Raw genomic sequence first — 115,343 nt, 5'->3', positions numbered from 1 at the left:
TGCTAATAACAATTTACCGTTAGGTACAGGAGTATTTAATGCAGGAGGATCGATCGCCCGCATCAAAAACAAAATAGTCACTGATGTAGGGTGCGTCAGGGAAAACGATATTACCCGAAATCAGGGCACGGCAGTGCCGTTTCCCTACAAATCGGGCGATCGTTACATCCGATCCGGTTGATTTTACCCGTTACCCGAAATTAGGACACCGCAGTGCCGTTTCCCTACCATTAACCGGGCAATCGTTATATCCGATCGCGCGATCGCCCAGAACTCCGCAAGATTCTGATGGAGTTATTCTGTATAATTCTCACAGTGATGACAAACTATTCTTGACGCTCAATTTGAGTACAAGTTTCCACCTTAACTCCAGGCAAGTCTAATCGATACTAAATGAAAATTCATCACTCTAACTGTATTGATTGCTATATTTTACGCCATAAACTCAGGAGAGCCTTTCCTTCTGCCTCCTGCCTTCTGCCTCCTGCCTCAAAACTCTAATTTCTAGCTTGGCTGCAAAAGTGAGATTATCCCTACATACCTTCGGGCTCTGATGCGATCGGGCGATCGACAAAATTGCTGTAGGGAAACGCCACTGCCATGTTTTTACCCGCAGCTTTTTTTAATTCGCATAAATTTTCAGTAAATACCGATCTACACAGTCACCCAACCCAAAAGTTAAAATATACCCAATAAAAAATAGCTCCTCCTAGCTGTTTTTTTGGCCAGCTAAATATCAGGGAGTGCATCTACGTGTCAATAAATAAAACGCTCAAAGGCAGAGCCACTAAACCTGCCGCAGGTTTTACAATGATTGAGACATTGATAATTATTTTAATCATAGGGATATTTTGTGCGATCGTCACCCCGTCTTGGCTGATGTTCATCAACAACCACCGTTTAAAGGTATCGCTCGATCGAGCTTATTGGGCAATGGAACTTGCCCACAGCAACGCCAAACGATCCAAAATTTCATGGCAAGCCAGCTTCAAAGAAGTAGGAAACAATGTACAAATAGCTATTCATCCAGCCGACATTCCCCCAGCCCAAGTACCAGCCAGTCAATGGAAAGAGTTAGAACCGCAAATTCAAATAGATACAGATGAAACAACAGTGCTCAAAGTCAATGAAAGTAACGAGGAAAAAGAAAAAGGAACAATCAGGCGAGTCATGTTCAACCACCGAGGCTGCCCGGTATCTCGAAGCTACCACGACTGCACGCTAACGAGTATAAGAGCCAAAGGAACCCTAACGCTATATCATCCCAACTTAAGAAACAGCCAACGCTGCATCATCATCTCCACTCTTTTAGGACATAAACGCACCTCCAAAAGACAATCAAAACCCAACGAAAACAAAAGATATTGTTACTGAGTCACTGATTTAGGGTGCGTCAGGCAAAACGATATTACCCGAAATCAGCGCCGTGCCGTTTCCCTACAAATTGGGCGATCGTTACATCTGAGCGCCCGCTCGCCTGGAACCAGGCAAGCTACGATCATTTTGGGGTAGGAAAACGGCATTGCCGCGTCCTCAATAGCCCTGTTGTCAATGCTGATATGCGATCGGGCTACGAATCATTTTGGAGTAGGGAAACGGCCTTGCCCTGTCCTCAATAGCCCTGTTGTCGATCGTTATATTCAATGTCAATTCCTGACGCAACATCTCAGATATAATCAACTACTTCTTACTCGGCGCAATCTTCTCAATAGAAATCAGCGCCTCCATCACCGACTCCACAATCGGCGCCGCCACCGTACCCCCCGAACCATCCTTCGGCTCATCAATCACCGCCAAAACCACATACCGAGGAGCCTCCACAGGCATGATCCCCACAAAGCTAGTAATAATCGCCTTGTCAGAATAACCCCCACCAGCCTTAGCTTTTTGAGCCGTGCCCGTTTTTCCAGCAATCCGATACCCAGGAATTTGTGCAGCTTTCCCCGTACCACCATCAACCACAGTTTCCATCATTTCTAACACCTGTTTAGTAGTTTCCGGCGAAAAAACCTGCTTGGGAACCGGCCTCGGAAGCTTCCAATAAGCTTCACCGTCCCTATCAAAAAGTCCCCGCACAACGTGAGGAGTCACCAACTTGCCACCGTTAGCCAAAGCTCCATTAAGCTGCACCAACTGCATCGGAGTAATTGAAAAACCTTGCCCAAAAGCCGTAGTAGCAACTTCCACCGGAGAGTTAATAAATTGCTCTCGATTTTTAAGCTGACTGGTTACTTCAAAAGGCAAATCTGTTCCCGCAGTTTGTCCGAGTCCGAGTTTTTCTAAAGCTTGATAGTAAAGAGAAGCTTTCATACTTCTCATTACGTGCACCATCCCCACATTACTAGAATGTTTCAAAATCTCAGTAACAGTCGAAGGGCCGCGCGCCCCTGCGACTTTGTAATCGGAATTTTGGATAGTCCAGCCATCCATGTAAATCCGACCTTCGTCCTTAAACACAGTATTAGGTTTCACCGCACCCGCTTCCAGGGCGATCGCCACATTAATCGCTTTAAAAGTCGAACCAGGCTCATAAACATCAGTTACAGCCCAATTTTTATAGCGCGACAAATCGAAATTAAAATATTGATTCGGGTCATAAGAAGGTTCCGCTACAACTGACAGCAATTCCCCGTTACGGGCATCCATTACAATCACCGTGCCCCGCTTCGCATCGTGTTGCTTCATTTTTTCCTTAAGCGCAGTTCGGGCAGCCCGCTGCAAGCGAGTGTCGATCGTCAATTGCAATTTCAAGTCATCAAGCTGCACAAATCCCGCCGTCAGCCGATCGGGAACCCAATTCCCATTGCTCGACCTGCTAAACTGAATCGACGGCATCGATCGTTCCAACAAATTCTGCTGGCTGTATTCCACCCCAGCTTGTCCCTTCCGTTCCCCGTCCACATAACCGAGGATATCCGCCGCCAACTCCTGCTGCGGGTAAAAACGCTGCTGCTGTCGCAGCAACTCCAAGCCATCCACCAGACTCTCTTTAATTTGCATCCCAGCGACGCGATCGGCAACCTCTTGAGGTAGAGACTCCGCAATTGTAATACCGCTTTCAGCAAGATTAAACCTGCGTATCAGTTCAGTTTCCGACGTAGTGCCCGGAGTCAGTTCGATCGCCAGCATCGGAGCCAACTTAGCAGCAATTTCCGCCTTCGAGTGGTTAAATAACTTCGGGTGAGCGTAGAGCGTGTAAACCTGTCTGTCGATCGCCAAAACATTTCCTGCGCGGTCAATTATCGGGCGTCTCGGTACAAACGGCTTCGTTTTGAGAGTTTGCTGCTGCTCGGCCTGTTTACGTAGCGCCGGAGCTCGTGTCACCTGCAAATAAAACAAATTCACAGCCAGCCCCAGCCCCCCCAGCATCAACACCGCCCACACGGCCCACAAACGGAACTTGCTGCGCTTTAAACGCTCCACCGGTCGTCCCCAAGATGAAGCCGTCTGTTGTGGCGAGCGGCCGAAACTGCCGGAAGATCTAGGTTTGGCTGGCTTTTCCCACCCAGTACGCGCGGCGAAGCTATCTCGTAGGGAATCGCCCGCCTGTTTTGTGCGTTTGAAATTCGGCGATCTGTAGCGGTCAAAACGGGGGTCGTAGCTCATGGCATTAAAAATTCAATAGCAAGTTAGAGCGTTTTAGAATTTAGAATTTATAACTTAAATCTTAAAATAGAAAATTCACCACTTGGGAATGAGCAGTCCCTATCAGGGTTTGGATCACATCTACAGTTGCATTCTGTTTTTTGAAGAAGTGGTCTTAATTATTTTTAATCTGTAACTTGCGGTGGGAAGCAGAAAATTGATCGCGACTTGCAAAAAAGTCTAAAAGGAAATTAGAGCCTCCAATTCTCAGGCCCTCGGACACTCAGGCCCTCGGGCGCTCTCCGCTTTGACACAGGTTTAATAGCCCAGCGGTGTTTCCACACCGGCTCCCTTCTTGAAAGCGGGCTCAGAATTTGGTGCCGCAACGGGCGATCGAGTTTCAGGGGCCGGCTGCAAGAAAATCGTGTCCCCAGGATTCTGCGGAGCCAAACCGGTTTCGGGATTTTGGGCTTCTTTAGCAAGTTGGTGTTTCAAAACTTCGCTAGCAGCACTCAACTGCTGTTCTTGGAGGCGCAGAGTTTCCAGTGTTTGATAATCCTGACTCCAGCGCTGCTCGCCGTAAACTGTCAAGCCGTAAAGACTCAGAGCGCCGCCCAAAAGCATAACTGCTGCCACTGAGGAGGCGCGCTGTGCTTGCAGGAGCGATCGCAACCACACTGGCTGCTGCTGGCGAGCTGGCATGACTTTCAGCACCGATGCGGACTGCCGAACCTGAGCCTGTTCGTCGTTTGCTGGCGAGTAGTTGGGCAATACCGGCCCTGTCTTCGCCCGCCTAGCTCGGGCAATAGAAGTAACTTTGCTTTTGGCTGGGCCAGCAGCGGGCTTGCGGCCCGATCGGGAGCGGGGAGAATCGGGGGATCTGATAGCAGCGGTCATAGAGTTCACCAATACGTAAAGTGGGGTAGCTTCAGCTTGATTGAGGTTAAAAGTTTTTGGTCTCCGAGATCGCCAGTGGTGGCTATCTGCGTTCGATCGGTTATCCTTACCAAGGATACCTCACAAGCCAACCAACCCATCCTACCACTGGTCTCTTTGACTTCAGGATTTGCCAAAAAAAAGAAATCTTTGCTGGTTAGGGATAATCTATGTGAAATTTATTAATAAATGCAGTATTGTAATCAACGAGCGAATCGTTGAGCTATTCGTGCCAGCATTGTTTCTCAAGTACACTATTCCCTTCCTTGCGATGGGTTTTCAATGTTAAGGAGTTTTTATGAACAAGGGATTAATTCGTTTGACTTTGGTAGTGGGCTTGGCAGCAGCCCTCGGCGCCTGCGGAGGTGAGACCACCAGCCCCACCAGCCCTTCTCCGGGCGGCCCTGGCACTACTACTACTACTCCTCCTGCTGCTTCTTCTCCATCTCCAAAGGCCACTCCCACTACTAGCCCTGCCCCTACTCCTAAAAAGCCCTAACAAGGGCTCTGTCCGAGTCGGTGCCCAACGAGCCTAGCCTCGGGGTGAAAAATGGTTCGCTCCTCGCATTTTTTCATCTCATAGGTCTAGGTCTCAAGTTGGGTGTTAGTGATTCTCTGCTGCTTTTACTAAAGTTCAGTACGTCCCGTTACCGCAGCAAAGTCCCCTGATTCGCTGCGTTACAAGAGCATTCCCTTTCAACTAGAAAATTTGACTCCCGGCCTGCACGTTTTGAAACTCAAGCCTTTATAACATTGGTGAAGCTAACTTTACCCCAGTAATGGGTGTTTACTTGAGGACAACCATATCCTCGCTGGAGGGGCAACTATACCCCTCTACCCCGCAAGGGGATTCAAGGCGATTGAAATCGCCTGGTCGTTTCCCTCTCAGGACTAAAGTCTCGCTCGCTTCCCACTTACCGAGCTTTTCTGTGAAATTCTACCGATCGGGCGATGTCCCTGCCTGAAAATTCCAGGTAAACTATTAACTTCTGCCCAACACTTACAGGGTTGACCCTCTTGCGGTGGCAAATCGACAACAGGTTGAAAAAAATCTCATATCACATATTAAATAAAAAGTCAAGGGTATTTAGGAAAAAATATAAATTTTTTAATTTGTTTTAATATTTCTATACTTAGATGTTAGCAGTAAACCCCCAGCTCGGCCGCCGGCAAGGCAACAGCCTGCTGTGTGTGCAAGGCCGCGCGCTGGAGCTGCAGCAGGCAAGATCATGCTAATCAGTGGTAGGATTAGCGATCAAAAATGTATCGAAATGTAAAGTGCAGCGCCGCTCTAGGTTTTGAAAGCCATTTAGTTAAAAGATTGAGGTAAGTAGTTTTATGCCCGCGACCGTCCCCTTTGAACAGATTGACCGTATTGTTTGGAATCAGCACCACGATCCATTTGAAGTGCTAGGCCCTCACGCGATCGAAGAAAATGGCAAAAAAGTCTGGGTCGTCCGAGCTTATCTGCCGAATGCGGATGCGGTATCCGTAGTTTTGCCGGAGGCCCGGGCCGAATACCCGATGAAATCAGAGCATCACCCTCACTTTTTTGAATGTACGATCGACACCCCAGAACTAGCAAACTATCAATTGCGGGTCAAAGAAGGGGAACACGAGCGCTTCATCTACGATCCCTACGCCTTTCGATCGCCCAAACTTACAGAATTCGACCAGCACCTATTCTCAGAAGGCAACCACCACCGCATTTATGAAAAACTCGGGGCGCACCTCACCGAAGTAGGCGGCATCACAGGAGTATATTTTGCCGTTTGGGCTCCGAATGCTCGCAATGTCTCTGTTTTAGGAGATTTCAACTATTGGGACGGCCGCAAACATCAAATGCGGAAATCGCAAAACGGCATCTGGGAATTATTTATTCCGGGACTATCCGTGGGAACTTCCTACAAATACGAAGTGAAAAACCAAGACGGACATCCCTACGAAAAGTCCGATCCTTACGGTTTCCAGCAAGAAGTGCGGCCTAAAACAGCATCAATTGTCACCGACTTAGACACCTACACTTGGCACGACACCGCTTGGATCGAAAAGCGGCGGCACACAGACCAACTGACGCAGCCGGTTTCGGTTTACGAATGCCACATCGGTTCTTGGCTGCACGCAGCTACTGACGAACCCGCCGTGCTACCAAATGGGGAAATAGAACCCGCTGTGCAGGTTTCGGAACTGAATCCCGGGGCGCGCTTTCTGACTTACCGGGAATTAGCCGATCGGCTGATACCCTACGTCAAAGATTTGGGATTCACCCACATCGAAATGCTGCCCATCGCCGAACATCCCTTCGACGGTTCCTGGGGCTATCAAGTCACCGGCTATTTTGCCCCAACTTCCCGCTACGGCACACCCGAAGATTTCATGTATTTTGTTGACCAGTGCCACGCCAACGGCATTGGCGTACTCGTGGACTGGGTACCGGGACATTTCCCCAAAGACGGCCACGGTTTGGCTTTCTTTGACGGAACTCACTTGTACGAACACGCCGATCCCCGCAAGGGCGAGCACAAAGAGTGGGGAACCCTAGTATTTAACTACGGGCGCAACGAAGTGCGGAATTTCCTAGTATCAAACGCTCTGTTCTGGTTTGACAAGTACCACATCGACGGGATTCGCGTAGATGCCGTAGCCTCGATGCTTTATTTGGATTACTGCCGCGAACCCGGAGAATGGCTGACCAACCAGTACGGGGGTCGGGAAAATATCGAGGCGGCAGATTTTCTGCGACAGGCGAATCACGTCATTTTTAGCTATTTCCCAGGTGCGTTGTCGATCGCCGAAGAATCTACCTCTTGGCCGATGGTATCTTGGCCGACCTATGTAGGGGGTTTAGGCTTCAACCTGAAGTGGAACATGGGTTGGATGCACGATATGCTCGACTATTACCACATGGACCCGTGGTTCCGCCAGTTCCACCAGAACAACATAACTTTCAGTATGTGGTACAACCACAGCGAGAATTTCATGCTGGCTTTGTCCCACGATGAGGTAGTTCACGGCAAAGCTCACATCATCGGGAAAATGCCAGGGGACGAATGGCAAAAGTTTGCAAACGTGCGGTGTTTGTTTACTTTTATGTTTACTCATCCCGGAAAGAAAACGATCTTTATGGGGATGGAGTTTGGTCAGTGGCACGAGTGGAACGTTTGGGGAGATTTGCAGTGGCAGTTGCTGGAATTCGAGCCGCACCAAAAGTTGAAGCTGTTTTTTAAAGATTTGAACAATTTATACCGCAGCGAAACGGCACTTTACAGTCAAGATTTTGCTGAGGATGGGTTTGATTGGATTGATTGCAGCGACAACCGACACAGTGTCGTGGCATTTGTGCGCCGAGAGAAGGATGGCGACGAGTTTGTGGTGACGGTGTGCAATTTTACGCCCCAGCCACACTCTCACTATCGTGTAGGAGTGCCGGAACCAGGTTTCTATACGGAGTTGTTTAACAGCGACGCGCGGGAATACGGCGGCAGCAATATGGGGAATTTGGGGGGCAAGTGGACTGAGGAGTGGTGGTTCCACAACAGTGCTTATTCGATCGACTTGTGTTTGCCACCTTTGGGGGTGTTGATTTTAAAGCTCGATCGGGCAAAAACAACAGCCAAATCTCAACAGTTTTAAGTTGTGATCTCATTTCCGGTTACACCGGAATGATGTTGACGGTTGACGGTTGACGGTTGACAGTGAACCGTCAACCGTCAACTCGAATTTACTATTCCGATGCTAACGGATTTGATATGAGTCGTGAGAGTTTTGAGTTAAGGAATGAGAATTAAATAACTTACAATTTGATAGTTCTTGTGGGATGGGCGTCCCGCCCATCCCACTTTCAAGAGTGTAAATTATTTAATTTGCGATCCTAAGAAGAATCAAAACTTGATTAAACCTAAAAATTTTAGGGTATTCAGAAACCCGGTTTCTCCAAGAAATCGGTTTTTTTTTGTTTTGTTGTTGTGGTGAATATCTGGGCGGGGTGACAAACCCGTCAAAAGACCTACTGAGGGCGGAACGTGGCATAATAGCGGGATGATTTTGATGTTTTTTGTGGGTGGGCCCATGAGCCCGAAGGCGTGTATTTTCACAGCAGGCGGGACGCTTAACCCCTACTCCCCACAAGAATCATCCTCCATTTGTGCCAAGCCCAATTAATGATAATTAGGCGCAATAAACTACCATTTTTTCAGATGTGTATCAGGGCTATGTTCTTGATTATATCTATGTTTTGACGGGGTTGTCATCCAGTGAAGTGCGTAAATCATGTTCTTTTTTAACTTGTATTAATTACCAATGCCAATTTTTAATGCCCAATTTTTAATTCCGAGTATCGGAAGCGCCAAGATTATAAGAAACTTTAGACGGTTCAACATTTACTACTTCCGAAATAGACGGTTCCTCCACGGCGTCTAAAGTTGGCAGTGGCATATGCTTCATTTCCCAAACTTTCAGCAAAATTAGATATTCATAAAAAGCTTGCAGCGTGCACCAAGCCAATCCCGCTTGGCCGTCAAGAAATCCGCCCAGTAAAATATACATATAGAAAAAGCGCACCACAGGCCGCAAAGGCAAGCGCAAAGAAAAATCTTTCAAAGCGCGACGCCTTTCCACCTCCGACGCGCCAAACAATAAATCCCACCAATTTACTTGACCTGCTTCTAATTGACGGAGAGTTTCAGCCGCCTCGTCAGTGGAGTAGCGGTTGTGCTTTTCAATCCAGCGGGAAAGACCTTTGCTGCAAGTATAGTGAGGGTAAGTTTCCTTCAAAAAGTGAGTAGGCCCGTTGCAGACTTCCCGTTCAGTGTGACCGTAGTCAGAAAACCACACTCGGTCTTTGCGAAAGAGACGCATTTGATAACGGGGATATTGAGTGCTGCGGCGAATCCAGCGCTCCATAAATATTACTTTTTCAGCTACGTAATAGCCGATATATTCTTGACTTTCGATCGCCTTTAAGCATTCAGCAAACAGTGCAGGCGTCATCCGCTCGTCAGCTTCGAGGATGTAAACCCATTCGTACTTGCACGGGACTTCTTGGAGCATCCAAGTCCGCTGGCGTCCGTGAGTTTCAAAGCGGTGCTGCACTGTTTGCACGGCATAGTTCTGAACAATCTCAAGGGTGCGATCGGTGCTGAAAGAATCAACTACAATGATATCGTCACAAAGCAGTGCCGATTCAATGCAAGCGGCGATATCAATCTCTTCGTTGTAAGTCAGAATATAAATTGAGAACATTCCCAGCTTTCAGTAAGGGCAAACTATTGGGTAAACAAACTATTTCTCAGGGATGTCTCGACCGGCGCGATCCCTGCCAGCGCCGGTCAATTTTTGCGGCGGCCGAACCGCAGAATTCCCATACTTCTCAATCCCGTCCAACCAACAGTAATGTAGCCTATCGCTAGCAGCAAACTGGTGATTCCCGTCTGCAAACTCGAATTTCTCGATCGAGTTCTTAACTCTTTCTCTTTTTGTTGCTTGCGGGTGCGAATCTCGTTGCGAGCTTGAGTAGGAAGTTCTTGAGCTTGCTGTTCCAGGAACTTGTCAAGGGCTTTAGGGTCATTTTTCGACTCCTGAAGCACAGCTTTCAATTCCTTGGGAACCTCTGGACTCTTGAGTGCTTGTTGCAGCTTCCCCTCGTCTTCCAGCAGCGCCCCTATCTGGGTGCGACGCTGGCTTTTGAGCTGTTCTACCTGAGTTTTAAATTGAGGGCTTTTAAGTTGTGCCTCAAGTTGACCTTCCGCTTGTCCCGCTTCTTGATCGACTTGAGCCAGAGCATCCTTGAGTTCCAAACGAGTATTGTTGAGGTGAACGGGAACCAGAGATAGGTAAACTAAACCTAACAAGCTGGAAATCAACAGTGCCCAGAATCGCAAGTCCAGCCAAACCTTGCGTCGCTCAATAGAGACTCCACTGCTACTGTCAACCCAAAAGCCAGTCATCAGGAGGGCGATACCGATCAAAGGAATAATGCCCTTGTCAACTATCTGAGTTGTTGCAGTCAACTGCCAGCCTCGATTGAGAAGGTCTGAAGTTTCTCCCGGCAGCGACAGAACAATGCAGTCAAGCAAAGCAGAGAGAATCAAGATAATCCCGACTACTTTGAGAGTTCGAGCAGCTACTGAAGAAAATTGACGGCTATTACTTGCTTTCATAATTCGTGTTAGATAATTCTACACCGTTAGATTTAAGGGGGTAGTTGAGTGGATTTTGTTGAACGAGTTAAGCTATTTTCCACCAAAATAGCTGTTTCGGGTACCGAACTCGACTTTCCTCTGGGTTTTCACAGGCTGCGGTTGCGAGCCAAAAGGTCGAGTTTCTGCACAGCTATATAGAGTTGGACACAGGAGGCTGTGCGCTTCTGGGTTGGCTGTAAAGCTTGGTCAAGATAGCGCCTAGAAACTGCAGCAAGCAACTGCTGGCTTCTTCTATAGTCTGACGAATCCAGCGTAAAGATGAGCTCTGCACGCTTAGGTTCCAGCTTTTAACTAGCTTTCGCTCGCGCGGCGGTGTCAGAAATAATAGACACAGGAGCGCGTTTCGTTGGGTTTCACCCCCTAGGGCTCTCACTACCCGATCGCCTGCCCGAGGCGGTGGAACTAAATCCCTTGTCTTATAGTAATTGATATAAGAGAGGGCGGGAATAAATAATTGTTTACCAACCTTTTTAACCTCCGGTTACCAACAGCAGGATACTGCTGTCACCCATAGAGGAGTAGCTGTTTTTGACGGAGGGATTATGTTTTCCATGTCTGCTTCCCCGTCGGTAATTTTTACTTATCCATTCTGGCTTAAAAGTTAGCATTTACTAATTAATATTTGCTCACAAACAACTATTAATTAGTGGGAGATTGACTGATTTATTTTTTAATATCGAAAGTGCAAACCATCACATTCTTTGGTAGGATAATTTTGAGCGCTGTTTAAATTGGGTGGTAATGACTGCAATGATTTCTGATGTTTACACTTTGAGAGAACTTGAAAGATCGATCGCATCCGATCCGGACAATTGGCGTCCGATCGTGTTTACTAACGGCTGCTTCGATATCCTGCACGCGGGCCACGTTCGCTATTTGCAGGCTGCAAAAGCTTTGGGGCGATCGCTCGTGGTGGGCTTGAATAGCGACGCCAGCGTGCAAGCTATCAAACCGCAGCAGCCAGGATTGCCGCCCCGCCCGATCGTACCGGAAAATCAGCGAGCCGAAGTGCTAGCCGCCCTCAAACCAGTAGACGCCGTAGTAATTTTTTCCGAGATTACAGCAACTAAACTGATAAATATCCTGAAGCCTGATATATACGTTAAAGGAGGCGACTATCAAGTCGAAACTCTGCCGGAAGCACCGGCCGTTATCGCCGGAGGTGGCAAGATTTCCTTGATCGAAATAGAAGTTCCGAGTTCTACCAGTGCGATCGTCAAACGCATTTTACAATTAGGTACTTAACCCTTGATCGCAAACAGCAAACAGTGAGCTAAACTCAGAAGTTGCCCCATCAAAAAACACGCTTGGTACGCGCGGCGAAGCTATCCCGTAGGGAATCGCTCGTACAATTTCATCCCAATTGCTAAGCAGGAGATAATTTTAATGGAACTCACAAGCAATAACACGATCGCGGAAATCCTACAAAGACACAAAGCAGAGTTACTAGCAGACTGGCTCAAAGAACTGCAAAATACCGGGCTGCGGCGGGACGACTTGATGAGAGCCAAAGAATTGCGCTCCGAGTGTCAAGAGTTTCTGCAATTGCTCCACATTGCAGTGGGGCACGGTAACTTTAGCGACATCCAGACACCCGAATGGGAAAATATGCGGCTGCTACTAGCGGAAGTTTCGCGATCGCGCGTTCAGAGAGGCTTTACTCCCTCAGAGATAGCGAGTTTCATTTTATGCTTCAAAAAGCCATTGTTCGATCGGCTATGTCATGAACTGACAGAAAACCGCGACGCACTTGTCGAACAACTTTGGCTTTCCACCAGTTTATTAGACCAGCTTGGCCTTTGGGTGACAGAAATCTTTCTCAAAGCTCGCGAAGAAGTCATCGAACGCCAGCAGCAAGAAATGCTCGAATTGTCAACACCCGTAGTCAAACTTTGGCAAGGCATTCTCGCTTTACCCATGATCGGGACTCTCGACAGTGCCCGCACTCAAATAGTCATGGAAACTCTGTTGCAGGAAATCATGGAAACTGGCTCAGAATTTGCGATTTTAGACATTACAGGCGTGCCGACTGTGGACACTTTAGTTGCTCAACATTTATTAAAAACTGTCGCAGCCGCCCGTTTAATGGGTACTGAGTGCATCATCAGTGGCATTCGCCCGCAAATAGCTCAAACCATAGTTCACTTGGGAGTAGACTTGCAGGATATTCTCACAAAAGCTACTTTAGCGGATGCTTTTAAAGTCGCGTTGCAGCGCCAAGGTTTAACTATAAAAAATATTAAAGAGGAAACATAAAAATATTGCGCTCTGACATGATAACTCAAGTAAATGTTAGCAAGTAGGTGAATTTGTGGAACGAATACCGATCCTTCAAATGGGAGAATTTTTGCTAGTAACAATTCAAGTAGATATGCACGATCGCTTAGCAATGACCCTGCAAGATGACCTGACAAACCGCATCGTCAAAACAGGTGTTAAAGGTGTGTTAATTGAAATTTCTTCCCTCGAAATTGTTGATTCTTTTATCGGTCGCATTATCAACAATATCGCTAGTATGTCGCGAATTTTAGATGCGGAAACAGTTGTGGTCGGGATGCAGCCAGCGGTTGCTATTACGCTCGTTGAGTTGGGGCTTTCCCTGACAGGAGTTCGCACAGCTTTAAGCGTTGAAAAAGGCATGATTTTGTTAAGAAAATCCTTGGGTTTCTCTCCTGACAAGCAATCTTCAGTTGACAGTTGACAGTTGACAGTTGACAGTTGACAGTTGACAGTTGACAGTTGACAGTTGACAGTTGACCTGGGATAGCGACATCTACCTGGAAGGAAGAGGATTGGAGTAATGAATAGTCTTCTTTTAATTTCTTCCTACAAGGGTTCCGGCTTTAAACCAATTCTTTCTGGTAAGCAGTCGATTAATTGTGCCGTGACTGAGGCACAGGAAGTAAAGAAACCTAGTTTGTTTGTAGATACCTTGTTGACAAACTGAAGATTTCTTAGGACAGGGCTTACGCACTCAAGAGGGTTAAATCAAGGGTTTGAGATTGCTTCACTATGTTCTCTATTGAGAGAAAATCGTAGTAAGTGCGTAAGTTTTATTAGGAGAAACTAAGTTGACGAGCGTAAGTCCTATATTTTGGGGAGAAGTTCTATTTTGGTACAGTAGCCATGTCAAAACGTGAGACACTAGAAATCCGATCGTCATCCGATATAGTCCACGTCCGACAGCAAGTGCGAGCTTGGGCTATAGCAATGGGATTCGGTTTATTAGACCAAACGAAAATCGTTACCGCAGCTAGTGAACTCGCCCGCAATACTGTAGAGTACGGCAAAGGGGGAACTGTAACTCTCGAAACGCTCCTATTAGGCACCCGCAAAGGGCTGAGGCTGATATTTGAAGACAAGGGCCCGGGAATTCCCGACATTGAATTGGCAATGACTGACGGTTATACTTCTAATCACGGTTTGGGTTTGGGGCTGAGTGGTTCCAAGCGGTTGATGCACGAATTTGAGATTGTTTCCAAAGTGGGTAAGGGGACTAAAATTGCGATCGTCCGCTGGCGGTGAGGAAGATGGGGAGAGGGGGAGATGGGGAGATTGGGAGAGGGGGAGATTGGGAGATTGGGAGAGGGGGGAAATATTCACGCTTGACTGCTTTCTTGTAACTAATATACCTCTTGCCAAAGTCGCCAACTATCTTAAAATTATCTGCGTTGCATTTGCGTTGCATCTGCGGTTTCGCAATCAATCAAAGATTTATGCAATCAGACCAATGACTAATGCCCAATGCCCAATGCCCAATGCCCAATGCCCAATGCCCAATGCCCAATGCCCAATGCCCAATGCCCAATGCCCAATGACTTTTTAAATGCGTGCCAGCTTAAGATTAGAACTATAAAGTAATGATAGATGCCGTAGCCCTGCCCGTAACAGAAGAAAGTCAAGTCGGAGAAGCGCGCCGAATCGCAGTCGCCCTCGCGACCGAAGTCGGATTTAACGAGACCGATCGCGGTAAAGTGGCAATTGTTGCCACCGAAGCAGCAAAAAACCTGGTCAAACACGGCCGCGAAGGAGAACTTTTGCTGCGAACATTAAAAACAGCGGCAGGATATAGCATTGAAATAGTAGCGCTAGACCGGGGCCAAGGAATGGCAAATGTCGCGCTGTGTATGCGAGACGGTTTTTCTACAGCGGGAAGCCCTGGAACTGGATTGGGGGCAATTAAACGCCTCTCTACTTTTTTTGATATTCATTCTGTACCAAAACTGGGGACAGCCTTATTAGCGCGGCTGGAACCTACCCAAAATAGCCGGGAAGCCTTTCAAAACAGCAATTACTTTGAATTTGGGGTCATCCACTTGCCGAAAGTAGGAGAGCAAATTTGCGGGGATTCGTGGGCGGCAGAAAATCACCTTGACAAAAACCTGATCTTAGTTGCAGACGGGCTCGGCTACGGGGATTTGGCCCAGGAAGCGTCTGGCGAAGCAGTGCGGGTATTTGAGGAAAACGCCAAACTCGGGCCGAAAGCAATTTTAGAGAAGGCGCACGCTGCTTTAAAAAATACCAGAGGAGCGGCTGCGGCGATCGCCCAAATAGATCCTACCCAACAAACAGTTTGTTTTGCCGGAATTGGCAACATCACCGGTGTAGTGGTGACAGATAACCAAAGCCGCAGCATGGTTTCCTACAACGGCACAGTTGGACATATGATGCGAAAAGTAGCAGAATTTGTCTATCCTTGGTCGCAGCAGTCCCTACTCATCATGCACTCCGACGGTTTGGGGGCGCAGTGGAATTTAAACCGCTATCCGGGTTTAGCCTCCAGACATCCTGCTTTAATCGCAGCCGTGCTCTACCGGGACTTCAAACGCACTCGCGATGACATGACAGTTATAGTAGCCAAGATGAGAGAAGCAGCGTGAGTTACCCAATCCTGACGACGGAAGTCCGCTTTGAACAAGACATCGTACAAGTTCGCCAAAGAGCTCGCCAAATTGCTAAAGGGCTGGGATTCGATTCCCAAGTACAAACCCGCATCGCCACAGCAGTTTCCGAAATTGCCCGCAATGCTTTCAAATATGCAGGCGGTGGCAAAGTAGAATTCATTGTGGAAGGGGAATCGCCCCAATTTTTTCGGACTCGGATTTCTGACACGGGGCCGGGAATTGCTGATTTACCGGCTGTGTTAAGCCCCAATTTTCGATCGCAAACTGGTGCGGGACTTGGTTTAGCAGCAGCGAAACGGTTGATGGACGAAGTGAAAATCGACTCTGCGCCCGATCGCGGAACGGCTGTACAATTAATTAAACAGTTTTCCAAAAATATGCCTGCGCTGAGTGCGATCGAACTAAATCAATTAGTTGACAAACTAGCGCGCCAAATTCCCGAAGATCCCTATGCCGAAATTCAGCAGCAAAATCAAGAATTACTACGCACTTTAGACGAACTCCGCCAGCGTCAAGAAGAACTCGTACAATTAAATCAACAACTAGAAGATACCAATCGCGGAGTCGTGGCACTTTACGCCGAATTGAATGATAAGGCCGAATCTCTCCGGCGCGCCAGCGAACTCAAAACCAGCTTTCTCTCCAATATGAGCCATGAGTTTCGCACTCCACTAACGGCAATTATGAGCCTTTCTGAAATATTGTTAAATCGCCTCGACGGAGAACTTTCAGCCGAACAGGACAAGCAAGTAAATTACATTTACAAATCCGCCGAGTCTCTCGCAGAACTTGTCAACGACTCGTTAGATTTAGCCAAAGTGGAAGCCGGAAAACTAACTGTTCGCTTGGCTGATTTTGAAGTCGAAGATTTGTTCAGCGCGCTGCGAGGAATGATGCGCCCCCTGCTTCCCCCAAACTCGGCCGTTTCTATAATTTTTGAAGATCCTCTCGAACTTCCAATCCTCACAACCGACGAGGGGAAAATTTCTCAGATTTTGCGAAATCTGATTTCTAATGCCCTCAAATTTACCGAAGCAGGCGAAGTCCGAGTTGCGGCAGAAATAGGAGACGGGGGAACAGTTATTTTTTCAGTTGCAGATACGGGCATTGGCATTTCTCCAGCCGACCAAACGCGGATTTTTGAAGAATTTGTCCAACTCGAAAATCCCTTGCAGAAGCGCGTCAAAGGCACCGGATTGGGATTGTCTCTGTGCAAAAAATTAGCGGAATTTCTGGGGGGAAGTATTGAAATCAAAAGTTCGCCCGGAGTGGGTTCGACTTTTTTGGTCAAGTTGCCGATCGTGTATGCTGGAGATCCAGAAAACTCTTTGGAAATGTCTGCTGCTAAGAAAGAGGCAATATCGTTGGCGATCGCAAATTCTCGTAGCTTGCGGGGTTCCGGGCCATCACCAGCGCCGGATTATTCAGCAGCAAAAGTTTTGATTGTGGACGATGAAAATAGTTTTTCGGTGTTTGCTGAAAAAGTTGCTGGCAGAAATTCATTGTACTGCGATCTAGGCCGCCAACGGTACTGAAGGTTTGTGATCGGCTAGTCTTTGGACTTATTGCATAAATCTTTGATAGAGCCGGTCAACCGCAGATGTAAGGTAGATCAACGCAGATCAACGCAGATAATTTCAAGATAGATAAGATGGCGGTTGAAACCACGTCTACAAAAACGAAGTTTATTTAATTTGCAACAGCATTTAACCTTTGTGCTGTAAAATGTAGCAGTTCTCAGTTGCCGACTCTACATTAGGGACTTTGGCGGTGCTTTTGTTCGTGTTAGCGCGATCGGCTAAAATCCATAAATCTAGTTCTTAGCAGAGTCTCGATCCCCCCTAGCCCCCCTTAAGAAGGGGGGAACTGGAAGCACTTTCAAAGTCCCCCTTTTTAAGGGGGATTTAGGGGGATCGAGGCTGGGCTAAAAACGAGAGATACAGATGGTTTTAAGCGATTGTTGACACCAATGGGTACTGCGCCCTGTCCCGATCGAATATCCGATCTTGTTTATTTGTAAAAAATGACTTTCATCTCTCTTCAATATGCCCTGTTTCTGTTAGTTTTGTTCGCGGCTTACTGGTTGGTTCCGGTGCGGTGGTGGCGGCTGTTCATCATGTTGGCCGGTAGTTTAATTTTTTACGCTTCGCTGCAAATTTGGTACATTCCTCTGCTGTTAGTCGGTGCTTTGTTTAATTACTGCTTGGCGATGGCGATTGGGGAACCTCTGGATTGGCGCATTGCTAATGAATCTTGGAACCGCCGCCGTTTGTGGCTGCTGTGGATAGGAATTTGCCTGAATGTGTTGCTGCTTCTGGGCTTTAAGTATGTGCCTTTTTTATTGAGTTCGATCGGCACTTTGTTCAATTGGCCTGTTGCTCTCGACGGGGCTGACTGGGTAAAAAGTCACGTCATCGCACCCCTGGGATTGAGTTTCTTTTGCTTTGAGTGCATTGCTTATTTGATTGACGTGTACCGAGGCGCGCCTGCTGCTACTTCGCTGCTGCACTTTGCTGCTTACAAGTTGTTTTTTCCAAAACTGATTTCCGGCCCGATTACTCGGTATCACAACTTGATCTATCAACTGAAAACCCAGCAATTTCCGACGCCCGATCGCATTTCTGAGGGACTTTGGACGATCGCCTTTGGTGCAGTAAAAAAAGGTCTTTTTGCAGATAACTTGGGCATTTATGTCGATTTAAGCTTTACCAACTTGCAGCGGGCGGGTAGCGAGGATTTGTGGCTGGCGATTTTTGCTTACGGGCTGCAACTTTATCTCGATTTTAGTGGCTATGTTGACATGGCGCGCGGTACTGCTTTGCTGCTGGGTTGGTATTTGCCACCAAATTTTGATTTTCCTTATTTTAGTGCCAGCATAGCTGATTTTTGGCGACGCTGGCACATGACTTTAGGCGATTGGCTACGCAATTATTTGTATTTTCCTTTGGGGGGTTCGCGAGTCGGTTTGTGGCGCACTTGTCTGAATTTGTCGATCGTCATGTTAATTGCGGGAATTTGGCACGGGGCAGCTTGGGGATTTATTGTGTGGGGGGGTTTACATGGTTTAGCTTTGGCGGTTCACAGGCTGACTGATGTGCTGTTTAAGCGGTTGCGGATCGAGTTTTTGTGGGAAAATCCGATCGGGATTGCGATCGGTTGGCTGTTGACTCAGGCGATGGTTTTTGGTAGTTGGATATTTTTCCGCCTTCCCGATTTAAAGGATTCTGGATGGGCGATTTCGCATTTGTGGGGACACACTGCTGACGTGCAGTTTGCTGAGAAAGTTTATGGCGAAGCTTTGGGTTTGGAAAGAGTGCATTTAACTTGGATGTTAGCGGCTTTGGCTGCGGCGATGCTGGGGAATTATGCGTTGAGTCGGGGTTTGAAATTGGAGTTAAATTGGCCTATGAAATTGGTGTTAGTGCCGCTTTGTTTGTATGCGGTTTGGGTGTTGGCTCCCGAAGGGGGTTTGCCTTATATTTATTTCGATTTTTAGAAGACGGTTAAAACCGAGTCTATACAGAAACCGGGCAGTTGCAACCGCGTCTATACAGACAAAACCCACCTCCGTGGGTTGAAGAAAATGTTGTATAAATGCTGTTTCAACCGCCGCTTTTTATCTGATAGGAACACCAGTCACTCCAGCTACCGACATAAAGTTTAGCATCGGGAATTCCGGCGATTTCTAAAGACAGTAAATTAACGCAAGCCGTCACCCCGGAACCGCAATAAACAATAATTTCTTCGGCTTTTTCTAATTCCGTCCACCGCTGTTTTTGTTCGGATGCCGATCGCACTTTTCCAGTTTCATCCGTCACCCCTTGCCAAGGATAGTTAACCGCGCCCGGAATGTGGCCTGCAATGGGGTCGATCGGCTCCCGCAAACCTTCATACCTCTCGCTTTCTCGCGAATCAACCAAAACCTTTCTCGGCAAGTCTTTACGCTCTTTTACCGCCTCAATATCTACCGCCAAATCCTGCTGCAAGTGGGCAACAAAGTTACCCTCGCGGGGTTCTGGCAAAATATTTGTTACCGGATATCCGGCCGCTTTCCAGCCACTGAACCCACCGTCTAACAAAGCGACTTTGCTGTGTCCCATATATCGCAGCAGCCACCACAAACGAGCCGAAAAAGCCAGCCGCGAATCGTCATAAGCCACGACTAAAGTTTCTGATGAATTAATCCCGATCGCGCTCAATTTCTCAGCTAATTCTTCAATATTTGGCAGCGGATGTCTACCGCCGTGTTTGCCCACTGAACTCGCGAGGTCGCGGTTTAAATCTAAATAGAAAGCTCCGGGAATGTGACTTTCTTGATATTGTTTTTGTCCCAATTCAGGGTCGGCAAGGGAAAAACGACAGTCAATGATTACAACTTGCGGATTGTCAGTATTGGTGGCTAACCATTCAGGAGAAACGATTAAAGTGTTGTCAGTCATAATTATTCAAATCTCTATTTTAACATTATCTAGAAGGAGATTTTTTCTCTGGTTCTGCTTTTTTGTCGGAAGGAGATTTCTTAGGAGTTGCTTTGTCTGAAGCTTTATTTTCAGAATTGGATTTTTTAGGAGTTGCTTTTTCCGAAGTTTCTTTGGGCGAATTGGATTTTTTAGGAGTTGCTTTTTCCGAAGGTAATTTTTCGGCTGGTGCGGGAGTTGGAGTTGGCAGAGGGGGAGTTACTGCTGCTTCTTGAGCGTAAAGCAGATATTTCTGATACTCGATTACTTTTGCTTGAGCTAGTTGATGGTTGGGGCTAGACACTGGTACTCTTCTCATTAATGAGACCGCTTCTTGCCAGCGATCAATAACTGTCGCCCAATCTTCCTTGGTTTTTGCCGCTCGCCCTAATTCTGCTGCTTTGAGTGCGCTGTTAACGGCTTCTCGAAAAGTATCTGGTGCAGTTGCTAAATCTGCTGTTTCCTCGGGATTATTCCCCGCAGTTGCTGCTGGCTGGTTCAAAATCTTACCGACAAACGCCACCACGGCGATCGCCAACATACCGATTACTAGCCCAACTACAATGAAAGTCGATCGCAGCCGATTCTCAAATGCAGCAAGTTCCGGCGGTTTTTCCTCCTCAAAATTGTTTTCCATCTCTGTGCGATCATCTATATTAGCAACCGCAGTATTTGGCACAGATTCTCCTGCAAAGCTCTGTGGTTCAAAAGTGCTGTTCTCCAAACTAAACTCTTGACTCCAAGCAGCAGCAATCTGACCGCTTTCTCGGCCCTCAACCTTCACTTTACGAATCGAATCCGGCTGCAAATTCGTCAGCTCGGTGCGGACAAAATCAACTAATGTGTTTTCTATGGGTACCTGCTCGGCCTCAAGAATTACATCCAAACAGTCGCCGTCGAGATTTGCCGAGGCTGTGATGCCTTCAGATTGCAACTGGCTGTTTAGCCAAGATGTGATCGCAGTGGCAAGATTTCCCTGCTTGGCAAGTTCCTGAAAATTAAGCTCTGTCATAGCTAGACACCTGATAATGCAGAAGGTAGAAGGCAGAAGGAAGTTCGGTAACGGATTACGTAACAGATGTAACGGATGCAAGAAGTCAGAAGGCTTTAGTTATTTAGCATAGAAGTCAGAAGCAATATGATAACTCATGTTTCAGCAATTAAGAATGTCTTAACCTTCGGGCGCGGTTGCTATAGAAGGCAGAATTAATGAAACAGTCAGAAATATTTTTTTTAAGTTGAAAACACCCTCACTGAAATTCAACAAATAGTATAATGTATCGTGGCAAATCCCAGCCCAAAGACGCAAATTATCCCTCTCGCTCCCCCTCCCAGCCCTTGGGAAAAGACTCGCAGTCCTTACTCCCAAACAAACTCAGGTTTGTAGTGAGGAATGCAAGTCGTCTTGCTCAGCCGCCAAATACTGCTGCTGCAAGCAGGTTTTTGATACCGGGCGCGCCAGTCCAGAGATTGCAAGCATCGCCCCTACAACCAGCATCCGGCTGGAAAAATATTCGATCGCGCGGATGCGAGATGGGAAATTTTAGATGAAAAATTTGTGCGATCGCAGTGCCATCGGCGGACAGCGAGTGATATCATCAGTTAGTCAATATTCAAGTTTTTATAGCAAATAACTCGATCGCACAATGGTAGCAATAGCAATTTTAGCGGCTGGACGCGGCACGCGCATGAAATCTGACTTACCCAAAGTTCTACACGAATTGGGCGGTCGATCCCTAGTTGAGCGAGTCCTCCAAAGTTGTCAAGAAATTCAAATTACCAGGCGACTTGTCATCGTCGGTTATCGAGGCGAACTCGTTAAAGAATCCCTGATTCGAGGTCAAGAAATATCAGGGAAAAATCTTCAATCTCCTCCCCTAGAATTTGTCGAACAAACTGAACAATTGGGAACAGGTCATGCCATCCAACAATTGCTGCCTCACTTAGAGGGATTTCAAGGAGACTTGCTGGTCTTAAATGGGGATGTACCTTTGCTGAGGGCAGAAACTATCAAACAATTGATGGCCATTCACAAACAGCACCAAAACTCTGCTACTTTATTGACAGCTAATTTGCCGAATCCCCAAGGATACGGTCGAGTATTTACTGACAGTCAAAATTTAGTCCAGCAAATTGTCGAAGACCGCGACTGCACACAAGCTCAAAAGCAAAATCACCGAATTAATGCAGGTGTTTACTGCTTTCACTGGCCGGATTTAGAGAAAATTTTGCCAGAATTGAAGGCAGATAATGACCAAAAAGAATATTACCTAACTGATACGGTAAATTTCCTCAGTCCGGTGATGGCGGTGGATGTGGAAGATTATCAAGAAATATTGGGAATTAACGATCGCAAACATTTAGCCACAGCTTGCGATATTTTGCAAACGCGGATAAAGGACAAGTGGATGACGGCGGGAGTGACGCTGCTAGATCCCAACAGCATTACGATCGACGATACCGTAGAGTTGCAGCCGGATGTGATAATTGAACCGCAAACTCACTTGCGCGGAAATACTTCGATCGCCTCTGGGAGTCGCATCGGCCCCGGCAGTTTGATCGAAAACAGTCAGATTGGAGAAAATGTGACTGTGCTTTATTCGGTGGTTTCTGACAGTATGGTTGCTGAAAATTCGCGAATTGGCCCTTATGCCCACTTGCGGGGACACGCAGAAATTGGGGCGAACTGCCGTGTCGGCAATTTTGTAGAATTGAAAAATACTCAAATAGGCGATCGAACTAATGTCGCTCACTTGTCTTATTTAGGCGACGCGACTTTGGGAGAAAAAGTTAACATCGGTGCTGGGACAATTACCGCAAATTATGACGGAAAAAACAAGCACAAAACTCAAATAGGCGATCAAACTAAAATAGGTTCTAACAGCGTGCTGGTTGCACCGATAACTTTGGGGGAAGATGTTACTGTAGCGGCGGGTTCTGTAGTGACGGAAGATGTGCCGAATGACTGTTTAGTAATTGCCCGTTCCCGGCAAGTTGTGAAACCAGGTTGGAAGTTGAAAGAACCTAAAAAGTGAACGATTGTTTACTTTTGTGATGATGAGTTTCCACGCGATCGGGACTTGTGCGATCGATACCAAAGAAACCGGGTTTTTATTAGCGGGGGCGATCGCCCTCTCGCGTGAAATTTGGGTGAAAAACCAGGTTTCTGCGTAATATCATGTTCGATGGAGTGACCGCGATTAAAAGGGCGGGTTTTTGAGATTGTCAATTATTGGCAGAGATTTTTCGTGAACCCGCCCCTACCGTATTAGGGGTAATCAACCGGACATGATATAAGTCCGCAACCTTGAGAAATCGGGTTGATCGCGATCGGCTATTTTGTCTTATTTTTGCGCGTTCAGATAGTTGTTAATCGCTTTGGCAATTTTTTCTTGCTGGTAGAGGTTCATAGTATTAGGCAGGGATATGCGAGAGCCTCCACAAACTAACAGTCTGACTTCGTACCAAGTGTCATTTTGCAGATCTTTTGTTTGATCGACTTCCACGCCATAAATCTCGCACAGAGAGTATTCAATTACTTTACGTGCCAACAAACCCTGCTGTTTAACAGTCAAGGTGTTTAACATTCCATCGAAGCTGTAGGTTTCATTATTTCTCAAGACGATCACTGCCGCTGCTGCGAGCAAAAATATGACTCCTGTCCATCCCAACCAGCGATCGTCTTGGCTTAAGCGCAGCAATCGATCTTTGGCATTTTTAACAAAAAAATTGATGTCAGAAGCAACAGCGTCTTGGGTTCCCCAATTAGTGGAGTTAGCAGTGAAAGGAACATTGCCAACAGAAGTCAGAAGTACAACTCTAGTTTTATAGCCGCATCTTTGAACTTTAGCTCCCTGCAAAGAAGCAAGCTCAATTTCTTGGATTTTTGAACCCAGTAAATTCGATCGCACAATCTGGCAACTGCCTTGTTTTGCCTGCAATCGCTGGCAGATCAGGGTTGCTTTATGATAATCAAAAGCCAGCCCGAACAGTCCCAAAGCCATGAATAAACAACTAGGCAACCAAAAATCAAATATGCTTTGAGTCTGAATTATTAATTCACTTGCTGTTTGCTTGATTATTTTCATTTATCTCGCCCTTAAATTACAAAAATGATGTTACTGATCGCCTTACTAACCCCGCTCAGCCGAATTGTTAACTTATATATTATTTGAAGTCGTTCTCTGCCATGACCCCTTTTATTTTGGTAATAGGTTAGCACTAAAACTTCTGACCGACAACAAATGTCGCGAGTTTACCTGCTGCTGGGTTTAAGATAGCTTTCTATGATTTAAAATAGATGAATCTTAAAAATATATTAATTATGTTATGGGAAATGAAACGTTAGCTTCGCGGTCCGTAGGAAAGTAATCACCAGGTGAGTCCAGGTTTACATTTTGTTACATTGTCAGGTTTATTTGCGCCTACTTAATTATCGTTAGTTATTAATTTGGGCGATTCCCTACAGGATATAGCAATCCTAGATCATTTGTGAATTTCTTACTCCCTCCCCTTGATCAGGGGAGGGTTGGGGTGGGGTAAAAAGTTTACGACTCCTGCAAGGATTGCTATAGCTACGATTCACGGGCTTGCAGGGCAAATATATTGCTAAGGGTGCGACGATCGCTAATCGAGATATAGCTGCGAATCAAGTCAGCCATTTTGTGTTGTTCTGTTAGTGAATAGCTTCTTAAACAGATGATATCGCCCCCGAACATCCACAAATCAACATAATAGCTACGATTTCCCTCCCTATCTCCCACTTCCTCTAATTCCACCGCAGAAATCTCGTGAGTTGAGCATTCGGTAACATCATGAAGCCATACACCCCGTCGTTTAATTGTCATTTTGCTAAAAGTTTTATCAAAAATGTATATTTCATCTATCGCGCCGTCCAACAAAGATAGCGAGAACAACAGAAATATGCCTCCCCCTATCCAATTTGATGCTAAAATAATCTGCAATAATCCAATGATGATGAAGGGAGAAATTAATAGCAAACCATCCCAGGCGCTAGCCGTTTTAATGGTTAGTTTAGTTGGTGTTTGTTTAATAATTTTCATTAGTTTAGTTGTTGACTTTGACAGAAAATGTGAATTACTTATCTATCCGCTGTATGCAATTTTTAATGCACGGATTATTATTTGACAATGCTTTGGACGATCCTCTTCGTTGGCTTCGCTAACGCACTTTTGGTGTTGTCAATAGCCTTGACAGCATAAGCATCGCCCGGACGTATCTGTAAAGCTCTGTTAAAATTGATTAAAGCCGTTTGGTAGTCTCCCTGCCCGTAGTAGATATAGCCGAGTTTCATCGATTGTTTGAAGTCATCTTTTTGAGCAGAAACAGGAGCAGAATTAGGCTCAGTTACAGGTGCAGCAACAGTAGGAGATGGCTCGGCAGCAGGAGATGGCTCTTGATAGAGGGATGGATAAGTGTTGAAATCAGAAGAAAAAGAAGATGGCGATTGCTCGTTAGACCCCTGATCTACATTAGGCCCAGAACCATCAGTTTTGAAAATACCTATGGCAGGTAATAATGCAATAATAATGCCTAACAAGAAATACATGATGAATCCAGTAAGTTGAAGTAAAAATGGTTTCCTAACTTTTTTATAACTCCAATTTTTAATAGGAAATACCCAGAAAGAAAAGAGAACAAAAAAGTAAATTAATCCCCACAGAATTTCTTGTTCAATAGCTTGAGATAATCCCCAGATATAACCAACCAAAATTAAAATAAAGCCCAGACCGCCAAAAAAGAAGACGATCGCAATTCCAGACATTTTCTATTTCTCCGCTTGATGTATGGTTGTTTGGCAAACTGTAAAGGTACAGAAAAACTCTTAACTACAATTCTTCAACAAATTTCTTTTAAGGTCAATTCATAAATTTCATTAATTAAGTTCAGAAAAGTCATAATTATATTTTGATGGCGGGTTCTCCTGCCCACCCCACAAGAGTTGCATCAAATTGATGTATGGTTGTTTGGCAAACTGTAAAGGTAAGGATTTAGGCGAACTTTCAGCCTGAAACTCATTCCCCTGTTGGCTGTGTTAAAAATAGATTAGCGGTGAAAACAGTTCGATCGCGCACAGCGAATGTTAGGATTTTAGTTAGGAATTTGACTAGGAACTCGATCGCGACTGCCGCAAATGATACCCTCTACCCTCGATCGACCCGAAGAACCATTTGCACGGGCAAGCAACGGCTGGGACATCCACAGGCTTTACAGCGACTTGGCAAATGCCAAACAAGAATTCGCCCCCCACACCAGAACAGGGCTGACACCCGTAGAAAAGCGGCATCTCTGTGGCTTGCTGTGCGGTTACAGTCCCGCCGAAATAGCGGTTTTTCTCAACAAACAAATCAAAGGTGTAGAAGTTGATTTGTCAAAAACTTTGTACAGATACATAGAATTTTTGACAAATCGACCCCGAAATGCTCTCAAAAATTGGAGAGATGCGATCGACTGGCTAGAAATAGCAGGGTATAAAACGCAGCCAAAAACCTCAACCGGCGCTATCTTAAAAGCCACTCTCCACCATTCAGACAGGATTTTGTCTACGGCTATCAGTCCCGACGGACAATTACTGGCAACGGGATCTGACGACAGTACAGTGAAAATTTGGAGTTTGCACAGCGGGGAACTGCGACAGACGATTTTCGGACATTCCACAGCCGTGTTGCTAGTTGCTTTCAGTCCCGCCAGTAAAACGCTGCTGACACGATCGCGCGCGGGCACAGTCAAACTCTGGAACCTGCAAAATGGCGAACTGCTGAAGCGTTTGGCAGACGTACACCGCCACGAATCCGTCGCCGTCAGCCCCGACTGGCAAATTTTGGCGATCGGCACCACCCGTGGCAAAATCAAGCTTCAGCACCTCAACAGCGGCCAACTGCTGCAAGTTTTAGAAGGCTATCAAGGGGATGACATTAGTGCGATCGCCCTGAGTCCCAACGGCAAAATGCTAGTAGCCAGCGGGCTCAATGCAGTCAGCGGTTTCTGTCGCGCCACAGTCACTTTGTGGGAACTACCGGGAGGCGAAGTGAGACGAACATTTGGCAGCGAAAATTATGTAGCGATTTCTCCCGATAGCCAAATTCTTGTCAATCATGGTGGTCAAACTATCAAACTGTGGAATTTGCAAACCGGGGAATTATTGCAGGCGCTGCAAACAGGAATTCGCATCACTTCCGCCGCCGCAATTAGCCCTGATGGGAAATACTTTGCAGTGGGGTGTTTTGACGGTACTGTTAGACTTTGGAGTCTTCGCGGCGAATTGCTGCACACGTTAGATGGACATTCTAGCCCTGTGTCTGCGGTGGCGATCGGGCTTTTGGGCGAAACTCTCGTCAGCGGCGCGGAGAATGGTACTGTTAAAATTTGGCAACTGCGGATTTAAGATTAGAGAGGTTAGGGGCGATGAGGCAGAAACCGGGTTTTTACGAAAATACAGCATTCCGGCCTTTAACTAGGAGTGAAAAACCCGGTTTGTTTGTTTTATTTAGCGCGGCTAACTGCTAAACGTGCAGCGTTTAAATTTTGCTGATACTGAACAACTCTATTCTGAGCTACAACATAATTGGGATTCGACTGCGGCACAGTTTTCATAAACACGATCGCTTGCTCCCACTGACTAGCAACGGACTCCCACTCAGCTTTAGTTTGAGCAGTTTGAGCGAACAAAGCTGCATTTTGAGCCTCATCAATTCCCTGTTGAAAAGGACGATTGATTCTGCGCTTAATAGCAACTAAATTCTGCTGGTACTGTACAACTCTATTTTGGGCGACATCATAATTGGAACTCGAAGGTTGTACTGATTTCATCAGGGCTATAGCATTTTGCCACTCAGTGACTACTGCGAGCAACTGCGTCTCAGATTGAGCCGATTGAGCAAAATTTGCTGCATTTGTTGCTTTATTGACTGCATCCCCAAAAGAGTCAGATTTAATTGTTGGAGAAGTCGGAGGTAATGGTTTGGATATCGGTACAGTTGGCAAAGCAGGTGTTTGTTCAGAAGTCACCAAATTCGGTACATTCTTTGTCGGTGCAGGTAAATTTATAGCCTGCCTCACCTCGGGATTTTTAGAAAGCAGCGAAACCCCTGAAACCGCCACAAAAGTTACAAATGCCAGTAAAAATAATTCCGCCAGTGTTTTTAGAGAAAAGTTGTTGCGAATCAGGTAATCTATTTGGTAAAGATATGCCGCTGTAACTACCCAAATCACTGCCGAAACTTCAGCAATAGTAGATAGATAATTAGATACCTCTGATTGGTAAGATCCAACACAACTTGCCAATTCAAATTCTGCTCCGTAGTTGCAGCTTGAAACAATCGGGAAAAATGGCAACAGCAAAACTACAACCATTATCAAAGATAACAGCGCCACAAGTGGGGCGTACAAACCTTCCCACAAACTCCTGGGACTATAGCAATCCTAAATGATTTTCTATATCTAGAGCAATCCTAAATGATTTTCTCTGTGTAAGTATATTGACGTATTTTGGGGAAATCAAATTTATGTTCGTTAGTAAAAAACTCAAACAAAAACTTGACAATCTTAAAAGACCTACATAAATACCAATACTTTATTAAAAAGTTTTTAGCTTGTAACCAAATATCTTCAACTGGATTCTGTTGGGGAGCATTGGGAGCAAATAAAATACAAGTAATTGACCAATTCTCAGGTTCTTTGTCACCATTTAGTTCTAATAAAAAGTCTCTAAATTCTCCATATTTATGATAACTAGCTCCATCCCAAATCAAGATAATCTTGCGATTTTTATATTTATTTTGTAAATATTTTATGAATTTAACTGTTGATTTTTTATCACCAGATGGATGGCTCTGAATAGGGAATTCTTTGCTTTGATAATTGAGTGCACCAAAATAAGTTTGTCTATCTTTTTCATTGGTAATTGGGACTTCAATTCTAATTTTGGATTGACCCCAAACATAACCAGTTAGATCACCATGAAGTAGATGACATTCATCTAAAAACAATACTATTATTTCCCCAGACTCTATACCAGCGTTGTTTTTAAATAAAATATCGTTAATTTTTTCCGTCTTTTTTTTTACCAGTTCTTTATCAAATTTCGGATTGGTTTTTTGAGTTTTTTGCAACTAATTTTCCCCGGTATAAAAGTTCATAGTAACTCTGTTTGGATTTATATATCACACCAAATTATCGATCTAAATAAGTAACCATTTCATCTGAATTCCAATATTCTTTATTCTTTAACCACTCGATTACTTCAGTATTTTGTAGAGACGTTAAATACCCTTTTGACCCTTTATGTCCTAGTTTGAGTCCGGCGATGCCTTTAGTTTTAAATTGCTTTTTCCAATAACCAATAAAAAACTTACTTGCACCCAAAATTTTGCTAATTTTATGGTAGATATTACCTGAAATCGCCATCCTTACAGCTATTGCTCGTTTTAGTTCTCTGGCATCGATATCACTTTTAATGAAAGATTCTAAACAATCTATTTCTTTTTCCCTATCTTTTTGTGGCAGTTGTAAGTTATTCATGGTTTTATTGTCACAATCAAGTATTGCATATAATTGTATCATAGTCTTGATAATGATTTAGGATTGCTATAGGCAACCACCGAGTGTAGGGGGTCTTGGATTTATCGAAAAATAAAATGTGATGAATGTAAGATAGTATTGCTACAGACAGAGGTATTATTAACCCTAAAGCTCGCAAAAATGAACCCATATCTTCCTGAATTGCTGATAAAGTTATTCCGATAACAGCAATCCAAAAACTGACAACTCTCACAACAACAGCTATCCACAACATTAAAGCTAAAGTTCTCAGCCAGGAACTGGGATAGGGAAACCATGCCGGCCACCGCCCGTTTTTAACTTGCTGATTATTACAGCACTTCCGGGTGTTATGAGGTACAACAATAATAGATTAAAAAAATACACCAATGAAAGCATATTCAGTAGATTTGCGATCCAAAATAGTAGCAGCCCATCTAGATCAGAAGCTGTCGATCAGAAAAACAGCAGAAATATTTGCTTGCAGTAAAAGCTTAGTTCAGAAACTGGTCAATCAACAAAAAATAGAGGGGACTTTACAGCCGAAACCCACGGGGAAACCGAGATACAGTCATTTGAATAATTCCACAGCTTCTTTGAGAGAAATAGTGGCAGCACATCCCGATGCAACCTTACTAGAATTGTGTGAGTTATTTGCCCAAAAGACGGGCAATTGGGTGGGTAGAACAGCCATGTGTAACGCCTTACAGAAGTTGGGATTAAATCGTAAAAAAAAACAGTGAGAAGTAGCCAAGCCGGCACTGGAAGAGTCATGAAATTAAGGTTAGAGTATTGGGAAAAAGTCAAGCATATCGACCCAAAAAATCTAGTCTTTTTAGATGAGACTGGAGTATTGCTAGGCTTAACCAGAACTCATGCACGTTCCCAACGAGGAACGAGAGCCTATGCGGTCAAACCTTTTTATCGAGGTCAGAAAGTCACAGTAATTGGTGCAATTAGTCTCACACAAGTAGTAGCATTAATGACGATAGACAACTCGATGAATAGCCAAGTATTTGAGGTGTTTATCGAGAAATGTTTAGTGCCACAATTGTGGTCGGGAGCAGTAGTAGTGATGGATAACTTACCAGCGCATAAACTAGATTCAATTAAGCCTATGATTGAAGCGGTGGGTGCTTCTATCTTGTGTTTGTCCCCATACTCTCCTGATTTTAATCCAATTGAATTATGGTGGTCGCAACTCAAATCTTTATTGCGACAGTTTTCACCAACCACCACTAAAATGGTTGACACGATAAGTGCTGTGGCTCTTGACTTAATTAATCCGAAACATCTTAAAAACTGGTTTACTAATTGCTGCTACTGTACCTCATAACATCCGGAAGTGCTGTATTTAACAATAGTCCAGACACTTTTTAATGGGCAACGATAGAGTGCGGGTTTTGGACTCGACGCTCGTCGCGTAGGCGTAGCCAGCCGAAGGCATCGCCAACCATAGAATGACGGTTTCAGGCGTTTATCTAAAAACTGTCCGGACTATTGATTTAATGTTAGAATTAAACTTTGAAGGAAAAAGCCAAAAATTCTGAGGAGAGAACTTAAATGATTAACAAAAATTGGATTTTATTTTCTAGTGCTACAGTAGCTGGGATGGTGATGATGACTTTTGTAGCTATTGCTCAAGACGATGAAGGGAAGAAGGTGTTTTACAAGCCTCAGATAGACGGTATTCTAGTGGGCACGGTCTTGAAAGGAGAAGATGGGACAGATCCGGCTGCGGAAAAAATAGGAGCAGAGAGATTTTGTCGATATAAAGAATATGACCGAGCCTTAACGTACAAAAAGGACTTTCTTAAAGGAGAAGAGAAAGGTACAGGTACTATGCAATGGGATACAAAAGCTACAAGCTGGTGGTTTTGCCGTTCGTGTACAACCTATTTTAAAAGTATTACTTGCCAGACGGGTAATGAGGAATAACCTTTTTATTTGACTTGTCCACTCAGGGAACTAGCGGAATACCCCCCGCCTGTGGCGATCGCTACACGATGCGCGATCGCCATTTCCTTTATCCTTGGAACAGTCCCTAATTAGGGCTTGCTGAAGCAGTGGTTCAAGTAAACACTGTATGGATTTTCAGACGAAGAAAGGTAGTAATGGTGCAAGAAAAACAGGTATAATGACTCAAAACCCGTGCATCACCATTTGCGATCGTGTACAGAAAAGCTGAGCTTGCCCCAAGACCCCCATCCAACTTTGAACTCCCCTTTGAAGGAAGGTTGTCAGAAGATAACCGTTGGGTAAAAATGGCCCAACTAATTCCTTGGTCGGAATTTGAATCAGATTATGCTGAAAACTTTCCCACCGAAATGGGAGCACCCGCCAAATCATTTAGGATGGCATTAGGGGCATTAATTATTAAAGAAAAGCTGGGAATCAGCGACATAGAAACAGTAGAACAGATCCGAGAAAACCCATACCTACAATACTTTATCGGTCAATCAACTTACAGTAATGAACCCCCATTTGACCCATCACCCCGCCGTCCAATTTCGGCAACGAATCAGTGCAAACTTAATCAAGAAAGTGAACGAACGAATGGTGGAAAAAATGCGCGAAACCACCCCAAAACCGCCCGAAAAAAAAAGGATTCGGACGCAAAAAATAAATTAACCAATCAAGAAAAATCAATCATAGATGCGACCTGTGCTCCAGCAGATATTAGCTATCCCACCGACTTAGGACTATTAAACAAGGCCAGAGTTCATACCGAAAAAATCATCGACATTCTCTATAAATCCCTCAAACAAAAAATCAATAAAAAACCCAGAACCTACCGAAAAATAGCCAGGAAAGACTACTTAGGAATGAAAAATAAATAAGGTGACTAATAGAGCAATAGTTGACCTTGGATCAAGGCTTCTGATGTTTAATTGTGCAAGTTATTGATTTTTCATTCCTTGGCAGTAGCCAAACAACGACGACCTAAACGAAACAAAAAAATCCAAGCCATTAAAAAACAACTGCAATATATCAAAAGAAACCTCGCTCATATTGAACAACTAATCGAATCAGGTGCCACACTACAAAGTCTGAGCCAAAAGCAGTATAAAACTTTGCTAGTCCTCACAGAAGTCTATCGCCAACAACTCTGGTTATTTGAAAATAACAAACAGAGTATAGAGGACAGAATAGTAAGTTTAAGCCAACCCCATATCCGTCCAATTGTGAGAGGAAAAGCAGGGAAACCAGTGGAGTTTGGAGCAAAACTGTCAGCGAGTTGCTTTGATGGATATGTATTTTTAGACCGGATGAGCTGGGATAATTTTAACGAATCAGGAGACTTAAAAGCACAAGTAGAAGCATTTAAAAATTACACAGGATACTATCCAGAATCAGTCCATGCTGATCGCATTTATCGAACCAGGGAAAATCGAGCTTGGTGTAAAGAAAGAGGAATTAGAATTAGTGGCCCGCCTTTAGGAAGGCCACCCGCCAATGTGAGCAAAGAAACAAAGAAACAAGCCTTAGAAGATGAAAGAATTAGAAATGCAATTGAGGGCCAATTTGGACAAGGAAAAAGAAGATTTAGCCTGAATCGGGTGATGACAAAACTTGATAATACTTCACAAACAGCTATTGCTATTACTTTTTTAGTAATGAACCTTTCTACCTGGTTAAGACGGATTTTTTGTGTGTTTTTATGTCAAAAACCGAAAATCACACCTATTTACGGTTCAATGATTATTAAAAGCTATAATTGGGCAAGTTATAGTCAACAAAAAGTTATGTTTCGCCAAGCTTGAATTGCCCATCAAGTGCGATGCCTGCGGCTGGCTTCGCCTACGCGATTTTTCCTAACTTATTCAGCAAGCCCTAATTAGGTTGGGACTAATACGCCCGTCGAAAGTGAACCAATAGTGATGGATCAAATGGTAGTTCATTGCTGTAAGTTGATTCACCGATAAAATATTGTAGATAGGGGTTTTCACGGATCTGTTCTACTGTTTCTCGATCGCTAATCCCGAGTTTCTCTTTGATAATTAATGCTCCCAACGCCATCCGAAAAGATTTAGCAGGAGCTCCCATGTCTGTGGGGAAGTTTTCAGCATATTCTGACTCAAATTCTAACCACGGGATCAGTTCGACCATTTTTACCCAACGGTTATCGGGTGACAACCTTCCACAGGAGGGGAGTTCAAAGTCGGAGGGTGAGAAAGGAGCAAGCTCAGCTTTTCGGTACACGTTCGCAGATGGTGATGCACGGGTTTTGATCTATTTTACCTCTTTTTCTTGCACCTGAGTGCCCATCGTGCGCTCGCATAACCCAAACCTCGTAAATCTTTTGGCCTTTATTCAGCAAGCCCTAAATATTTTTTCAGCTTCTTTCTATGGGTCGAATTATTATCCAACAATATCGTTATATGATGCGCTTTTTATTTGATACTTTCTTGGCACAATTCTCCTATAGCAATCCGATCTGAGTCTCACAACACAACGCCCTCTTGTCTTTCTAGACTTCTTGTATAGCAAGACTTTCAGATTTTACCGATCTAGAAAATCACTTAGGATTGCTATATATTTAATGCAATACGGTTCAGTTAAGGAAAATTGTAGCGACAATGTTGGGTTTCGTTCCTCAACCCAACCTACGCACGATCGGTTTTTTTAACACTAACTGAACCGTATTGATTTATATCGTCCTTTTAAGCAATAAAAATCAACGTTCCCTTGCTCATTTCCAAAGTATCGCCCCTTTGCATACCGTTGTGAAAAGCACCCAAAATCACCTCGCTAGTTTTGCCGAAAGCGATCGCCCCGCTAGAATCAATTCCAATTGCGCCAAAATCCCGTTGACGTTCGTCAGCTTCAGTAAAAGAACGCTCAAAAGCAGCTTTCAAACTCAAACCGTCCGTTACCCGAATCACAATTCGCGCGGCCAAACACTCGTCCATAATGTGCTCGCCAATCCCCGTACAGCTTACCGCCGCACTTTGGGCCGCGTAATTTCCCGCCGGCATCGCCGAGTCGCTAACCCGCCCGATGCGCTCAAAACCCTTGCCACCAGTCGAAGTCCCAGCAGCCAAGCGTCCATGCACATCCAAAGCTACGACTCCGATCGTACCCATACCGGCCGGTTCCGCCACCACGTCAGCCATTGCTTTACTAAAATTGCCTTGGCGTTCCTGCATCCACTCGTGCAAACGCAAATCCGTCATCGGATCGTAAATCGGCAATTGAAGTTCTCGCAGCAATTCCGCCGAACCAAAATCAGAGAGAACTCGATCGTCCGAAGTCTGCAAAAATTGAGCAAGTTCGATCGGATGTTGAACGCGAGAAACATTAATCGCCCCGCTGAAACGCTGCATCAAACCGTCCATCAGCGAAGCACTCATCCGAATTTGACCGTCCGACTGCACCACAGAACCAGTACCGGCATTGAATCGCGGGTCATCTTCCAACAATTGGCAGCCCCGCACCACTGCATCTACGGCACTTGCACCGTCTTTCAGCAGCGGATAAACTTCCTCCAAAACATCGTAAAGCGATTTCCGCACCGCCTCAATTCCGCCTTTACTGTGTAGAGAACTGCCCGCACCGCCGTGAATAACTAGCTTTGGTTGCACTTGTTGCGATGCCATAATTTATAACCTAATAACCTAAAATTTTTCCTTTGCAATCTTAGCTTTGATCGAGCAACTTGCCCTACATTCTTAATCTTGAGCCGCCAAACGGCGGCGACGACAACGTTCGGAGCAGTATTTGACCTCATCCCAGCAGTCGGCCCATTTTTTGCGCCAAGTAAAAGGTCGATCGCACACTGGGCACATTTTTGTCGGTAAATCAGATTTCGATCGTTGCTTAGCCATGCTAATTTGGACATTACATTAGTTAGTGATTAAATTTTAATCAAAACAAACAAAACAACCAATTTCTGCCTAACACCTCTCCAAATAAAAATGCTCGAAACGGCCGACGCCAACATCCGAATAGTTTTAGTCGAACCTGCTGGCCCATTGAATGTCGGTTCTGTTGCCCGCGTCATGAAAAATATGGGTTTGCACCAATTAGTTTTGGTAAATCCCCAATGCGATTATTTAGGGGAAGAAGCCCGACTGATGGCTGTTCGCGCCGCGGACATATTGGAAACGGCCAAAGTAGTCGAGAGTTTGCCGGCTGCTTTGGTGGGGTGTGTCAGAGCGATCGCAACTACAGGGGATGATAGTCGATCGTTGCCAACACAACTAGAAGAACCCGCAGATGCCTTGCCTTGGCTCCTAGAAGCCCCCAGCGCCCTCATTTTCGGCCGGGAAGACTGCGGCTTGACCAACGCCGAATTAAACCGCGCCCAGCGCCTGATCCGCATTCCCAGCAGCGATGCCTACACTTCCCTAAATCTCGCCCAAGCCGTCGCTATCTGCTGTTACGAACTATACCGGGAAGAAGGAAGAAGGAAGAGGGAAGAAGGAAGAGGGAAGGAAGAAGATGATGCCTCGTTCCTAGGCTCAGTCGGGGAACGCATATCCAGAGGCTATGCCTCTTCAATACCCGATGCCACAGATAATTTATCAACTTGTTATCAAGAACAACTTGCCACCAGCCCGACACAAAATCCCTCAATTCCCCTCGCCAGTGCTCCCTTGGAAAATTTAGAGGGATATTACCAGCAACTAGAAACGCTGTTACTCAAAATAGGATATTTGCAGCCGCACACAGCAGCAAGCCGGATGGAAAAATTTCGGCGTTTGTACAACAGAGCCTATCCGACAGTGGATGAAGTCGCCATGCTGCGGGGCGTCCTCCGCCAAACAGAATGGGCAATCAAAACTTACCCACGAGAGACAAATTCTGATACTCTGGATGGGGCGTTGCCGGAAAATCCAATGGATAGCTAGGAGAAATGCTGATAATTGGGGATGTGAGATTGAGGATTTTTTTCACAGAGAACTTTCCTGCACCCACTTGTCATCTTCATAACAGGGTTTCTTGACTAAAAACCTAAGCTTTGCGATAATTTGCGAGCAATAAACCCGGTTGCTGATACCATGCAGCGTCTGGGGTAAATCTAAAATCTAAAATCTAAAATTGATTGGCTGGCAAGCTGAAAAATCTTAAACTTGAACTTTACAGTAGTGATGAAGGAGTAAGACGTGGCAGAGCGGTTTCCCAAAGGATCGATATTATCGGTGATATCCTCGATATCCTCTCCCAACTCCGGCTCAAAGCAGCCTAAGTCCGGCAAAGCAAGTCAGTCTGGCAACTCGGGCCGCCGCCGCCCTCCGCAACCGAAAAACGGCAATTCAGAAATTCGATCGCCCGAACCTGCGACTTTGCCACCGCAACAGGGCCGCGGCAGCAGAATTGGAGCCAATTCTCCCACATCTTCGGAAGAATTTACTACACAAGACTTTTTATCCGATCCCCGATCGGCAATTAACCCCAGAAAACCCCGAACCAGCAAAACTACGCAGTCGAAGACACGCCAACCGCGCAAAAAAGGCCTCGCTGCTGTCGATATGTTCGAGTTTCCTGACCCGAATCGGGAGCGGGAAAATGTGAGCTCGATCGCCAGCAATCCCAAAAGCCAGCTCCCAACTGCCACTCCCCCTACCACCCGTGGAAGTCGTCCCAGTTCGCCCCCAGCTCGCATTCCAGACACGGTAATCCCCGCAGATGCCAAAAAACCCCCCGTGCCTAAACCACGCCCACAAGCGAGTCAGAGACCGGGTAAACGGTCTGCACCTCGGAGCGTGCCGCCGTTGGTGTACGCTACTCGGTTGCTGATTTTGGGAGTTGGGATAGCGGTGATTTGCGGTACGCTGTTGTCGGTGGTAAATGCTGTGAGTCGAGCATCCACTGTAGCGGCAGAAGAACAAACCACCGCAGGGCAGAAAAACCCAGCCGATAGCGCATCTGCAGCACCCGCAACTCCAGAAGTGCTGCAACTGAATCAAGAATTAGCCGCTTTGAAAACCCAAGTTCAGGTTTTAGCAACAGAAAATCCTAGTTTGACAGCCGGAATATTTCTAGTCGATTTAGATACTGGAAGCTACCTAAATTTTAATGGCGATACTGCTTTTGCTTCAGCTAGCACAATTAAAGTGCCAATTTTAGTAGCTTTTTTCCAAGCAGTAGATGAGGGCAAAGTGCAGTTAGATCAGATGCTGACGCTGAAGTCCGAACACATTGTCGGCGGTTCTGGAGAGATGCAAGACGACTCTCCGGGAAAGAAGTATTCGGCTTTGGAAGTTGCCCGAAAAATGATTGTTGTCAGCGACAATACGGCGACAAATATGATGATTGAGTTGTTGGGAGGTGCTGATGTTTTGAACCAGCAATTTGCAAATTGGGGTTTGAGGGCGACGGTTCTCCGCAATAATTTGCCGGATTTGGAGGGAACTAATACTACCAGTCCGCAGGATTTGATTAATATCATAGCCCAGGTGGATCGCGGAAATTTGGTTTCGGTCAAATCGCGCGATCGCATTTTGCAAATCATGCGCCAAACTAAAAACGATTCTTTGCTGCCGAGAGGTTTGGGCGAGGGTTCAGTTATTGCTCACAAAACCGGAAATATTAATACAATGCTTGCGGATGCGGGGATGGTGGATTTGCCAAACGGTAAGCGTTATTTGCTGGCGGTGATGGTGAAGCATTCGCCGGAAACCGAGAAGCCAGCTCAAACATTAATTCGGGATATTTCTCGGATGAGTTACCGCTATTTGAACGACGGGGAAACGCCAGCCGATTCACAAGTGAAAATTAAAAATTGAAAATTCAACCGGGTTTTTTCGGGCAAGTCTCGTAGACTTTATCAAACTATAAATCAGTTTGTATTATGAAACTAAACATCCGACTTGCTTGTCTGGTAGCGCTCTCAACTTTAGCCGTTGGAGTCTCCCCCACCTTGACTAATGCTAATCCTGCTCCTCAATATGAAACCGACGGGGTGACAGTGATCAACAATAATATCGAACTCAATCGGGCAAAAAATTTGGCCCGTCAAGCAGCAGAAATTGCCAACGGGGGTTTAGGCAACTATCGAGCCGAAGCTGCTATGCACGGTACTTCTAAGGAATCGCCGTTTGTTGACAATGGTGATGGAACTTGGACTTTTACTTTTAAGGGTAACAAGCCGGGTTCGTCTGTCTATACGGTAGAAACTGTTGTTACGGTTTCCCAAGATGGGAGGGTGAGAGTCGATTACAACGGGCAAATTCGCCAGTTATCTCCTTTGTGAACAACTGTGCAAATACCGGGCTATGCAGTTTCAATCCCCGATCGGGATTTAAGTTAACGGCATTTTTTCCGTTTGTTACAATCAAGGGAATTCCCATCCTCACATCAGCACTAATGCAAATTATCCTAGAAGTTCCCGAGATCCTTGGCGAAAAACTGCAACAATTGGGCGATCGTCTCCCGGAAGCCCTGGATCGCGCACTTCGGGAACTCGCCCCCGCAGAAACCATCTCCTACCAAGACGATCGCCAAATCGTCGAACTGCTAGCGAGTCAACCCAGCCCAGAAGAAATCCTCGCAATCCGCCCCACACCTGCATTGCAAGCCCGCATGAGCCAACTGCTCGATCGCAATAAATCCGGCACTCTTTCGGCCAGAGAGGAAGTCGAACTCGATCGCTATTTGCTGTTAGAACATTGGGTGCGTTTAGCCAAAGCTCACGCCTACAAACGCTTACAGACAGAAGCATGAGTTATGCTTGATGTTGGATTTTGGGTTTCAATCCCTGATAGGGATTTAGGTTGATTCCGGCTGAGGCGACGCGGGGATACGCGATCATCTACTACGGGTTTCAATCCCTGATAGGGATTTAGGTTGATTTCGGCTTCGATTGTCCCCGCTGTGGTCTGTGGACTTTATAGTTTCAATCCCTGATAGGGATTTAGGTTGATTTCGGCGACACACGAAAATTAAAAGGGTTAATAATGAGTGATGTTTCAATCCCTGATAGGGATTTAGGTTAATTTCGGCACGGTTCGCGTCGCAGATTTCCTTTTCCGTCGTGTTTCAATCCCTGATAGGGATTGAGGTTGATTCCGGCAAGACTGCCTATTTACAATTCCAAACGTATCACAACGTGTTTCAATCCCTGATAGGGATTTAGGTTGATTCCGGCAGGTAACGCTCGTACATACCAGCGAGGAATGTTGTTTCAATTCCTGATAGGGATTTAGGTTGATTCCGGCGTTAGTGATAAGAATCCCTGCCTGATTAATGCTTGGCAGTGGTTTCAATCCCTGATAGGGATTTAGGTTGATTCCGGCGATGGCCTCAATGTCAACTATACCAGTGGGATGGTGAAGTTTCAATCCCTGATAGGGATTTAGGTTGATTCCGGCCAACCGCGCAAAACTACACGATAAACGCGGCGTTGTTTCAATCCCTGATAGGGATTTAGGTTGATTCCGGTCCGATCAGTTTAGGCAAGTAGTTAAAGAGCGCTTTGTTGTTTCAATCCCTGATAGGGATTTAGGTTTATTCCGGCCCGCTTTCGGGGTTGCCTTGGCCCCAATAGGATTTATGGTGTTTCAATCCCTGATAGGGATTTAGGTTTATTCCGGTAAGATAAAGAAGAGCTTGCAAGCAGAATATTTAAGCTTCAATCCCTGATAGGGATTTAGGTTTATTCCGGCAGTTACTGCACCAATGATTTGCCGGAAAGTGGGTACGTTTCAATCCCTGATAGGGGTTTAGGTTGATTTCGGCTTGAGCCAAGTCCCCGGCTACTGACACTACCGGGTTTCAATCCCTGATAGGGGTTTAGGTTGATTTCGGCCGATCGCTCCCGAAGCATTACAGTATTTAGTTTTCAAGGTACTTTTCCGTCAAGCATCCAAAAAATATCATTTCAACCACCGCCCTGTCAAGAGACAAAATTTTCAACAACCATCAAAGCTATACACAGCAATGATTTCAGCATTTACGTGAACCGGGTTTTTCAGCCTAGAGGCTCAAACCCTTGCCGCACAAGCCATACAGCCTAAAGATTTGACCCCCTCAAACAAACACCTACCAATTCACAGAAATTCCAGGAACCGGAAAGCGATTAAACACTCGCGACTGCTAACTGTTCCGCCGCCTCTTTCTCGTTCATCTCGTCGAGTTTTTGCCAAACTTGCTGCATCAATTCATCCAATCCAACTCTACTAACGGCGGAAATCAACAAAACAGGAGCGCCGCTAATTTCTTTAAGTCGGCTGATTAAATTACCGATTTCTTCACTTTCGAGATCGATCGCATCTACCTTATTAAAAGCCAAAATCTGCGGTCGTTCTGCCAATCCTCGCCCGTAAGCTTTCAATTCTTCCTGAATTGTGATGTAATCTGCGATCGGATCTTCATCGGTAATATCGATTAAATGCAGCAACAACCGAGTCCGTTCAATATGCCGCAAAAACTCGTAACCCAAACCCGCGCCCTCGTGAGCCCCCTCAATTAATCCGGGAATATCAGCAAAAACAGTACCGTCGCCGCTTGGTTTTCTGACTACGCCCAAATTCGGGACTAAAGTTGTAAACGGATAATCTGCTATCTTGGGGCGAGCAGCAGATAAAGCAGAAATTAGCGTCGATTTGCCCGCATTCGGCAGCCCGATAATTCCCACTTCAGCTAACAGCTTCAATTCCAGCCGCAAAAACTTGTGTTCGCCTTCTTTTCCCGGCATCGCATAATCTGGAGCGCGGTTAGAATTGGTCAAAAAACACTTATTTCCCAAACCGCCTTTACCGCCTTTAGCTACGCAAAAAGTCTGTCCGGGCGTCACCAAATCTGCTAAGATTGCTTGAGTTTCCGCGTCGTAAACTACAGTACCGCAAGGAACTTCGATCGTGCGATCGTCCCCAGAAGCCCCAGTCATATTCTTCGGCGCGCCCTTCTTCCCGTCTTGACCTTTAAAAATCCGGTTGTATTGGAAATCTAGCAGCGTTTGTAGGCTTTCCACCGCCACCATAAACACAGAACCGCCCCGCCCGCCGGTGCCACCGCTTGGCCCGCCCGCTGGTATATACTTTTCTCTGCGAAAAGCTACCATACCGTCGCCGCCTTTGCCGGCTGCGACTTGAACATCCGCTCGATCGATAAATTGCATAATGAGAGTCAGTAGTCAGTAGTCAGTAGTCAGTAGTCAGTAGTCAGTAGTCAGTAGTCAGTAGTCATTGGTCATTAGTTATGATACCAGATCCAAGTACAATGTTTATCTTTTGGTGCGCAGTGCACATCCTACTCGACTAATTAGTAGTCATTGGTTAATAGCTGACAGTCATTAATCCAACATTTCACAAGAATCACCAATGACTAATGACCAATCACAACTGACCAATCACAACTGACCAATCACAACTGACAACTGACTGCTAACAATATGACGATACATCTTCCTTACAATCATCTGCCAAATAGCACAGAGCTCGAAAGCGCATCCCCACCAATTGTTCGTAAAGCGGGTTAATCTGGCACATCGCCGGAATGTGGACGATTTTGCGCCCGAACAATACGACATCTCGCTCAAACGGACATTGCGACGGAATCATTTTGCAGACGAAATGTGCGACTCTGGGATCGTGAACTTCCCAGCCGTCAAGCCAGTCTTTGACGGGTTGCAAGACATTTTTCTGGTTAGGTTGACGTGGCCGCGCAGAAAGCGGTGTTGCGACATAATCAACGGTTGTTTGGCTGCTGGGCCCCTGCGGCGCGTACCTGCTGTCTTCGATGGTGTGTCGCAGAGATTCGATCGCCTCCACGTTGTGACCCAAAGCTGTGCAAAACTTGTACAGTACCTCGTCTTCGCTGAGCGAGTACGTACCGTCTGCTAAGGCTACCATGACTGCTGTTCTCAAAAAATTCTCGCCGTTGGCGGTGCCTTTCCCTAACACAGCAGCTAGTTCCTCTGCGGCAATGGGTTCAAAACCTGCCTCAAAAGATACCGGATGTAATTCATCCTGAGTTAGATTCGCAATCATTTTTTGCTCGTTTTCGTCTAAGTTGCCGTCTGCCCAAGCAATTGTCAGCAATCCGCGTAGCCAAGCGGTAATCTCTTCATTGGTACAGTTCGATTTCGCGTTACTCATTAGCATTTCCAGTTGGATATACCAGTCAAGTTGTTGGTTTGGATCGGGAGAAATATTCCCTCCTAAATAATTTTTACTGCTTTTTTGCTCGATCGCTCTATTTGTTGAAGGTTTGTGCCTGAAGATTGCTCCAAACGCTTGTAGTGGACGTGTTAAAAGCATATTTTGTTCTCAGGAGCATCGCTGACTAGCGAGCTAATACATTAGCTAATCCTCTTCCCCTAAAATCTCATCTATCTAGAGGAATAGGTTTCTCTGATTCATCTTAACTGTAGTTGCACCGATCGAGATGGCGATCGAATTTTACATCGAATTTTACTCAGAGGCGATTGGCCCGATCGACCCAATTTTTCGCAAGAAATCAAAGGTTTGCAACATAGGATCTAATCAGAAACCGGGTTTCTCACGCAGGGGCGATCGAACTTCGCTCTCTTTACATTTTAATATATATTTTTGTAAATTTTTGTGTCCAGGCTGGGCAATATTAACAGCGAGCCGGATTTAAGCTGTTGAAATAAAAATTTCTGAGGAAACTGTTACTACCGGTTAACAGTTTTGATTGCTGTGTCCGCCTAGAAATGACAAAAATTTTTAACTTCGGCGGCACAAAATCCAGCGCAATTCCATTGGCGGGCGTCCGTTTGCCATCGGGAAGACATCTCGACCGGTGGCCCAACTGGGAAACCAGGGCGTCGGTGGCCAGGCTCCTTCCGGCAGGTGGTGGCGTTCATATTCAAACACCAATTCGTCGGATATTTGGACTAAGGGCAACCCTTCCATTGCGGTGGCGAGTTCTTGGGGTGTAAATAAAGTAGACCAGGAGAGTTGGGCAACTTGTCGCACGAGGGCATCCGGCTGGTAGTCGCCGACGGTTAAAAATGTGCTGAACAGCAACAGGCCTCCGGGACACAGGGAATCGCACATTTTAGCGAGGAAAAGCCGTACTTGATCGCTGTCTCGAAAATGTGAGATGACTTCGGCGGCAACTGCCAACTGATAGCGGGCCGGTTTCATCCGCATTAAGGGGTCGAGCACATCGCCTTCAGTAACACTCACGGGAAGGTTTTCGGCTGTTACTGCTGCTTTCAATTGTTCTGCAAAAGCTGGAGCTAGTTCGATCGCATCTACAGAATAGCCCAATCTCGCCAGGGGCAAGGTATTACGGCCGGTACCAGCCCCCACGTCCAAAATCCGCACTCGATCGGGTGTGCCCAATTTAGCAGCCGTTGCCATCAATTTTGCATCGGGATGAGAGCCGAAAAGCGGAGGTTCTCTGGTGTCTACCCAGCTTTTGTACTGTTCTCCAACTGTTGAGCTAGTAACAATGACTTTGCAAGCTAAACCAGTTTGTGGCGGCTGCACTGATTCGTATTGCAGAATCAACATTGATGCTGTGGAGGTGCGGTAGCCTTGTTCTAACTTGGTGGCTAAAAGCTTGCTGAGTTCGTCTTTGCGGTCTTCTGGGAGGGGTCTGTCGAGAGTGCTAAATAGCTTTTCTATCGACTTGAGATAGTGGCTTAGCATTCCCGGTACGCAGGGGAAAACTAATTCTCCGCGAGCGTTTATGCGAGTATTAATTTTGTAGAGGATAGCTTGCTGGAGAATGTCGGGATTTACTACCAGCGGTAGCTGTTCGGTCTGGTCGATCGTACTTTCGGCGCCCATAAGTTCAGTTGACAGTTGACAGTTGACAGTTGACAGGTTGACAGTTGTCAGTTGACAGTTGTCAGTTGTTAGTTGTCAGTTGTTAGTAAAAAACAATAGTGTCTTGTAGATACGATGTTTTTGCCCTTATCTACTTAGAGCTTTGTTTTGGATAAATCTTAAATTTATAATCTCAAATCTACCAAGCCCAAAATCCGATTAGGTCTGAAAATTCGAGTTAGTATTTTGAGCGACTGTAGCGCATTTAAATTGGATTTTTTACGGCGAGGTGGAAAAAGCGTCAAATCCTCTCGCCTTCTCCCCTCTCTCCTTCCCCTTGTCAGCCATCACAGGCAATTTATATGGGTAGCAAATTAAAGCTGGGCTTAGTTGCTGCCGGTAAAAGTCACTAGGGGGAACTTTGACTGCGCTTCAGTCATCGGGCGCCGTCTGCCTTCCTCTTGCCAGTAGTTGATGACTTCTGTGGCTTGGTTGAGGATTTCGACACGATCGTTATCAGCAATCCAGTGTTTGGCTTCGAGTTCGTTTTTGAGGTCTTCCCACGCATCTTTGCGGGGCCAGAAAAAGTAGGATGTCAGCGGGCTAGTTCCTTTGCCGACAACTTGGTCAACGGCGAGGGCAACATTCTCTTCTAGCCAGAGAACTTTTAAGATGAACTTGGACAAGCAAACCTCCAGGGTTCCGATCGAACTTGTTAAAAATTTCTACAATCGCTAAGCGTAGCACACTCTGTTCGATAATTGGTCATCGGCTATGAAAAGTTTTGTGGCGCGGCTGGTTTTAGCGCCACTCAGGGACTGGGAACAGATAAAATTTGGGTTCTCACCCGCCCTAGGTACAAGGATAGTTAAGTTGTGAACAGAGTTATTTTAGTCTTCGACATTGACGGTGTGGTGCGGGATGTGTCCGGTTCCTACCGGCGGGCGATCGCCGATGCGGTGGAACATTTCACGGCGGGTGCTTTTCGCCCGAATTCTCTCGATATCGACTCTCTGAAGTCTGAGGGAGTGTGGAATAATGACTGGCAGGCGTCTTTTGAGTTAGTTTGCCGTTATTTTGAGGCGATCGGGCGATCGAGAAACGAACTCGCGATCGAGTATGACGAATTAGTGGCTTTTTTCCAAAGTCGCTATCGCGGGCCCGATGAGAAAAATTGGACTGGTTACATTTGCGACGAACCGCTGCTGTTAAGTCCGGCTTACCTGGAAAATTTAACTGTTGGGGGCATTGTTTGGGGCTTTTTTAGCGGCGCGATGCGAGATGAAGCTGCTTATGTTTTGTCAGGGAAACTGAGTTTAAATTCCCCCGTGTTGGTGGCGATGGAAGATGCACCTGGAAAACCCGATCCGGCTGGACTTTTCGCGGCAATTGAACAGTTGGAAAACCTGCACGGTTTAGACAAAAATTTGCCCGTGATTTACGCGGGAGATACTGTTGCCGATATTTACACAGTGGTGAAGGCGCGGGAAGTGCAACCAAATCGGGTTTGGCTGGGGATGGGAATTTTGCCACCTCATGTTTTGGATGATGCTGTGCGCTGCGAGGCTTATGCTGCAGCGCTGAAAACTGCTGGTGCAGCAGCGGTTTTCAGGAATGTCGAAGAGTTGACGGCTGCGCGGATTCGAGAATTAGTTAATTGTTAGTTGTCAGTTATCAGTTCTCAGTTATCGAAATAACCAATAACCAATGACAACCGCCAACTTTTCCTTTGAGATTATTTCAAGTGCAAAAATTTCTCTAATGCAGTGACTACAACTGGTGGCCAGCGGCGGTTATTGGCAACCCAATCGAGGTCTTTGTAGCGGGAGTCGAGGCCGATGGCTGCTACCCAATTGCTCTCAGCTTCGCCGCGATTTCCTGCTTCCCAAAGACAGGCGCTGAGGGCGGCTCTCATGTCGGCAAATTGGGGGTATCTGCGGACGATGTTTTTCATGTTGCGAATGGCTTCTTTGGTTTGCCCGTTTTGATAAAGTGCGAGGGCGTGGTTGGCGCGGGCAAAGGCGTATTCGGGGGCTAATTCAAAGGCTTTGCTGTAGTCGGCAATTGCTGGTTCCCATTCTCCTAAACCGGCTTCGGCGTTGCCTCGGTTGTTGTAGGCGGCTGGATCTTGGGAGTCTAATTCTAGTACATGATTGTAGTCGGCGATCGCTTCTTGCCAGCGTCCTAAACCTTCTAGGGCGGTGCCGCGGTTGAGGTAGGGATCGGGGGCGTCGGGTGCTAGTTCGATCGCTCTTTGGTAGTCTGAAATAGCGGCTTGTAGTTTGTTTTGGCTGACTCTAGAGTTGCCTCGGTTGCTCCAAGCGGCGGCTTGTGAGGGAAATTTGTCAATAATTTGAGTCCAAAAAGTTTCAGCGGCGGGAAATTTGCCTTCATTTGTAGCTTCAAAAGCTTTTTGAACGAGTTCTCCCAATTCCTGTTGGGGATCGGCGATATCTGTTGGTTGTACTTGTGCGGCAACGGGGGCGATATTTCCCAACCATGCTAACCCGGTTACAATTAATACTGTAAAAAATGTGAAAAGTGAGCGAATCATCTTTGTTGGCGGTTTAAACTTTATTAAACATATTATTAACCGAAATTGCGGGCGTTGCTTGGATAAGTTAGGAGTAATTTGGTGAAAAAACGCTTGCTAATTTTGGGGGGGACGGGGGATGCTGCTGAATTGGCGGTAAGAGTGTCTCAAATTGCTGAAATAGAGGTGGTTTCTTCGCTAGCAGGACGCACTCAACAGCCTTTTACCCCAAAAACGGGTACGGTGCGAATTGGGGGGTTTGGTGGGGCGGCTGGGCTGGCGGCGTTTTTGCTCGTTAGCGCAGCCCGCCCCTACGGGGGCTACGCCAACGGAGACGATCGCCCGATCGACTTCTTAATCGATGCTACTCATCCGTTTGCGGCTCAGATTTCTGCTAATGCTGCTGTTGCTGCTGCTGAATGTAATGTGCCGTATTTGATGCTGGTGCGTCCTGCTTGGGAGAGGGTGGAGGGCGATCGCTGGATTGATGTTGCCAGCCACTCGGAGGCTGCAAAGGCTTTATTAGGGCAGTCTCAGCGGGTGTTTCTCACGATTGGTAGGCAGGAATTGGCTGCTTTTGCTGGTTTGGATGCTATTTGGTTTTTGATTCGGGCGATCGATCCTCCGGCACTCAATTCTCCTATTCCTAATGGTAAATTGTTGTTAGCTAGGGGGCCTTTTTCTTTGGAAGATGAGCGCCAATTACTATTAGAATATCAGATTGATACTATTGTTAGTAAAAACAGCGGGGGCGGTGCTACTTATGCGAAAATTGTGGCGGCTAGGGAACTGGGAATTCCGGTGGTGATGGTGCAGCGGCCGCCGATTGCGGATGTTGAAAAAGTTGATGATGTTGCAGGGGCGATCGCTTGGTTAGTTAAGCAGTTATGATATCAAATCCGTTAGCATTGGAATAGTAAATTCGAGTTCAATGTTGACTGTTGACGGTTGACTGTTCACTGTCAACCGTCAACATCATAAGGAGTGTTACCGGAAATGATATGAGTAGGGTTTCAAACATCAGCCAGGTTATGTCTTTGAGTAATAGTTGATTTCCTGGCTGGATGATTATTTCTTTTAGTTCTAGCTGCATATTTTGACTATTTTAATATGATTTGAAATATAAAATAATTTAAGTTAATAGATTTTAGCAATTCTGAATTTATACGGAATTGCTGTTAGAGATTAAGATTAAATTTATTGAAAATTAGGGTAGCGTTGGGCAATCATTTCCTTCAGCAGTTCTCATCCCTCCTATGAGAGTTTCTACCCTCGCACACTGCTTACCACCGCCGTTAAAAGGAGAAACTGCGACTATAAATGAAGTTCTATCTGGATTGCCTTGGTAATCAAAAGTGAGCGATCTCTGAGCCAGTGTAGGATTAAGTTGACTAAAGGTAAGCGCAATAGTGCCGGGTGGAATTTCGCCTCCACCATCTAACTTTTGCTCACTACCACCCGTAGCTAGTGGCGGGTTAAACGTGACCGTTGGCGGGTCAACAGGCGGAGTAGCATTAGGATCATAATTGAATGTAACTGTGACAGTGCTCTTAGTTCGCTTTGCTTCGCTTTGTGCTAGTCGTAATGATTGGAAAACGCGATCGTTCACAGTGCGAACTCTTTGTCTGTTGATGAATGCCAGCCAGCTTGGAGCCGCGATCGAGCTTAATATACCTACGATTAACGCTATCACCAGCACTTCTAAAAGCGTGAATCCTCCATCCCCTTTTCTGGATGCATTTTTCTTGAAATTAGGGTTTGCTTTTGTTGCAGAAATCTGCAAAACTTTTAATAATATTGGGGTTTTCATTTTAGTCTCCTGTTTTATCTGCTAGTTGCGCGCTTCGGCAATCAGTTTTAGACATCAGTTATCTTCCTCGCGCGCCTAGACCTTGTACTTGAACGGTTGCTGTGGGAAAAAACGCCGATCTGCTGGTTTGGAACTCAGCATTGTTGGGTTGAAGGCGACGCAGGCTGTTTCCTCTGATGGTAACTCTAGCTATGTTTTGAGAGGTATCTACACAAGCGTAAAAGCTATTTGTATTGTCTGGGTTGGCTATTTTTAAAGTGGTTTCTAAGACTGGGGAGGTTGTCGTTGTCCCTGGTACTTGGGCTGTGGGATTGCCTAGAGCTCTTTGGCACTCGTCATTTGGAGGTGGTGGTACTAATGCACTTTGGTCTATGTAATTAACTAGCACTTGAGGGTTTGACCCCGTAAAACTTGAATTTGTAAATCCCGCTGGATTTGTCACGTTCTGGGTTGGCTGGTTCCAGTCAAAGTTTAAATTAAAAGCGGCACTATGTCTTTGACCATCTTTTGCCTCATTATCATCGAAGTAACGAGTGGCGGCAGTCGTTCCTGCTGGGTTTTTCATGATGCCCTCGCTAATTTCATAGCGCTCAATGCGTGTGGGACAAGGGGCTCCTGATGGTTGACACCAAATAGAATTAAGATTGTTTTCTCTAACCTGGTAGTAAGCAACTAATGAGCGAGTGTATGTGTCATTGCAATTATTTGCGTTATTGACGTTACAGTTGATTGGCAGTGTGCGAGTAGCCGGATTCGTATCTACAGAGACAGCATCTCTAATCTGCTTGCGTTTCCAAAATACCAGAATAGGAGTTGCGTTTGGAGCGCTAGGAAGCGGAGTTGGGCTGCTGTTAATAGCAGTAATGTCAGCGTTATCGTAAATATAAATAGCTTGACTCAAATCTTGGGCGATGAAATCAAGTGCCGCCTGAAGGTCTTGCTCGGTATTTGACTTGACTTGTTCCCTCCTGTCGGTATTCAGCATATCGACTACAAAACCGAGCATCGGCGTAATGATTAAAAACGCCATAATTGCTCCGACTAATAGCTCCACTAGAGTCATGCCCTTGTCTGTTTGAGCTGAGCCTGAGCGGTTTCGCTGGTGATGAGTTTTCAGAAGCAACCTGAGTAAAGTTTTCATTTTGACTGTTTCCTTTGGCGAGTGGTTGGGAGGGATTTTAATCTAATAACACTCACTGTAATTATGGGCATACAGTAGTTCATGATGGTTATCTGAGGCGATCGGAGAGTGAGCGATACGAGGGATCTCCCGTGGCGGGAATCTCTGTAGACATTTCTACTACTGGCATTGTCCGATCGCCCAAACCTGAACCCACAACAGATTGCTTTTTCCCAGTCCTTGGGGTCGGATTCAAAGTTACACCCGAAGCAAAGGAATCAGCCCTATAAACCCGGACTAAGAGCTGGTAGCCTTTTGATGTTGGATCGCCACCAGTAATAGATGTATCTGGATTTAGCCAAGCGCCCTGAACGTAAAAGTCTTTGGGGCTACTCGTGTTACAACCTCCTCCGTCCATGTCAACGCAGTATGTCTGGTTGACTGTCGGAACTGGTGCATCCGCCAACACGCCTCCTGCAGGGATTGGGAACCCTGAGCCACCGAATTTGATCGCCTCCGTCCTGAGAGCGTCTATGTAAGTTCTCGCCGCCTGCGTGGCCAGTTCCGTCCGCCGCGCTTGTACGCGAGTCGCTACTGAGAAAGCCATCACCGGGGCGATCGCAATCATCAGCACCGAAACTACAATCATCGCTACCAATGACTCGATAATCGTGTAGCCACCATCTCGTGACTGGGATAAATTTTGCTGTTGTTGTCGCTTAGTCATAAATAGGACTCCAGTAATTGCGCGGCGGAAAGTTAGAGGGTTAAGTCGGGCAGCCACTGCGAATGGAAGTGGCATTTTGATTGGCATTCGGCTGATCTGGAGCCACAGTGCCGCACATCAAAGTTGTTACCCACGGGTCATTGCGGGATACTTCCCGGAAATACTCGGCAGGCTGAGTCTTTGTCGAAGGAGTAGTGAACCTTTGAGTAAACAAGTCAGGTGGCTGAGATAGCAGGCCCACATCATAACCCCAGTTCCGGGCGGGCGGGCTGAAGTAGGGAATCAACCCAGAGCCAGCATCGGTGTTGTATGTGGTTGGGATAACGGGTACTCCCGGAATTTGAAACAGGCTCGCTAAGGCAGATGTGCCCTGCGGCAGAATTGGTTGATAAGGGGCTGTGCTGAAAGCGCTGCGATTTTGCTGGATGAAAGAGCCTCGGATATTAGTAGTCACTCCCCCGTTATTCCAGCTTTCCAAGAATCGGGGCAAGTTTTGCAACCCACCGTTAAAGTCTCCACTGTTAGCGTTGAGTGCCCGTGAAGGAGTGTCGCCAGCTCCAATGATCAGATTAAAGGTGGTATTTACAGCTTGGGGTATCCATCCTGTTAGTCTGACATTAATACCTCTTGGCATTGTATTCCCGCCTGAAGCGGTGGCTGCTCCCACAGTTTGGATCTGCGGGACTGGCAGCAGTAAGGGCTGTGACCCATTATAGGGTGGTACTAATAGCGGAGTTGGGGGTGGATCGGCTGCCGATCCTATTGCCGAATTTGCGGGTATTGATGCCACTAAATTTGGTAGCGGTACATTGGCGCCGTCTAGGGTGTTGGGAGAGTTTAACCGATATGGGAGATTTGTGCCATCAAACCTGACGGCACCCCCAGTAGTTGCCGCAAACCACAGAGAGTTAGCTTTAGGGGCACCAATACCCGCAGCAATAGCGTTTGCAGCAGAAATCCCTAAAGGCTGTGGATTCGCGGGCGTGTTTAACGGGGGTGGAGTAGCTGCTGTTCTTGAAAAAGCTACGCGGCGGGGGAATCGCTGCAATGTCGGCACTGGGGGATCGACCGTTGACCCAGCTTTAAAACGGGTAGTAGGGGTAGTAACGGGTGACGCATAAGTTGGGTCCGCTGCGATCGCGGCGGCTGCCGTCAGTGTTGCTTGCGGATCGACATACCAGTCAGCATCGGTACACGCAGCTACCGGGATTTTTGTGCAAACTTCCATTACATACTCTGGGAAATTCCCGCGCCGCTGCACCGGCGTGACAAAGTTGTTGAAGTAGGAACTCCATAGCCGGGGCGCGGGAGCTGCCGCCACGTAGGTAGCGTCTGTCACCGTTACACCGCTAGCATTTGTGGTACCTCGTAAATTGAGGTTGTCTGAAAACGCCCCGCTCGAAAGTCCGTTAGTAACAAAGTTGTTGTTGAAAAATCCTTGCTGTCTGCGGGGTAATACAGCAGCAGCGCCCGCATTGTTTCTCAGATCAAAATCTCCCTCGTTGCGGAAGCCAAAACGGTAATTTTGCGATAGGAGGGTGACGGCATCTGCCAGCACTGTTGCCGGTCTCCAAAAGTCTCCCACGGTACAGTTCGGAAGCCTCGGATCGCTGGCGCGGCAGGCAAAGTTGGAGTTAAGGGTATTGCCGCGAGTGTAAAAATTTCCCCAGGTTGGGTCCACAATAGTGTTAAACTCTTCCACTGGTGCAAAAGCGGGTGTAGTACCCGGAGCAGCGGGCGGGAAGTTGCCGTGAAGGTTAAAGGTTCCTTTGATGTAAGCCGGCAAATTCGATACCAGGGTCAGTCCTTTTTCTATGACTACAGCATTTAGGTTCGCTGGTGCTGTGGGGGTGGCGCCACCGCGAAATAGCTGCTGACCGTTAATCAGGACAATGCCGTTAGGCTTGCGGGTGGGGTCGAGCAGGTTGTCTCCAGGACTAATAGTTCTGTCCGTCAATCGAGAATTCGATCGAGAGCTGCGATCGGGCAGCGCGTCGTCCCGGCTAGCATAAATAATCCCGCTGTTTGGCAGCAACCACTCGGTCGTACTACCTTGGGGTCCGTTGCCGCGCAAAACATTGATATCTAGCTGAGTGGCCCGAATTTCTAGGGGTTCCCGTTCTTCTAGGGGTTGGTTGTAATTGCCTGTTAATTGTGCTGCTTGGGGGGCTGGGGCTGGCTGAGGGAGGGGACTGCTGAGCGTAAAGGCTTCGTTGACGATCGTCCTCGTGTCGTCGCGATCGATCGCCTTGACTTCTCTGCCGTTGACAAATGCTACTTCTTGAATTGCGCCGTGGGGAATCACTGCGGGCTGGGGAGCGCCTATCGAGCCGTCAAGTATTTGTAGCGCACAATTAGTTGAGTCAATAGCTGCTTGTTGTGCTAGGGTGCGAGCCGTAGGAGCCACCTGGAGGGCGGTTCTCAACGGCCCGTTGGCAAACCTACCGTCTGGAAAAACCATGTTAGCCTGGGCTTCCAAAATAGCGTCTCCACCGCCCAGCAAGCCTGTCGCCAGGTCCAGGTTTGAAGCAGGAACCCCCAACTGCGGTCTTGGAGGGCCGTAGGTGATGCCGTTGTTAGAGCCGATAAAAGCCTGCTGTCTTCCCAGTGTTGCTGCGCGTGTTGCCAACTCGGGTGCGAGCCCTCCCTGTCCGCTGACATCGGGCAGATCGGGCAGCGCTCCCGCCAAGATGTTTCTCGCTGTGGAAGCGTTGCTGGGGTCGTAGTAGCTGCTGACGCAGGCCAGGGGGGTTTGAGTTGGTTGAGCTCCTGGTGCTAGTGCTACTGGGTCGAAGGCGTCGTTTGCGTAGTGATAAACTGCCGTTGCCCGCATCCGCAAGTCGCCTTTGGCAAATTTGCGATTGGCATTATTGGGGGCGTTTAGGTTTTCATTAACAAAATTAGGATTTGTTTCTGCTGCTGGCAGGGCCGTGGCGTCTGGCATAGCGGGGAGTGCCACCGGCGGCGACCAAATAGGGTTCCAGTTTCCCCAAGTTCCTGGGGCAACACCACCCGCCGCTACAGTACCGTTGTTCCATACTTGAGAACCAAGACCCAGCGGTGACATCGGCATCGAGTCGGGCCACACGACGCGGTACTGTTCGACAGTCGGAGTTTCCGGGTCGTCGTAAGTATTGTTGACAGTGAAAGCAGTACCCCTCGATGCGGGGCCGCTTTTCAATCTCCCACCAGCGGCAGGAGCAGGCTCTATCCAGGTAGGCGGCGGTAGGAAAGAATTAGTGCGATCGTACACTCCTGCACTGGTAATTACCCGCAGACCACCAACACCGTCAAGGGCACTTCGCGGTCTTTCAGCGGCGCTTTTTTCCCAGAAACCATCGCTGAAAGAGTTTGGGTTGCCTGGTGCTTCGCCTAAACCGTTGCCGCGGTCTGTTGCTCCCACGTCAGCAAGTTTAGTCACTTGCGGTGTTCGGGTGCGAATTCCGCCGTCTTGCCATGGAGTGGTGCCATCTACTTGCTGAGGATCATTAGTAAAGCTAGTACCGTTCCACCGCAGTGCTGGCAAGTTGTTACCCACTGTGACTCGATTGCCCAAGAAATTTTCGCTCTCAGTAAGTTCTAACTCCTCCGGGTTTTCGGCTGGTAGCTGAGCTGGACGAATAGTGAGTCCCGCCCCCCCAGTAGCGCCTACTGTCGCTGTTCCATTAGGAAGGCTCCAAGTATTATCTGCGGGTCTGAGACTGTTGTTACCGGCGTCTTGAATTCTGTAGGAAGTGTTCGGTACATTCGGAGGTAAATACTTTCCGTTGACCGCGCTGGTGAGGGGTGCTTCTGCAAAAGTAACTTTCCGCAGCCGTTCTCTAAAATAATCTTGTAATGCTTGATCGCGACTCTGACTCTTGGGAGGCTGCATTGCTTGCTGAACAGAAACTGGGTCGTTAGTAGCTGGACCTGCGTCTATTTGACCCTGTACCAAGGCAGCTAACCGCTCGGAGTAAGCGTTGTTGTTGTACAGTACCTGAAGGCTGTTTTCCCCGACAGATTGATTGGCGGTGTCAATTGCGGGTGCATTTGTATTGGGTTGGTTGGCGTCGGCTAGAGTTTTGAAAAGATGTACTTCCACCGGATTTGTCAGCGCATTGCTGCCCGACCACCCGTTAACAACATTACCCCCTACGATAATTCTGCTATTTTCTTGATCGTAAAAACAAGATTGCTTGCTGCTGACTTCAAATAGTCTGATGCTTCTAGCACCATTCAATCCCGATACCAAGAAGTTGCTATTTGTCAATATCCGTCCGTTTAGATTCAACGGAGGTCCAGGCGATATATCTAAGTCGTCTTCATATACAACCGCATTGTTGGTGAGGGGAATGCGGCTTTGATCTTGCTGGTATTCGAGAGCCGATATGCTGGGGGTTCCTGGGAAAGCTTGAAAATTGTTGGGGGGGTTCAAGCCGTTTGCTATATCGTCCTGTGTAATCGGTACGTTAACCGTGTAAACAAAGAAACTTTTCTGCAGCCTGCCACTTATTCTTTCCCAACCAGAGTCCCCTACCAAACTTGCAACGGTACCTTCTCCTTGAGCACAGGCTGGGTTGGTGGTTCCTGTTCGCATGGGCGGTGTTCTGGCATCCAGTTCCCTTCTCGATCTTGGAGTTACACTTTTTGGAGTACGAAAGTAGATTCCGTAAAGAGTAAAAGTGTCAAATATACCGTCGTTATTGGTATCGACGGGATATCTCCAGGCAGTATTTAGCGCTTCATTTTCTACTCCGGGCGCGCTAAAAAGCGAGCCTTTTGGGTCGTCAGTAAGGCTGATACCATTTCCAGAAAGATCTGCTCTGAGTACCAAGCGCTCTTCGTCTCCAAATGTATACAAATCTGGGTTTGTAGGAGTTGGGGTGGCTGGGTAAGACGACATTGCCAGGTACAATTGTCGATCTGAGGGAGTACCCGTCACTAGGTTGCCTTCCCCCACCAGATATTGAATTTTCGCTTTTGCCCGATCGAGCGCGGGAGTGGCAGCCGCCAGCACCTGCTGGTTCACGCGCACGTTACGCGCCGTATTAGCCCGATCAAAAGATCGCAGCGTAATCGCCACAGTCAACAATATCACTACCAGCAACACCATCGTCACCGTCGGCAGCACAAACCCCGCCATCGGTAGTCTTGCCCTGCGGCCCATAGCCATCAGCGCTTGCAGCATTGCTCTCATCAGCCGCTTGGCCCCGGATCTGGTAACACCAGCAATCCGCCGCAGCAGGGATACGATAACTTTGGATAATTTGCTCTTAAACATTGACGCCTTCCTGAATAATTTCAGAGATGGTATTGCAGGTAGTTACTGCTCGACAGTACAATCCCATCTTTATTGTTCCCATTTTTTGCAACTTGCATATCAGCCTCTTGCACAAATTTCAATCTGTACTTTGGCTGAAAAATAAAACCCACAAACCCGCAACCAAAACCACCGCCGATAATATATTTTTCAGAGAAAGATTTGCCCAGCAAGGATGAGAGTTCCCTAACTCCACTCTAATCTAGTTAAATAGAAATGTCAGTACCAAGATTGAGAGTGAATTAGATCACCCCAAAACAGTGATCGCGATCTTATCCGACGTATTTCCCAGCCCGCCCAGACCGGCTTTGTTTGTGTAGGCTCGGTTTCAACCACCGGAATCTAGAATGTAGAGTGGGCGATCGAATTGTGGTTAGGCGTATCGGTGCGATCAAATCTAAATTGGGCGATCGAATTTCCGCGATGCCTCAAAGTGCGATCGAATTGCCGTAATGCCCCCAAGTGCGATCGAATTTTCGTTTTACCCCGGCGCACTGTCAGTACAAGTGCCAAATATAAACCTACCACCCCACCCATGAAACAAACTCCCAAACCCCCCGACTTCATCATCATCGGTGCCCAAAAAGGCGGCACAACCTCTCTGTACAATTACCTAATCCAACATCCCCAAATCGCCCCCGCCGCCCAAAAAGAAATCCATTACTTCGACTTAAAATTCGACAAAAGCCCAGACTGGTACTATGCCCAATTTCCCCAGCCCCAAACAAGCGAAAATCTACTAACCGGAGAAGCCAGCCCCTACTACATCTGTCACCCCCAAGTTTCGCAACGAATCCACGATTTATGCCCGAAAGTTAAAATAATCGCCCTGCTGAGAAACCCAGTAGAACGCGCAATTTCCCACTATTATTACTATATCAAAATAGGCTACGAATCCCTATCATTAGAAAGTGCGATCGCCGCAGAACCCGAAAGACTCCAAGGCGAAATAGAAAAACTCCTAGCCAACCCAAACTACTACAGTTACGAACACCAACACCACAGTTATCTAACCCGCGGCATCTACGCAGATCAACTCCCAGCCTGGATGAAACTTTTTCCCAAATCACAACTTTTAATCCTCAAAAGCGAAGACTTATATACCAATCCCTTCGGCACATACAACAGCGTCTTAAAATTTCTAGAATTGCCGCCGCACCAACTACAAACCTACGAAAAATACAACGCCACCCAATATCCCCCCATCAGCGAGACAGTATACGAGCAATTGAGAACATATTTTCGATCGCACAACCAAAGACTAGCCGAAATGTGCGATCGAGATTTCGGCTGGGATTAAAATATTAAGCAGCGGCCGTAGCATTTGCTTCCAGAGGCTCGATTTCCTCCGGCGTAGCGTGACGGCGCGGATCATTAAAGCTGCGTGCCGCTAGCCAGTTAGAATTTTGCGCCGCCTCGCAACCAATCACGTAAAGCGAAGATTGGTTAAAAGCAGCCCAGAGAGCATCACAAGCCTGTTTATCCATCAGTGAATCGGCGCTCGGGCGATCGTGAATCAGAGCAAATAAATCAAACTCATTTCGTTTTGGATTCCACTGATATTGCAAAGTAGGAGCATAACCCATTTCGATCAATTGTGCGATCGCGCGATCGGGCGTATATCCGTCCAAATGCACCCGATTGAGATAGATAGACACTTGGACATACTCATCTCTGGCAGGTAGCAGTCGGTAATTCGAGTTAGTCATCATTATTGGTCTCCGTGCAGTATTGACACTCCCCGGCCTTGAAGGCGCGGGGATTCTTGGATCAATCAGTCGATTTGCTCGTTGATGCTGCCATCAAAGAGTAGAGATCGGTCTGTCCCCAAGCGTTGATTTCGGTGTGCCCCACCGTATTTAAATTCAAATTAATTCCTGCTTGCTTCAACCCTTTAACCAAAATATTGCGAGCTGCGTTGTAGTCACGATCTAACGTCGCACCGCAATTGCAAATATGGGTTCTGGTTGATAGCGTTTTCTTGACAGTATTGCCACAACTTGAACAATCTTGCGAGGTGTATTGAGGTGGAACAGCAATTACTGTTTTGCCGTACACATTTCCAAAATACTCCAAATAATGATCAAGTTTGTGACCACGCTGCATCGCTAATCGACTTAGCAAGTTTATGGTTTTTGACCATATTCGGTACTTGAAGGTCTTCATAGGCTACAAAATCGCTAGATTTTACCGCGCACAACGCCGTCTTTATGGCGAAGTCTTTACGCTGCCGACTAACCTTCAGGTGCTTTCTTCCTAACTTGTTGATCGCTTTTTTTCGATTGCCAGAGCCTTTCTTCTTTCGAGAAACTCGCTTTTGCAATCTCTTCAAAGCTTTTTCACTTTTTCGGAGGTGGCGAGGGTTCGCGACTGTTTCGCCATCGCTATCGGTATAGAAATGGTTCAATCCCACGTCTATTCCAATAGCTTTACCAGTCGGAATAAGTTCCTCTTTTCGCTCCACATTGATGCAAAGTTGTGCGTAGTATCCGTCGGCACGACGCACAACTCTGATTCGCTTAATCTCATCTGGTGCATAGAAATGCAAATCCCGACTACCGACTAATTTGAACTTTCCAGCAGCAAAGCCGTCCTTAAATGTCAAACATCTTTTGTCGGCAGAAAGTAGCCATCCTGATGTTTTGTATTCGACAGAGCGAGTATTTTTCTTAAACTTTGGGTAGCCTTTTTTGCCTGGTGTTTTTGCTTTGCAATTAGCGAAAAAACGTTGGATAGCAAAAATGGCACGTTCGGCAGAAGCCTGACGTGCCATTGAGTTAAGCTTGCCTGCCCATTCAAACTCTTTTGCCATAATGGCGCATTGTTTGTACAGATCAATTAGCTTAACTCCTTGATTGTCTATCCAATATCTAAGAGTTTTGTTTCGGACAAATTGAGCTGTTCTGATCATCTCGTCGATGACCCGATATTGCTCGGCTTTGCCTTTCAACTTAAACTCTAGAACTATCATGACAAAATCTTATCACTTTTGCGAAAGCTTTTAGTTACAAAATACGTATATTTAACAATTATTTGCAATAAGTGGAAATTAAAGCCGTCCTAGAAGGACGGGGCTTTAGACCCAATTTTTTGGTAATAAGAGCGGCCTGCAATATCGGGGCGTTTTTCAGCCTTCATTTTTTGCTGAGCACATCGTCGCTTAGCATAAAGGTCTTTTTCAATTTCAGTCTCGCCAGGGGCATAAAAAGGACGGTGAGGAAGCAGTTCGGCTTCTAAATCCTCCCAAGATTTCTCTGGGTTGTCTGAATCTCTCAGCATTTGTCCCTCGCGGTTTGTTCGAGGATGCCGTTTATTCGATATAGTCGATCGGTCATCAGTCTGTTTCCTCAGTTTTGGCGATCGTCTTGACGCGCTGGGGCTTTGGCTCTAAAACGGGTTCGTTTTCCTGTAACCAAGTTTCGATGTACTCCAACAGAACCTCATTCATGCTGAGGCTACGCATGGCGCAAGATGCTTTGAACTTGGCTCTTGTCTCTTCAGGTAGATAGATTTTTACGGACACAGTTTTACTTGTAGTCAAAGTTTCCATATCGCTATATCGATTTGTCTATGTGTCTAGCCTGACACACAGGCGCGCGATCGGATAGGGGCGCTTGTCGATATAAGGACTTATCGGCTTGTCCCTATATCGATATAATAACAGACATAGCCAAAAAACGACAACCGCGCCGAGTTAAACGCCATTGCCGTTTCCCTACATTTGACAAAAAATAGCTTGACATCCAAATCTTCTTGTGCTAGCTTGTCAAATAGTATTGTGTTTAATCCACAAATCGCAGCACTTCACTCATGTTCACAGCCAAGTTCACAGCCAACAGCTATTTTTATTTTTGGTACAGCAAAGTTCGCCCGGAGTGAATTTGCAATTCACTGTGAACATCCGGGCGAACCGCAGATTAACACCTGCGGTTTTGTTTTTTCTACTTCTTTACCCAACAACCAATCGAGCACAAGCGAAAACAGCAATGACATTATTCAGTAACTGGTATTACGGCTTTTATTTTTGGCCCCACAGGAGTTCTGGGTAAATTGTCGTGCTGTCTTTTCGCACCAACCCGGAACTCCTTAAAAGTTCCGGGTTTTTTGTTGTCAACCACCCACTTAAATTTCCAGGAAAATTCCCTCATGTTAGAAGCCAAACTCGTAACCAAATCTCATCCCGAACACCAAACAATTGTCAAACTCTCAGAAACAGTCTCAGTCGGCGGCACAGAATTATTAATCATCGGCGGCCCCTGTACCGTCGAAAGTTCCCACCAAATGGAAACAGTCGCCCGCCAACTATCCGCCGCATCGGTGCAAGCTTTGCGAGGCGGAGTCTACAAACCTCGCACATCTCCCTATTCTTTCCAAGGCATGGGAATTGAGGGACTAGAAATTTTAGCCGATGTCAGCCGCCGTTACAGTTTACCCGTCGTGACAGAGGTAATGTCGATCGCCCAAATCGAGCCAGTTGTCACCTATGCTGATATGCTGCAAGTAGGTAGCCGCAATATGCAAAACTTCGAGTTACTAAAGGCGATCGGTCAAGCCGGAAAACCAGTCCTACTAAAACGCGGCTTGTCAGCCACAATCGAAGAATTTGTGATGGCCGCCGAATACATTCTCAGCCACGGAAATCCTCATGTAGTTCTCTGCGAAAGAGGCATCCGCAGCTTCGACAATTACACGCGAAACGTATTAGATTTAGGTGCAGTCGTAGCGCTGAAACAGTTAACTCATTTGCCAGTAATTGTAGACCCTTCTCACGCCGTCGGCAAGCGAGAATTAGTCGCACCACTAGCCAAAGCAGCGGTTGCTTGCGGTGCAGACGGATTAATTATTGAGTGTCACCCGCAACCCGAAAAATCGGTTTCTGACGCGCGGCAAGCTCTTTCTTTACCAGATATGGTAGATTTAGTTGCGAGTTTGCGGCCTGTAGCCGCCGCCGTTGGGCGCCGCATACCCGATATTAATGTGCCTTCAGAGGTATTAAGTTTGAAGTGATATTGGTAGGAAATAATCTATAACTTTTAACGTCAAACTCTCAAGTCGGTTAAAACCGACTTGAGCTTTGAGGCAGGGGTTTAAACCCCTGCCGAAATCGTGAAAAGCGCGTGTTTCACGAATTTAGATTAAAATAAAAAATAATACTGTCATCTACGAAATTTTGCTGAATTATGGCAATACTACTTAACGTTCCCTCGATCGTTTGCTCTGGCTGCGCTGATACAATTACCAAAGCCATCAAAACTGTTGACTCCGATGCTACTGTGAATGTGGATGTCGCAGCTAAGACTGTTACAGTAGAAGCTCAAGCTTCTGAAGAGTCAATTTCACAGGCGGTTGTTGCTACGGGCCACACCGTCCAAGATTAATATCTAGTTGGGTGGGGGCGGGTTTACGAGATTATTGGTCTTAGGCCGAGATTATTGGTAAAACCAGCCCCTACAAAATTTTAAATCCATTACCAATGCCCAATGCCCAAAAGATTATTCTTCGTCTAAGTGTTCGGCGACTGCTTGGTAAAGTTCCAAAACGTGGCGATCGAGTAAACTATAAAAAACTTGTCTCCCAACCTTGCGGTAACTTACCAACCGCATCGCCCGCAATGCCCGCAACTGATGCGATACTGCTGACTCGCTCATACTCAACGCTGCAGCCAAGTCACACACGCACAGTTCTTGTTTGGCCAAAACAGACAGCAGCCGCAGGCGGTTCGCATCTCCCAAAAGACTGAAAAACTCTGCCATCCGCTGGGCTTTTGCGGTGTTGAGAACTTGTGTTTGGATGTCCCCGGCCCGCAAACAGTCAACTAGGTGCGATGGCTCGCACGTTGGTGTATCGTTTTGTTCGTGAGACTGACTTATCGCTCCATTAACAGCAGAGTTAGGTGACATCTTTTCCCGGCTAGTTTTAATTCTCATTTTCATTTTAGTGCGATCGACAAACCTTTTGTAACAAAACTTTTACATTCCCTTGACATACATCTGAATATATGTTCAGATATTAGTAGAGACAAACAACCCCACCAGGAGAATCTAAAATGACTACCGCCACCCAAACCAAATGTGCCTGTCCTTCATGCTCGTGCGTTGTCAACGTCAGTGCAGCCATTGAAAAAGACGGCAAAACATACTGTTCCAGTGCTTGCGCTGAGGGCCACCCCAACGGCCAAGGCTGCGGCCACGCCGGCTGCGAGTGCCACAAATAAACATTCGGCTTCAGAAAAGGTTAATCACCAACTGCAAAATATATCCAAAGGGAGATGCGAACCGCGCATTTCCCAATTTTTTTGCTTTTAGGTTAAAGAAAAGTTAAAATAAAGCTAACTTAAGGTTAAGACTGCATTAATAGACTAAATACAAAGCGAAAAAGCACAATTGCTACTTACGCAATACAATAGAAGCAAGTTAGCGCCGCGATACTGAGTACAAATAGTGCTATTTACAGCAGAGACCAAACCAAAAGTTGAATACCAAAAGTTTAATTAGGAGGGGGCAATGAAAGAGCGGGAAGATTTTTTACATCCTCGCAATCGCTACTACGGTGATTTCACGCCAGAAAACTTGGCGTTTAATGCCAACTTGCAGGAGTTTGCTCAAAAAATAACTTATATTTGCTCGCTGGAAACTGGGGGGAAAATTAGCGCTGAGAAAGCCTATAAAGATATTAAGATGCTTTGGAAAGACTTAAAATCCTCTAAGAAGCAATTGGGAATTGGCCAAAAACCCCCCAGTACCGAGGAGGAAAATTCACCTTAAAGTCATCGCAGCCAAACGTAGATAAGACGGCGGTTGAAACCGCGCCTATAAAAACGAAGTCCGCCGACGCGGACTGAAGAAAATAATATAATTTTAACCGCCCTGTCTTCAAACCGCGGAGGCGGTTTTTGTTTGTCTAGCCGCAGTTTCAACCGCCGACTTTTTCTATGGTTTCGGAGTTGGTGTTGCTTCTCCTGCAAACGGAGTACAATTTCCGCCGAGGCCTGAAGTAATCGCGCAAGTATTAGTTTTCAGCATTCCCTGATATGTATCAGCACCGGTACCTGGGCCGCCCAACTCGTCGCTATAAAGTTCCTTGTCGGAAATTTCGACATTTGCCTCCCTCGCCACAGTCTCCATCAACTTCGGATTAGTTGTAGTTTCGGCAAAAATTGTCGGCACTCCTGCAGTCTTAATTTGTGATGACAATTCGGCAATTCTGGCGGCTGTGGGCTGTTCTTCTGTTGTGACTCCCTGCAAAGCTCCAGCAACCTCTAAACCGTAAGCATCGGCATAGTAACTCAGTGCATCGTGAGTTGTGACTAATTTGCGTTTCTCCGCAGGAATTGTCGCTATTTGTGCTTTGATCCAATTATCTATTTTTGCTAAATCATTGGTTAATTTCGTGGCATTTGTGGTATAGAGTTGAGCATTAGTTGGAGCAACTTTGATCAATTCGTCGCGAATTGTTTCTACCATCCATACACCATTTTGAGCGTTGTGCCAAACGTGAGGATCAGGAACTTTTTCGCCTGCTGCATGGGGTTTGTCTTCCGCTTTCTCTTCGCCGTGTTCGTGTTCGCCCATTAGAGGTTTGGGAACGGCGAGTTCGTGTACGGCGATTTTGGGTGCGGAATTACTGCTGGATTTAATTAATTTAATGATGCTGGGTTCGTGGTCGTAGCCGGCGTATAAAATCAAATTTGCTGTTTCAATCGCTTTACTGTCTTCCGGCTTGGTTTGGTAGGCGTGGGGGTCTTCTCCGGGCTTGATTAGACAGGTGGTGTCGATCGAGCTTTGGGCAATTTCCTTAGTAATATCGCAGATCACACCAGTCGTGGCGACGACTTTCGGTAAGTTAGCCACGGGACTCACTTGAGTTTGAGTGGCGCTGGGACTCTGGGGCGTGGAATTGCTGGGTTTGGGGGCGGAAGTGCACCCAACCAGTCCGAAACCCATCGCCAAAACAGCCGTACTGCAAAATCTGCCAGTTTTTCCAGACAATTTTTTTAACATTTCACCTTTGGAACGATAATCGTTATTGCTTTTTCGAGTTATCCTATTGTAGTAGCTACGAACAAGAATCGTTCTCAAAATCGGGAATTATGTTAGAAGTGCAAGACTTGGCTGTGAATTATCGAGGAATTTCGGCCCTTAACAGCGTGAATTTCCAGTTAGAACCCGGACAATTAACCGGTGTATTCGGCCCCAACGGCGCGGGGAAAAGCACGATGGTGAAAGCGATGCTGGGATTGATTCCGGCGTGTCGGGGTTTGGTAAAATATCAGGGGCGGTTGTTGAAGGAACAGTTGTCGCGGGTGGCCTATGTGCCGCAGCGATCACAAATTGACTGGGATTATCCGATTACTGTGCAAAACGCGGTGATGATGGCGCGGACTGTCCAGACTGGTTGGTTTCGATCACCCTCGAAGCAGTCCCAAGAATTGGTCAAAGCGGCTTTGCTGCGGGTGGGAATGTGGGATTTGCGCGATCGGCAAATTGGCGAACTCTCCGGCGGACAGCAGCAGCGGATTTTCTTAGCAAGGTCGATCGCCCAACAAGCCGACTTATTCTTCTTCGACGAGCCCTTTAGTGCGATCGACAAAGCAACAGAAGAGATTATATTCGATATTTTTGCCGAACTCAAAGCCGAAAATAAAACATTGCTAGTAATTAGTCACGATTTAGGCGAAACTTTAAAAAAATACGACAATTTATTGTTGTTAAATAAGCATTTAATTGCCGTTGGTTCCAGCCGAGAAGTTCTCACCGCCGCCAATATTCAAAAAGCCTATGGATACGATTTAAGTTTAGTTTCAGCCTAAGCAAAATGGGATTATTCTCACCGTAGGGTGCGTCGCTACGAAATTGTCGATTTCCCTTGATAATTTTTCAATGGCGACACAACAGCTAAATCCGTTGCCGAACATCCGTTAAATCCCGTACATTGCTCATTGCCGAACTTCCTTCTTCTATAAATGTTAAACCTACTAATTGAGCCACTACAATTCGAGTTCATGCGAAATGCGATCGCCGTCGGCATTTTGCTAGGAATTCTCTGCGCCGTGGTTGGCTCCTACTTAATTGTACAGCAAATGGGAATGATGGTTGACATGATAGCCCATTCAGTATTAGCAGGATTGCCGGTGGCTTTTTCTTTAGGTTTCAATATTTCGCTCGGCGCCTTTATATCAGGAATTATCAGCGCGGTAATTATGGCGTGGATTCAATCGCAATCGCGCCTTAAAATTGATGCAATTATGGCATTAATTTTGTCTACATTTTTAGCAATTAGCGTCACGCTGATTAGCCTTTTGCGGACTACAAAATTAGACTTAGATGGGTTTTTATTCGGCAATATCTTGTCAGTTGCACCGACTGATGTGCAGCAGACTTTTGTCATAACTGTGATTATTTTGGTCGCGGTTAAACTCTTTTACAAAGAACTGCTATTCTATACTTTTGACCCGTTGGGCGCGCAAGCCTGCGGTTTGCCTGTAAACTGGATTTATTTGGGGATGATTTCGGCGATTACGCTGACGATTGTTGCGAGTTTGCAAACTGTGGGGGCGCTGTTAGTAATTTCGCTGTTAATCGGGCCGGGAATTACGGCATATTTGTTGGTAAAAGAGCTGCATTTAATGATGGGATGGGCAGCAATTATTGGAATTACAGCTAGTGTGACGGGGATGTATCTCAGCTATTATTGGAATATGCCGTCGGGTGCGGCAATTGTGTTGGTTGTTTTTGGATTATTTTTAGTAGCTTTGCTGTTCAGTCCCAGTCAAGGAATTTTGACTAGAAAGAAAGGAGAGTGAGTACCGAGATTGTTGGTGAGGGAGGGCGGGTTTTGTTCTGAGATTGTTGGCGAGTGTCAAAATCCTTGGCTAAACCCGCCCTACAAATTATGCGTTTTTTCTACCTAACTATACGCACAATTAATCATTGGTAGGGGCTGTGAGGGAGGGCGGGTTTTGTACCGAGATTGTTGGCGAGTGTCAAAATCCTTGGCTAAACCCGCCCCTACAAATTATTCGTTCATTGGTAGGGGCAGGTTTAGCTAATAAACTTTTGTATTCACAGATAATTTATGTACAAAACCTGCCCTTAACTTAACTAGATGCACTTAGCTTGACAATAGGTTTCATAAACCCCATCAAGCAGTAAGTTGATAGCCAAAGTTGCTTTCTCGGTGGCTAACAGCGCTTCCTGTTTTGCTTCTTCAGTTTGGCAAAGCTCTAACAGCGCTTCGCGGGTAGCTTCCGAGTGGAACTCGTCGGCTTTTTCGTGGACTTTAAAGAAAGACAAAGCAGCTTCGGAATCGATGCCGTAAAATTCCTTCAAACCAGCGATTTTGGTTGTAGAAACTTCGGGGATTTGCGCTTCGTAAGCGTAAAGGGCTGCTAAACCTTTGACGGGTGATTCGCTGCGCGCTAAGTCTTTGAGAATGCGAACGGATTCGCTGGTTTTTTCTAAGTGTTCGTGATCGATAACTGCATTTCTGTCTAAACCCAAACCTTCGGCAAAGCGCAGCCACAGTTCAGGGTGATTAGCAGCGCCTCTCTCTTCTTCTATCAGGTTTTCGAGGAGCATTTGACGAATTTTGATGTCGTCACAGGCGGCGTGCGTAGCGCTGACATAGGTGGGGAAGTTGTGGACTTGCAGATAGTATTCTTTGGCGTACTCTTGCAGTATTGCGAGGTCGAGTTTACCTTCGTTCCACATTTGGTAGAACGGGTGTTTCAGCAGGTGGTTTTGGTCAAGAATCGTGTTGATTTGTTCGAGAAATTGCTGTTGGGTCATAATTGTCGATCGCCCTTAAGGATAATGCAGCCACTAAAATGTTATATTAATCTAGCCTTCAGTAAAGTGCAAGTTTTCAATTGTCTACATCTTTGCAGCACCGGTGCGATCGGCCGTCATGGAACTTAGCGCCGCCCGAACCCCTTGCCTCGCATAGATTTCGACCAAACCAGCAATTCGCCACCACAGCCGCAGGCCGCCAGAAATTGACCATCGGGATGCCATGCGAGACAGGAAAAACCGCCCTCTGCACCTTCTAGAATTTGCAGCAATTGTGCTGCTTCCTCCCACAAACAAACTTGACCGTCAGCAGCGGCGGAAGCTAATAAAAATGTGTTAGGTTGAAAGGCGATCGCATTTACCACATTTTCATGCACCTCTAACGCCCAAGAATCCCAACCGACACTTTCATCAGCGTCTCTTTCCCAGACGGAAATGCCTTGAGAGCTCGAAGCAGCTAACAAAGGTGCACCCAAAGAATTAGTTTTATCCGACCAAGCTAACTCCCGAACTTTCCCCGGAAAACCCTGCATTACCCACGGTTCAAAATTTCCCCATTCATTAACAATGAGAGTATTGTCCATATTGCCACAAGCTAAATATTCTCCTTGTGGCGACCAAGCAATTGCACCGGTTGCAGAGGGTACTGATAAAATTTCCGGGTCTTCGTCCCAGTCTTCGCCATGCCAAACTTTGACGCCTTGATAGCCGCTAACTGCCAGATATTGAACCATCGGATGCCATGCTAAATCGAGGATAGATGATGACTCGAAATTCAGCGTTACTTCAACAACATTATCCTCAGCATTCCAGACTTGAACGTAGCGGCCAATACTGAAAGCTAACTGGTTGCAGTTGGGACTCCAAGCTAACTTATCAACCCAGACACGCTGGTTATCCAAATCAGCAATTAATTCCCCAGAATTAACGCGCCAAATTCGCACTTTTCCATCTTGTCCGCCAGCAGCTAGGAATTGACTGTCGCGGGAAAAAGACAAACAATCGGCTGACTTACCCGTGGCACTTTGTAGTGTTTGCAAGGACAATTCATTAACTTCCCCTACTTCCGCCAGCATCACTTCCCCCGCAGCAGAACAGACTGCTAAACTTGTACCATCCGGCGACCAAGTAACAGCAGTTACGTAGTCAGACAGCATTGCTTTGGCGTGAAATTCCAGGGTTTGTTCGCTACTTTTTAAACTAGACACCGACGGAAATCCTCTCGCAATTGATTTTCGTTTAAGTTACGGCCGATGAATACGAGTTCATTTTTCGGAGTTTCGGTGGCTTTCCAAGGCCTATCCGGCCGGCCATCGAACACCATGTGTACTCCTTGGAAAACAAATCGCTGGTTGTCTCCGGCGACATTCAAAATTCCTTTTGTCCGAAAGATATTTGGCCCTTGAGTCCGCAACAATTCCTCCATCCAATCGCTGAATTTGTTGCGGTCAATAGCGCCGGATTCTACTATTGCTACGGAGGTAACTGTTTCGTCGTGTTCGTGAGTGTGCTCGCCCAAAAAGTCGGGTTCGATGTCTAATGCGCGGTTCAAATCAAATGCTTTAACGCCCAACAAAGCATCCATTTGTAATTCAGCATTGCGGGTTCGGTGAATTTTTGCCATTGCATTCATGGCGCGAATTCGCTTTTCTAATTCTGCCAATTCTTCGTCACTCACTAAATCTGTTTTGTTGAGCAAAACTACATCAGCAAAAGCAATTTGTTCTTGAGCTTCGTCTGAGTCCCAGTGCTGCCAGATGTGCTTGGCATCGACTACGGTGACAACTGCATCTAGCAGCAATTTGTCCCGCATATCTTCGTCTACAAAGAATGTCTGAATTACGGGTGCGGGGTCTGCTAAACCTGTGGTTTCGATGACTATGTGGTCGAATTTGTCGCGCCGCTTCATCAAGTTGTTGATAATCCGAATTAAGTCGCCTCGGACTGTACAGCAAATGCAGCCATTGTTCATCTCAAAAATTTCTTCGTCGGCATCGATAATTAGTTGGTTGTCGATGCCTACTTCGCCGAATTCGTTGACGATCACTGCAACTTTTTTGCCGTGTTCCTGTGTTAAAATGTGATTCAGTAGCGTAGTTTTGCCTGCACCCAGATAGCCTGTGAGAACGGTAACAGGAACTGATTCGATCGCCCCAGCAGTCACCATACTTGACCTCGTTTATTGTACAATGATAACCATTATCGCTATTTTACACCAGACCTGCTGGGAGTGACCACAATATTAAATAATGTTAATAAATTGTTCGTCAGAGCTTGTAGGGGCGAGTTTTACCAATAATATTTGCTGCAATTCAAAATATCGATAAACCCGCCCCTCTCAGATGACAATTAGTTGTTAATTATAGCTGCAATTCGATCGCGCTCCAACTCTCTACCAATAATCACCAGCTTGGTTTGGCGGAGTTCCGAAGGTTGCCAAGGGCGATCGTAAAAATATTCTATGCGCTCCCCGACACCTTGCAACACCATCCTCATCGGTTTCTTGGGAACCGCCACAAACCCTTTAATCCGATAGATTTCCTCCTGCTGCATCAAGGATTGCAGTTTTTTCACCAAAGCTTCAGGTTCAAACTCGCGATCGGCAATAAAGAAAGTCGAGTTAATATCATCATCGTGTTCATGTTCCTCTTCCGTGTCGTGGTGACTCGGACGAGACTCCAAATCATCCTCAACCGCCGCATTAAATCCCATTAGCACATCAGGGTTAATTTCGCCACCCTTGCAAGGCACAATTTTCACACTCGGACGCAACTCTTGCTGCAACCAGGTTTGAACTTTCTGTTGAGTTTCTTCGTTTACGCGATCGACCTTCGTTAAAAGTACCATATCGGCACAGGCTAACTGGTCTTCAAACAATTCCTCGATCGGAGTTTCGTGATCTAAACTATCATCAGCTTGTCGCTGTGCCATCAAAGCATCGATATCACCGACAAAACTACCGCTAGCAATAGCTTCGCAATCGACAACAGCAACAACACCGTCTACTGTAGCACCGGTGCGAATTTCCGGCCAGCGAAAAGCTTGAATTAAAGGTTTAGGAAGTGCGAGGCCAGAAGTCTCAATTAAAATACAATCAATTTGTTCTCTGCGCTTCAACAATTTCTGCATAGTCGGCAAGAATTCCTCTTGAACAGTGCAGCAAAGACAACCATTTGTTAGTTCTACAATATTGCTGCTGACATTTTCTTCTTCGTCGCAAACTTGGCAATCGCGCAGCAGTTCTCCGTCAATTCCGATTTCGCCAAATTCGTTAACCAGAACAGCAATGCGGCGACCTTGATTATTTTGCAATAAGTGGCGAATTAAGGTAGTTTTGCCGCTACCAAGAAAACCAGTGATGACAGTAACAGGAATTTTGTGCATTGATAATTTTGTGCTTATTTGGTGATGGGACATCTCGTTCCCAGGCTCTGCCTGGGAATGCTAATCTAGAGGCTCTGCCTCGCTGGAATAAAGGAGCGCTTTTAATACGAGGCAGAGCCTCTGCATATGTGTTACCAGACCGAGATCGTAGGTGACAACTTAAGACTGAAATCTACAATAAAAGTCGCTTTTAAGCGAAGTCTAGATCCCCCTAAATCCCCCTTAAGAAGGGGGACTTTGAGAATATTTCTTGTCCCCCCCTTAGTAGGGGCGGTGCCCCCGTGCCCGCCCTTGGTTAGGGGGGATCTAGATTTCGATAAAAACAAGAGAGACGATCGGTTTGACGTTAAGTAGTCACCAATGGGCAGAGCATGGTAACGAGAAAGGCTCTAATTTGCCAGCGGTGGAATCTTTGCTAAAACACCTTTTTTCAGAGCTGGAGGACGCTCAGACCACGGCAACAAACCGTCCGGTTTGGCATAGTATTGACCCGCGCATTCGAGTACCGCCGCGACGCTTTCCGACTCATTTGCTGGTAAATCGCCAAACAGATAAGTGTACTTTCCAACAGCAGCAAAAGACACCGCACAAGAGTGACTGCAAGCACTCATGCACTCAACCTCTTGAATCTCAAACTTATCAGAAAACTCCCAATCTTTAGCGAGTTTCGATAAGTCTTCCATAAATTGTTGACCGCCGCTTTTACCTTCGCGCTTGCCGTTTTTCCAAACACTAGCGCAAGCAGTGCAAACAAACAGACTGTGCTTTGTGCGTACAGCCGTGTTAATTCCATCCATCATCCGTACCTCGCAGATGCGTTCAAAAGTGAGTTAGATATCGGCGGGCATTCTGACTTGAGAAACCACAACGGTTTCATTACAGTTGCGGGACAGCGCCGGACTTGCACCGAACTTTCCCCGTTTCCTCTAGCGGCTGCTCCTCGCTAGAACCGATCGCGAAGTCACATCATACCGCACTTGCCGCCTTTTTTCAAAAAAGTTATGTTTGTAAGAGCGATCGTTTCGTTCGTAGTAAGGACTTTAGTCCTTATAAGATAACGGCTTCAGGACTTTAGTCCTTACTACCAACCATAGTAATTACCTATGAACGCTTTTCCAGACTTTTCCAAACATGGCTATCAAATAAGTCGCGAACTCGGATACAACAGTTTGGGCGGCCGCGTCACCTATCTTGGCACAAAAATTAACACAAAAAAATCCGTTGTAATTAAGCAATTTCAATTTGCCCAATTAGGTGCTAGCTGGGCAGAATACGAAGCTTACGAACAAGAAATTAAAGTTTTGCAAAATCTGGATTTTCCGGGCATTCCCCGCTATCTCGATTCTTTTCAAACTGACAGCGGTTTCTGCATGGTGCAGGAATACAAAAATGCCGAATCTGCTGTCGCGCGGACTTTTTCCCCGCCGGATATCAAGCAAATTGCGATCGCAACTTTAGAGATTTTAGTTAACCTGCAATCTCAGAAACCGCCGATAATTCACCGCGACATTAAGCCAGAAAACTTGTTAATAGATGACGAACTAAATGTTTATTTAGTAGACTTCGGTTTTGCTCGGCTAGGAGGTGGAAATATCGCCGCCAGCAGCGTCGTCAAAGGCACGATGGGATTCATGCCGCCGGAACAAATGTTCAACCGAAAATTAACAAAAGCCTCCGACCTTTACGGCTTGGGGATAACGCTGATTTGCTTGTTAACTGGTACGAAATCCGCGGATGTCGGTAATTTAGTTGATGCCAATTATGGCATTCATTTCCGGCATTTAGTACCGCCATTGCAGCAGGGTTGGATGAATTGGTTGGAGAGGATGGTAGCGCCGAGATTGCAAGACAGATTTCCATCGGCTGCGGATGCTTTAACTGCGCTAGAATCTTTGGATGTCAGCAGCTTGCCGAAAGTGAGAATTGAGCGCGATCGCCTTCAATTCACAGCTACTGAATATGGAGAAACCTTAACACAAACTATTGCCATTAGCAACCCAATTCCCGATACAATGCTTTGTGGCAGGTGGGAAGTCGCGCCACATCCGAACGATCCGCCCCACACGCCCTACGACCACTCTTGGATCTCCTTTGAACCGCAGGCATTTGAAAGCAATTATATCCAGTGTACAATCGCAGTCGATACGAGCAAATTGCTGGCAAGTCAAACTTACAACCGCCAAATCATCTTGCGCGCTAATTCTGAACCCGAAACTCATACAATAGAATTGCAAGCTACAACAGCCCCGCTGCCCGTACCGCAAAAAACTAATTTTTTGTCAGTATTCAGGCTGATTTTTATGTTCTGTTTAATATTAGCAACTTTTATGTGCTGTTTGCTGTTAACATTTTTCATATTTGACTGGATTGATTATAGTTTCGTCTATCCGGTGGTTGACATCTCTTTGTATTCTGGGACTACTACTATCATGCTTCCCATCTGTTTTACGAGTGGCTTATTGGGATTTTTAGTCGCCGAACTCGCCATTACAGCCCAATCAAACAAATATGATTTTAATTGGTTTCTAGCTTTATGTGGAGGGTTAATAGGATTGATTTTTTTTAATTTTATTAGCAGCATATTAACCAGTATTCTTTTAGATATCGGGAAGGGGACGATCGATAATCAATTAATAAGTTTTGTGTATGCTGGGTCAGTGCTGGTTTCGCTAGCAGTAACTTTACTTGGAGCCTTAATACTAGGAGGAAGGATTACGAATGTTACAATCGAAAATATTACGATAGCAGCAGTTATTATGCTGCTTTTATCATTTTCCTTGTATGCTTCTACCGTTAGAGTCTTCTTGATTCTAGCGCTGGCATCCCTGATTTACAAGATAGTCAATTCGGTATTTAACAAGCAGATTGACGAGCAGATAGCCAGACAAGTTCTTGAAGTAGATGCTACCAAAAGAGCTTTTCTCACTGCCGGATTTTGTATGACTTTGTCAGTAGCATTTCTAAACTATTTAAACTTAAAATCTCACTTAGAATGGGTTGAACCCAGAGAAATATTAGTTGTAGGAGGAACGATAATGACATCTCTAGCCGTCACTGGAATTCCGTTAATTGACTCGATCGTTTTTAAACCAAAAAGAATACTTGCCAACTATCGCAAATCCCGACCAAATTTAATTAAACCGTAAAAACTTGTTCGCAGCAAGGACTTTCAACCTCAATGACTGAAGTCCTTACTAAAAACCTTACCAAACATTAAGAGTCTGCATTCCTGCCTGTTGTTGGCGGATTTTTTCGAGAGTTCGCTTTAAATCCAACTCTTAAAAACCTCGCTATTAACTATCACAACTCTCGACCACTAACTATAGCACTCCTAAATCATTTGTGTAATTATTGTAGGGGCAAACCCCCCGTGGTTGCCCCATAAGGCCGGGGTAGGCACGGGGGCACTACCCCTATATCTTTTTACTCATTTAGGATTCCTAAATCAACTATCAACTATTTACCTATGAATGCTTTTCCTGACTTTTCCAACTACGGCTATCAAATAACCCGCGAACTCGGACACAATCGCGCTGGCGGTAGAGTTACTTATCTCGCTACCGAAATTAATACCAAACGTTCCGTCGCCGTCAAACAATTTCAATTTGCCCAAACAGGCGCTAATTGGGCTCAATATCAAGCGTGCGAACAAGAAATTCGGATTTTGCGAGAACTCGACTATCCTAGCATTCCCCGCTATTTAGATTCCTTCCCCACTGCATCGGGTTTCTGCATGGTGCAAGAATACAAAAATGCCCCTTCCTTGGCAAATTCTAACCGCTGGAAGCCCGAACAAATCAAGCAAATTGCTATCTCTGTTTTAGAAATACTCAAATACCTGCAAAATCGGGTTCCGCCAGTCATCCACAGAGATTTAAAACCCGAAAATATTTTAGTAAATGACCGGATGAATGTCAGCCTTGTCGATTTCGGATTTGCTAGAATCGGCGGGGGAGAAGTGGCCGCCAGCAGCGTTGTTAAAGGCACTTTGGGCTTTATGCCGCCAGAACAAATGTTCAATCGGCAGCTAACTGTTGCATCGGATTTATACAGTCTCGGCGCGACGCTAATTTGCTTGCTAATCGGCATCAATTCTACCGAAGTTGGCAGTTTGATGGACGATACCGGGCGGATTAATTTTAAACATCGCTTGCTGCAGCTAACTCCCGAGTTTCTTGACTGGCTGCAAAAAATGGTAGAACCTAATTTCAAACACCGCTATCCTTCCGCAGATGCGGCCTTAAATGCTTTGATTCCCCTAGAGGTAGTTCAGCAGCGTAACAAGTCAAAACTCGCACTCATATCAGTCGGATTATTAACAGCAATTGCTGCTATTTTTATTCCTTTGCTCTGGAAATTTCCCGAACCTCAAACAGCAGTCGATATCAAACCAGTAATCAACGCAGTAAAGTTAAATCCTCACACTCAAGAGATGTTAACTGACGAACTAGAATCGACAAAAACTAGAGATTTTTGGTCTTTGAAGCAAAACAAAAAAGTCTATTTTGCTGTCAGTGGTACTAAGTTGCCAGAAGGAGAATATAGAAGTTATTGTAAGGTTGTCAACCCTCAAGGACTATTCGCAGCCCAGAGTCAATCTTATTTAAAAACGACGGGCGATCGATTAAATACTTGGTGCTGGTACAATTTTAAACAAGATGACAAACCTGGCAATTGGCAGTTTCAATTTTACTTAGACGGTCAAAAAGTGACGCAAAAGAGTTTCAAGGTTTTACCTTAACGTTCGGGCTGGCAGTTAACGCTGTAACAACGTTGTTCCGGGCTGGCAGTGAATTTCTTTGCCGTCAAAAGTTGGCGGACTCCAAGTTTCTGCATAACTTGCGTTCTCCCGATCGCTCTCGCATAAAGCACTAATAGTTTTTATTACATTGCTACCCTTTTCTTTGTAAGCAAATACTGCGCCCGTGTAGGATTTCCCGGGGTTCCTATTAGTAGGTTTGACGCTCGCGATCGCGCTTTCAAATTGTGCTGCTTCGCGGTGATTGTGCCTAGTTTGAACCGGACCCATTGATGAGACGATCGTGTAATTATAGTTCTCGGTCTGTTCTTTAATTCCCAAACCCAATTTTGCAATGGAATCGCTAAATTGACCGTATTCTGCATAGTAAGCTTGCTGCGCTCTATTGATGGCTGAAATATATGCTTGGGCTTCTAAAAATCTCTTACCCCTTGGCCGGGACAAGAGCGGGACGATCGTATTGAGTTTGACATCGTAACATGACGCCATGATGCCAGCCACAAGCGCGCTGTAAATTGCAATCCTCGGCAGCAAACTGGATACTGGCAATCTCGATTTTTTACTGGCTTTAGCTACATTGACTGACATTTTTTTAAGTGTCATAAAGTAAATTTGCCAAGTTTGTAGGGTGCGCCACAAGCACCCTACAGATTACAAATTAAGCTGTTTCGTGCTTCCGCCATGCGGGATGCCACAGCAATTCAGCAGTCGATCGCTTCTCGACCATTTCGGGAGTAATCATACAGTTAGCCACATCCTTGCGAGAAGGCAACTCGTACATCACATCCAGCATTAACTCCTCTAAAATGCTGCGGAGAGCTCTCGCGCCAGTTTTGCGACGATAGGCCTCCTGGGCGATCGCCCGTAGCGCATCCGGCTCAAATTCCAACTCCACACTATCCATCTTCAACAGCTTCTGATACTGCTTCACCAGAGCATTTCGGGGCTCAGTCAAAATCTGCATCAAAGCCGCCTCATCCAGCGGCGAAATCACCGTCACCACTGGAATCCGCCCGACAAACTCAGGAATCAAACCAAACTTAACTAAATCATCCGGCTGTACCTGCTGCAAAATATCAGCCGCCCGCTTATCCTTCGCCGGCAAAGTCGAGTTGCTTTCGGTTTCTGTTGGCTGAATAAAGCCCAAGGATTTTTTACCCAAACGCTGTTCAACTATTTTTTCTAAACCGACAAAAGCACCGCCGCAAATAAATAGAATCTTGCTAGTGTCAACTTGAATAAAATCTTGGTAAGGATGTTTGCGGCCACCTTGGGGAGGCACATTAACCACCGTTCCTTCCAACATTTTTAGCAGCGCTTGCTGCACTCCTTCTCCCGATACATCTCTGGTGATCGAAGTGTTTTCACTTTTGCGAGCAATCTTGTCAATTTCATCAATATAAATAATCCCGCGCTGTGCCGATTCCACATCAAAATCAGACATTTGCAACAGCCGCAGCAAAATATTTTCTACATCGTCGCCGACATATCCAGCTTCTGTCAGCGTCGTCGCATCGGCTACCGCAAACGGGACTTCGAGCATTTGGGCCAAACTTTGCGCTAACAAAGTCTTGCCACAACCTGTGGGCCCAACTAGCAGGATGTTGGATTTTTGCAGTTCTACATCGCTGTCAGGCGAAGACTTGTCGCTATCTTTAGCTTGGTCAACGCTCAAGCGCTTGTAGTGGTTGTAAACTGCTACAGAAAGGACTTTTTTTGCTGAATGTTGGCCGATAACATGATTGTCTAAATGCTGCTTAATATCTGTCGGTTTCGGAATTTGAGCTAAAACGATTTTCGATTTGTTCGATCGACCCTGGCGCCGCGTTCCTTGTCCCTGAGACTCTCGCACCTCTGATTGGGGAATCTGTTGACCAATTGTTTTACTGGAGTCAAAGAACTCCTCCTCTAAAATTTCATTGCACAGTTCCACGCATTCATCGCAAATGTAGACCCCGGGCCCAGCTATTAACTTGCGGACGTACTCTTGCGACTTGCCGCAAAAGGAGCATCTCAGATGGGAGTCATATTTTGACATATTTGCCTCTTAATTTACGGTTGCGGTTGCTTGTTTCGACTGGGGAGGTTGCCGCGGGAGCGACCTTAGCTTTGCCCTAGAAGGGTTTCCCGATCGGACACCCAAGCCAGTCAAGCTTCGCGATCTCTATTTCTAAGTTAACACTTTTGAGGCTTTAGTCATTAGTCATGAGTCATTCGAGCAAATTTGAATTTTTCATTTTCACTTGAAAATAAAGTGGCACGGGCTTACCATTTTTTGTATTCCAAAAATTTTCCCGACATAATTATTTTCACTCGATCGCCTTTTGGGTCTGCTTCTTTCTCGACATCCAAAGTAAAGTCGATCGCGCTCATAATCCCGTCACCAAATTTTTCGTGGATTACTGCTTTGAGCGGCATCCCGTAAACCTGCATAATTTCATAAAACCGATAAATCAGAGGGTCTACTGGAACTCCGGCATCCAAAGAACCTTTTAACGGAGGTTCACAGAGAACCTCAGCCGTCTCGCTATCCAATCCCAAAGCCGAGACAATTTTCTCAGCTTCATCGACCGATGCGGTTGCTTGACGGTAAATAACCGCGGCAATCCAAACTTCGTCGCGCCCCAAAACTTTTTCCAAATCTGCAAAACTAATTCCCTTAGCTTTTTTAGCCGCCAAAAGCTTTTCTGTAATTTCAGAAATTGCCATTAAATATTCTCCCCTTCACTTCAGTGTCAGATGTGAAATATGTCTCACACTTTGGTGATTTTGTCAATACTAAGTTGAGAAAAAAATCGAATTGATAGCTCGGAACTTCAGCAAAAGCTGGTCTCGTCAACCCCCACAACTCATACAATTTGAGATTTGAGATTTGAGATTTGAGATTTGAGATTTGAGATTTGAGATTGGCAATGACTGATGACTATCAGGGTTTGGAGCTAGTCAACAGTTGCATTCTTTTTTCCAACTGGTATCACAACCGATAAATCCTAAAACAACTCATAACTGCCCTGTGGCAATGGTACAGTTGGCAGTATATGTAATAAAAGTTACACACGCAAAGGCCTTGGGCATTCGGCAAACGGCTGAATTTTGATCGTGCTAGCCTCGAGCTCAATCCTCGCTCACGCAGCCAAAGCCCCTTTACCACTCAAAACCGGCAACTGACAAAAGTATGGAGATTCAGACCAAAGATTACACGATCCATTACGATCGCGCTACGCAAACAGTCACCTGTAGCGGCTCGTTTCGACTCAGCCTGGTGGAAGAATACGCACCGATCGTCGATCTGCTCAACGAAGTGGCTGACTCCTGCCCAAACACGGTGACTCTAGACTTGCGAAAGCTAGAATTTTTAAATAGTTCTGGAATTAATATTGTCTCAAAATTTGTGATCAAAGTGCGCCAGCAAAAAAATATTCAAATCGCCATCAAAGGTTCTAAACAGATCCCCTGGCAGATAAAATCCCTGAAAAACTTGCAGAGGCTGATGCCTTCCTTGCACTTAGAATTGGAATAGTAGCGCAAAAGGTAAAGATGAATCCCCGGCTAAGTCCGCGAACCAGGATGAGGGTGGCTGAAGTTAATCGGGATAAGTCATAGTTAAACTAGCACAAAACCCTAAAAAACTTCAGAACCGACTAAAAATTACCAATTTTCAATTGCTATGCAGGAAGAACCATCGACAGAACAGCTACTTTTCGACGTTCAGCGGCTGAGTGCGGAACTTGAAAACTTGAAGCGCGAAAAGGTTGACCTAGAACTTTTGCTGGAGACTACCACCGAACATTCAGATACGATGGAAGCTCACTTGCTGAGCAAAGCTGAGTTGGCGCTGCGTTCAAGCGAAGAGCAGTTTCGGGCGATCGCCTCGGCAACTCCCGTGCCGATATTAGTTTCTCGCCTCTGTGACGGCTTAATTATGTATGCGAACGCTCAATTGGCTTCTCTCCTGAACACACCCCTAGAAAAATTGATCGGCTGCAGCACTCCAGACTTTTACTTCAACTCCGCCGATCGCCCAAAGGTACTTGAGGCACTTGCTAAAAACGGATACCTCCAAAACTACGAACTCCACTGCAAAAAATCAGACGGCACCGCTTTCTGGGCGATGATCTCGGTTCAGTCGCTGGTGTTTAACGGGCAGCAGACGGCATTGTGCGTCTTGTACGACCTCACCCAGCGCAAGGAAGGAGAACAAACCCTCCAAGAGAGCGAAAAGCGTCTCCGCCGCCAGAGTTTGGCTTTGTTGCAGCTAGGTAGGCAGAGGACTCTCAATAGCGGTGCGCTGAATGTGGGAATTCGCGAAATTACCGAGGCTGCAGCCCGGACTTTGGATGTGGAAAAAGTCAGCGTCTGGCTTTACAACCATGGAGGATTTGGAACTCGCTACCCGACAGATCCCCAGCTAAATTTTACCGAGAGAGTGCTCGCCCAGAACCAAACAGAGGCACTCGATACAGAGACCGCTGCCCCAGAGCAACACGAGGGGGTGAATCATTCTAAGTTTAAAATCCCCAACCTCAAATTAGTTTGTCTCGACTTGTACGATCGCACCCAGGAGAATCATTTGAGCCGGGAGTCCATATCGGCAAGCGATTTAAATTTATCAAAATTAGAGGTTGAAGGCGACGCACCGGGCGAAAATTGGCGATCGGACAATGCTTTAGAACCTACGACAAAGACTCAAAAATCTCTACAAACAAATTTGTCCCACTTATCTTCGCTAGCCGAACATTCCGCTGTGCGACCAAATGCCAGCAAGCCCAATTCATCCATATTAAATGTAGCAATTAGGCTCGGCGGCCAGATCGTGGGCATCCTCTCTCTCGAACATATCGGCGCGCCCCGCCAGTGGGCTCTGGAGGAGCGCACCTTCGCCGATTCTTTGGCAAATTTGGTAGCGCTGGCGATCGAAGGATTTGAACGCCAGCGGGCTCAGGAAGCCCTCTCCAAAGCCAAAGCGCAGCTAGAAATGACCGTCGATCAGCGCACCGCTCAACTCACCGCCGCCAATAAACTGCTCCGCATCGAAATTGCCGAGCGCAAAAGAGCCGAAATAGCCTTGCAAGAAGCCTTACACAAAGCTGAAGCAGCTTCGAGAGCTAAAAGCACTTTTTTAGCCAATATGAGCCACGAGCTGCGGACGCCGCTCAACGCGATTATAGGTTATAGCGAAATGCTACAAGAAGAAGCACGGGAATCGGGAATCGAAGAGATCATTCCCGATACCCAAAAAATTTATAACGCCGGCAAACACTTGCTGACTTTAATTAACGATATTCTAGACCTTTCTAAGATAGAAGCCGGTCGGATGGAGCTTTATTTGGAAAAATTTGACCTCAGTAATTTAATAGAAGAAGTCGTTGCAACTTTGCACCCTTTGGTCGAAAAAAATCACAATCAATTGCAAGTTTCTTGCTCTGAAAATTTGGGAGTGATGTATGCAGATTTGACTAAAGTCCGGCAAATTCTGTTTAATTTGCTCTCGAATGCCCTGAAGTTTACCGAAGGTGGAACGGTGCTGTTGAGCGTGACTCGCGAACCAGCAAGCGACAGCGATTGGGTTTATTTGCAGGTATCTGATACGGGGATTGGAATGTCGGCAGAACAGCAGCAGGGTTTGTTTCAACCTTTTGTTCAAGGGGACGCTTCGACTACTCGCAAGTACGGTGGCACCGGTTTAGGATTGGCCATTAGCCGCTTGTTTTGCCAGATGATGGGCGGCGATATCACTGTTGAGAGTGAGTTGGATGTTGGCTCTACTTTTACTGTTCATTTAAAGGCAGAAGTTGATATTAGTTAGAAGCAAGTTTGGCCACTAGAAATGTAGGAGATTTAAGGGATTTAAAGGGTGGGTTATGCCAGGAATTTTGTACCTGATTTAACGGATTTAACGGATGGCAAAAGAGGGAATAATTACCCAGTTACCCATTCCCGCGTTACAAATTAGCCATTACCAATTACCAATTCCCTTTTTAATTGTGACACCGATCGCGATCAACCTCTGTTGTCGATCACACAGTAGCATTTTTTTTCAGCCTAGAATACCTATATTATTCCAAGATTGTCCTGCAGGCACGATCGGGCGCCTCGCTGCATTCACAAGTCCCACCTCAACCTAATTAAGGGGTGGGGGGTTGCTTCCAGACAGGCAATTTGGTAAAAGTAATGCTATGGTCGCGAAGCAGTAGAAGCCAAAAGTTAACAGGAAATCAGGAATTTTCAAAAGTCTCTGGACGCAGAAACACAATTCTGCTTTTTTCCTTCATACTGCTTCTACTGGCGAGATAGCACTGCTCCTGAAAGCAATGCACAATTTCTCAGAATCAAAGGAGTGCATCTACATGATTAAACCTTGCAGTCAACCGCTAAAAATAAATCCTTTTACTTGTTATCGCGATCCGGCTACAGGCAGGTGGACTACTGTAGTTACAAGTGTTCCAAACACTTGCGAAACAGACTCTAGTTTAAAAGCAGAAGCCGAAGGCGAAAACGAAGGTAAAGCAGAAACGATCCTTTCTGCTTCGCCTGCTGTCTCGGTGTCGAAAAAAGTCCTTTCTTTCTCCGTGCCTCAGTTTAAACACCGTTCCAAAAAATCTGCTGTTAGTGTCAGCAGGTAGCTATCGCAGGGGTCTAATCTAGTTTCGACGGTTAGTCCCCGGCGCTCGCCAAACCAAACAAAACAAACTTATCCCTAGCCTAAACTGCCAAAAAGCGATATACTGGCAGCAAACTTTCTCCTTCAATATCCGTGAAGTATTTGCTCGATCGCTGCCTCCACTTTGTATGGACAGACCGACCAATTCGCCAGCGGGGAACAATCATCGTTGCTATCCCCATTATTTTTCTGTTTGCTTCGCTGCTAGCAATTGCACGCCTCCGGCAGATTACCATACAGATAAGAGACCGAGGAGATACTAATAGGGCAATACTTCAGGAAACTAACCGCTTATTAACCCTCGTAGTGGATGCGGAAACGGGCATTCGAGGTTACGGGTTGACGAAGCGCCGCGCATTTCTCTCACCCTACTTAGAAGCCAAGAAGAGTTTGCCTCCGCTGCTGGCTGAACTCAAGGTTATGGTTCAAAAAAACAAAGTGCAAGCTCAGCGATTTGAAGATATAAAAAAAAGTACCGAACAGCATATAAATTTCTTGCAAAACACTTTGAATAAGCTCGACAGTTCGGCAACAAGCGTGCAGTCGCCGGAAATAATTGAGGTGTTCACTCAAGGCAAATTGAGGAGGGATAACCTGCGTGCAAAAATTAATGTTTTTTCTAATGCCGGCGAAGCCTACCAGAAAGCTCTAGATCAGCAAAGGCGGGGTTTGATAGATTTCACTAATTCTGTGCAAGTTGCTGGTTTGCTTTTCGGCTGTTTGGGTGCAGGGGCTTCCTGGTATTTATTTGATAGTTTAGAGAAGGAATTGAGGAAGCGGGAAGCAGGCTTGGAAGAAAGTAAAAGTCGCATTCAAGCTGTGGTAGACAATGCGGCTGACGGGATTATTACTTTGGACGCACGGGGAAATATTGAGTCTTTTAATAGGGCAGCAGAAAAGATTTTTGGCGAGAAAGCCGATCGCACAATTGGCTCGAACCTGCGCGGGCTGATAGCTCAACCGCAACCGTACAGCAGCGTGGGGGATTATTCAATCGAATATTTTGTGTTAAATCCCGATAGTACGCTAAAGACTTACCAGCAAGAAACAGTTGGACTTCACCACGACGGAACTAAGTTTCCGATGGAGTTGGCTGTCAGTGAAATGCGTCTGGCCGATCAACACTTGTTTATTGCTATTTGCCGCGATGCCAGAGGACGGAAACAAGCCGAGGAAACTCTGCGAAAGCAAGCGCAAATGCTGGATTTGGCAAACGATACGATCGCGGTACTAGACTTGAACGGAGCAATTTCTTATTGGAATTCGGGGGCGAAGTGGCTCTACGGGTGGCGGAAGTCGCAAGCAATAGGAAAAAATATTCACAAGCTTTTACAAACACAATGGACTCAACCTTTTGAGGTAGTTCAAAAAGTATTTTTCGAGGAGGGTTCTTGGCAAGGAGAACTGGTGCGAACTAAGAAAGACGGGACAAAAATAACGGTGGCAAGCCGATGGACTTTGCAGTACGACGATCAAGATCAACCCGTTGCTATTTTGGAAATTAGCAACGATATTAGCGATCGCAAACGCTCAGAAATGGCTTTGGCCCAAAGCGCGCAGCGGTTTCGCGCTACTTTTGAGCAGGCGGCAGTCGGCATGGTTCAAGCGAGTGTGGAAGGCAAATTTCTGTTAGTCAATCAAAAACTGTGCGAAATTTTGGGCTACAGCCGCCAAGAATTGGTAGAGAAAAGATTTCAGGATATTACTTGGCCTGGAGATTTGGCAAGCGAACTGGAACTTTTGCGCCAATTGTTAGCAGCAGAAATTGAAAATTTCTCTCTGGAAAAGCGCTACATCCGCAAAGACGGAGAGTTGGTTTGGGCCAACTTGACGGTTTCGCTGCTGCGAGAACAAGATGGCACTCAATTTCTGATGGGTGTGGTAGAAGATATTAGGGATCGGAAACAAGCGGAGGAATCGCTGCGGTTGCGCGCTCAAGAATTGAGGTTGACAGCCCAAAATCTGGCTCAAACGACGAATAGTTTAAGAAAGCGGAATCAAGAATTAGACCAGTTTGCTTATGTAGTTTCTCACGATTTGAAAGCGCCACTCAGGGCGATCGCCAATCTCAGCAGTTGGATAGAAGAAGACCTCAGCGAGTCGATGACAGAGGATACTCTGCACCAAATGAACCTGCTGCGCGGCAGAGTTCACAGGATGGAAGGTTTGATTGAGGGACTGCTGCAATATTCCCGCGTCGGACGCATTCAAGTGCCTTCAGAAATGGTAAAAGTTGAGAATTTATTAGCCGAAATTATTGATTCGTTGGCGCCGCCGTCTGAATTTGAGGTGAAAGTTGAACCGGGAATGCCAACTTTTGTGACAGAAAGATTGCTGTTGCAGCAGGTTTTTTCTAATTTAATTAGCAACGCAATTAAGCACAACCGAGCTGAATCGGGTCATGTAAAAATATCGGTTAAAGAGTTAGATGATTTTTACGAGTTTTCTGTAGAGGATGACGGGCCGGGGATTGATCCTCAATATCACGATAAAGTTTTTGTGATTTTTCAGACCTTGGAAGCTCGCGATAAAGTTGAAAATACTGGGATTGGTTTGTCGCTGGTAAAAAAAATCGTCGAAGGTCAAGGCGGCAGTATTTCCCTAGAATCTGCCGAAGGTGAAGGAGCAACTTTTCGGTTTACTTGGCCGAAGCAACCTATTACCCAAGACGGAAAATAAAACAACTTTAAAGGTAGGATGTTTACGGATCACCGCGATCCAAAGAGTAAATGTATGGTGCAGCCGGACTACCAAGAACCAGATAGCGACTGTTTAAACTGCATCACAACGGATTTCGATGATAAATCCATCAGGATCGTAAAAGTAAATGCCGCGTCCTGTAGCGCGAGTGACGGGGCCGCTGTCGATCGCAATTTGATTTGACTTTAGCACTTCCAGAGTGCGATCGAACAAATCCGGATCAATATCGAAGGCTAAGTGGTTGGCGCGGGTAAAAGCTTTCTCCGGGTCTGGGTTTGGCGGTTCCAAGTCGGGCTGCCAAAATAAGTCAATAACAGTGCCGTCTGGGGTGACGAAATTAGCGACTTTACCAGCCGCTACCATTTCTGTTAAAGTTGCGGGAATTTCTGCACCTGTTAGTTCGTGCAGGCCAAGAATTGTACCGTAGAAGTGGCGGGAAGCTTTCATGTCGCGCACGTTTAAAGCGATATGGTGAACGCGGCGCAAATTCCCCGGCGCGAGGACAATTTTGACGTTGTTTTCGGTAGTTTGCATGATTGTCAATTGCGAATGTTCAAATTGAATGCAGTTTGATTTATTCAGATGGTGCCGTGTGAAATAAGCATTTTAATTCCTCACTACAAAGACTTTTATTTGGGTTTTGCGATCGCACATCATATCGATTAGTATTATTTTTCTTTAGGAAACGATGCCATGCCTACAAATAGCATTGCCAGACCACCTGCCAGAATTGCGAAGGCAAGTAAACCTACCACTAAATCTAATCCCGATGTATTTTCCATTAAATTAAACTGTTCTCCAATTAAATATAATCATCGGTATTTGTTCATGGTTGAGTGCTTGCACACAATGGGGAAGATCAGAAGAAAAAAATTAGCTATCAACTTATCAGAAAAAAAGCCTATTAATTTCTTCCCTCTTCCCTAAACATCCATCCGTTAAATCAGTTAAATCCTGTACACAGCTTAGTTGCCGAACTTCTTATTTTGCCAATTCTCGATCGATAGCAGCGATTAGTTCGGGCGAATCGGGGCCAACACTGCTGCGGAATCTGGCAACCACTTCACCCTGTTTGCTAACTAAGAATTTCTCAAAATTCCAGGAAACCTCACCCTTTGGCTCGACTGCACTCGTAAGCTTAGCGTACAGCGGGTGCTGCTGAGTACCGTTAGCGCGTACTTTGTCAAATAATTCAAAGGTGACGCCGTATTTGGTAGTACAGAAATTGACGATTTCTGGATTACTTCCGGGTTCTTGACCTCCGAAGTCGTTGCAGGGAAATCCTAAAACACGGAGTCCAGCCGCGCTGTACTTCTGGCTCAATTCTTCGAGTCCTTTGTATTGAGGTGTATAGCCACATTTGGAAGCTACATTAACTATCAAGAGTACCTGGCCAGCGTACTCTCCTAGCTGCTTGTCTTCGCCTGCGATCGTTTTTACTTTAATGTCGGAGATTGTGCTGGGCATTTTCAAATACTTTTAAATTTGACCACCACAATTTTACCGCAAGTCGGTACAATTTTGTCTAGAGGTCGATCGCTAAAAATTTAAATATCCCGGCCGGGGCGGGTTTACGGATCTCAGGCTTATATTATAGATATTGGTGAACCCGCCCCTACCAACATTACGGTTAATTTACCGAACACGATCTTAGTAGAGGGCGGTGAACTTTCCCCACAGAAGTGCTCGCCACAGTCCGCTCTTAGATTTAAGTTTCTCGCTAATAGCTAAAATCCACAGCGAAAAGGACGAAGAGTTTAACTCTCTGAGTGGTTTTCCGTCATCCATTTTTGGTAAGTATCCTCAAGTTGCTTGTCTTCCAGAACGAGTTCTAGGCGGACTTTGACGCAACCGTGACGGGGTTGAGAGGCGATCGAATTTAAGATTTTGCTAGCTTTCTGCACAGAGGTAAATTCAGCCTTAACTGTCGGTTCTTGGCGATCGCTCTTAATCTCCGTCAAATCTATACCGGTGATGCTTCCCTCGCCCAAATCTATTTCGGCCAACACCTTCGGATCGTCGCCGACTTGTTCTACAATCAGCTTTTCCCACTGGATAGGCACTTGTACCATCCGAGTTTCAATTTCTTTACGCACTATGACTTCGCCGACTTTGCGCTTGCTGCGATTGATCACCAATCGTTCTTCTAGCAGGCGAATTACTTCTTGATCGACAATATCGAAGTTTTCATCATCCTGATCTGTCTCCAAACTTTCATCGGTGCGATCGGCATCTGTTAGATTTGACATAGCTGTTGAGGGATTTGTTAACTCACTGTTGCTGAATTCACTATGCGCTTCTGAGGCATTTTCTAAATACTGACTCCCCGCATCTGCCGAAACTCCCGGCAGCAGTTCGAGTTGAGCTAAATTGATAGTTACAAACAGGGCTTTTTGGTGATAATCGACTTTTTTTAGCAGCTTAATACTTAATAAAAAAATGCGGGTATTTTCGCTGCCTAGCCCTGCAACCACAAAGTTTAACTGACCGTTAGCATCAAAATATACATCTTTAACTTTGCCGACCAAGTGACCTTGGTTGTCTTTGACGGTAAAACTTTTTAGCTTAGTTCTGACTTTTTCAGGCACCCGGTTGAGACGGGTTATTGATTGGGCAGTTGCTATCTTTTCTGCTGATGCTTGACCGTTCATTTTTTAAACTTTCCTGCTTAGGGATTTTTATTATGAAGTGGAAAGGGGAAATGGGTAAGGCGGGGAAGGTGCATAAACCTTGCCAAAACCAGACAAGTTTTGTACCCCCCCCCGCCCCTCACATAGGAATTGCGCGCTACCAATCCAATCAAACCTGCGCGGTGACAGAATTATGTCATTAAGGCGCAATTCCTATGCAATAGCTGTTGCGGTTGGTTTAGATCTTTTTATTTTTATTATCTACAACCGCAGTTCCATCAGTCTTAACGTCTAATTCTTCACGACGCAAGGTTTCTTCGCCCTCAACCGTGCTGCGAACAACTTCTTTTCTGACGTTGACTTCTTCCCGGACGAAAGCTTCCTTGTGAATGTCGGCCGTTTCTTCGTAGACTTCCATGCGTGCAACTTCCCCTGATTGGAAGTCAGCCTCACCGACTGAAACTACTCGACCCGCTTCTACCGGGGTTACTCGCTCGATTACAACTCGTTCTTTTTCAATGGGTACTGAAGCTCGCGCTGTTTCAGTTTCCACGCGCTTGCCAACTGCTACTTCGCCTGTTTTTGCGCGGTGTTTGTTGGCAATCAAGCGTTCTTCATAAAGCTTGAGATTTTGGTGCTGCTGTTCGTTGGTTTCGTAGAGGGGGCGATCCATATCGTAGCTGTAGCTGCTGCGATCGTAGCTAGCAGGAGTTGCAGGAGTTGCAGTGGCAGTTTCTTGATTGCGGTAGACGCCTCTTACCTGTTCTTCGCGATCGTAATCTACTGCTTCTAATTCATTGTAAGCCGGCAATTGTTCTGCTTGAGCTTTGTTGCGAAGGCCTGTGGCGTGGACGCGACGGGCTCCGTAGTCGAACTGGGCCGAGCCGATTGGCAACAATACTTTCTTGCCAAAAATCCAAATACCGGTGTCAATTACCAGATAGCGGAAACGACCAGTGTCATCAACCAAAGCGTCATAAACGGTGCCTACTTTTTCATCAGAGTCGCCAGCATAAACATCAAATCCCTTGATGTCGTCTCCAGCAAAGATTTCTTCCTGATAGTTAGGATAAAATTCTGCTAATTTTTGAAGTGCCATTTGTTTTTGCCTCTTTGCTCTACTTAAATTAATAGTAGAAATTAATTCGCTAATTTCCCTCTCCCTAAAGTCAGAAGTGTATAATTTAGGTTGTTTAATACTATAGGAATACTACGGCATCTCTGCTTCTGTGCTAGCGCGCTCAGCTATTTTAAAGATTCTAAAACTCTACAATCGTCAATCTTATAAGAAGTATTAAAACTCAAAGCCAACCGTAGGGACACGGCATTGCTGTGTCTTACTCCCCCTGCAGGACACTCTTTTGCGCTGTGCATACTGTTAATAATTGTTAACTATGTGGTGAAAAATCAACATTATATAGTAAGACCAAAATATCAAAGCCCCTCATCTTACAGGAGAGGGGCTTCAGGAAAGCTAGAAATTTTAAGTTCAGAGTTGATTGAATTGAGTTCTGATAGCTTCTATCCGACTGCGGTTAACTCCCAAATCGGACTGTCCCAGACGCGAAGCCGATCGCACATGGATGACTTTTGCTCCATCATCTACCAAAAATTCAACGTCATCAACAAACCCCATCAAAGCACTGGTGAACTCCGCATAGAGGTAATTATCAGTTGCAGTGATAATTTTAGTTTTTCCATAGGACTCGATCGCCCCTTTGAGCTTTGCCATTGCTTCTGTCGGCGACGAAACGTATGCCAAAGGCTCAATTTTGTGTTCGGCATCTTGACTGAAGCTGCTGACGCAGTTGGGGGAAGAAGGGCACGCTGCGAGTTTTCCTGACTGAATGCCGATATTGGCAGGTCTTTTTCCAGCAAACACTGTTTTTTCTCCTGGAATTGCGATAAAAATAGCGATCGACAGTACCGCTACTGCTAGCAGTGATATTAAAATAACTAGGACTCTTTTCAACGCTGTCGGCGATTTTGTTTCAACTGTTTGCAAAGGATTAGCCCTCCAGAAAGTGCAAGTTGGATATAATACCAAATCCGGCTTAAATACGCCCTTTATTTCTTAGTCTGCGTGGGCGAAGCCAGCGCTTAGGCAGACTTCGTTTGTATAGTAGCGGTTGCAACCGCCGAATCATAAAGGGTATGGCAAACCCAGATTTAGTCTCCTTTTCATATTAATTGAAATTGACCTCTAAAATTTAAAAAGATTTTTTTTGTTCTTCAATTAACCAGTAAGTCAGCATTCTTCCTTTACCTTTAACCGGGATATGACCCCGTTCTTCCAAAACAAACTGCTCTTTCAAACGCTCGTAAGTCGCTGCCGTCACTTGAATTTTACCCGGCAATCCGTTCGACTCCATCCGCGAAGCAACATTAACAGTATCCCCCCACAAATCATAGCTAAATTTGCTAATCCCAATAATTCCCGCCACCACCGAACCGCTGTGAATTCCGATCCGCAATTGAAAACTTTCTCCAACTTTGGCATTAAACCTCCTCAAAGCTGCCTGCATCTCCAAAGCTAAAAGTGCGATCGCCTCCGCGTGATCCTCCCGCGCCGTCGGCAAACCCCCAACCACCATATAAGCATCCCCAATCGTCTTAATCTTTTCCAGCCCGTGCAACTCAGACAACCTATCGAACTCCGAAAAAATCCCGTTCAAAATTTCCACCAACTGCGTCGGACTTTTGTGAGCCGAAAACTCTGTAAAACCCACCAAATCAGCAAACAATACGCTCACCTCATCAAAATGATCCGCAATCAACTTTTGCTCTTTTTGCAAGCGATCGGCAATAGGTTTCGGTAAAATATTCAGCAGCAATTTCTCTGTTTGCTCTTGCTGCAATTTCAGCGCTGCCTCAGCTTGTTTCCGCTGAATCAACGAACCAAGCTGCGTAGCAACCGCGCTCACTAATTCCAACAAGCGCGGCTGACATTTCAGAACTTTCTCACGATAAAAAATCAAAATAGCTAACACTTGGTTGTCCGCCAAAATTGGCACCCCAAAAGCCGCTTTCAATCCCACATTTACCGCAATTTCCGATCGCAAAAAAACTTGTTCCGGTGCACTAGAAACATCCTCGATCCATTCCGACTGCTGCGACTGCCAAATCCTCCCCGGCAGCCCCACACCGGGATCAAAAGTTAACTGCCAACTTGTCTCTCGGAATTGGGTAAAACTCAAGTCGCTGACGTACCTGCCTGTAGCGCATTTTAAAACGCCCTCACTGCTGGGAATCCAAGCTTCGCCCAGATTCCATTCAATAGTTTGGCAAATTAAACCTAAAATCACATCTATAGCGGACTCAAAATTCTCCGATTTGCTAATAGCTTGAGTTGCTTTCAGCAGCAACCTCGTTTCCATTTCCACCTGGTGGCGTTCGGCAATTTCCTGGTGCAACTGGACATTTTGATCCGTCAACTTTTGATTTTTTTCTTGCAATTGCATTTGCAAGGAGCGCACAGTAAGTTGATTGCTCACTCGCGCCAATACTTCTTTCACCTGAAAAGGTTTTGTGATATAATCTGCTCCGCCCACTTCAAAAGCTTTTGCCTTATTTATTCCTTCTTCTAGCGCGCTGAGGAAAATGATCGGAATTTCCCTAAATTGCGGTTCTGATTTCAGTTGTTGACAGAGTTCGTAGCCGTCAATATCCGGCATCATAATATCGAGTAAAATCAAATCTGGTGCGCTCGATTGAATCGCATCTATGGCAGAAAAACCATTAGTAACAGGTCTAACTTTATAGCCGTTTTTTTGCAAAATTCTAATCAACAAACGCAGATTATCTGGCGTATCGTCAACTACTAAAATATCTGCTTGATAGTTTTCATTTTGCTCCGCCTTCATCTGCATTCTCTGATTCCTCCGCCTCAGCAATTAAATTGAGAATTTTCTGGTAATCAAAATTATTCAGATGACCCTGGAGGATTTCGGCAAATTCAGGATGAGCATCCCTTATTTCCTCGATTGTCCTGGCAATTAAGTCAAAATCCGCACTGCGGATTACCTGCTTAATGTTGTTTATCCATTCTGCGGGAAGTTGGGGCAAATAAGCAAGCGCAGCATTAGAGGGCGAGTCAGATAGATTATTTCGATCGCCCGTTGACGTGAAATCAGTTGAGTTAGAGTAGAGATACTTAACCCCCAAGTGTTGGTTAAGGGTATCAAATATATCATTTTTGCGGAAAGGTTTGCTAACAAAATCGTCGCAGCCGACCAATAAAGCAAACGATCGCCTCCCTTCAATTGTACTAGCTGTCAAAGCAACAATCTTCGGAATCGGGGAGTCGGGATCGTCCATATTCATTTCCCCGTTTTCTTGCTGCTCTTGCTCTCTCTGCTGTATAATCGCCTTAATTTCTTTAGTAGCTTCGTAGCCGTCCATCACTGGCATTCGCACATCCATCAAAATTAAGTGCGGCTGCCAATTTTCCCACATTTCTATTGCTTCGCGACCGTTGGTGGCTTGTTGCAGCCCGAAACCCAAGGGAGAAAGCATTTTCACTAAAAGTTGGCGGTTGTCTTCGCGATCGTCCACAATTAAAATCCGGTAGCAGGGTTGATTTGGTTCCAACCCAGTAACTTCTCGGTTAATTTCCGGGGCGGGAATATCAGCAGCATAAACCGCACCGACTGGAATCTCAAATTTAAAAGTAGTGCCGATTTCCCGTTGACTTTCTACGACAATTTCTCCTCCCATCAGGCGGACAAATTGACGGCTGATCGTCAATCCTAAACCCGTGCCTTTCTGAGCTTTTTGACCGGAAGCTGTCTGCACAAATGCCTGGAAAACATTGCCCAATTCTTCGGGAGAAATGCCAACTCCTGTATCTTCTATTTCAAACTGAAGGAAAACCACCGAATCAATAGTTAAATCCTCAGCAGCATTCCTCAATTCAACCGTTGCCAATTCCCTGGTAGTTATCGCAAATTCCCGAATACTTGTTGTGGTATCAAAGACAACTGTCGGACTTTCCAATAAATCAACACTTCCCGAATCTTCTAACTTTCTAACTCTTAAGATAATCCCGCCTGTCTGTGTAAATTTAATGGCATTGCTGAGGAGATTTATCAGCACTTGCCGCAGTTTAATATCATCGGATCTTACGTACTGGGGAACGTCTGCCTCGCGCTCGAAAAGCAATTGCAATTCTTGATTTTGTGCCCGCAGTTGAAACATATCTTGCAACTCGTCAAGCAAGCGGTAAAGATCGAAGTTTTTCGGGTCGATCATCATCCGCCCCGCTTCGATTTTTGACAAGTCTAAGGCTTGATTGATCAGAGTCAGCAAGTGTTCGCCGCTGCGGCGAATAATTCTCAGATTTTCTCGGTTTTCGACAGTAAGATTGGGGCTGGGTTCCATGATTTGCGCAAACCCGAGTATGGAATTGAGAGGGGTGCGCAACTCGTGGCTCATATTGGCAAGAAACGTGCTTTTAGCTTTGTTTGCGGCTTCAGCAGCTTCTTTTGCTTGTTGCAGTTGTTCTGTGCGTTCGTCAATTTGGGCTTCTAAGGTGTGCTGGTAATCTGCTAGTATTTTTTCGGCTTGTTTGCGATCGCTAATATCTTGAAAAGCTGCGATCGCATAAACAATATTTCCGCTAGCGTCAAAAATCGGCGTCGTATTGATCTCGATCGCAATTATTTTGCCATCTTGACGGATTTCTACATCGTCAACCTTGACAAATTCTCCTTTCAGTGCGCGCAAAATTGGCAGATTCTCCGGCGGGTAAAGCTCATCAGTATTGGCAACATACAGTTGATAAGTTGCGGCTAATTGTTCCGCAGTGCTTTCCGGGATCGTGTCTGCACCCAGCAAATCCCGCGCTGTCTCGTTGAAATAGGCGATCGAGCCATCGGGATGATAAACAGATACCCCCACTGGCAAAGCTTCTAAAAATTGACTCAGGCGGCTTTCACTCGCAGACAGCGCCTCATTTACTAGCTTTAACTCCTCGTTTACTTCTTGGCGCTTATGAATTTCATCTGTTAACTTTTGGTCTTGCAAGTAACTATGAATAGCTTCTACTACCGTTAATTTTAAGTCTTCATTTTGCCAAGGTTTAGGAATATAACGGTACAATTTAGCATACTTAATAGCATTACTCAGGGCTTCCAAATCTGCTTGCCCCGTCAGCATAATGGTCAGCGTCTCCGGCGAGCTTTCGTGAATTCTTCTGAGCAGTTCATCTCCTTTAATATCCGGCATGATATAATCGGAAAGCACCAAAGCAATCTCGTATTCATCTGCCTGCAAATCAGCCAGCAACTCTAAAGCATCAGCCCCCCCTTCAGCGGTTTCAATTATACACCGATCGCCGATCGCCTTTTTCAGTTCAATCTTTAAACTATTCAAAACGTCAGGTTCATCATCAATACAAACAATCACAGGTTTTTTCATAACTTAGCCAGCCCAGATTTTATCGTCTCTATTAACTCTTCGCTCTGCCACGGCTTGTACAAACAGCAGTATAAATCAGCTTCTTTTACTGCCCGCTGAACAGCCGCTGCATCCGCTTGTCCCGTCAACATCACTTTAATAATTTTAGGATATTTTTGGTGAACTTTAATTAAAAGTTCGTCACCTTTAATTCCCGGCATCAGCCAATCAGAAACAACCACAATCACCTGAGCTTCTTCTTGAAACTCCTCAAGTAAATCTAAAGCTTCATCACCACTTTCAGCTAATTCATAAAAGTAATCACTTTTAAATTCATTTTTTAGCTGCATCTTGAGAGTATTCAAGATATCTGGTTCATCGTCAACGCAAAGAATTACAGGCTTATTCATCTTTTCCTCTCTGCTTAAATTTTAGTAGGTTTATCGACACGACTTCCTTTTACATTATTGATTTGGGGCAACGATGCAGGATATCTGTCCCCTATCTTATTTTAATAGGACTTCCCAAGATAAACCCGGTTTCTAGTAATAAATCTTGTATTTGTCAGCGAGACAGCGACGAGTGTCACCGGGAATCAGCCCCATGCAGGTAAGTTTTGTTTAACAAATTGGTAGCGAGACTGTAAAAGTTGTCTGCCCCGGTACAGAATCTACAGCAATTGTACCATCGTGTTTTTCCACAATTTTTCTCACAATATCCAATCCCAAACCGCTACCTTCGCCCGCAGATTTAGTCGTAAAAAACGGCTGAAAAATTTTGGGAAGAACTTCTGAGGGAATACCTTTACCGTTATCAGTAAACTTGAGGAAAATATTGGCCTCTTGCTGCCGAGTTTCTATCGTCAAAATACCTTTATAATCCATTGCTTGCAGGGCATTATGAACGAGATTCGTCCAAACTTGATTTAAGTCATCGGGATAGCACCTAATTTCGGGTAACTCTCCATAATTTTTCACTACTTCTATACCGTGCTTTAGTTGATTTTGGTAAAGGGTTAACACCGTTTCAATGCCATCGTGCAAGTTCGCCTGGACTTTTTCGGGTTGGCTATCAAAATGAGCGTAAGTTTTCAAGGCAAATACTACTTTCCCAGACTTCGCTGTTGCTCTTTGGATCAGGCTAATACTTTTTTTAAAGCTCGCAAACTGGTAAGCACTATTTAAAACTACTTCCCAATCCGGCGATTTAAAAAGCGGCAAGAACTCTTCTATTTTTTCATAAATTTCCATGTCAACTAAAGTATCTGCAATTTCCTCAGACTTTTCAACAGATTCTGCCATCAAATCCCCTGTCAACTGCTGCTTAAATTTGCGTTTCTCTCTGCTGGTAAATATTTTTTTTTGATGGGTGGCTCTGTACAGTAAAGCTAAAAAATAAGCTTTGCTTTCGTCAGAAAATTCTAGATAAATTTGAGGAAATGTATCTAAAAACTCGTCTGAAAAATTAGCTATATTATTAATAGAGGAACCTATAATGCCCAGGGGGGTATTGATTTCGTGGGCAATGCCGGCAATCAGTTGTCCCAAAGCTGCCATTTTTTCCGATTGAATCAACTGCTCTTGAGTGGCTTGCAGTTGGTGCAGCGCCGTTGCTAAATCTTGATTTTTTTCTTGCAAAGTTTGTTGCAGTGAACAAATTTTTAAATGAGTTTCTATCCGGGCTAAAACTTCTTCAACCTGAAACGGTTTAGTAATAAAGTCAACTCCGCCCGCTGCAAAAGCTTTAACTTTATCCAGCACGTCATTAATCGCACTAATAAAAATAACAGGAATGTCTTTTGTAATTTCAGCAGCTTTGAGTTGCTGACAAACTTGATAGCCGTCCATTTCCGGCATCATAATATCCAGCAGCACTAGATCCGGGGGTATTTTTTGAGCAGCAGACAATGCTAGCTTGCCATTGGGTACGGGGCGAACTTGATAGCCTTTTTCGCTCAAAATTCCGGTCAGCAGCCGCAGGTTTTCTGGCGTATCGTCCACTACTAAAATATTAGCTCGATTGGTTTTAGGTGAAGTCATCGGGTATTTACTGTTTTTTGCTAAGTTCGATTATGTTCAAAATTCTGTCATATTCAAAATTATTAATGCAATCTTGAAGCTTGCCCGCAAGAGAGGGATTGACAGTGCCGATTTGGGCGATCGCAACTTCGATCGCCTCCATGTCCACACTCAAAATATTTTGCTTGAATTGGGCCATCCAGTCTGGAGAAAGAGAAGCAAAGGCCTCTGGTGTCAGCACCTCCTGACTTGACTCCTCTACACCTGTGGCACTTACGGCGCTTGGAGCTTCATAAATATAGCGTACTCCTAAATGTTTTCCCATTGCCACAAAGATATCCTCCTCTCGGAACGGTTTCCGCATAAAATCATCGCAACCCGCCGAAAGAATCACCGCCCGTTCTTCCTCCAAAACGCTAGCAGTTAGGGCCACAATCGCCGTTGCTTGCCCGCCAGTTGTAGTTTTAATCTGTTTCGTTGCTTCATAGCCGTCCATCACGGGCATTCTCATGTCCATCCAAATCAGATGCGGTTCCCACTCCATAAAAATATCAACCGCTTCTTGACCATTATTCGCTTCTCTCAACTCAAATCCGAGTGGACTGAGAAGTTTTACTAACAGTTGGCGGTTCAAAGGTTTGTCGTCCACAATTAGCAAGCGATAACTCGGTTGATTTGGTTCCAAGGCAACAACTCGACGTTGAGTTTTTTTGCTTTCAATATCAGCAGCTTCAACTAGATGAACTTGGATGTCAAACTGAAATACTGCACCCTTTCCGATCTCGCTGCTAACAGTAAATTCACCTCCCATTAATTGCACGAATTGGCGGCTAATAGCTAAACCTAAACCCGTTCCTTCCTGAGAATCTTTACCTGTTTTCGTCTGCACGAATGCTTCAAACAACTGAGGGATTTCTTCAGCAGCAATGCCTGCACCAGTATCTTGAACTTCAAAATGTAGCCAGTAGCGGCCGGGCAATTGGTCAGTGCTGTTTTTATGTATGTTCCGCTTTCCTCCTTTGACTTGCACCGACACTCCCCCTTCTGAAGTAAATTTAATTGCATTATTGAGCAAATTAATTAAGACTTGCCGCAATTTAACTTCATCAGTACAAATGTAATGGGGAACTTCGGCGTCTCTGTCGAAGATTAATTGCAAACCTTTTTGCTCAGCTTTGAGAGCAAACATATCTTCTAAATCGTCGATTAGTTGGTATAAATCGAAGCTTTTTTCATTAATCGTCGTGCGTCCAGCTTCGATTTTTGACAAGTCTAAAACTTGGTTAATTAAAGCCAGTAAATGTTCGCCACTCCGCAGGATAATTCCGACATCTTCTTGATTTTCCTGAGACAACGTTTTACTGCGGATCATGACTTGAGCAAAGCCGATGACTGCGTTCAGGGGCGATCGCAATTCGTGGCTCATATTGGCGAGAAAGGTACTCTTCGCTTTGTTTGCTGCTTCGGCCGCTTCTTTCGCCTGCTGCATTTTGATTTCCGCTTGTTTGTGATCAGTAATGTCTTTAATAAAACCTTCGTAGTAAAGTAGATTTCCTGCTTCATCGCAGACAGCGCGACAATTTTCCGAAATCCAGATTATGCTGCCATCTTTGCGGTAAATTTCCGATTCAAAGTTTGATAGTATCCCGTACTCGTTCATCAGCGCTGCAAATTCGTCGCGGCGGTTTGGTTTCACGTAAAGCTGGTTATGGAAATTCGGCTGTGCTGCTATTAAATCTGCTGGCGAGTCGTAACCGTAGATGTTAGCTAAAGCGGGGTTAGCGCTGATGTATTTCCCGTCAGCAGCAGTCTGAAAAATTCCGTTTAAAGCGTTTTCATAAATGTTGCGATACTTTTCTTCTGCTTCCCGGAGGGCTGTTTCTGCTTTTTGGCGCTCGGTAATATCGCTAGAAATCGACAAAAAACAAGCTTCTCCGTCAATATCGATGGTTTCTATCGACAGCAGGGCGGTTCTTTCTGTACCATTTTTATTGCGAAACCTCAGCTCATAATTGTGAATTGCCGTCTTATTTTTTAACATTTGAATCATGCGATCGCGCTCTCCCAAACTCGCCCAAAAATTGAGCTCTACCGCTGTTTTTCCAATAATTTCTTGGTGACTGTACCCCATCATCCGACAAAAGCTCTCATTGGCTTCTATGTGGCGACCATCGCTGATTCTAGTCAGGGTAATTGCATTAGGACTTAAACGAAAAGCTTTAGAAAACTTTTCTTTTGCCTTGGCAAGATCTGCGGTACGTTCTGCAACTTGCACTGCTAAAATGTCGTTGTATTCCTTTAATACTTTCTCCGCTAGTTTGCGTTCTGTAATATCTTGAAAAGCGCACATCCCGTAGATAATATTTCCTTGAGCGTCATAAATAGGAGTTCCCCAAACTTGCAGGGGAACAGTTTTGTCAGTCGAGGAGATTTCAATGTCATCAACAGTTACACTTTTGCCCTGGAAAGCATTTAAAATTGGGTCGCGCTCCGCCGGGTAAATTTCCTGAGTGCTAGCTAAATAAACTCGGTAGGATTTTCGCAAATTTTCCGAATTTGCTGCTATAATTCCTTGACCTAAAAGTTGCTCTCCTGTCGGATTAATGTAGTGAGGTTGACCGTTTGGCTCGGCAATAAAAATGCCGAGCGGTACTGCATTTAGAAATTGTTTGACTCGGTTTTCGTTTTCCGAGATCGAAGTAAATGAGTGCTGCAATTGCTCTGCCATGCTGTTAAAAGCAGCCGCAAGTTCTCCGAGTTCATCTTCCCGATTCAGAGCGAGCTTTGTATCCCATTCATTCTTGGCTAAAGCTTTCGCCGCTGCATTTAATTGTAAAATCGGCCGCACCACCCATTTAGCAGTAATAATTCCCAGAATTGTCGCCCCGATCAAAGCTGCAACTGACAGCAAAACAGTCGTGCGGGTATTGGCATTAATTTGCTCCATAAAGTCGGACTCTGGCACAACTACCACAATCAGCCAATCCAACCCCCGATCGTCTTTAAAAGGAGTTACCTCCATAAAATTGCGCTTCCCGTCAATATCAAAAGTAAGTTGTTGAGAATTATTGATTTTAGCTAAGCTTTCGTAGGATTTATCTAAATATTGTGCAGTTTGGCGAATTACGGTATTTTTGCTTTCTGAAGCTTTGATGCGTTTTGCTTCTTTACCTTCCACTGCGAATTCTTGGCCCGCTGTAGAAGTGGCAATTAACATCCCCGATCGCTCCATCACAAAAGTTTGCCCAGATTTACCAATTTTGAGGCTGACGAGAAATTCTTTGATTTTGGAAAATAGCAAATCGCTGCCAGCTATTCCTAACAGTTTTCCAGCGTCGTTGTAGATAGGCATAGCAGCAGTAATTGCTAGCTCTCTTGTTAAAAAGTCTGTATAAATTGGAGTCCAGATCGGTTTTTTTGCTAGCGCCGCTGCTATGTACCAGGGACGAATTCGCGGGTCGTAAATATTGGTGGATATTTCTACTAATTTAACGCGGCTTCCTTGAGAGTCACCAGTATATCGAGCTAATTTATTGCCAGTAGATTGGTCAGCAGCAGAGATGAGAATCCGATCTTTAGTGCGGATTGCTCCCGAGTGTTCTCCATTTTCTGTGGCTACGTAAATGATGCTGATTGTATCAAAATATTGAATTTGTTCGAGGAAATGAAGTTCTAGTTTTTGTTTGTCTTCAAGGTTCAACTGCCCCAATTTTATGCCTTGAACATTGAGGTGATTGACAATGTGGGGAATTGACATATAGTTTTCCATGCGGTCTTTGATGCGATCGCTAATTTCTCCTCGCAACTGAGCGGCAACATCGTTGACTGCCCGCTGACCGTTTTGGAAAGATAGCCAACCTACAACTCCTACTGTGCCGACAATTTGCACTAAAAAAGGAATTACTAGCACCGTTTGTAATGGAGCTTTGCCGATAAATTTTGTAGCCAAACGATTGAGGGGTTTAGGAAACATATTTATCCTAAGAGGAATTGGGAATTGGGCATTGGGAATTGGGCATTGGTAACTGTTGGAAGTTTTGAGTGTAAATTATGTTCCCTTTGCCCTTCCTTTTCTCCTGATGCTGTAGTTTACTGACGACAGTAACGTGGAGCAATTTAAATCAAAATAGCGTATTTCTAATCAGAGTTTTTTCGTAACTACTGATACAGATCGTTGGGCGCGATCGACCTAAGTCGAAATCATCTGATTTATTGCACCATTCTCGATAAGTCTGGGACGGGTGGGCTAGAAGAGCAACGGCCCACAATATCACACTCACTCTTGGCTTCACAGGCAAGATGCCTGTTCCACAACAACTACATTTTCTTGTGGGGTGGGCATCCTGCCCGCCCAGATCAGGGTTATTGAGAATAGTGTAACATCTCAGTTTAAACAAAAAGTAGCTAACAATAACTCCCCCAAAAAATCTGTATTTATATCAATTCCGGTAGCATCGGAATAGTAAAATTCAGTCAACAGCGATGCCATGAGCGAAGCCGAAGGGTCAACAATCACAGATGGTGCAATTAACCGAAATCCATCTAATTCATCTGCGTTAATTTGTGTTAATCTGCCTGTATCTGCGGTCAAACAAGAGAATTTCTTCACCGCAGATGACAAGGGATTGACGCTGATTCACGCAGATAAAGAGAATAGAGATAGGAATAATTCCGATGCTAACAGATTTGATATTACCTGCGATTCAACTCCATCCTTTCGCCGTAACGTAACAGCATATCCAAACTCTCCAAACGATTTTGCCAAGTTTGAACTTGATAGCTATTTTCAGCAGAATGCAAGCGCATCGAAGATTGAAATTGAGATTGAAAACTCCTTAACAATCTTTTAGTATTTGCTAAACTTTCCGTTGAAGGATTGGCCGCCAATTTGCTCAAAGCTTGCGCCAATTCATCCGATCGACTTTGCAAAACTTTCAGTTCAGATTCCGACATCCGCAACTGATTGTTAGCCAACAAAAAACTCCATTCCTGCTTGAGAGCAGTATACCGCGAAGCCGCCGCCGCAAACGGCTGTCGGTAAGGAATCGGCTCCGCAGCAGAAGTGGAACGCACTGGCGAGCCTTGAGTGCGGTTAAAAAACCCCTGCATCCCGCTGCTGATACTTTCCACGGCAAAAATAGCATAGCCCCCTGTCGGCAAATCGCGCAAAGCTTGAATTTGGTCGATCGCCACAACTTCCGGGAGAGTCAACAACTTAACCGACGGAGAAATCAAAGCCGAACCGAGCATTTGTTCCTTTAGCAACGGTTCGGTGATGCGCTGAAGTCGGTTCGTATCCAAAGCATAAGTCATCGGCACAATCAAATCTACAATGCCTTGACGAGCCCAAACTTCCCAATTTTGCTGAATTTTGTAAATCCGCTGACTTTCCGGGTGCGGAAACACCGCCACCGACAGAATTGTGCGCGGATAATTCTGCCGCAAAAGCTGAGAAACTTCAGCGACAAAAGTATTAATTTGATTAGTTTTAAACTCAACCCACTGCCGCCACAAACTGCCGTCCCTGGGGGAAATATTCACCGGATCTGCACCAGTTAACTGCCTAAATTGCTGCCTCGCAGCAATACCGTAACCGTAAGTAAAATTCGCATTATCATCTTGAAAAGGATAGCGAATATAGTCTAATTGCACCCCATCTACTTTGTAGTTATTAGCAATTTCGCTGACAATTCGTAGCAAATAATTACGCGCTTCCGGGTTCGCAGGATCGATATAAAATTTACCATCGTTAGGATTTTGTATGCGTCCTTTGTTGTCAATATTTGCCCACTGTGGATGAGCGGAAAGCACCGGGCCTGGATAAGAACTAGGTTGGCCAACTAAAGTATTGTGGCGCTTATTTCCTGTGGCAAAAATCCAAACCCAAGCGTGCAGTTCCATGCCTCGCTCGTGAGCTAATTTAACCGCAGATGCCAGTGGGTCCCAGCCAACTGTTAGGGGATTTTGTTGCGGTGCAACTTGACTGGGATAAATCGGATATCCGGCATTCAAAGTTTCAAAGAAAACGGTATTGATACCGGCGGCTGCGAGTCGATCGAACACTGCAGCCAAACCTTGTTCAGATCGTGCTGCGACGATCGTACCGCGATCGAGCCAAACCGCCCGAATTTCCGCCCCAACGCGCTGTCCTTCCTTCGGGTAATTTTGCCACAGCAACTGCCGCGCTTCCACCCACTGCTTTCTAGCCTCCGCGTAGTTTTGCTCTTGCAGGAGTTGGTCAAAAGTTTGCAAAACCTGCCGTGCTTGGGCGATCGCCCCCTTCCTGATCGCTTGCAGAACAGGGGGGCGGCTGGCTGCCGGGCCACCACCCCCCTGTTCTGCAGCCACCAGTTGAGGGGAGGTAGCAGCATTGAGATTGATGGCGGTATTGGCTGAATTAGATGCTGTCAGGGCGCTTTCAAACCGGCCCAGGAGGTTAGTGAGTTCTTGGCGCATCAAGTACGCTTCAATGCTGACGATCGGCTTATTGGAATTTGCCTGCACGTCCAAACCAGGCTGCGCCGACTGATCCGAAGGGTCTGTAAAAGTTGCAGGTACTGAATCGGGAAGCGAGGGAGATGGAGAAAGTCGGCTCAGCGGGGTACTACGCGGCGAAATAGGGCTATTGCTAGTGACTCTGGAGGGGGGAGTTGGCAGTGGGGTCGCAGCAGCAGTAGGCGGCACTACAGGCCCAGAAGCGATTGTGCCTCCCCAGCGGGCGATCGAGGCTTGCAGCCAAGCCTTATCTACATTTGCCGAACCGTCGCTACCCCAGCGCCAGCCGAGATAGGTAGCGCGATCCGTGGCGATGGCTGCGGAGGAACCGGAACTATCTTTCCAAGTAGCAATAGTTTGACTGTTTGCATCAGCAGGAATCAAGACACCGCCTTGGACTGAGGCATTTTTTTGTTCTGGTGGCACCCAACTGCTAGAAGTAGTGCAAGCCAGATCCCGACAGCGGTTGCGCGGTTGCGGGCTCGCCGGCTGGGTTAATGGAAAAGCCCAATAGGCCCCTAGGAGCGATCGTAAAGATTGGCGCACCAAGGCCGGCGAACTGCGGCCGACTGGGCCCGAAGCAATCAAGCGGCCGCCCTGGGAGGCCCAAGCTTCTAAAACTTTAATTTGTGCCGGAGTCAAAGTTTCAATATTGGGCAAAAACAGCACGTTTACGCCTGCTAAATCCGCCACATTTTTGATTTCTTCGAGATTGATTGGTTTGTAAGCAATGCCGCTTTCCCAGAGGCGCGTGGTAATCTTCACCCAATCGGGAGAATTCTCGGAACTGCGAACAACGCCCAGAACTACTTCTGCGAAACTCGGAGAGGGAAATATGATGAAGAGATTGAGTAATGTACTCGCTAGAGTTCCAATTAATACTTTTTGTAAGAAAGTGAAAAAGCGAATTTTTTGAACCTGGGAGCAGGCTTCATTCATTCGAGCGATTTGTTTAATTTGTTGCATTGACACGATAATTATCCACCACACCGCTATATAAAATTTCAATAACAATTTCGAGCTATCGATCCGCACCATACAATTTTTTATCCTGTTCTGCAACCTGAATCAGGAAAATATGCGATCTATCGATTTTAGATTTTGGATTTTGGATTTTAGATTAAAATCTGGGTGTATTCCTCATGAGTGTTGACTGTTGGCTGTTGACTGTTGACTGTTGACTGTTGACTGTTGACTGTTTGGACATTTGAACAATACCGATGCAACTCACATCTTGCACCATTCTCAAGAACGGGCAAGATGCCCGTTCCACAAAAGATAATTTTTCTTGTGGAACAGGCATCTTGCCTGTTCCTAAAAGGCTAATTGAGAATGGTGCAACATATGAGATGCAACCGAAAACAATTTTAGATTAAAACCTGGGTGCATTTGGGTTGAAAAACCAAAAATACAATTTAGATGCCGCACAGCTTACAGCCAAATGTCAACAGCCAACAGCCAACAGCCAACAGTCAACAGTCAACAGTCAACTATTTTCTGGCGTTGCAGCTTCATTCACCGGGAATCGATCGATCAACTGCATCGCCCGAAAAGCATTCCTCCGCAAAGAATCCGAAACATGAGGAACATGAGGAATCTGAGACAAGAAATCCAAAGTCCGGCGCAAAATCCGCACCACATCCCCTTCATCCAAACTCGTATGGCTAATCAGTTCCAGCCATTCCACACCCAGAGCCCACTGTTCCACCAAAGTCACTAAATCCCGTTCCAGCCAAATTGGGATCGCAGCTTCGTGGCGGTACTGCACTTGAAACAATCGGCGCCGCAAGCCTTTTTGCAGGTTGTCCAAAGGTGCCAAAACTTCTGGCGACAGCGAGTAGTGAGTCCAACTGTCGGGCCTGGAAACTTCTGTAACTAAGGCCGCGCAAGCAGCAGCGAGGTGGTGGGGGTCGAGTTCGTCAAACTCGGCAGACATCAGAGACAAACCCAGCCACAGTTCGTTATCGCCGCGAATGGCGGCGCAAGCTTGGCCTAAGATTGTGGGTACCAACCTGTCGGAGGAGTCATCTCGGTTTACATTTGCCGAAACTACTCTTTCCAAACAGCCAAAATTTAGCAAGATGTCGATTAAGTTGAGAAATTGCTCCCAGTAGCGAGCTCGCTGCTTTTCTAAGTCTTGTTCGCTTTTGCGGATTTCTTTTTTGAATTCCTCCCGGCGGCGCTGGCGTTTGAGCAAAGTACCGGGATTGCCCCATTCTAGAACCGGGTGAGTTTCTAGTTTAGCTTCTACGGCTGCGATTTTTTGCTGTTGCTCGATCGCCTCTGGGCTCGGTTCCGGTACGGGCAATTCTGGGATCGATTTGGCAATTGAAGCAGTTTCTTCAGTTCCCAAGCGGCACTGGCCGAGTCTCAGGGGCATTTCCGACGGCGGGTTCAAGGTATCTGCAACGCTCAAGCGGGGTAATTCGGCGTGCAGGGTAGCGACATCGCTAATGGCGACGATATACCAGCGGTTATCTTTGCCCAAGCACACCAAATTTGGTGCTTGGCCGGAACCTGCGATTTTGGCAACTAATACGGCGGGCACGGGAGTTGTGTGCGATCGTTTTGCTGTCGGAACGTGCTTGCCCTTGAGACTCAGAACCGTTCCGAGCACTGCAAAAGCCACAGCTACGGACATCTCCTTAAATCTGGCTTCTTCAGCTTGCTGCAATAGAGTTTTCAGCAAACGTTTATCTTCTTTGAGCCTTCCCTGCAATTTTTCGTAATGGGCGAGGTGTTTTTCCATGGTAGAGACATTACCTCCGGCCGCCAGGGACTCTTCAAGCACCGCCAATTCTGTTTGCAATCGGTCTAATTCTGATTGCTGCGGCTGCAAGTACAAGGTTGACAGGTATTGACCAAAACTCCGCTCTACCAACTCTTGAGCTTGATCGATAGTGTGAGTTTGCAGCAAATTCAGCACCATGCCGTAGCTGGGTGTAAATTGACTGGCGAGGGGGTCGGCTTTGGCAGTGGCCAAATAGGAGGCTTCTTTTGCGCCTTCAAAGCGCGTCTGAACTGCGACGACGTGCCCCAGCTTGTCCATGCCCCGGCGACCCGCCCGACCGGCCATTTGCAGGAATTCTGAAGCGTTTAGCAGTCGGTGTCCCTTGTCGGTGCGCTTGGACAAGGTGGAAATGACTGTGGTGCGGGCGGGCATATTAATCCCGGCTGCTAGGGTTTCGGTGGCAAATACGACTTTAATCAAACCTCTGCCAAAGAGTTCTTCTACTAAGCCTTTCCAAGCGGGTAAAATGCCTGCGTGGTGGGCTGCGATGCCTTTTAAAAGTGCTTCTTTTTGACCTAAGCGTTCTGCTTCTGGGTTTCGCTGTAAAAAATCGTCAATGATGCGTTTGAGTTCGGCTGTTTCGGCTTCGTTAACCAGGGAGAAATTGCCGACTTCTGCGACTGCTTGGTCGCACCCGCGACGGCTGAAGATGAAGTAAATTGCTGGTAGCATATCTCGATCGTCCAACCGGGACAAAACTTCGGTCAAACTCGGAGTGGGGATGCTACCTCTTTCTACTTTTTGCCCCTTCTTTTTGGGGATTAACCGCAGATTAGCTCTTTTGCCAGTCTCGTCTAGCAGGGGAAATATCCCTTTTTGATTGGCGAAGTGAAATTGCAGCGGCACTGGCCGAAAGTCTGAGTAGACGAGCTCTGTGGGCCCGTGGACTTTGTTAATCCAGTCTGTGAGTTGCCCGCTATTGGCAACGGTTGCTGAGAGGGCGAGCAGTTGAATTTCGCCGGAACAGTAGATGATGGATTCTTCCCAGACGGTACCGCGCTGGCGATCGTTCATGTAGTGACACTCGTCAAGCACCACGGTTTCGACTCCGGTGAGGGAAGTACCGACTGCTCCGATCGGCGTACCGTAGAGCATATTCCGAAATATTTCGGTAGTCATCACCAAAATCGGGGCATCTCGATTGAAGGAGATGTCACCCGTCAGCAAACCTACGTTGTCGTCTCCAAATTGACTGCGGAAGTCGCGCAGCTTTTGGTTGGAGAGAGCTTTGAGGGGAGTGGTGTAGAAGACGCGCCGCCCCCTGGAGAGTGCTTGATGGATGGCGTATTCCCCGATTAACGTTTTCCCTGAGCCTGTGGGAGCGCACACGACAACGGATTTACCTGCATCGAGGGCGGCGATCGCCTCTCTCTGAAAGTTATCTAGCTCGAAGGGAAATATGGTCTTCAGATCCAGCTCTGGGCGGTTCTGGGCAGTGTCTGGCACAAGGATTATTATAAGGTTGCAGGGTAAGTATGCTTAAATCTTGCTGAAAGCAAGTCAGCAGAGGACTGTATTGATTTTAGACCAACGCCCGCAAATCGGCTATGAAGTCATTAGTCATTAGTCATTAGTCATTAGTCATTAGTAACAATTACCAGTTACCAGTTACCAGTTACCAATGCCCCATGCCCCATTCCCCATTCCCCATTCCCCATTCCTCAAGTTTCGTTGTCTATGATTCCTGTTATTTCGACTATTCCTGTGATGCAGCTTGCTTCGGGCGATCGGCTTTTGCTACAAGTCTATCAGTTTTAAGGTGCTGTTCCCGGCAACAAGGCTGATTTAGAGTCTGGCCGAGCGATGCTCTGCAAAAATCCAATCTGGCGATCGTATTTGTTTGTAGTCAGGACTTCATTTTTTTATTACCTCAGCTTTAAGAACTTTAGTTTAGTGCTGACTACAAATCTAGTAATAACCAGAGGTTTCAAATAAATTTGAGGGAGATTGCGAATTGTTGGGGGGCGGGCTTATTTAGATTAGACATCTTGCATTCCCAAGCTTTCCGATCCTTCAATTATCTGCGTTAATCTGTGTTTATCTGCCTGACATCTGCGGTTTCTAGATCGATCGAAGACTTATGCAATCTTATCGCTCAACATAGATTAGGGTGAACCCGCCCCGACAATTAGATCAATCTAAGGTTGAATGAAAATGCCGATCGCATTGTGGACTCTCGCAGCAGTAGACGGCGGGCGATCGAGCAAACTCCCTCCCAAATACAAACTCGTCGAACTTCCCCCATCCAAATTTAAAGCCTCCACAGCACCCATTTGCTGCAATATCTGCGCCAGTTCCGCAAAATTTGGGCCCGCCCCGCCCGCGCGATTGTGCACCGCTACAATCAGCAAATTCCCGGCAGCAGTTCGCCCGATCGCACTCCGAATCGCCGTCTGTCGAACATAGGCATCGCTAAACCCTTCCGCCTTAGCATCCAAAACAACTCGACTGTTTTGTACCAACACCGGCCCGCCGCCTAGAATGTAAGGAAAACGGTTAAAATCTGCCGGAATTGTGTTAGTTTCCAAACGCAATAAAGTGCCAGCAGTTAATTGAGAAGCAGGGGAAAAATTGGAACGCCAAGCCAAAACATAACCGTTTGCTGGAATCGGGAAATTTGTTGTTCCCGGCGCGCCTCCGGGAGATTGGCTGACAACTTTATCACCCGCAACTGTCACAACTATTTCATTATCAGAAAACGGAGTATAAGTTTTTCCCCAATCGGGATTGTAGCGACCGATTCCTGATGTCACGTAGGCACTATTTAACTGTGAAACAGACAAACGTTGATTTGCAGGAGTTATCAAAGTTTCTTGCAAAGTCAAACGATCGATCGCAAATTCGCCCCGATCGTTCCAAGCGATCGCCCCCCGATTCAAAATTGGCCCGGAAAGCCATTTATTTTCCCGCCGAATCGCGCCTAAAGCTAATCGATTGATTCGATTGAAAAATCCGGCATTAATTGCAGCCGCAGTTCCCGAAAGTTCTGCTGTTTGCAATAGAGGTGCAGTACCTTGATCTGTCGGCGGATTGCTCAAAAGCGGTCTAATTTTGACACCGGATTGGCGGGGATTAATTTCTAACCCAACTACGGGAAAACGAGCGGTTCCTAAATTTTGATATTGCTGCCGCCACCGCACGCCCGGAGCCCAAAGAATGTTTTTTTCTACTAGGGAATCCGGGCGAATGTCGATTACTAATCTATTGGGATTTCCTAAACTGAAAACTTGTGGCCGCCAACCTAATGGAATTTGTACCTTGACTTTGGTTTGATTCCCCGCAGGTTCGATTTTTAACGATCGCACTTGTGGGCTGGTTGCAAAAGCGCGATCGATCGAAGTGCGATCGATCTTAGCATCGATCGCGATCGACCATTCTTGAGTGGCGATCGGTGCAGAGGGCGCTAGCGGCTGTGAGAGCGCGGGTTTGGTAGGATCGTCTGGTGTTTCGAGGTTTCGGGCTGGGGGCGCTGTCTGCTGCGGGATAGCAGGCTTTGTGGGGTCGTCGGGAGTGTCTCGCGGTGGGGTTGTTGGGGACGGGCTCGGCGTATCGACGAAGTTGACTTGCCACGGGGCGGGGCGATCGATCTCGATCACTGTGCGATCGCCCCATTCTCTCGCAGCTTGCCGAATGCCGGTAATATTGGCAGTTGGAGAAGTAATTTTTAGAACATTGCCCTCTGCTGATATCTGCCAGCCTGCAAGTTTAGCAAAATCTGTAACATCTAAGTAACGATACGGGCCTGTTGCCCTGGCTGTCAAACTTTTAGCATCGGTGAAAGATACCGAAAACCACTGCACCGGTTGTTTATTACTGTCGGCGGTGTTGAGCAAATCCACTCCCGCACTCTGCATCAAGCCAACATCAGCAATCCAAGTTCGGAAATTTGCCGAAGTGCTGTTTGTTGGCTGCACAGTCCAAGCTAAGGGCAGAATCCGGCCGTTGAGAGACACTTGGCGACCTTGTTTAATTCTGGCAACTGGCGGTACAGATTGAGCCAAATTGACCTCCGTTAATTCACGATTCAGGAACAAGGAAGAGGGCAATAAATTGTGTAATGGATTGGAGGAAAAACTAGAAGTTCTCCCACTCGAAGCCTCTTGCGCTCTTCCGGGTTGATTCCAAAGCAAAGACTGGGCGATCGCCAGTACAGGTAATATCGAGACTGACAATATTGAACGCCAATAAGACAAATTACATTTCATATCAAATCCTCTCTTCATCGGAATAGTAAATTCACTGTTGACTGTTGACTGTTGACTGTTGACTGTTGACTGTTGACTGTTGACTGTTGACTGTTAACATCATAAAGAGTGCAACCGGAATTGATATCACAACTTATAACTCAATACAATTTACTTAAGACGATCTCCCAGGCACACCTCTTAAAAAGGGGGGAACAAGAATCCCCTCAAAGTCCCCCTTCTTAAGGGGGATTTAGGGGGATCTCCGGGGCATAATGTTAAGTGAACCGTATTGACTTACAACTCACAATTTCAATCCTAAACGAATATAGCAATCGTAAATCATTTGTGAATTTCTTACTCCCTCTCCTTAGCAAGGGGAGGGTTGGGGCAGGGTAAAAAGTTTACGAGTCATTTAGGATTGCTATAGGTATCTAGAAAGCCGGAATATCCCTATATTTCTTCTTACCTAAACGGCGCTAATTGCGTTAAAGTCTAGCACGAACTGCTCATACCGGAATAGAAATCACAAACTCCGAACCCTGCCCCAATGAGGAATTAACGAGTAATATACCTCCATGTTTTTCCACAACAATGTGGTTGGCGATCGACAATCCCAATCCAGTTCCTTGACCCACAGCCTTAGTTGTAAATAAATGGTTAAAGATGTTTTCCTTGACTTCCTTCGACATCCCCACTCCATTATCCTTAATCCGAATCAAAACCGGATTTTTATCTTCGCTCAGAGCAGTTTGAACCGTGATTTGATTAGGTAGGACTTTAATTTCACTAAAACTGCGCCCCTTATTTGACTCCTCCAGAGCGTCAATGGCATTAGCCAGCACATTCATAAATACCTGGTTCAACTGTCCGGGAAAGCATTTTACTAGGGGCAAGTTACCATACTCTTTCACAACTTCAATAGCAGGGCGTAACTCGCTCGCTTTTAAACGGTGCTTGAGAATCAGCAGAGTGCTTTCAAGTCCGTCGTGAATATTGAAAGAAACTGGTCGATCGCTATCAGCCCTAGAAAACGTTCTCAAACTCGTACTGATATTACGAATGCGATCGACTCCCTCATTCATTGAGCTAATCAATTTCGGCAAATCTTCTCGCAAATACTCCAAGTCCATCTCCTCAATTTCTGATTCAATTTCCACTCCCGGAGCGGGAAATTTTTCTTGATACAAGTCAATCAAGTGGAATAAATCCCCCACGTATTCTTGAGCAGGTTGCAAATTGCCAGCGATAAAGCCTACGGGATTGTTAATTTCGTGGGCTACTCCTGCGACTAAATTTCCGAGAGCAGACATCTTCTCACCCTGCACCAATTGCAGTTGCATCTGTTGAAGATTGTGGATAGAGGACTCTAGTTTTTGGGCATAATCCTGAGATTGTTGATACAATTGGGCGTTTTGTAAGGAAATTGCAGCTTGGGAGCAGAGGATGTTGAGGATGGCGACGCGATCGCGCGTGAATACTCCTGTTGCTAGATTATTTTCCAGATACAAAATCCCCATCATCTTGCCTTGATAAAGGATGGGAGTGCAGAGGATACTCTTAGATTGCTGTTGGATAATGTAGGGGTCAGATGCAAATCTTGGTTGAGTGCTACCATTATCAAAAACTAGGGTTTCTTTTGTACGTTTGACGTAGTTGATTAGGGTTAGAGGAATTACTTCGCTCTCCTCAACCGGAATAGATTGCAGAAGGCAGTCTTGACGATTTGTGCAGTGGACATTTATCTTCCAGTTTCCCTCTTCATTCAAAATTAATGCTCCGGTTTGTGCTCCGGCATTCTTCACCACCACTTGCATCAGGGTAGTGAGCAATTGATCGAGTTTAATTTCGCTAGATAAAGCTTGAGAAGCTTTGATAACTGTCGGCAAATCTACTAATTCCGAACTGCAGCTAGTGGTACCGATAAGTGTTCTATTCGTGTTAGATAGGGATGATTCACTATTGCTGGAGGTATGAATTGTTTCGCTTGGATACTGGCGACTTCGCTCCTGTTGCAGGATCGGAGCAAGCAATTTGGGATAGCGCTGTTCTAGATAATCAATCTTTGCTTTTGCTCCCCAACGAGCGTAGGCATAGTAAGCATCAATTAAATAGGGTTTTGCCAGTTTTTCTTTCCCCCATTCCAAATAAAATTTGGCGGCGAGTTCGTGGGCTAGAGCTTCTTCGTTGATGTACTCGTTTTCTTGCGCGAGGGCGATCGCCTTGTCATACATTTCGATCGCCTCTACTTTTTGGTTTAAAACCCGATGCCGTTCTGCCTCCACTAGATAGAATTTGTGCAGATAATTCATTGGGGCATGATGCGCCCATTTTTGCATTTTTTCTTGATTAGCTTGTACTCTGTCAAGAATGCCCTGTTGATCTGCCTGTGGATTATCAGGGTACACCGCCAACCGCACCAGAGAATCGTAGAAATGGAAAACAGGAACAACTGGCATTCCTACCACTGCATCTAAATACTTCTCTGCTATAGTGATATTCTCAATCGCTTCTGAGTAATTTTCAAACCAATAACAAAGTAAAAGTTTGTTTAAATATATGTATGCAACTCCCACTTTGTCGTTCGCTTGCTGGTAAAATGGCAACTTCATCGTCTCATCGCAGGCTTTACCCTTTAGAAGGCATAAGTTTTCACTTTTTTCCAGCAAATTTAAGATAGCCTGCCAATAGATTTCTATATAATTAAGCGCTGTTTCTTGCTTGATTTTATGAATAGCATCTCTGTTTCTTGCTATCTCTCTTTCCAGGACAGTCAGTTCTTTACCACTATAGTAAGCTGAACAGGAGCACTGTAATAAATTATAGCCTGCATATTCTAAATCTCCTGTCTCCCTTCCGCTAGAGTAAGCTGACACCAAAGGCTCTAAAGTTTCTCTGAGATGCTCTTTGCAATGTCGGATAAATAAATTTACTATGAAGGCTGTCTTGGCTTTGATTTCTTGAGCATTTAACTTTGACACTAGACTTAAAGCCAATTGACCGAACTGATAACCTGAATCAATATCTTCCACAACTCCACAAAGCAGAAAACCATAATTGGCGTAAGCAAAGGGAGAAACGGAAGCATTCCCATATTGGACGGATAATTGTACTTGTTTGCACACCGTCAAGGGCAACAGTGCAGGAGCAGCAATGTAGGCAGGAGCAAAGATACTTGATAAAAGTTTCATGGCTGCTAGTTTAGAGGGATCGGTCATTTGAGGGAGATCGATTAAGTCCTCAGTTCGCGTTCTGCTCAAAATTGACGCCGTTTCCCCTAATGCCTGCCCAATATCAGACGGATTTGGCTCGGAGGGAAACTCTACCCCCAACTGTTTTAAAACTTGCAGTCCCGTATTCAGCGCTTCCTGTAGCTTATTTTGCGCCATATAAGCTTGCATCTGTACTTCATACACCTTCACTTTGTCCAGTAGCGTTTTGGCGCAGCTTTCCACGACTGATGCTAATTTTTCCATCAGGTCAAAGTCACCGCTTAGATATGCCGCTTCTGCTGCTTCTGTATACAGCACTAATGTTAGTTCGTATTGATTCTGCCCACTATTTTCTGCGAGTAATTCCCTGCCAATATTGAAATATTCAACCGCAGCAGAATAGGCTGTAGCAGCTTTGGCTTTCTTTCCGGCAACCAGATTCAACCTTGCTAATTGCTCCCTCTCTAGCTCGTGGGTGATTAGCTCAACTCCCACATTCAAGTGGTTGACAATATCAAAAATTCTTTCTTCTCGATCGGCTTCTGGCGTATTCTTTAACAGCAGTTGACCGATTTTTAAGTGAGTCGATCGCTTTTGCTCTTCAGGAATCAGGGAATAGGCAGCTTGTTGGACGCGATCGTGTAAAAACTTGTATTTGGGTAATTGGTCGTGGGTAATTGGTAATTGGTCAGATTTTTTGCCATTACCGATTACTAATTCGCTATTCCCTTCTGCTTGATAAAACTTGTAAATTTCACTAATGGGTAAAATTAGCCCGTCTTGTAATGCCTTCCATAAAGCTGTTGCGGTTTCTACTGGCGAATTTTCATCAACAATTGCTAACGTCGCCAAATCGAACTGATTGCCAATACAAGCAGCTAACTTTAAAACTTCCTGTGTCCTGGTTGGCAACTTTCGCAACTGAAGTGCCATGAATTCTACTACATCATCCGTTAGTGCCAAGCTTCGCACGAGAGCAATATCGCACTGCCAATACCGAGCTACAAAATTAAATTCAATTAGCCCATCTTCATGCAAAGATTTGAGGAATTGTGTGCTAAAAAATGGATTGCCTAGGGTTTTTTGATAAACGAGTTCTGTCAAAGGCAGAGCCAACGGTGTAGAACAAACTAGAGTATCAGCCACTAAACTATTTACGTCTGCTCGATCGAGGGGAGCTAAGGTAATAGTATTCACCTTGGCTGCGGTTTTTTGAATCTCTGCTAACATCAGCATCAATGGATGCGCTGGAAATACTTCATTATCCCGATAAGCTCCTATTAATAAGAGATAGCAGTTATCGGTAGCACTCATCAGCAGTTGAATTAATTTTAACGATGCTGAGTCTGCCCATTGCAAATCGTCCAAAAAAATCACTAAAGGATGTTCTTTTGTTGTGAATAATTGAATGAATTTTTCAAACAACAAATTGAAGCGATTTTGACCGGCACTGCCAGAAAGTTCGGGGACTGGCGCTTGCTGTCCGATAATCCGTTCTAGTTCGGGAATGACTTCAACGATTACCTGAGCGCTATCGGCCAAAGCTGCCAAAATTTCTAACTTCCACTGCTCAACTTTAGCATCTGTTTCCGATAGCAGTTGTCCCATTAAATCGCGAAAAGCTTGGACAAATGCACTAAAGGGTAGGGTGCGTTGGAATTGGTCGAATTTACCTTTTATAAAGTAGCCTCGCTGTCTGACAATTGGTTTGTGAACTTCGTTGACGACAGCGGTTTTGCCAATGCCGGAGAAACCGGCAACGAGGATCATTTCGGTGCTGCCTTGACTGACGCGCTCGAAGGCCGATAGCAGGGAGAATACTTCGGTCTCTCTACCGTATAATTTTTCGGGGATGATGAAGTGATCGCACAAATCTCGCTCCCCTATGCTAAAGTTAGTCAGCTCCCCTGTCTCTTTCCACTGAGATAAACAAGTTTCCAAATCGTACTTTAGTCCGATCGCACTTTGATAGCGAGCTTCAGCATTCTTCGCCATCAGTTTGCTGACAATCTCAGACAGCACCAATGGAACGTTCTGGTTGACAATTGAGGCTGGGATAGGTTGTTTGGCAAGGTGACAGTGTACCAAATCCATTGGATCGTCTGTTTGGAATGGTAACTTTCCTGTTAGTAATTCGTAGAATGTTACTCCTAGCGAGTAGAAATCTGTGCGGTAATCAATGCCTCGGTTCATCCTGCCAGTTTGTTCTGGAGATATGTAGGGTAAAGTGCCTTCGAGGACATTGGGATTGTGAATTTCTTGGGTTTCGCGAGGTAGCAGTGAGGCGATGCTGAAGTCAATCAGCTTAACTTCTTTGCTGGTGGGGTTAATCAGAATGTTGGCGGGTTTGAGGTCTTTATGGATGACGTGGTGGCGATAAAGTCCGTCAAGGGCGTTGGCAATTTGAATTGCAATCGGAAGAAATTCGTTAACGGGCAAGCCTTCTACTGGTTCCTTGCTAGCTTCTACTAGACTAGCGAGGTAGCTACTTAAGGAAATTCCCCCAAAGTCTTCCATCACCAGAGCATAGTGGTTATGGTAAGTCTCCAGACTGTATGCCTTAACACTGCCAGGAATCTCTAAGTTTTTAGCAATGATGTACTGGTTGCGGAAGTGAACGAGTTCATTGAAGCGGGGAAAGTCATTTCGCAGAAGTTTGATCGCGACTGGCTGCCCATTGGAACACCGAAGTCCACGATAAACTAGAGTTCGATTTCCTGCGTATATTTGCTCGTTAATGTGATATCCTAGAAAAAGATTTGTGATATTAGTCATACCTACGTATTCCTACTGCTTTTGTTAAGCCTGAAGCTTCTTAGATTTAATATCTAATATTGTCGCTCTATCTGGCGCAATATTCATTTAATTACATTTTTCTTAACATATTTTTGAGACCGAATTATGAAATAGTAATTTTCTAAGCGAGACTTGAATGTTTTATATAATATTTTTTACAATCTAATTGTAAGCAATTAAAAATAATTGAGATAAAGCTGGTTTGACGACATCACTTCAGAGAATAGGAGCTTAGGATCGAAAACTTAATAACTTAAACACCTCCTACAGTCTTCTCTCCTGTAAGTTGCTTTCCTCAAAGGAGGCAGAGCCTCCGGATCTGCATTACCAGGCAGAGCCTGGTAACGAGCAAATTTTCATTCCTTAGTTGATAGGCGTGGCATAATTAGGGGATGATTTTTGACATTCTCGTCGCTAAATAGATTGAGATTGTTGATTCAAAAAGGCGGCGCTGGCTTTACCAGATACTCCACAAGATGTCAGAAATCCTGGAAATAGCTTTTATTGATGAGTAACAAAAGTTTGTGGGTAAAAAAAATACAAATTAGAGTTATGGACAACAGTCAACCTTTTTCGGCAAGACATCTTATGCCAATTTCATAAAGTAGCGCTAGATATTACCCCCCCAACCCCCCCTGACAGGTGTAGGTTTTTTACGAGGGGGTAGTATAAAATCAATTAAACCAGGCGAAAATAAGGGTGATTCAACGA

89 protein-coding genes, 3 pseudogenes and 1 riboswitch (1 of these 93 running past the window's edge) are annotated in these 115,343 nt (G+C 45.7%); of the genes and pseudogenes, 36 read left to right on the top strand and 56 right to left on the bottom strand.

The genetic code is table 11. The features are described from left to right. Nucleotides 1–81: the 5' end (the start) of a precorrin-6A/cobalt-precorrin-6A reductase gene (locus QUA58_RS03015; protein ID WP_333392974.1), read on the bottom strand. Its footprint begins 180 nt before the window's first position; the window shows 81 of its 261 coding nt (coding positions 1–81); its start codon is at nucleotides 79–81; its stop codon lies beyond the left edge, outside the window. A gap of 729 nt (nucleotides 82–810) precedes the next feature. On the opposite strand from QUA58_RS03015, the gene QUA58_RS03010 reads away from it, so the two are divergent. Next, nucleotides 811–1,374: a transcriptional regulator gene (locus tag QUA58_RS03010; protein WP_333276653.1), complete on the top strand. Its 564-nt coding sequence runs from the start codon at nucleotides 811–813 to the stop codon at nucleotides 1,372–1,374. A 306-nt stretch (nucleotides 1,375–1,680) separates the two neighbouring features. Here the strand turns inward: QUA58_RS03010 and QUA58_RS03005 are convergent, their stop codons facing one another. Together QUA58_RS03005 and QUA58_RS03000 are read right to left on the bottom strand one after the other, a co-directional pair. Then, nucleotides 1,681–3,606 carry a penicillin-binding protein 2 gene (locus QUA58_RS03005; protein WP_333392973.1) on the bottom strand — a complete coding sequence of 642 codons (1,926 nt, stop codon included), beginning with the start codon at nucleotides 3,604–3,606 and terminating at the stop codon, nucleotides 1,681–1,683. Nucleotides 3,607–3,903: 297 nt separating this feature from the next. Further along, a complete protein-coding gene (locus tag QUA58_RS03000; protein ID WP_333392972.1) occupies nucleotides 3,904–4,482 on the bottom strand; it encodes a hypothetical protein in 579 nt (192 codons plus the stop codon). A 337-nt stretch (nucleotides 4,483–4,819) separates the two neighbouring features. On the opposite strand from QUA58_RS03000, the gene QUA58_RS02995 reads away from it, so the two are divergent. Further along, nucleotides 4,820–5,020, top strand: a complete 201-nt coding sequence (locus QUA58_RS02995; protein WP_333210036.1) for a serine protease — start codon at nucleotides 4,820–4,822, stop codon at nucleotides 5,018–5,020. 839 nt (nucleotides 5,021–5,859) lie between these two features. Beyond that, complete coding sequence (gene glgB / locus QUA58_RS02990) at nucleotides 5,860–8,154, top strand: 1,4-alpha-glucan branching enzyme (RefSeq protein ID WP_333253025.1); 2,295 nt, start codon at nucleotides 5,860–5,862, stop codon at nucleotides 8,152–8,154. 690 nt (nucleotides 8,155–8,844) lie between these two features. On the opposite strand, the gene QUA58_RS02985 is transcribed toward glgB, so the two are convergent. Together QUA58_RS02985 and hpsJ-B are read right to left on the bottom strand one after the other, a co-directional pair. Beyond that, nucleotides 8,845–9,762 carry a glycosyltransferase family 2 protein gene (locus QUA58_RS02985; protein WP_333253023.1) on the bottom strand — a complete coding sequence of 306 codons (918 nt, stop codon included), beginning with the start codon at nucleotides 9,760–9,762 and terminating at the stop codon, nucleotides 8,845–8,847. A gap of 86 nt (nucleotides 9,763–9,848) precedes the next feature. Then, a complete protein-coding gene (gene hpsJ-B / locus QUA58_RS02980; protein WP_333253021.1) occupies nucleotides 9,849–10,679 on the bottom strand; it encodes a hormogonium polysaccharide biosynthesis protein HpsJ in 831 nt (276 codons plus the stop codon). A 792-nt stretch (nucleotides 10,680–11,471) separates the two neighbouring features. On the opposite strand from hpsJ-B, the gene rfaE2 reads away from it, so the two are divergent. From rfaE2 to QUA58_RS02945, 7 genes are all read left to right on the top strand, one after another. Continuing rightward, a complete protein-coding gene (gene rfaE2 / locus QUA58_RS02975; RefSeq protein WP_445243682.1) occupies nucleotides 11,472–11,966 on the top strand; it encodes a D-glycero-beta-D-manno-heptose 1-phosphate adenylyltransferase in 495 nt (164 codons plus the stop codon). Between the two features lie 141 nt (nucleotides 11,967–12,107). Then, nucleotides 12,108–12,977 carry an STAS domain-containing protein gene (locus QUA58_RS02970; protein WP_333253017.1) on the top strand — a complete coding sequence of 290 codons (870 nt, stop codon included), beginning with the start codon at nucleotides 12,108–12,110 and terminating at the stop codon, nucleotides 12,975–12,977. A gap of 55 nt (nucleotides 12,978–13,032) precedes the next feature. Next, nucleotides 13,033–13,422: an STAS domain-containing protein gene (locus tag QUA58_RS02965; RefSeq protein ID WP_333253015.1), complete on the top strand. Its 390-nt coding sequence runs from the start codon at nucleotides 13,033–13,035 to the stop codon at nucleotides 13,420–13,422. A 425-nt stretch (nucleotides 13,423–13,847) separates the two neighbouring features. After that, entirely contained in the window at nucleotides 13,848–14,246 is a 399-nt protein-coding gene (locus QUA58_RS02960) for an anti-sigma regulatory factor (RefSeq protein ID WP_333257502.1), read from the top strand. 335 nt (nucleotides 14,247–14,581) lie between these two features. After that, nucleotides 14,582–15,601, top strand: coding sequence for an ATP-binding SpoIIE family protein phosphatase (locus tag QUA58_RS02955; protein WP_333392970.1), 1,020 nt, complete (start codon nucleotides 14,582–14,584; stop codon nucleotides 15,599–15,601). Further along, the gene (locus QUA58_RS02950) at nucleotides 15,598–17,160 is read left to right on the top strand and encodes an ATP-binding protein (protein ID WP_333257508.1); all 1,563 of its coding nucleotides are present in this window, start codon (nucleotides 15,598–15,600) and stop codon (nucleotides 17,158–17,160) included. Before QUA58_RS02955 ends, QUA58_RS02950 begins: the two co-directional genes overlap by 4 nt. A 488-nt stretch (nucleotides 17,161–17,648) precedes the next feature. After that, the gene (locus QUA58_RS02945; RefSeq protein ID WP_333256862.1) at nucleotides 17,649–19,121 is read left to right on the top strand and encodes an MBOAT family protein; all 1,473 of its coding nucleotides are present in this window, start codon (nucleotides 17,649–17,651) and stop codon (nucleotides 19,119–19,121) included. 106 nt (nucleotides 19,122–19,227) lie between these two features. On the opposite strand, the gene QUA58_RS02940 is transcribed toward QUA58_RS02945, so the two are convergent. Together QUA58_RS02940 and QUA58_RS02935 are read right to left on the bottom strand one after the other, a co-directional pair. Next, on the bottom strand, nucleotides 19,228–20,064 hold the full coding sequence (locus QUA58_RS02940; RefSeq protein ID WP_333392969.1) for a sulfurtransferase: 837 nt from the start codon (nucleotides 20,062–20,064) through the stop codon (nucleotides 19,228–19,230). Between the two features lie 25 nt (nucleotides 20,065–20,089). Beyond that, nucleotides 20,090–21,094: a hypothetical protein gene (locus QUA58_RS02935; RefSeq protein ID WP_333392968.1), complete on the bottom strand. Its 1,005-nt coding sequence runs from the start codon at nucleotides 21,092–21,094 to the stop codon at nucleotides 20,090–20,092. A 634-nt stretch (nucleotides 21,095–21,728) separates the two neighbouring features. On the opposite strand from QUA58_RS02935, the gene glmU reads away from it, so the two are divergent. Together glmU and QUA58_RS02925 are read left to right on the top strand one after the other, a co-directional pair. Beyond that, the gene (glmU, locus tag QUA58_RS02930; RefSeq protein WP_333256853.1) at nucleotides 21,729–23,117 is read left to right on the top strand and encodes a bifunctional UDP-N-acetylglucosamine diphosphorylase/glucosamine-1-phosphate N-acetyltransferase GlmU; all 1,389 of its coding nucleotides are present in this window, start codon (nucleotides 21,729–21,731) and stop codon (nucleotides 23,115–23,117) included. 4 nt (nucleotides 23,118–23,121) lie between these two features. After that, entirely contained in the window at nucleotides 23,122–23,256 is a 135-nt protein-coding gene (locus QUA58_RS02925) for a hypothetical protein (RefSeq protein WP_333310061.1), read from the top strand. Between the two features lie 170 nt (nucleotides 23,257–23,426). On the opposite strand, the gene QUA58_RS02920 is transcribed toward QUA58_RS02925, so the two are convergent. From QUA58_RS02920 to QUA58_RS02910, 3 genes are all read right to left on the bottom strand, one after another. Then, complete coding sequence (locus tag QUA58_RS02920; RefSeq protein ID WP_333256850.1) at nucleotides 23,427–24,170, bottom strand: hypothetical protein; 744 nt, start codon at nucleotides 24,168–24,170, stop codon at nucleotides 23,427–23,429. A gap of 486 nt (nucleotides 24,171–24,656) precedes the next feature. Continuing rightward, nucleotides 24,657–25,145 (bottom strand): hypothetical protein, encoded by a 489-nt coding sequence (locus QUA58_RS02915; RefSeq protein WP_333392967.1) that lies wholly within the window; start codon nucleotides 25,143–25,145, stop codon nucleotides 24,657–24,659. A 77-nt stretch (nucleotides 25,146–25,222) separates the two neighbouring features. Beyond that, on the bottom strand, nucleotides 25,223–25,867 hold the full coding sequence (locus QUA58_RS02910) for a hypothetical protein (protein WP_333256846.1): 645 nt from the start codon (nucleotides 25,865–25,867) through the stop codon (nucleotides 25,223–25,225). A gap of 369 nt (nucleotides 25,868–26,236) precedes the next feature. On the opposite strand from QUA58_RS02910, the gene QUA58_RS02905 reads away from it, so the two are divergent. Then, nucleotides 26,237–27,487 carry a WD40 repeat domain-containing protein gene (locus QUA58_RS02905; protein ID WP_333392965.1) on the top strand — a complete coding sequence of 417 codons (1,251 nt, stop codon included), beginning with the start codon at nucleotides 26,237–26,239 and terminating at the stop codon, nucleotides 27,485–27,487. Between the two features lie 98 nt (nucleotides 27,488–27,585). On the opposite strand, the gene QUA58_RS02900 is transcribed toward QUA58_RS02905, so the two are convergent. From QUA58_RS02900 to QUA58_RS02890, 3 genes are all read right to left on the bottom strand, one after another. Then, nucleotides 27,586–28,491: a hypothetical protein gene (locus QUA58_RS02900; protein WP_333392964.1), complete on the bottom strand. Its 906-nt coding sequence runs from the start codon at nucleotides 28,489–28,491 to the stop codon at nucleotides 27,586–27,588. A gap of 62 nt (nucleotides 28,492–28,553) precedes the next feature. Further along, a complete protein-coding gene (locus QUA58_RS02895; protein WP_333392963.1) occupies nucleotides 28,554–29,213 on the bottom strand; it encodes a transposase in 660 nt (219 codons plus the stop codon). A gap of 61 nt (nucleotides 29,214–29,274) precedes the next feature. Then, nucleotides 29,275–29,622 carry a helix-turn-helix domain-containing protein gene (locus QUA58_RS02890; RefSeq protein WP_333392962.1) on the bottom strand — a complete coding sequence of 116 codons (348 nt, stop codon included), beginning with the start codon at nucleotides 29,620–29,622 and terminating at the stop codon, nucleotides 29,275–29,277. Between the two features lie 407 nt (nucleotides 29,623–30,029). Here QUA58_RS02890 and QUA58_RS02885 point away from each other — a divergent pair, with 407 nt between their 5' ends. The 4 genes and pseudogenes from QUA58_RS02885 to QUA58_RS02870 form a co-directional block, all read left to right on the top strand. Continuing rightward, complete coding sequence (locus QUA58_RS02885; RefSeq protein WP_333392961.1) at nucleotides 30,030–30,383, top strand: IS630 transposase-related protein; 354 nt, start codon at nucleotides 30,030–30,032, stop codon at nucleotides 30,381–30,383. Nucleotides 30,384–30,412: 29 nt separating this feature from the next. Then, nucleotides 30,413–30,976, top strand: coding sequence for an IS630 family transposase (locus tag QUA58_RS02880; RefSeq protein WP_333392960.1), 564 nt, complete (start codon nucleotides 30,413–30,415; stop codon nucleotides 30,974–30,976). A gap of 227 nt (nucleotides 30,977–31,203) precedes the next feature. Beyond that, a complete protein-coding gene (locus QUA58_RS02875) occupies nucleotides 31,204–31,578 on the top strand; it encodes a hypothetical protein (RefSeq protein WP_333392959.1) in 375 nt (124 codons plus the stop codon). Nucleotides 31,579–31,811: 233 nt separating this feature from the next. After that, nucleotides 31,812–33,401: pseudogene (locus tag QUA58_RS02870) on the top strand (transposase); the annotation flags it as partial. A 97-nt stretch (nucleotides 33,402–33,498) separates the two neighbouring features. On the opposite strand, the pseudogene QUA58_RS02865 reads toward QUA58_RS02870, so the two are convergent. From QUA58_RS02865 to QUA58_RS02855, 3 genes and pseudogenes are all read right to left on the bottom strand, one after another. Next, nucleotides 33,499–33,843, bottom strand: a pseudogene (locus QUA58_RS02865) (transposase); the annotation flags it as partial. 461 nt (nucleotides 33,844–34,304) lie between these two features. Beyond that, complete coding sequence (locus tag QUA58_RS02860) at nucleotides 34,305–35,240, bottom strand: isoaspartyl peptidase/L-asparaginase (RefSeq protein ID WP_333392958.1); 936 nt, start codon at nucleotides 35,238–35,240, stop codon at nucleotides 34,305–34,307. Nucleotides 35,241–35,312: 72 nt separating this feature from the next. Next, nucleotides 35,313–35,468, bottom strand: coding sequence for a DUF2256 domain-containing protein (locus QUA58_RS02855; protein ID WP_006631540.1), 156 nt, complete (start codon nucleotides 35,466–35,468; stop codon nucleotides 35,313–35,315). 90 nt (nucleotides 35,469–35,558) lie between these two features. On the opposite strand from QUA58_RS02855, the gene QUA58_RS02850 reads away from it, so the two are divergent. The 4 genes from QUA58_RS02850 (at nucleotide 35,559) to QUA58_RS02835 (ending at nucleotide 39,309) form a co-directional block, all read left to right on the top strand. After that, complete coding sequence (locus QUA58_RS02850) at nucleotides 35,559–36,494, top strand: RNA methyltransferase (RefSeq protein ID WP_333392957.1); 936 nt, start codon at nucleotides 35,559–35,561, stop codon at nucleotides 36,492–36,494. Between the two features lie 255 nt (nucleotides 36,495–36,749). Beyond that, nucleotides 36,750–38,372 (top strand): serine hydrolase, encoded by a 1,623-nt coding sequence (locus tag QUA58_RS02845; protein WP_333392956.1) that lies wholly within the window; start codon nucleotides 36,750–36,752, stop codon nucleotides 38,370–38,372. Nucleotides 38,373–38,437: 65 nt separating this feature from the next. After that, entirely contained in the window at nucleotides 38,438–38,839 is a 402-nt protein-coding gene (locus QUA58_RS02840; RefSeq protein WP_333392955.1) for a hypothetical protein, read from the top strand. Beyond that, on the top strand, nucleotides 38,836–39,309 hold the full coding sequence (locus QUA58_RS02835) for a hypothetical protein (RefSeq protein WP_333392954.1): 474 nt from the start codon (nucleotides 38,836–38,838) through the stop codon (nucleotides 39,307–39,309). The genes QUA58_RS02840 and QUA58_RS02835 overlap by 4 nt, the downstream gene beginning before the upstream one ends. Before the next feature lie 1,354 nt (nucleotides 39,310–40,663). On the opposite strand, the gene obgE is transcribed toward QUA58_RS02835, so the two are convergent. The 4 genes from obgE to QUA58_RS02815 all read right to left on the bottom strand — a co-directional run bounded on the left by obgE (nucleotide 40,664) and on the right by QUA58_RS02815 (nucleotide 45,025). Further along, nucleotides 40,664–41,704, bottom strand: coding sequence for a GTPase ObgE (obgE, locus tag QUA58_RS02830; protein ID WP_333392953.1), 1,041 nt, complete (start codon nucleotides 41,702–41,704; stop codon nucleotides 40,664–40,666). 265 nt (nucleotides 41,705–41,969) lie between these two features. Beyond that, nucleotides 41,970–42,845 (bottom strand): Mo-dependent nitrogenase C-terminal domain-containing protein, encoded by an 876-nt coding sequence (locus tag QUA58_RS02825; RefSeq protein ID WP_333256947.1) that lies wholly within the window; start codon nucleotides 42,843–42,845, stop codon nucleotides 41,970–41,972. Between the two features lie 429 nt (nucleotides 42,846–43,274). After that, on the bottom strand, nucleotides 43,275–44,348 hold the full coding sequence (locus QUA58_RS02820) for a class I SAM-dependent methyltransferase (protein ID WP_333256950.1): 1,074 nt from the start codon (nucleotides 44,346–44,348) through the stop codon (nucleotides 43,275–43,277). Nucleotides 44,349–44,713: 365 nt separating this feature from the next. After that, nucleotides 44,714–45,025, bottom strand: coding sequence for a 30S ribosomal protein PSRP-3 (locus QUA58_RS02815; protein ID WP_333056906.1), 312 nt, complete (start codon nucleotides 45,023–45,025; stop codon nucleotides 44,714–44,716). Nucleotides 45,026–45,202: 177 nt separating this feature from the next. Between QUA58_RS02815 and QUA58_RS02810 the strand changes: the two genes are divergently transcribed. Beyond that, nucleotides 45,203–45,991 carry a TIGR01548 family HAD-type hydrolase gene (locus QUA58_RS02810; protein ID WP_333392952.1) on the top strand — a complete coding sequence of 263 codons (789 nt, stop codon included), beginning with the start codon at nucleotides 45,203–45,205 and terminating at the stop codon, nucleotides 45,989–45,991. A gap of 71 nt (nucleotides 45,992–46,062) precedes the next feature. On the opposite strand, the gene QUA58_RS02805 is transcribed toward QUA58_RS02810, so the two are convergent. Continuing rightward, nucleotides 46,063–46,881: a tetratricopeptide repeat protein gene (locus QUA58_RS02805; RefSeq protein WP_333392951.1), complete on the bottom strand. Its 819-nt coding sequence runs from the start codon at nucleotides 46,879–46,881 to the stop codon at nucleotides 46,063–46,065. An 81-nt stretch (nucleotides 46,882–46,962) separates the two neighbouring features. Here QUA58_RS02805 and QUA58_RS02800 point away from each other — a divergent pair, with 81 nt between their 5' ends. Continuing rightward, on the top strand, nucleotides 46,963–47,751 hold the full coding sequence (locus QUA58_RS02800; protein ID WP_333392950.1) for a cobalt-precorrin-6A reductase: 789 nt from the start codon (nucleotides 46,963–46,965) through the stop codon (nucleotides 47,749–47,751). A gap of 316 nt (nucleotides 47,752–48,067) precedes the next feature. Here QUA58_RS02800 and QUA58_RS02795 read toward each other — a convergent pair whose 3' ends face one another. The 5 genes from QUA58_RS02795 to QUA58_RS02775 all read right to left on the bottom strand — a co-directional run bounded on the left by QUA58_RS02795 (nucleotide 48,068) and on the right by QUA58_RS02775 (nucleotide 56,356). Further along, the gene (locus QUA58_RS02795) at nucleotides 48,068–48,670 is read right to left on the bottom strand and encodes a prepilin-type N-terminal cleavage/methylation domain-containing protein (protein ID WP_333392949.1); all 603 of its coding nucleotides are present in this window, start codon (nucleotides 48,668–48,670) and stop codon (nucleotides 48,068–48,070) included. A gap of 58 nt (nucleotides 48,671–48,728) precedes the next feature. Continuing rightward, nucleotides 48,729–49,811: a hormogonium polysaccharide secretion pseudopilin HpsC gene (gene hpsC, locus QUA58_RS02790; protein WP_333392948.1), complete on the bottom strand. Its 1,083-nt coding sequence runs from the start codon at nucleotides 49,809–49,811 to the stop codon at nucleotides 48,729–48,731. Nucleotides 49,812–49,899: 88 nt separating this feature from the next. Next, on the bottom strand, nucleotides 49,900–50,517 hold the full coding sequence (locus QUA58_RS02785; protein ID WP_333392947.1) for a prepilin-type N-terminal cleavage/methylation domain-containing protein: 618 nt from the start codon (nucleotides 50,515–50,517) through the stop codon (nucleotides 49,900–49,902). A 40-nt stretch (nucleotides 50,518–50,557) separates the two neighbouring features. Continuing rightward, nucleotides 50,558–55,780: a hormogonium polysaccharide biosynthesis protein HpsA gene (gene hpsA, locus QUA58_RS02780; protein ID WP_333392946.1), complete on the bottom strand. Its 5,223-nt coding sequence runs from the start codon at nucleotides 55,778–55,780 to the stop codon at nucleotides 50,558–50,560. A 381-nt stretch (nucleotides 55,781–56,161) separates the two neighbouring features. After that, nucleotides 56,162–56,356, bottom strand: coding sequence for a hypothetical protein (locus tag QUA58_RS02775; RefSeq protein ID WP_333392945.1), 195 nt, complete (start codon nucleotides 56,354–56,356; stop codon nucleotides 56,162–56,164). Here QUA58_RS02775 and QUA58_RS02770 point away from each other — a divergent pair. Continuing rightward, nucleotides 56,355–57,119: a sulfotransferase domain-containing protein gene (locus tag QUA58_RS02770; protein WP_333392944.1), complete on the top strand. Its 765-nt coding sequence runs from the start codon at nucleotides 56,355–56,357 to the stop codon at nucleotides 57,117–57,119. The two genes, QUA58_RS02775 and QUA58_RS02770, sit on opposite strands and share 2 nt — an antisense overlap. A 4-nt stretch (nucleotides 57,120–57,123) precedes the next feature. On the opposite strand, the gene QUA58_RS02765 is transcribed toward QUA58_RS02770, so the two are convergent. The 4 genes and pseudogenes from QUA58_RS02765 to QUA58_RS02750 form a co-directional block, all read right to left on the bottom strand. After that, nucleotides 57,124–57,531: a hypothetical protein gene (locus tag QUA58_RS02765; protein WP_333392942.1), complete on the bottom strand. Its 408-nt coding sequence runs from the start codon at nucleotides 57,529–57,531 to the stop codon at nucleotides 57,124–57,126. 58 nt (nucleotides 57,532–57,589) lie between these two features. Next, nucleotides 57,590–58,790 (bottom strand): annotated as a pseudogene (locus QUA58_RS02760) (RNA-guided endonuclease InsQ/TnpB family protein). 89 nt (nucleotides 58,791–58,879) lie between these two features. Beyond that, a complete protein-coding gene (locus tag QUA58_RS02755) occupies nucleotides 58,880–59,098 on the bottom strand; it encodes a hypothetical protein (RefSeq protein ID WP_333257172.1) in 219 nt (72 codons plus the stop codon). 55 nt (nucleotides 59,099–59,153) lie between these two features. After that, complete coding sequence (locus QUA58_RS02750) at nucleotides 59,154–59,369, bottom strand: plasmid partition protein ParG (protein WP_333077478.1); 216 nt, start codon at nucleotides 59,367–59,369, stop codon at nucleotides 59,154–59,156. Nucleotides 59,370–59,926: 557 nt separating this feature from the next. Between QUA58_RS02750 and aroF the strand changes: the two genes are divergently transcribed. Further along, on the top strand, nucleotides 59,927–60,826 hold the full coding sequence (aroF, locus tag QUA58_RS02745; protein ID WP_333392941.1) for a 3-deoxy-7-phosphoheptulonate synthase: 900 nt from the start codon (nucleotides 59,927–59,929) through the stop codon (nucleotides 60,824–60,826). A 173-nt stretch (nucleotides 60,827–60,999) separates the two neighbouring features. After that, nucleotides 61,000–61,197, top strand: a complete 198-nt coding sequence (locus QUA58_RS02740) for a heavy-metal-associated domain-containing protein (RefSeq protein WP_190693645.1) — start codon at nucleotides 61,000–61,002, stop codon at nucleotides 61,195–61,197. A 114-nt stretch (nucleotides 61,198–61,311) separates the two neighbouring features. Here the strand turns inward: QUA58_RS02740 and QUA58_RS02735 are convergent, their stop codons facing one another. Further along, the gene (locus tag QUA58_RS02735; protein WP_333257175.1) at nucleotides 61,312–61,719 is read right to left on the bottom strand and encodes a metalloregulator ArsR/SmtB family transcription factor; all 408 of its coding nucleotides are present in this window, start codon (nucleotides 61,717–61,719) and stop codon (nucleotides 61,312–61,314) included. Between the two features lie 146 nt (nucleotides 61,720–61,865). Here QUA58_RS02735 and QUA58_RS02730 point away from each other — a divergent pair, with 146 nt between their 5' ends. Both QUA58_RS02730 and QUA58_RS02725 read left to right on the top strand, forming a co-directional pair. Continuing rightward, the gene (locus QUA58_RS02730; RefSeq protein WP_333257166.1) at nucleotides 61,866–62,033 is read left to right on the top strand and encodes a metallothionein; all 168 of its coding nucleotides are present in this window, start codon (nucleotides 61,866–61,868) and stop codon (nucleotides 62,031–62,033) included. 289 nt (nucleotides 62,034–62,322) lie between these two features. Beyond that, nucleotides 62,323–62,583: a DUF7219 family protein gene (locus QUA58_RS02725; RefSeq protein ID WP_333257163.1), complete on the top strand. Its 261-nt coding sequence runs from the start codon at nucleotides 62,323–62,325 to the stop codon at nucleotides 62,581–62,583. A 165-nt stretch (nucleotides 62,584–62,748) separates the two neighbouring features. On the opposite strand, the gene QUA58_RS02720 is transcribed toward QUA58_RS02725, so the two are convergent. Continuing rightward, a complete protein-coding gene (locus tag QUA58_RS02720) occupies nucleotides 62,749–63,819 on the bottom strand; it encodes a metal ABC transporter solute-binding protein, Zn/Mn family (protein WP_333392939.1) in 1,071 nt (356 codons plus the stop codon). A gap of 89 nt (nucleotides 63,820–63,908) precedes the next feature. Here QUA58_RS02720 and QUA58_RS02715 point away from each other — a divergent pair, with 89 nt between their 5' ends. Both QUA58_RS02715 and QUA58_RS02710 read left to right on the top strand, forming a co-directional pair. Beyond that, entirely contained in the window at nucleotides 63,909–64,628 is a 720-nt protein-coding gene (locus QUA58_RS02715) for a metal ABC transporter ATP-binding protein (protein WP_333257159.1), read from the top strand. 153 nt (nucleotides 64,629–64,781) lie between these two features. Further along, complete coding sequence (locus QUA58_RS02710; RefSeq protein ID WP_333257156.1) at nucleotides 64,782–65,621, top strand: metal ABC transporter permease; 840 nt, start codon at nucleotides 64,782–64,784, stop codon at nucleotides 65,619–65,621. A 298-nt stretch (nucleotides 65,622–65,919) separates the two neighbouring features. On the opposite strand, the gene QUA58_RS02705 is transcribed toward QUA58_RS02710, so the two are convergent. The 5 genes from QUA58_RS02705 to QUA58_RS02685 all read right to left on the bottom strand — a co-directional run bounded on the left by QUA58_RS02705 (nucleotide 65,920) and on the right by QUA58_RS02685 (nucleotide 70,790). Then, nucleotides 65,920–66,606, bottom strand: coding sequence for a CADD family putative folate metabolism protein (locus QUA58_RS02705; RefSeq protein ID WP_333257153.1), 687 nt, complete (start codon nucleotides 66,604–66,606; stop codon nucleotides 65,920–65,922). A 125-nt stretch (nucleotides 66,607–66,731) separates the two neighbouring features. After that, a complete protein-coding gene (locus QUA58_RS02700; RefSeq protein WP_333392938.1) occupies nucleotides 66,732–67,814 on the bottom strand; it encodes a WD40 repeat domain-containing protein in 1,083 nt (360 codons plus the stop codon). Further along, a complete protein-coding gene (locus QUA58_RS02695; protein ID WP_333392936.1) occupies nucleotides 67,802–68,773 on the bottom strand; it encodes a GTP-binding protein in 972 nt (323 codons plus the stop codon). Before QUA58_RS02695 ends, QUA58_RS02700 begins: the two co-directional genes overlap by 13 nt. A gap of 182 nt (nucleotides 68,774–68,955) precedes the next feature. Then, nucleotides 68,956–69,990, bottom strand: coding sequence for a cobalamin biosynthesis protein CobW (gene cobW / locus QUA58_RS02690; protein ID WP_333392935.1), 1,035 nt, complete (start codon nucleotides 69,988–69,990; stop codon nucleotides 68,956–68,958). Between the two features lie 389 nt (nucleotides 69,991–70,379). After that, entirely contained in the window at nucleotides 70,380–70,790 is a 411-nt protein-coding gene (locus tag QUA58_RS02685) for a DUF1636 domain-containing protein (RefSeq protein ID WP_333392933.1), read from the bottom strand. 22 nt (nucleotides 70,791–70,812) lie between these two features. Continuing rightward, nucleotides 70,813–70,959, bottom strand: a riboswitch (cobalamin riboswitch). 134 nt (nucleotides 70,960–71,093) lie between these two features. Here QUA58_RS02685 and QUA58_RS02680 point away from each other — a divergent pair. Then, nucleotides 71,094–73,136, top strand: a complete 2,043-nt coding sequence (locus tag QUA58_RS02680; RefSeq protein WP_333392932.1) for a serine/threonine-protein kinase — start codon at nucleotides 71,094–71,096, stop codon at nucleotides 73,134–73,136. Nucleotides 73,137–73,456: 320 nt separating this feature from the next. Beyond that, nucleotides 73,457–74,731 carry a protein kinase domain-containing protein gene (locus tag QUA58_RS02675; protein ID WP_333392931.1) on the top strand — a complete coding sequence of 425 codons (1,275 nt, stop codon included), beginning with the start codon at nucleotides 73,457–73,459 and terminating at the stop codon, nucleotides 74,729–74,731. A 15-nt stretch (nucleotides 74,732–74,746) separates the two neighbouring features. On the opposite strand, the gene QUA58_RS02670 is transcribed toward QUA58_RS02675, so the two are convergent. The 3 genes from QUA58_RS02670 to cynS all read right to left on the bottom strand — a co-directional run bounded on the left by QUA58_RS02670 (nucleotide 74,747) and on the right by cynS (nucleotide 77,458). Continuing rightward, on the bottom strand, nucleotides 74,747–75,352 hold the full coding sequence (locus QUA58_RS02670) for a type IV pilin-like G/H family protein (RefSeq protein ID WP_333392930.1): 606 nt from the start codon (nucleotides 75,350–75,352) through the stop codon (nucleotides 74,747–74,749). Between the two features lie 55 nt (nucleotides 75,353–75,407). Further along, nucleotides 75,408–76,787 (bottom strand): ATP-dependent protease ATP-binding subunit ClpX, encoded by a 1,380-nt coding sequence (gene clpX / locus QUA58_RS02665; protein WP_333255164.1) that lies wholly within the window; start codon nucleotides 76,785–76,787, stop codon nucleotides 75,408–75,410. A 227-nt stretch (nucleotides 76,788–77,014) separates the two neighbouring features. Then, nucleotides 77,015–77,458, bottom strand: a complete 444-nt coding sequence (cynS, locus tag QUA58_RS02660; RefSeq protein WP_333255166.1) for a cyanase — start codon at nucleotides 77,456–77,458, stop codon at nucleotides 77,015–77,017. 466 nt (nucleotides 77,459–77,924) lie between these two features. Here cynS and QUA58_RS02655 point away from each other — a divergent pair, with 466 nt between their 5' ends. From QUA58_RS02655 to QUA58_RS02640, 4 genes are all read left to right on the top strand, one after another. Continuing rightward, on the top strand, nucleotides 77,925–78,269 hold the full coding sequence (locus tag QUA58_RS02655) for a slr1659 superfamily regulator (protein ID WP_333255168.1): 345 nt from the start codon (nucleotides 77,925–77,927) through the stop codon (nucleotides 78,267–78,269). A gap of 147 nt (nucleotides 78,270–78,416) precedes the next feature. Further along, entirely contained in the window at nucleotides 78,417–80,555 is a 2,139-nt protein-coding gene (locus QUA58_RS02650) for an ATP-binding protein (protein WP_333255170.1), read from the top strand. A gap of 541 nt (nucleotides 80,556–81,096) precedes the next feature. Further along, nucleotides 81,097–81,372, top strand: a complete 276-nt coding sequence (locus tag QUA58_RS02645; RefSeq protein ID WP_333255172.1) for a hypothetical protein — start codon at nucleotides 81,097–81,099, stop codon at nucleotides 81,370–81,372. 131 nt (nucleotides 81,373–81,503) lie between these two features. Next, on the top strand, nucleotides 81,504–84,089 hold the full coding sequence (locus QUA58_RS02640; protein WP_333392929.1) for a PAS domain S-box protein: 2,586 nt from the start codon (nucleotides 81,504–81,506) through the stop codon (nucleotides 84,087–84,089). Between the two features lie 93 nt (nucleotides 84,090–84,182). Here QUA58_RS02640 and QUA58_RS02635 read toward each other — a convergent pair whose 3' ends face one another. The 16 genes from QUA58_RS02635 to QUA58_RS02560 all read right to left on the bottom strand — a co-directional run bounded on the left by QUA58_RS02635 (nucleotide 84,183) and on the right by QUA58_RS02560 (nucleotide 114,611). Continuing rightward, nucleotides 84,183–84,644, bottom strand: coding sequence for a VOC family protein (locus QUA58_RS02635; RefSeq protein ID WP_333392928.1), 462 nt, complete (start codon nucleotides 84,642–84,644; stop codon nucleotides 84,183–84,185). A gap of 447 nt (nucleotides 84,645–85,091) precedes the next feature. Continuing rightward, on the bottom strand, nucleotides 85,092–85,577 hold the full coding sequence (locus QUA58_RS02630; protein WP_333392926.1) for a glutathione peroxidase: 486 nt from the start codon (nucleotides 85,575–85,577) through the stop codon (nucleotides 85,092–85,094). 290 nt (nucleotides 85,578–85,867) lie between these two features. Continuing rightward, nucleotides 85,868–86,761 carry a DUF2382 domain-containing protein gene (locus tag QUA58_RS02625; RefSeq protein WP_333255177.1) on the bottom strand — a complete coding sequence of 298 codons (894 nt, stop codon included), beginning with the start codon at nucleotides 86,759–86,761 and terminating at the stop codon, nucleotides 85,868–85,870. A gap of 217 nt (nucleotides 86,762–86,978) precedes the next feature. Next, entirely contained in the window at nucleotides 86,979–87,839 is an 861-nt protein-coding gene (locus tag QUA58_RS02620) for a DUF2382 domain-containing protein (protein WP_333255179.1), read from the bottom strand. A 390-nt stretch (nucleotides 87,840–88,229) separates the two neighbouring features. Then, nucleotides 88,230–88,745 carry a DUF1499 domain-containing protein gene (locus QUA58_RS02615; RefSeq protein WP_333392924.1) on the bottom strand — a complete coding sequence of 172 codons (516 nt, stop codon included), beginning with the start codon at nucleotides 88,743–88,745 and terminating at the stop codon, nucleotides 88,230–88,232. 205 nt (nucleotides 88,746–88,950) lie between these two features. Beyond that, complete coding sequence (locus QUA58_RS02610; RefSeq protein WP_333255183.1) at nucleotides 88,951–90,609, bottom strand: adenylate/guanylate cyclase domain-containing protein; 1,659 nt, start codon at nucleotides 90,607–90,609, stop codon at nucleotides 88,951–88,953. After that, nucleotides 90,584–93,157, bottom strand: coding sequence for a response regulator (locus QUA58_RS02605; RefSeq protein ID WP_333255185.1), 2,574 nt, complete (start codon nucleotides 93,155–93,157; stop codon nucleotides 90,584–90,586). Before QUA58_RS02605 ends, QUA58_RS02610 begins: the two co-directional genes overlap by 26 nt. After that, complete coding sequence (locus QUA58_RS02600) at nucleotides 93,154–93,546, bottom strand: response regulator (protein ID WP_333255187.1); 393 nt, start codon at nucleotides 93,544–93,546, stop codon at nucleotides 93,154–93,156. Before QUA58_RS02600 ends, QUA58_RS02605 begins: the two co-directional genes overlap by 4 nt. Before the next feature lie 210 nt (nucleotides 93,547–93,756). Next, nucleotides 93,757–95,175, bottom strand: coding sequence for a response regulator (locus QUA58_RS02595; protein ID WP_333392923.1), 1,419 nt, complete (start codon nucleotides 95,173–95,175; stop codon nucleotides 93,757–93,759). A gap of 7 nt (nucleotides 95,176–95,182) precedes the next feature. After that, complete coding sequence (locus QUA58_RS02590) at nucleotides 95,183–99,127, bottom strand: PAS domain S-box protein (protein ID WP_333392922.1); 3,945 nt, start codon at nucleotides 99,125–99,127, stop codon at nucleotides 95,183–95,185. Between the two features lie 411 nt (nucleotides 99,128–99,538). Further along, nucleotides 99,539–99,745, bottom strand: a complete 207-nt coding sequence (locus QUA58_RS02585; RefSeq protein WP_333392921.1) for a hypothetical protein — start codon at nucleotides 99,743–99,745, stop codon at nucleotides 99,539–99,541. A gap of 101 nt (nucleotides 99,746–99,846) precedes the next feature. After that, nucleotides 99,847–102,588 (bottom strand): family 10 glycosylhydrolase, encoded by a 2,742-nt coding sequence (locus tag QUA58_RS02580; protein WP_333392920.1) that lies wholly within the window; start codon nucleotides 102,586–102,588, stop codon nucleotides 99,847–99,849. Between the two features lie 181 nt (nucleotides 102,589–102,769). Then, a complete protein-coding gene (locus QUA58_RS02575; protein ID WP_333255197.1) occupies nucleotides 102,770–102,952 on the bottom strand; it encodes a hypothetical protein in 183 nt (60 codons plus the stop codon). Nucleotides 102,953–103,135: 183 nt separating this feature from the next. Then, the gene (locus QUA58_RS02570; RefSeq protein WP_333255199.1) at nucleotides 103,136–105,886 is read right to left on the bottom strand and encodes a DEAD/DEAH box helicase; all 2,751 of its coding nucleotides are present in this window, start codon (nucleotides 105,884–105,886) and stop codon (nucleotides 103,136–103,138) included. 692 nt (nucleotides 105,887–106,578) lie between these two features. Further along, the gene (locus tag QUA58_RS02565; protein ID WP_333392919.1) at nucleotides 106,579–108,645 is read right to left on the bottom strand and encodes a phosphodiester glycosidase family protein; all 2,067 of its coding nucleotides are present in this window, start codon (nucleotides 108,643–108,645) and stop codon (nucleotides 106,579–106,581) included. A 488-nt stretch (nucleotides 108,646–109,133) separates the two neighbouring features. Beyond that, nucleotides 109,134–114,611, bottom strand: a complete 5,478-nt coding sequence (locus tag QUA58_RS02560) for an AAA family ATPase (protein ID WP_333392918.1) — start codon at nucleotides 114,609–114,611, stop codon at nucleotides 109,134–109,136. Nucleotides 114,612–115,343: the final 732 nt, after the last annotated feature.

It is taken from the genome of Microcoleus sp. N9_A1 (assembly GCF_036701795.1).
Classification (GTDB): domain Bacteria; phylum Cyanobacteriota; class Cyanobacteriia; order Cyanobacteriales; family Microcoleaceae; genus Microcoleus.
Note: the sequence above shows the minus strand (reverse complement) of the source record. Positions and strands in the feature narration are given on the sequence as shown.

Bases quoted from the DNA above. Each gene is read 5' to 3' on its own strand.
- QUA58_RS02825 (WP_333256947.1), bottom strand. From the start codon at position 42,845: ATGCTTTTAACACGTCCACTACAAGCGTTTGGAGCAATCTTCAGGCAC.
- QUA58_RS02880 (WP_333392960.1), top strand. From the start codon at position 30,413: ATGAAATTAAGGTTAGAGTATTGGGAAAAAGTCAAGCATATCGACCCA.
- rfaE2 (WP_445243682.1), top strand. From the start codon at position 11,472: ATGATTTCTGATGTTTACACTTTGAGAGAACTTGAAAGATCGATCGCA.
- QUA58_RS02630 (WP_333392926.1), bottom strand. From the start codon at position 85,577: ATGCCCAGCACAATCTCCGACATTAAAGTAAAAACGATCGCAGGCGAA.
- QUA58_RS02675 (WP_333392931.1), top strand. From the start codon at position 73,457: ATGAATGCTTTTCCTGACTTTTCCAACTACGGCTATCAAATAACCCGC.
- QUA58_RS02765 (WP_333392942.1), bottom strand. From the start codon at position 57,531: ATGATGACTAACTCGAATTACCGACTGCTACCTGCCAGAGATGAGTAT.
- QUA58_RS02855 (WP_006631540.1), bottom strand. From the start codon at position 35,468: ATGGCTAAGCAACGATCGAAATCTGATTTACCGACAAAAATGTGCCCA.
- hpsA (WP_333392946.1), bottom strand. From the start codon at position 55,780: ATGTTTAAGAGCAAATTATCCAAAGTTATCGTATCCCTGCTGCGGCGG.
- QUA58_RS02725 (WP_333257163.1), top strand. From the start codon at position 62,323: ATGAAAGAGCGGGAAGATTTTTTACATCCTCGCAATCGCTACTACGGT.
- QUA58_RS02685 (WP_333392933.1), bottom strand. From the start codon at position 70,790: ATGATGGATGGAATTAACACGGCTGTACGCACAAAGCACAGTCTGTTT.
- cynS (WP_333255166.1), bottom strand. From the start codon at position 77,458: ATGGCAATTTCTGAAATTACAGAAAAGCTTTTGGCGGCTAAAAAAGCT.
- QUA58_RS02710 (WP_333257156.1), top strand. From the start codon at position 64,782: ATGTTAAACCTACTAATTGAGCCACTACAATTCGAGTTCATGCGAAAT.
- QUA58_RS02735 (WP_333257175.1), bottom strand. From the start codon at position 61,719: ATGTCACCTAACTCTGCTGTTAATGGAGCGATAAGTCAGTCTCACGAA.
- QUA58_RS02740 (WP_190693645.1), top strand. From the start codon at position 61,000: ATGGCAATACTACTTAACGTTCCCTCGATCGTTTGCTCTGGCTGCGCT.
- cobW (WP_333392935.1), bottom strand. From the start codon at position 69,990: ATGCACAAAATTCCTGTTACTGTCATCACTGGTTTTCTTGGTAGCGGC.
- clpX (WP_333255164.1), bottom strand. From the start codon at position 76,787: ATGTCAAAATATGACTCCCATCTGAGATGCTCCTTTTGCGGCAAGTCG.
- QUA58_RS02560 (WP_333392918.1), bottom strand. From the start codon at position 114,611: ATGACTAATATCACAAATCTTTTTCTAGGATATCACATTAACGAGCAA.
- QUA58_RS02850 (WP_333392957.1), top strand. From the start codon at position 35,559: ATGCTCGAAACGGCCGACGCCAACATCCGAATAGTTTTAGTCGAACCT.
- QUA58_RS02655 (WP_333255168.1), top strand. From the start codon at position 77,925: ATGGAGATTCAGACCAAAGATTACACGATCCATTACGATCGCGCTACG.
- QUA58_RS02605 (WP_333255185.1), bottom strand. From the start codon at position 93,157: ATGAAAAAACCTGTGATTGTTTGTATTGATGATGAACCTGACGTTTTG.
- QUA58_RS02915 (WP_333392967.1), bottom strand. From the start codon at position 25,145: ATGAAAATTATTAAACAAACACCAACTAAACTAACCATTAAAACGGCT.
- QUA58_RS02785 (WP_333392947.1), bottom strand. From the start codon at position 50,517: ATGACTAAGCGACAACAACAGCAAAATTTATCCCAGTCACGAGATGGT.
- QUA58_RS02600 (WP_333255187.1), bottom strand. From the start codon at position 93,546: ATGAATAAGCCTGTAATTCTTTGCGTTGACGATGAACCAGATATCTTG.
- QUA58_RS02955 (WP_333392970.1), top strand. From the start codon at position 14,582: ATGATAGATGCCGTAGCCCTGCCCGTAACAGAAGAAAGTCAAGTCGGA.
- QUA58_RS02985 (WP_333253023.1), bottom strand. From the start codon at position 9,762: ATGTTCTCAATTTATATTCTGACTTACAACGAAGAGATTGATATCGCC.
- QUA58_RS02805 (WP_333392951.1), bottom strand. From the start codon at position 46,881: ATGATTCGCTCACTTTTCACATTTTTTACAGTATTAATTGTAACCGGG.
- QUA58_RS02860 (WP_333392958.1), bottom strand. From the start codon at position 35,240: ATGGCATCGCAACAAGTGCAACCAAAGCTAGTTATTCACGGCGGTGCG.
- QUA58_RS02650 (WP_333255170.1), top strand. From the start codon at position 78,417: ATGCAGGAAGAACCATCGACAGAACAGCTACTTTTCGACGTTCAGCGG.
- QUA58_RS02580 (WP_333392920.1), bottom strand. From the start codon at position 102,588: ATGAATGAAGCCTGCTCCCAGGTTCAAAAAATTCGCTTTTTCACTTTC.
- QUA58_RS02610 (WP_333255183.1), bottom strand. From the start codon at position 90,609: ATGCAGATGAAGGCGGAGCAAAATGAAAACTATCAAGCAGATATTTTA.
- QUA58_RS02565 (WP_333392919.1), bottom strand. From the start codon at position 108,645: ATGAAATGTAATTTGTCTTATTGGCGTTCAATATTGTCAGTCTCGATA.
- obgE (WP_333392953.1), bottom strand. From the start codon at position 41,704: ATGCAATTTATCGATCGAGCGGATGTTCAAGTCGCAGCCGGCAAAGGC.
- QUA58_RS02960 (WP_333257502.1), top strand. From the start codon at position 13,848: ATGTCAAAACGTGAGACACTAGAAATCCGATCGTCATCCGATATAGTC.
- QUA58_RS03010 (WP_333276653.1), top strand. From the start codon at position 811: ATGATTGAGACATTGATAATTATTTTAATCATAGGGATATTTTGTGCG.
- QUA58_RS02820 (WP_333256950.1), bottom strand. From the start codon at position 44,348: ATGGGCGCCGAAAGTACGATCGACCAGACCGAACAGCTACCGCTGGTA.
- glgB (WP_333253025.1), top strand. From the start codon at position 5,860: ATGCCCGCGACCGTCCCCTTTGAACAGATTGACCGTATTGTTTGGAAT.
- QUA58_RS02890 (WP_333392962.1), bottom strand. From the start codon at position 29,622: ATGAATAACTTACAACTGCCACAAAAAGATAGGGAAAAAGAAATAGAT.
- QUA58_RS02840 (WP_333392955.1), top strand. From the start codon at position 38,438: ATGAAACTAAACATCCGACTTGCTTGTCTGGTAGCGCTCTCAACTTTA.
- QUA58_RS02620 (WP_333255179.1), bottom strand. From the start codon at position 87,839: ATGGCACTTCAAAAATTAGCAGAATTTTATCCTAACTATCAGGAAGAA.
- QUA58_RS02770 (WP_333392944.1), top strand. From the start codon at position 56,355: ATGAAACAAACTCCCAAACCCCCCGACTTCATCATCATCGGTGCCCAA.
- QUA58_RS02885 (WP_333392961.1), top strand. From the start codon at position 30,030: ATGAAAGCATATTCAGTAGATTTGCGATCCAAAATAGTAGCAGCCCAT.
- QUA58_RS02775 (WP_333392945.1), bottom strand. From the start codon at position 56,356: ATGGGTGGGGTGGTAGGTTTATATTTGGCACTTGTACTGACAGTGCGC.
- QUA58_RS02670 (WP_333392930.1), bottom strand. From the start codon at position 75,352: ATGACACTTAAAAAAATGTCAGTCAATGTAGCTAAAGCCAGTAAAAAA.
- glmU (WP_333256853.1), top strand. From the start codon at position 21,729: ATGGTAGCAATAGCAATTTTAGCGGCTGGACGCGGCACGCGCATGAAA.
- QUA58_RS02795 (WP_333392949.1), bottom strand. From the start codon at position 48,670: ATGAAAACCCCAATATTATTAAAAGTTTTGCAGATTTCTGCAACAAAA.
- QUA58_RS02595 (WP_333392923.1), bottom strand. From the start codon at position 95,175: ATGACTTCACCTAAAACCAATCGAGCTAATATTTTAGTAGTGGACGAT.
- QUA58_RS02750 (WP_333077478.1), bottom strand. From the start codon at position 59,369: ATGGAAACTTTGACTACAAGTAAAACTGTGTCCGTAAAAATCTATCTA.
- QUA58_RS02695 (WP_333392936.1), bottom strand. From the start codon at position 68,773: ATGGTGACTGCTGGGGCGATCGAATCAGTTCCTGTTACCGTTCTCACA.
- QUA58_RS02730 (WP_333257166.1), top strand. From the start codon at position 61,866: ATGACTACCGCCACCCAAACCAAATGTGCCTGTCCTTCATGCTCGTGC.
- QUA58_RS02905 (WP_333392965.1), top strand. From the start codon at position 26,237: ATGATACCCTCTACCCTCGATCGACCCGAAGAACCATTTGCACGGGCA.
- QUA58_RS02755 (WP_333257172.1), bottom strand. From the start codon at position 59,098: ATGCTGAGAGATTCAGACAACCCAGAGAAATCTTGGGAGGATTTAGAA.
- QUA58_RS02995 (WP_333210036.1), top strand. From the start codon at position 4,820: ATGAACAAGGGATTAATTCGTTTGACTTTGGTAGTGGGCTTGGCAGCA.
- hpsJ-B (WP_333253021.1), bottom strand. From the start codon at position 10,679: ATGAAAGCAAGTAATAGCCGTCAATTTTCTTCAGTAGCTGCTCGAACT.
- QUA58_RS02920 (WP_333256850.1), bottom strand. From the start codon at position 24,170: ATGAAAATAATCAAGCAAACAGCAAGTGAATTAATAATTCAGACTCAA.
- QUA58_RS02635 (WP_333392928.1), bottom strand. From the start codon at position 84,644: ATGCAAACTACCGAAAACAACGTCAAAATTGTCCTCGCGCCGGGGAAT.
- QUA58_RS02575 (WP_333255197.1), bottom strand. From the start codon at position 102,952: ATGCCTGTTCCACAAGAAAAATTATCTTTTGTGGAACGGGCATCTTGC.
- hpsC (WP_333392948.1), bottom strand. From the start codon at position 49,811: ATGAAAACTTTACTCAGGTTGCTTCTGAAAACTCATCACCAGCGAAAC.
- QUA58_RS02940 (WP_333392969.1), bottom strand. From the start codon at position 20,064: ATGACTGACAACACTTTAATCGTTTCTCCTGAATGGTTAGCCACCAAT.
- QUA58_RS03005 (WP_333392973.1), bottom strand. From the start codon at position 3,606: ATGAGCTACGACCCCCGTTTTGACCGCTACAGATCGCCGAATTTCAAA.
- QUA58_RS02720 (WP_333392939.1), bottom strand. From the start codon at position 63,819: ATGTTAAAAAAATTGTCTGGAAAAACTGGCAGATTTTGCAGTACGGCT.
- QUA58_RS02625 (WP_333255177.1), bottom strand. From the start codon at position 86,761: ATGAACGGTCAAGCATCAGCAGAAAAGATAGCAACTGCCCAATCAATA.
- QUA58_RS02875 (WP_333392959.1), top strand. From the start codon at position 31,204: ATGATTAACAAAAATTGGATTTTATTTTCTAGTGCTACAGTAGCTGGG.
- QUA58_RS02680 (WP_333392932.1), top strand. From the start codon at position 71,094: ATGAACGCTTTTCCAGACTTTTCCAAACATGGCTATCAAATAAGTCGC.
- QUA58_RS03000 (WP_333392972.1), bottom strand. From the start codon at position 4,482: ATGACCGCTGCTATCAGATCCCCCGATTCTCCCCGCTCCCGATCGGGC.
- QUA58_RS02645 (WP_333255172.1), top strand. From the start codon at position 81,097: ATGATTAAACCTTGCAGTCAACCGCTAAAAATAAATCCTTTTACTTGT.
- QUA58_RS02945 (WP_333256862.1), top strand. From the start codon at position 17,649: ATGACTTTCATCTCTCTTCAATATGCCCTGTTTCTGTTAGTTTTGTTC.
- QUA58_RS02935 (WP_333392968.1), bottom strand. From the start codon at position 21,094: ATGACAGAGCTTAATTTTCAGGAACTTGCCAAGCAGGGAAATCTTGCC.
- QUA58_RS02715 (WP_333257159.1), top strand. From the start codon at position 63,909: ATGTTAGAAGTGCAAGACTTGGCTGTGAATTATCGAGGAATTTCGGCC.
- QUA58_RS02910 (WP_333256846.1), bottom strand. From the start codon at position 25,867: ATGTCTGGAATTGCGATCGTCTTCTTTTTTGGCGGTCTGGGCTTTATT.
- QUA58_RS02590 (WP_333392922.1), bottom strand. From the start codon at position 99,127: ATGTTTCCTAAACCCCTCAATCGTTTGGCTACAAAATTTATCGGCAAA.
- QUA58_RS02705 (WP_333257153.1), bottom strand. From the start codon at position 66,606: ATGACCCAACAGCAATTTCTCGAACAAATCAACACGATTCTTGACCAA.
- QUA58_RS02970 (WP_333253017.1), top strand. From the start codon at position 12,108: ATGGAACTCACAAGCAATAACACGATCGCGGAAATCCTACAAAGACAC.